The organism is Paraburkholderia susongensis (genome assembly GCF_900177725.1).
GTDB lineage: Bacteria > Pseudomonadota > Gammaproteobacteria > Burkholderiales > Burkholderiaceae > Paraburkholderia > Paraburkholderia susongensis.
The window spans coordinates 399108-514450 of sequence record NZ_FXAT01000001.1; the positions used below are offsets into that span (position 1 = coordinate 399108).

Consider the following 115343-nt stretch of genomic DNA (forward strand, 5'->3'; position numbering starts at 1 on the left):
CGGTGATTCGCTCGGCCGCCTGGGTCACGCCGCTGCTGCAGATTTTCTTCACGATCTCGTACGTGCTGCTCGCGCCGTTCGTCGGCGCGTTCGCCGACTCGATGCAGAAGCGCCACGTGATGTTCGTCTCCAATGCGCTGAAGGCAAGCGGCTGCCTGCTGATGATTGCCGGCGTTCATCCGATGCTTGCCTACGGCGTGGTCGGCTTCGGCGCGGCCGCCTATTCGCCGGCCAAGTACGGCATTCTCACCGAGCTGCTGCCCGCCGAAAAGCTCGTCAAAGCGAACGCGTGGCTCGAATCGGCCACCGTTCTCTCGACGATCGCCGGCACGATGCTCGGCGGCGCGCTGATCAGCGCATTGGCCGCACGCTTCGTCGCGCGCGCGCATCTGCCGCTGATCTCCTCCGCCGCCGATCTCGCCATGTTCGCGGTGATGATCACCTACGCGATCGCCGCCGCGATCAACATCTTCATTCCCGATACGGGCGCGCGCTACCCGAACCAGTTGTCGGAGCCGAGGAAGCTGGTCGGCGACTTCTATCACTGCTTCAACGTGCTGTGGGCCGACAAGCTCGCGCAGATCGCGCTGTGGGTCACAACGCTGATGTGGGGTGCCGCGGTGACGATGCAGTTGCTCGTGCTCAAATGGGCCAACGTGAACCTCGGGCTGTCGTTGCCGAAAGCAGCGGTGATGCAGGGCGTGACCGGTGTCGGCATCGCGCTCGGCGCAGCGGGCGCGGCCGCGCTGATTCCGCTGCGCCGATCGCTGCGAGTGCTGCCGGTCGGCGTGCTGATCGGCGCGGTGGCAATCGCCATGGCGTTCTACAACAAGGATCTGTTCCCGATGGGCGCCGGTCTGCGCGTCGGCTCGCACGTCGCGCCCGCCTACATCCTGTTCGCCTATCCGCTGATGATCGTGCTCGGCTCGCTGTCGGGCTTCTTCATCGTGCCGATGAACGCGATCCTTCAGCATCGCGGCGCGACGCTGCTCTCGGCCGGCCACTCGATCGCCGTGCAGAACTTCAACCAGAACCTCGCCGTGCTGCTGATGCTCGGCATCTACGCGCTGCTGCTCATCGCGAAGATGCCCGCGCAGTGGATCATCGTCGTGTTCGGCAGCTTCATCACGCTGATGATGTGGCTCGCCAAACGGCGCAGCGCGGCGAATGAGCGCATGAGCGACATGCGCGCGATGATCGAGGAATGAATGCATAACGGTCGTCCTGCAATGATCCGGAGCGCTTGTGCGAACGCGCGTGTCACTACGCCACGGCGGCATGACGCATCCATTGCAGCCGGTTCGCCGATGCTGCCGCAGAGATTTCATGCTGCCATACAGGTTCGACGTTGAGGATCGTCCATTCGGCCAGGGTCCGCTCACGGCACGGGCGGGTTAAACTCACGCCCTGAGCATCTACCGCAAGAAGATACCGAGGATGGGCATTCAAACCGCAGCGGCCAGCGACGTCGCACAACACACTCCCATGATGCAGCAATACTTGCGCATCAAATCGGAGCATCCGGGCACGCTGGTGTTCTACCGGATGGGCGACTTCTACGAACTCTTTTTCGACGACGCGGAAAAAGCCGCGCGTCTGCTCGATCTGACACTCACGCAGCGCGGCGCGTCGGCGGGTAATCCGATCAAGATGGCGGGCGTGCCGCATCACGCGGTCGAACAGTATCTCGCCAAGCTCGTGAAGCTCGGCGAATCCGTCGCGATTTGCGAACAGATCGGCGACCCGGCCACCTCCAAGGGTCCGGTCGAGCGCAAGGTCGTACGCGTGGTCACACCGGGCACGCTGACTGACGCCGCGTTGCTGTCCGACAAGAGCGACGTTTACCTGCTCGCGATGTGCGTCGCGCACAATCGCCGCGGCGTCGCGACGAGCGTCGGCCTCGCGTGGCTCAATCTCGCGAGCGGCGCGCTGCGTCTCGCGGAAGTTGCCCCCGACCAGGTGGCCGCCGTGCTCGAGCGCATTCGTCCCGCGGAAATTCTCGTTGCCGACGCCACCGCCGATTCGGCAAGCTGGACGCCGCCCGCCAACGCGGGCGCGCTCACGCGCGTGCCGGCCTGGCATTTCGATATCACGTCGGGCACGAAGCGCCTGTGCGATCAGCTCGAAGTGGCGAGCCTCGACGGCTTCGGCGCGCATTCGCTCGGTTGCGCATGCGGCGCGGCCGGTGCGTTGCTGCTGTACGCGGCGTCCACGCAAGGCCAGCAATTGCGCCATGTGCGCAGCCTGAAGGTCGAATACGAGTCCGAATATATCGGCCTCGACCCCGCCACGCGCCGCAACCTCGAACTCACGGAAACGCTGCGCGGCACTGAATCGCCAACGCTGTGTTCGCTGCTCGACACCTGCTGCACGACGATGGGCAGCCGCCTGCTGCGTCACTGGCTGCATCATCCGCCGCGCGAGTCGGCCGTGGCGCAGGCGCGCCAGCAAGCAATCGGCGCGTTGCTCGACACGCCGCCCGGTGCCGACGTCGACACGCTACGCAGCGCATTGCGCCAGATTTCGGATATCGAACGGATCACCGGACGTCTCGCGCTGCTCTCGGCGCGGCCGCGCGATCTGTCGAGCCTGCGCGATACCTTCATCGCACTGCCGGCATTGCGCGCACAGCTTGCCGCGGTGTCGTCGAACGCGGATTCACTGGCACGCATCGACGCGGCGCTGGAGCCGCCGGCCGAGTGCGTCGATCTGCTCAGGCAAGCGGTTGCGCAGGAGCCGGCCGCGATGGTGCGCGACGGCGGCGTGATCGCGCGCGGCTACGACACGGAGCTCGACGAACTGCGCGATATTTCGGAGAACTGCGGGCAGTTCCTGATCGATCTCGAAACGCGCGAACGCGCGCGCACCGGTATCGGCAACCTGCGCGTCGAATACAACAAGGTGCACGGCTTCTATATCGAAGTCACGCGCGGCCAGACCGACAAGGTGCCCGACGACTATCGCCGCCGTCAGACGCTGAAAAACGCCGAGCGCTACATCACGCCGGAACTGAAGACCTTCGAGGACAAGGCGCTCTCCGCGCAGGAACGCGCGCTCGCCCGCGAGCGCGCGCTGTACGACGCGCTGCTGCAGGCGCTCCTGCCGTTCATTCCGGACTGCCAGCGTGTCGCATCCGCGCTCGCCGAACTCGACCTGCTCGCGGCGTTCGCCGAACGCGCCCGCGCGCTCGACTGGGTCGCGCCGACGTTTTCGCCGGACGTCGGCATCGACATCGAACAGGGCCGTCACCCGGTGGTCGAGGCGCAGGTCGAGCAGTTCATCGCCAACGACTGCACGCTCGCCACCGAGCGCAAACTGCTGCTGATCACCGGCCCGAACATGGGCGGCAAGTCGACCTTCATGCGCCAGACCGCGCTGATCGCGCTGCTCGCGTACGTGGGCAGCTACGTGCCGGCGCGGCGCGCAGCCTTCGGGCCGATCGACCGCATCTTCACGCGCATCGGCGCAGCGGACGACCTCGCCGGCGGCCGCTCCACCTTCATGGTGGAAATGACCGAGGCCGCGGCGATCCTCAACGATGCGACGCCGCAGAGTCTCGTGCTGATGGACGAGATCGGCCGCGGCACCTCGACGTTCGACGGGCTCGCGCTCGCGTGGGCAATCGCGCGCCATCTGCTCGCGCACAACGGTTGCCACACGCTGTTCGCCACGCACTATTTCGAGCTGACGCAACTGCCAGCGGAATTTCCGCATGCGGCCAACGTGCATCTGTCCGCAGTCGAGCATGGGCACGGCATCGTGTTCCTGCACGCGGTCAACGAGGGGCCCGCCAACCAGAGTTACGGTCTGCAGGTCGCGCAGCTTGCCGGTGTGCCGAACGCGGTGATCCGCGCGGCGCGCAAGCATCTCGCGCATCTCGAACAGCAATCGGCCGCGCAGCCCGCACCGCAACTCGATCTGTTTGCCGCGCCGCCGCCGATGCTCGCCGAAGACGCGAACGACGACGAAGCCGCCGCCGATGCGGCCGCGGCCTCGCCTGCGACGCAGGCGCTCGTCGAGCGTTTGCGCGGTATCGATCCGAACGACCTGCGGCCGCGCGAAGCACTCGATCTGCTGTACGAACTGCACGAACTGGCCGCCGCGCCGGATGAGAACCGTTGACACACCCCGGCACCCCAAATCGCCGCGTGGGTTTCGCGCGGCGCTGAGCCGCGCGCTCGCGCTGACGGGCGGCATCGTTTCGCTGTCGGCGCCGTGCGCGTGGAGCACGCCGGCGCATGCCGAAGCCTCGCGCTTCACGTTCGCAGTCATCGCGGACACGATGCGCAGCCCCGCCGACGAAGCTTCCACGCAACGGCTGATCGAAGCGATCAGCCGCGAGCGCAATGTGAGCTTCATCGTCTACGACGGTAATCTGAAGGGCCCGAAGGAGACCTGCCGCGACGCGCTCTACGAGCGCCGTCACGCGTTGCTCGAAAGCTCGCGGGCCGCCCTCTTCTTCATTCCCGGCCAGCACGACTGGGTCGATTGCGGTACAGCGGAAGCCGGCGGCTTCGATCCGGTGGAGCGGCTCGACCTGCTGCGTCAAACGCTGTTCGCCGATCCCATTTCGATGGGCCAGAACCCGATCCCCCTGACGCGCGAAAGCGAAGTTTCGCGCTTTCGCCCGTTTCGCGAAAACGTGCGCTGGATCGCGGGGGATAAAGCCGGCGACATCGTGTTCGTCGGCCTGAACGTGCCGGGTCCGAACAATCACTACCTGACCGCGGGTGGGCGCAACGGCGAGTTCGAGGATCGCGTGATCGCCAATGCATTCTGGCTCGAGCACGCGGGCGAATATGCGAAACGCCGCGATGCGCGCGCGATCGTCGTGTTCATTCAGGGCGATTTCGACCCGGAGCGTTATGAGCGTCCCGAGCGATTCGCGTGGCTGCATTTCGCGCGCAGCACGCGTCGCGACGGTTTTCTCGAATTCAAGCGCAGCCTCGTCAATCTCGCGCGGACTTTTCACGGGCCCGTGGTCGTGATTCATTCCGACGACGAGCGCATAGCCGGCGGCTTCGTGATCGATCAGCCGCTACGCAATGACAAAGGCGCGGTCGTAACGAATCTCACCCGTATCGCATTTGCGCCGCGTGATCGTCTTAACCAGTGGATTCAGATTGAAGCGGATTTCGGCAGGAAGCCGCTGTTCCATGTGAGCGTGCACGACGTGCCGAGGCAGATGCCGTTGCCGACTACGCCGCCCATATCGCCCATATCGCCCATATCGCCCACTTCGCCCATTTCGCCGCGCGAAGATTCCGCCGCGTCGATGCCCAGGACACCGGATATGCCGAATGTGCCGGGGTACGGTCCGGCGTCGGAATTGCCGCCGTTGCTGCAAACGCCAGGAGAGTCGCCGATGGATCAGGAGCCGCGCATACCGTCCGATCAGGGCGGTGGTGGATATGGGCCGGCGATTTCGATGCCGCCCGGGTCGATACTGCCTGCATCGCCTTCCGTGCCGACGACCCCGCCTTCGTCGGCGCCGGCCACGACACCGGGCGCGCCGGGCATTCCCTCAGGCACGCCCGGCTGACCGGCAAGCTCAGTGCAGAGTGGGTTTTGAGTTGTCTTCTTCGTCGTCCTCGTCGTCGAGGACCTCGAGGCCGTCCGCGCCATGCGCGTGCTCGTGTTCGATTTCGTCTTCGGTAGCCGGGCGCACGTCTTTCACGGTCAGCGCGAAACGCAGCGCCATGCCGGCGAGCGGATGATTGCCGTCGAGCACGACCTTGTCTTCCGCGACGTCGGTCACGACGTACACCAGCGAATCGAGTTCCTCGTCGGCATCTTCAGGCGTGCCTTCGAACTGCATGCCGACTTCGAGCGGTTCCGGGAAGCGCTCGCGCGGCTCGATCTTCACAAGGTCGGGATCGTACTCGCCGAACGCATCTTGCGGCTCGAGCTGGATCTGGGTCTCGAAGCCAGCCTCGTGGCCGTCGAGCTCTTCCTCGATCTTGGGGAACGTGCCATCATAGCCGCCGTGCAGATAGACCATCGGCTCGTCGCTTTCCTCAATCAGATTGCCCTGCGCATCCGACAGCTTGTAGGCGACCGACACGACGGTGTTCTTTGCGATTTTCATTCGATTCTCCAGAATACAACTCACATTATACGATGCCCAGGCGGCCCACTCACCCCCTAGCCGAGGCAGTTTCGGCACGCAATTCGCCGTCTGTTTCAAAGCCTGCTTTGAAGCCAGATTCAAAGCCCGCCGCAATGCCAACTCTTCCACCCTCGCCTGACGCGCCAACCGCGTTGCTCGGCAATCTGACGCCGTCGCAATTCATGCACCACTACTGGCAGAAAAAGCCGCTGCTGATCCGCCAGGCCATTCCCGGTGTACAGGCACCGCTCTCGCGCGACGAGCTCTTCGAGCTGGCCGATCAGGACGAAGTCGAGGCGCGCCTGATTACCCACTTCCGCAATAAATGGCAGCTCGAGCACGGCCCGTTCGCGCCCGACGAACTGCCATCGCTCAAGCAACGCGCATGGACACTGCTCGTGCAAGGAGTGGACCTGCACGACGACCGCGCGCGCGCGTTGCTGGACCGCTTCCGCTTCGTGCCGGACGCGCGCCTCGACGATCTGATGATCTCGTATGCGAGCGACCGCGGCGGCGTCGGCCCTCACTTCGACTCTTACGATGTGTTTCTTTTGCAAGTAAAAGGCAAGCGCCGCTGGCGCATCAGCGCGCAGAAAGACCTGACGCTGCAAGCCGGTCTGCCTTTGAAAGTTTTGCAAAACTTCGAACCCGAAGAGGAATGGGTGCTGGAGCCCGGCGACATGCTGTACCTGCCGCCGCACATCGCGCATGACGGTATTGCCGAAGGCGAATGCATGACCTGCTCGATCGGTTTTCGCGCGCCTTCCGCGAGCGAACTGACCGCGCAGTTCCTTTACCATCTGGCCGAGCGTGGCGAGTCCGCGGGCAAAACCAGCGCGCTTTACAGCGATCCGAAGCAGCCCGCCGTCGAGCGTCCGGCCGAGTTGCCGGCGGCGCTTGTCGAGAGGGTTGGCGCGATCCTTGCTCGGATCAGGTGGAATGAGCAGGACATTGCGTCGTTCCTTGGCACGTACCTCAGCGAACCCAAGCCGAGCGTCGTCTTCGATCCGCCGCAACGGCCACTCAACGAGGCCCGTTTTGCCGGCGAAGCATCGAAAACGGGCCTGCGGCTCGACCGCAAGACTAACCTGTTGTACGACCGCCGTTTTTTCTTCGTAAATGGAGAAGAAATAGCATGGAATGGCGCAAGAAAATGGCTGTTTGATTTCGCGAATCAACGCTGCATGAGTGCGAAACGCTTTGTAACACTCTCGCACGATTCATCGGTGACAGCACTGCTACACGAGTGGTATTGTGCGGGCTGGATACAGGTGGGCGAGCTTGCGTAACTCTACCCACGTGCTATACCGCTATACCGTACAGTGAAATTTTGTATGAGAAAGACAACGTATTGACCCCGGATTTATCGACTGTCAGTACGAAAGTGCATATAATTTCCGCCCAAGCCGTAGGGAAGATTCCAGCTCACAGAAAGAGCATCTCCACCAGCGGCCCAGGTCGGTGTTGGAGCACATTACCGGTTTTATTTTGCGCTGTTGCTTACCTTTAAACCATAAAAGGACGTGATCATGAAGAAATCCCTCCTCGTAGCATCCCTGTTGGCAGCTGTCGCACTGGCTGCATGCAACAAGAGCAACGATCAGGCCGCTGCACCGGCTAGCGACGCAGCTGCTGCTTCGGCACCGGCTGCTGCTGCGAGCGACGCTGCTTCGGCACCGGCTGCTGCTGCGAGCGACGCTGCTGCTGCCGCTTCGGACGCTGGCGCTGCTGCTTCGGACGCAGCTGCTGCTCCGGCTTCGGACGCTGCAGCTCCGGCTTCGGGCGCAAGCCAGTAAGCTGTCGCGTAGGGTTCGCCTCTGGGCGAAAACTGCATCGGGAAATCGTCACGGTTTCCCGGGCAGTCAGGCAAAACGCCACGGGTTCATCTCCGTGGCGTTTTGTTTTATGAGCTGCCGTTTGGTCTTGTTTTTCTGGCTTGCCTTTTCCGGCTATGCCATTTTGAAAACATTCGAAAGCATTTGAAAAAAACGCCGCTTTTTAAAGCGGCGTTTTTATGCGGGATGGGCACTGTCGGCTATCGAGCCTGCGCCGCACTCTCTTCAAAGAACTCCCGGACCACGTCGATCTCGCGAGTGCGCTTGAACGGCGGCAGACTTTGCCAGATGCGGCGCCCATACGGTTTGTCGACGAGCCGCGTATCGCAGATCATCAGCACGCCGCGATCGGTCTCCGCGCGAATCAGCCGGCCTGCGCCCTGCTTGAGCGTGATGACGGCCTGCGGTAACTGATGAACCGCGAACGGGCTCAAGCCCTTCTTCGTGAGCGCATCGAGCCGCGCGGACAGCACCGGGTCGTCGGGCGGCGCAAACGGCAGTTTGTCGATCACGACGAGCGACAGCGCATCGCCGCGCACGTCCACGCCCTCCCAGAAACTCTGACTGCCGACCAGAATCGCGTTGCCGTACGCACGGAAGCGATCGAGCAATTCGGTGCGGCTCGCGTCACCCTGCACGAGCAGCGGATAGTCCCAGCCACGCGCCTCGATCGCATCGCGCAACTTCGCGGAGATGCGGTCCACCGCGCGCAGCGTCGTGCACAGCATGAAGACGCCGCCGCCCGATGCTTCGATCGCGGGCAACGCGGCATCGAACACCGCGTCGGTGAACATCGGCGAGGACGGCTGCGGCAGATTGCGCGGCACATACAGCAGCCCTTGCGACGGATAGTCGAACGGGCTCGGCAATGTCATCGAACGTTTCGAGTTCAGGCCCATTTGCGCCGCGTAGTGCGTGAAGTCGCCGCGCACCGACAAGGTAGCCGACGTGAAGATCCACGCGCGCGGCACGCCGGCGCGCTGCTTCGCGAAAATCGGCGCGACCGAGAGTGGCGTTTCGTGCAATTGCACCGTGTGCGAGAACACCTCGATCCAGCGCACCTTTTCGTTCGGATCAGCGCGCTCCGCGTTGGCGTCGCCGGCAGCGCCTTCGCGTGGCGCGGCCGCGTCGCGCTCGGCGCTCGTGGGCGGCCTCGTCCAGCCGCTCAGCACGTCCTGCAACTCGCGCGCCCGGCGCAAGCATGCGCCAAGCGACTCCGCGCGCTCGGCCTGTGCCGCCAGCGCGGCGGCAAGCGCATCGAGCTCGGTTTCGAGCGCCTCGAGCGCCGGAAACAGCGGATGATCGTCGGGCAACTGGCCGATCGACAGACGCACCGAGTCTTCCTTGAACGCGAGCCGCACATCGCGCGCCGCACGCTCGAGCGTGGCGCCGAGCTTGAACCAGTCGAGCGCATCGCGCGCATGGCCGAGACCTTCCGCGACCGAATCGCGCGCGAGTTCGAGAAACTGCGCGGTGGACAACGTCTCGCCGAAAAACAGCGTCGCGGTTTCGGGCAACTGATGCGCTTCGTCGAAGATGACCGTATTGGCGGTTGGCAGCAGCTCGGCCATGCCGGTATCGCGCAACATGATGTCGGCGAAAAAGAGATGGTGGTTGACCACCACGATGTCGGCCTGCTGCGCTTCGCGGCGTGCCTGCATCACGAAGCAGTCCTTGTAATGCGGACACTCCTGGCCGAGACAGTTATCGCGCGTCGACGTGACCATCGACCACACCGCCGCCGTTTCCGGCACGCTCGCGAGTTCGGCTTTGTCGCCGGTACGCGTGATCTTCGCGAAGCGCACGATGTCCTGCAGATACGAGGTTTCCTGGCGCGACGGCAAACGGCCGTTGTCCGCGGTGCGTTGCAGATAGTAGTGGCACAGATAGTTCGCGCGCCCCTTGAGCATCGCGACCGAGACCGGCACCGCGAGCGCGTCGCGCACGGTCGGAATGTCGCGCTGGAAGAGCTGGTCCTGCAGATGCTTCGTGCCGGTGGAGACGATCACCTTGCCGCCCCACAGCATCGCCGGCACGAGGTACGCATAGGTCTTGCCGGTGCCCGTACCCGCTTCGACGATCAGTGTGTTCTCGCCGCTCTCGAGGCCGCCTGCTTCGGCGCTGCCGCTGGCGTCAGGGGCTGCGTCACGGGTTGCATCGGCGCCTGACTGCAGTCGCCGCGCCGGACGCTTGTGCGCCTCGAACATCGCGGGCTCGGGCATCGCACGGCCCGAGGCTTCCATGGCGGTGGCGACGGCACGCGCCATCTCGATCTGCGCCGCGCGCGGCCGGTAGCCGTCGATCTGGCGCGCGAGCAGGCCGTTGTCGGCGAAGATATCGTCGAGTTCCGCGGCACGGCGCTGGCCCAGCGTCACGCCCGGCACGGGCGTGACCGTGCCAGGCGCCGGCGTGCCCGTGGTGGATGCAGCGTCGCCCGGCGCGGTCCGGGATGAAGTTTCATGCGGTGAATTCAAGGCAAGCGTTTCCTGCGAAGTCCGGCTCGCGCGTTGCGCGCCCGGCGCCTGCCAGGCCGCGAACTCAGGCGCGCACGTCCGGTTCGAGCTGCAATTGCAGCAAGATGATGGTGTCCTTGACTTTGAGTTTGCGCTTTTTCAGACGCTGCAACTCAAGGTCGTCGGTGCCGGGCTCATCCGACATCCGGTCGATCAACCGGTTGAGCCCACTGTGTTCCGATTCCAGCTGCAGAATGCGGTCGCGAAGTGTGTTCCCGTCGATGACGTGATGACGATCGCGCATGCTCGCCTCCTCTCGTCCATGGCACGCGCTGCGCCCGCAGCCCGATGCCTGAGATTGCTGTCCGGCTCAAAACGCGTTACGGCGGCTACGGCGGCCCTGACCACAACCGCCGCAAGCTGCCCAGCACACTACTGTTGCTGCTGTTGCTGCTGCTGTTTTTGCTGCTCTTCGAGTTGCTGCTGCTTCAACTGATCCTGACGTTTCTGCTCGGCCTTCTCGGCGGCCTGCTGCTGACGCGCTTCGACGTCGAGCTTGTGCTGTGCCGCGTCGGCCTGCTTTTTCTCGAAATTCTGCTGCTTCTGCTCGCGTTCCTCGGCTTTTTGCGCGCCCTGCTGACGCGCCTCTTCGAGCTTGCGCTGGAAGTCGCTCTGCTTCTGATCGTAAGCCTGCTGGTTGGCCGTCGCTTGCGCCGGCGTGACGCCGCGCTGCGCCTGGTCGAGCGCGTGCTGACGCCGCTTGTCCTCGTAGGCCTGGGCGTTGGCTGCGCGCTGCGGCGCCTCGGCGTTGCGCTGCGCCTGATCGAGCGCATTCTGGCGCTGCTTTTCCTGATACGCCTGCTCGTTGCGCGCGTCTTCGGCGGCGCGCTGCGGCGCTTCCGCCTCGGCGCGCGCGCGCCGCAACGCCGTGCGTTCGTCGCGCTCGCGAGCGCGTTGCGCGCGCTGCTCGGCGTCGAGCGCGAGCTGTTCCTTGCGGATTTGCGCCTGCACCGTACGCATCGAATCGCGCGCCCGGTTCAGGCAGTGATTGACGAAAAACCGGCTGTAGCAATTGTGCTGCGCGACCGCGTATTGGTAGTTGTTGTCGTCGCTGCGCTGGTCGAGCACCTGTTGCCGCTCCTCGAACGATTTGTCGAGCGCGGCCGCGTCGCTCGCGCCCTGCGCGCTATCGGCGTTTGCCGCGTCGGCCGCCTGAGCTGCTGCCGGCGTTGTCGCCGATGGCGCGGCCGCCGAGTTCGAGGCCGCAAGCGGCGCCATATTTTGCCCGCTTCCCGCTGGTTGCGTCACAGTCTGCGCGCTTACTGCCCCGGGTACGGCCAGCGCCGCGGCGATCACACACGAAGCGCCCGCCGCGGCCAACCTGCGCGGCACGGAGAAATCCGACACAAGCCTTGTCCCAAGCCCAAACCTCGCGCCGGACATGGCGCGCGCTACCGGCGCGGGCGAGTTGACCGGCAAACGCGACGAAGAGAGCGGCGGTTGAGATGTACCCGGAGACGAACCCGGCATCGAACCCAGCGACAGAAAAGAGGCCAGGCGGTTGAGGGACAAGGAGATTGGCAACGTCGTAGAGGGTCAACGGAACATGCCCGAAATTCTAACACCGCGCGGTTGAGCCCCTTGGCATTTATGGCAAAATGCCCCGCTCTAGTAACCTGGTCGCGGCGCACGCCCGGCCTGTCCGACCTGCCGCCCGCGCGCGGCCCCTCACTGAGTCCGCAGGAACACCAAGACCTTATGACGGAAACCGTAGCACTCAAGATCGTCCAGCGCATTGCAACCGAACTGTCCGTCCAGCCGCGCCAGGTCGCGGCCGCAGTGGAACTTCTCGACGAAGGCGCGACCGTTCCGTTCATCGCTCGTTACCGCAAGGAAGTGACCGATAATCTCGACGACACGCAATTGCGCAATCTCGAGGAACGCCTGCTGTATCTGCGCGAGCTGGAAGACCGGCGCGCGGCGATCATCGCGAGCATCGACGAACAGGGCAAGCTCACCGACGAGCTGCGCGGCGCGATCGAAGGCGCCGACAGCAAACAGGTGCTCGAAGACCTCTATCTGCCGTACAAGCCGAAGCGCCGCACGCGTGCGCAGATCGCGCGCGAAGCCGGTCTGCAACCGCTCGCCGACGCGCTGCTCGGCAATCCGCTGCTCGATCCGCAGACAGAAGCCGCTGCCTACGTGGACGCGGAGAAAGGCGTCGCCGACGTGAAGGCCGCGCTCGACGGCGCGCGCGACATTCTCTCCGAGCAATTCGGAGAGACGGCCGAGCTGCTCGGCAAGTTGCGCGACTACCTGTACAACCAGGGCGTGGTGTCGTCGAAAGTGGTGGAAGGCAAGGAAACCGCCGAGGAAGAAAAATTCCGCGACTACTACGACTACGCCGAAACGATCCGCACGGTACCGTCGCATCGCGCGCTCGCGCTGTTCCGCGGCCGCAATGCGGGCGTGCTGATGGTCAAGCTGGGCCTGGGCGAAGAACTCGACGCGCAGGTGCCGCATCCGGGCGAAGCGCTGATCGCGCGGCATTTCGGCATCGCGAATCAGAGCCGCCCGGCCGACAAGTGGCTCTCCGACGTGTGCCGCTGGTGCTGGCGCGTGAAAGTGCAGCCGCACCTCGAGAACGAGCTGCTGACCCATTTGCGCGACGAAGCCGAGCACGAAGCCATTCGCGTGTTCGCGCGCAATCTGAAGGACCTGCTGCTCGCGGCGCCCGCCGGCCCGAAGGCCGTGATCGGCCTCGATCCGGGGCTGCGCACGGGCGTCAAGGTGGCGGTGGTCGACCGTACCGGCAAGGTGCTCGCAACCGACACGATCTACCCGCACGAGCCGCGCCGCGACTGGGACGGCTCGCTCGCGAAGCTCGCGCGAATCGCCGGAGAGACGCAGGCCGAACTGATCAGCATCGGCAACGGCACCGCGTCGCGTGAGACGGACAAGCTCGCGAGCGAGCTGATCGCGCGTCATCCGGAGCTGAAGCTGCAGAAGATCGTCGTGTCCGAAGCGGGCGCGTCGGTGTACTCGGCGTCCGAACTCGCGGCCAAGGAATTCCCCGGCATGGACGTGTCGCTGCGCGGCGCGGTGTCGATCGCGCGACGTCTGCAGGATCCGCTTGCGGAGCTCGTGAAGATCGAGCCGAAGGCGATCGGCGTCGGCCAGTATCAGCACGACGTGAATCAGCGCGAACTGGCCCGCTCGCTCGACGCGGTCGTCGAGGATTGCGTGAACGCGGTCGGCGTCGACGCGAACACCGCGTCGGTCGCGCTGCTTGCGCGCGTGTCGGGGCTCAACGCAACGCTCGCGCGCAACATCGTCGACTATCGCGATGCGAACGGTCCGTTCCCGTCGCGCGAGCATCTGCGCAAGGTGCCGCGTCTCGGCGACAAGACGTTCGAGCAGGCGGCCGGCTTCCTGCGCATCAACAACGGCGAAAATCCGCTCGACCGTTCGTCGGTGCACCCGGAAGCGTATCCGGTCGTCGAGCGGATCCTCGCGAAGATCAGCAAGCAGGCCGGTGAAGTGCTTGGCAATCGCGACGCGCTGCGCGGACTGTCGCCCACCGAATTCGTCGACGAACGTTTCGGTCTGCCGACCGTGCGCGACATTCTGCTCGAACTCGAAAAGCCGGGCCGCGATCCGCGCCCCGAGTTCAAGACCGCGACGTTCCGCGAAGGCGTCGAGAAGGTCAGCGACCTGATCCCGGGCATGGTGCTCGAAGGTGTCGTGACGAACGTCGCGGCGTTCGGCGCGTTCATCGACGTCGGTGTGCATCAGGACGGCCTCGTGCATGTATCGGCCATGTCGACGAAATTCGTCAAGGACCCGCACGAAGTCGTGAAGGCGGGTCAGATCGTCAAGGTCAAGGTGCTCGAAGTCGACGTGAAGCGCCAGCGTATTGCGCTGACGATGCGCCTCGACGACGAACCCGGCGCGGCGGCCACGCGCAGCGGTGGTGGCGGTGCGCAGCAGGATCGCGGCGGCTCGGGCGGCAACTTCAACCGTGGCGGTGCGGGACGCGGCGCGCCGCAGCGCTCGCGTGATGCCGAGCCGGCGGGCGCAATGGCGGCGGCTTTTGCGAAACTCAAGCAGAAGTAAGCGCGGAATGAGCGTGACGTAAGCGCATCGGATCGATGCGCTTCTTCATACGCGTGCTGGTCCTCGCATGGCAAGCGTCGAGCAACTCGATGCTCACGCGCAGAAACAGAAAGCCCACGCATTGGCGTGGGCTTTCTGTTTGCGCTCCCGTATGCGACGTGCGGGAGCAGCCAGCGGAACACGGCGATCGTCAGATCTCGATCTTCGTCCCCAACTCCACGACACGGTTGGCCGGAATGCTGAAGAAGTCCGTCGGCTTCGCGGCGTTCTGGTGCATCCATGCGAACACGCGCTCGCGCCACACCGACATGCCCGGCAATTGCGTCGGCACCACCGTTTCGCGCGCGAGGAAGAACGACGTGTCCATCAGCTCGAACGTCATGTCGTGCGTGCGGCCGACGTCGAGCAGCACCGCCTTCACATCAGGCGTTTCGTTGAACCCATAGGCCGCCTTCACGAGCCACAGGCCGCCCTCCATATCCTTGACCGTCACGCGCTCCGCGTCGTTCACGTACGGAATGTCGCGCGTGACGAAGGTCAGGAAGATCGTGCGCTCGTGCAGCACCTTGTTGTGCTTCAGGTTGTGCAGCAGGCTCACCGGCACCAGCGAATCGCTGCCGGTCAGATAGATCGCGGTGCCCGACACGCGATGCGGCGGATGCGCGAGCAGGCCCTGCAGGAACGGCATCAGCGGAATACCGTCGGCGGCCGTGCGCTCCTTGACGAGCATCCTGCCCTTGAACCATGTCATCAGCAGGAAGAACAGCAGCGCGCCGATACCGAGCGGCAGCCAGCCGCCCTCTTCGACCTTCAGCAGGTTTGCGCCGAAGAAACCGAGATCGACCGTCATGAACACCGCGATGATGAGCCCGACGAGCAGCTTGTTCCAGTTCCACACGTTCACCATCACGACGCACGCGAGCACGGTCGTAATCACCATCGTGGCCGTCACGGCGATGCCGTACGCGGCGGCGAGATTGTCCGAGCTCTTGAACGCGATCACGATGCACAGAATGATGAAGAGCAGCATCCAGTTCACCACCGGCACATAGATCTGCCCGATCGCGAGGTCGGACGTATGCAGGATCTTCATGCGCGGCACGTAGCCGAGCTGGATCGCCTGGCTCGTCAGCGAATACGCGCCCGAGATCACCGCTTGCGACGCGATCACCGTCGCCACCGTCGACAGCACGACGAGCGGTAGCAGCGCCCAGTCCGGCGCGAGCAGGAAGAACGGATTTTCGATCGCCTTCGGGTCGTGCATCAGCAGCGCGCCCTGGCCGAAGTAGTTGAGCACGAGCGACGGCATCACGAGCATGTACCAGGCCATGCGGATCGGCTTCGCGCCGAAGTGGCCCATGTCGGCGTAGAGCGCTTCGGCGCCGGTCAGCACGAGCACGACCGAACCGAGCACCACGTAGGCCTGCAGCACGTGCGCGGCCATGAACGTGTACGCGTAATACGGATTCAGCGCACGGATCACGTTCGGCGACTGGAGGATATGCCACAGGCCGAGTGCCGCGATCACGACGAACCACAGCGTCATGATCGGGCCGAACAGACGGCCGACCGTGGCTGTGCCGTGGCGCTGGATCCAGAACAGCGCAATCAGGATCACGATGGTGAGCGGCAGCACGAGATGCGACAGATGCGGCGCGGCGATCTCGAGACCTTCGACCGCCGAGATCACCGAGATAGCGGGCGTAATCACCGCGTCGCCATAAAACATGCAGGCGCCGAAGATGCCGAGCATCATCAGCAGGCCGGCCATTTTCGATTTCTGATCGAGCGAGCGCAGCGCCAGCGCCATCAACGCGAGCACGCCGCCCTCGCCGTTGTTGTCTGCACGCATCACGAACAGCACGTACTTGACGCCGACCACGATCATGATCGCCCAGAACAGCAGCGAGATCACGCCGAGAATCGATTGATCGGTCAACGGAATGCCGTGCGACGGGCTGAAAGCCTCTTTGAGCGAATACAACGGGCTCGTGCCAATGTCGCCGAACACCACTCCGATCGCGGCAATCGCAAGGGAAGGCAGCGGCTGTTTGTGTGCGTGATTGTTATCTGTCATAGACGCGAGAGGATCCGTTCCCGGGCGGAAAACGACCGTTATTCTAAACTGCCCACCCGGCACTGCCCGGCTTGTTGTGGATACGCGACGTGGATGGTCCGCGCAGTTTAGCACCGCGATATGGGCGCGTCTGCTGAGTTCGGTGCCGTATTGCCAGCGCCTCGCGCGTGTGTTGTGTGTGTGTTTTGTGACACATCAATGGGCTCTCGCGCCACGCCGTGCCCATAAAAAAACGGAGCCCGGCTGGGCTCCGTTTTGCGAACACTGCGATGACGACGGCGCGATACGGAAACGTAAAACACATGTAAGGCGCCGGGGGCCGCATCACTCGCCCGAGGATTCCTGGGCTTGCGCAATGCCGCGCTTGATCCACGCGCCGAGGTTATGCGGACGCACCGTGTCCCATTCCTCGAACGGCTGATGAATCCACGGGTTGGTCGGCAGGTATTGCACGTGGTAGTCGGGCTTCACCTTCGAGCAGCCCTTGTACCACAGCACGGCCGAGCGCACCGCGGTGATGGCCGGATAGCGTTCCTTCAGATGCTGCTGCACGCGCGCGAGCGTGACGCCCGAATCGACGAGGTCGTCGACGAGCAGCACGTTGCCATGCAGCTCACCGCGCGTCATCGTGATGTACTGCGCGATGTCGAGTTCGCCCTGCTCCGTGCCGGCCGCCTCGCGATACGAACTCGTGGCGAGAATCGCCAGCGGCAGGTCGTAAATGCGCGAGAGCTGGTCGCCGACGCGCAGCCCGCCGCGCGCGAGACACAGAATCTTGTCGAATTTCCAGCCCGATTCGTGCACGGCCAGCGCGAGCACCTCGATCAGCCGGTGATACTCGTCCCAGCCGACCCACAGGTTCTTCTCGTCATTACGAGGATCTTTCATCGCGATCATCGGTACGCCCTGCATGACTCAGACCTTGAACGGATGACGCAACAGAATCGTTTCGTCGCGATCCGGACCGGTGGACACCATGTCGATCGGAATGCCCGCGACTTCCTGCACGCGCGACAGATACGCTCGCGCGTTGGCGGGAAGCTTGTCCCACTCCTTGATGCCGACCGTGCTTTCCTTCCAGCCCGCGAAGGTTTCGTAGACCGGCACGCAGCACGCGACTTCGGTCGCGCCGCGCGGCAGCAGGTCGACGTTCTGGCCGTTGACCGTGTAGCCGACGCACAGCTTCACTTCATCGAGACCATCGAGCACGTCGAGCTTGGTCATGCACAGACCCGAGACGCCGTTGATCTGGATCGAGCGGCGCAGCGCGGCGACGTCGAGCCAGCCGGTGCGGCGCGGACGGCCGGTGACCGAGCCGAATTCCTTGCCGACGGTGGCGAGTTCGAGGCCGATCGGCTCCTGGCGCGAGGCGTTGTCCGCGTCGTAGAGTTCGCTCGGGAACGGGCCCGAACCGACGCGCGTGCAGTACGCCTTCGTGATGCCGAGAATGTAGTTGAGCTTCTGCGGACCGACGCCCGCGCCGGCCGTCGCGGCGCCCGCGACGCAGTTGCTCGACGTGACGAACGGATAGGTGCCGTGATCGATGTCGAGCAGCGTGCCCTGCGCGCCTTCGAACAGCAGATTGCCACCTGCGGCGTTCACGTCGTACAGACGGCGCGACACGTCGGTGACCATCGGCTTCAGACGCTCGGCGTAGCTCAGCATCGTGTCGAGCGTTTGCTGGAAGTCGACAGCGGCGACGCCCAGGTATTGCGTGAGCACGAAGTTGTGGTAGTCGAGGTTTTCGCGCAGACGCTCGGCGAATGCTTGCGGCTCGAACAGGTCCTGCACGCGCAAACCGCGGCGCGCGACCTTGTCTTCGTAGGCCGGGCCGATGCCGCGGCCGGTCGTGCCGATCTTGCTCGCGCCGCGGCGCGCTTCGCGGCCCTGGTCGATCGCGATGTGGTACGGCAGGATCAGCGTGGTGGCTTCGGAAATGAACAGACGCTTCTGAACGTCGACGCCGGCGGCCTCGAGTTCGCCGATTTCCTTGAACAGCGCTTCCGGCGACAACACGACGCCATTGCCGATGTAGCACGCGACGCCGGGATGCATGATGCCCGACGGAATCAGACGCAAGATGGTTTTCTTGCCGCCGATGATAAGCGTGTGACCGGCATTATGACCGCCCTGGAAGCGAACGACGCCCTGAGCGTGGTCCGTCAGCCAGTCGACGATCTTGCCCTTGCCCTCATCACCCCATTGGGTACCCACGACGACGACGTTGCGCCCGGGATTCACATTCACTGCGCTGGCAGACATGTTGTTTCGTAAGCTGGTTAAAAACGTATTTTACCTATGTTCGCGGAAGCTTCCGAATTTTTCCGTTTCCGCTCAACGGTATGCACGTTATGTTGAGGATAAGCGAAGAGCGCGCGGTTCAAGCGCGCGGTTCGACGATCCATGCGCCGTTGCGCTCCACCAGCACGCGGTCGAACGCGAATTCATCGAGATCGTGCTTGTGGCCGGGCAGCGCCTGAATCACTACTTCGCCCGCGTCGCGCAACGCGGCGACCGCGACGCGCAGCGCTTCGTCGTGCCGCCACGGCGCGAGAATCGCGCTGCTGCGCGCTTCGATCGGCGAGATGCGCGCGACTTCGCGCAGATCGAGCGAGAAGCCGGTTGCCGCACGCGCGCGGCCATAAGCCTGGCCGACGTGGTCGTAACGGCCGCCGCGCGCGACCGCGTTGGGTACGCCGTCCACGTAGGCCGAGAACATCACGCCGCTGTGGTACGCGTAGCCGCGCAGATCGGCGAGATCGATCATCACTTCGGCGCCGTCGACCTGGCTCGCGAGGAACGCGAGGTCGTCGAGCGCGCGGGCGATGGCCGGCGAGTTCGGCAGACGCGCGCGCGCCTCTTCGAGCACCGACGCGTCGCCGTACAGCGTGGGCAGCGAGCGCAGCGCGTCGCGAATCACCGGCGAGAGTTGCGCCGTCATCTCGACGAGACGCGGCACGTCCTTGCCCGCGAGCGCGTCGTAGAGCGCCTGGCCGAGTTGTTCCGCCGCCGGCTCTGCCTCGATCAGCGCGGCGAGCACGCCGGCATGGCACAGGTCGAGACGAACCTTGCCGAGACCAGCGAGACGCAGCGCGTCGAGCATCAGCTGCTGGATTTCGAGGTCCGCTTCGAGGCCCGCGTGACCGTAGATTTCCGCGCCGATCTGGATCTGCTCGCGCGTCGCATGCAGGCCGCGCGGCCGCGTATGCGCAACATTGCCCGCATAGCACAGACGCGTGACGCCCTGGCGGTTCAGCAGATGCGCGTCGATACGCGCGACCTGCGGCGTGATGTCGGCGCGCAGGCCGAGCGTGCGGCCCGACAGTTGATCGACGAGCTTGAAGGTGCGCAGATTCAGATCGTGGCCGCCGCCCGTCAGCAGCGACTCGATGTATTCGAGCAGCGGCGGCATGACCATCTCGTAGCCGTACGAGCGGAAACGGTCCAGCAAATGGCGCCGCAATTCTTCGATCTTGCGGGCCTCCGACGGCAGCACGTCGGCAATATTCTCGGGAAGCAACCAGGTCGACATCGATACAGTCCTACGGCGTTGAACACGGCGTCTTGAAGCGCCGGTGAGTGAGTGTGAATGGCGTGCAGCGGCTTGATTCCGGCGGCTGGAGCAGATGCCCGGACGGCTCTCGCCGGTTTGTTTCACGGGCGGCGGATCAGCCAGCCGCCCGTGAAACAGGCCGGCGCGCGAGGCACACATGCCGCGCACGCTCCATTCACGCCGATCGCGCGGCATTCCTCTGACGGAGAAGCCGCCCCCTTCAGGTCGCGATAAACAGCAGAATCAGTCCGAGCAGCATCACGATGAATCCACCGACGCGAATATGATGCGGCGGCCGCTCCGCTATTTTACGGAACGTGTCGCGCCAGGCGCTCGGAAAAACGAAGGGAAACATCCCCTCGATAATCAGCATCAACGCGATCGCGAGCAGTAACGAGCCGGCTATGTCCATGCGAATGAAAGGGCCGCGATGCGGATGCCGCGGCCTCCGGTAATCAGCGTTTGCGGGGAGGCGCGGAAGCGTCCGGGGCAACGCCGCCGGTCGGGCTACGCATGAAGCGGAAGAACTCGCTGTTCGAGTCGACCACGATCAGATCGCCCGGCTTGAACGTCTTCCGGTACGCCTGCATGCTTTGATAAAACTGGTAGAACTGCGGATCCTTGCCAAACGCCTCGGCGGCGATTTCCGCAGCCTTCGCATCGCCCTCACCGCGAATGCCCTGAGCTTGAGCGAGGCCGTCGGCGAGCACCGCCTGCTGCTTCGCGAGCGCGTCCGCGCGGATCTGGTCGGCTTGCGCCACGCCCTTCGCGCGTTCGTCGGCCGCGATCTGTTCGCGCGCGGCGATCATTCGCTTGAATACCGAATCGGTCATCGCGGCCGGGAAGTCGACGCGCGTCAACTGCACGTCCACCACCGACACGCCGAGCGACGCCGCGCCCTTGTCCATTGCGCCGCGCGCGTCTTCGGCGACGGCCTGCTGTTTGGCGAGCGCATCGGGCAGCGTGAACTTGCCGAACGCGTCGCCGAGCGCGCCGCGCGACAGCAACGCGAGCCTATCCGGCAGGCTCTGCACGTCGCCCTTGGTTTCGGCGAGCAGCTTGAGCGGATCGGTCACGCGGAACTTGATGACTGGGTTGACGAGCAATTCGGTTTTGTCCGCGGTGACGTAATGGTCTTCGTCCGGCGCGTCGAGCGACTGGATGCGATTGTCGACGAGCGTGACCGATTGCAGCGGCGGCGGCAGCTTGACGTGCAGCCCCGGGCCGAGCAGCGTGGGCGCCGCATCACCCCGTGCCGACAGCACGGCCATGTGACGTTGATCGACGACGAACACCATCGACGAGGCCGCAAACACCACGATGACGACAGCGACGACGAGCGCAATGATTCTGTTCATGTGTTGCGCTCCTTATTGAACGTCGTCTTCGCGCATGCGATTGCGGAAGGCTTCACGCGAGCGCAGCGATGGGCCGCTGGGCTGGCTTGCGGGTGTGGCCGCCGCGGCGGGCGCGGAAGCCGCCGGAGCGCTGGTGGCATCGGCCGCGGCGCCGGTTTCGGCAGCCGAAGCCGCCGACGGCGCGGCCGCACTCGCCGCCTGGGGAGCGCTCGCAGCAGCGGCGCCCGAAGCGGCAGCACCGGCCGCCGCGGCCTGCCGCTCGCGGTTCTGTTCGACCAGTCTGTCGAGCGGCAGATACAGCACGTTGTTGCCGTTCTTCGCGTCGACAAACACCTTGGTCGCATTCGAGTAGATCTGCTGCATGGTTTCCATGTACAGGCGGAAGCGCACCAGCTCCGGCGCTTTCGCGTATTGCGCGTAGACCTGCTTGAAGCGCTCGGCCTCTGCCTGCGCCTGCGCCACCGTTTTCTCGCTATAGGTTTTCGCTTCCTCGATCTGACGCGCCACGTCGGCTTGCGCGCGCGGCAGGAGATCGGCCGCATAGGCCTGCGCGTCGCGCTTCGCGCGTTCGTTTTCGTCGTGCACGCTGGCGGCGGCGTCGAATGCGGGCTGCACCTGCTCGGGCACCTGCACGCTCTGGATCGTCACGCCCGTGACGCCAAGGCCGGACTGGTACTGATCGAGCGATTGCTGGATCGCCGCCATCAACTGTTGACGCAATGTTTCGCGATCCTGATCGAGAAGCTCGCTGGTGCTCTGCGCGCCGACGATGCCGCGCACCGCCGCCTGCGCGGCATGCATCACGCTCTGGTCGGGGTCGACGCTGCGAAACAGGAAATCGGTGGGTTTGCGTATCTGATATTGCACCGCGAAGCGCACGTCGACGATATCGCCGTCGTGCGTGAGCATCGACGCGTCCTTCACGTTCGCGAGGCGCACCACGTTGCTGCGGCCGATCTCGACCTGGCGGATCTGGCCGATGTTGACGAACTCGTGCGTTTCGAACGGATAAGGCAGACGCCAGTGCACGCCCTGGTCGGCCGTGTAGCGATACTTGCCGAACTGCATGACGACAGCGGCCTGGCCATCCTGCACGACGAACACGCCGCTGCCGAGATAGATCGCGACCAGCACGCCGATCACGATGCCCACGCCGATGCGCGCACCGCGTCCGTTGTCCGGGCGGCCACCGCCCATGCCGCCGCCCTTGCGGCCGAATATCCGGCTCAGGCGGCGGTTGAAATCGCGCCACATTTCGTCGAGATCGGGCGGACCTTCACCCTCGCCGTCACGCGTCGGACGCTTCGGATCATTCGGGCGCTGCCGGTCGCCATTGCCGTCGCCCCGGCCCCAGCGCGGATCGTTCAGTGAAAGTAAGGCGCGCATGCGCAGCCAGATACTCCGCTCGTTGTAATCGTTCACCTGTGTTCGTTCACTAGAGTAGACAGCGGGTCAGTGCAATTGGAACGGGTCAGTGCCCGAGTTCTGGAACCTTGTGATTGTCGTGCGGTTCCGCCGTACGGCCGTCTTCCAGCAGGTCAGGCGGCGTATCGGCAAGCGGTTCGGCAGTAGCGATCTCAGCGATGGCAGCGCGCAACACATCAAGCCCCTGCCCCGTGCGCGCGCTCAAAAAGACGCGCGAAATATTACCATACTCATCCCGCTCAACCGCCTCGCCACGGGCCGCCAGCTCAGGCACCGCATCGATCTTGTTGATGACGAGCACCTGGCGGATCGTGTCCGCGCCGATCGCATGCAGCACCTCGTTCACCTGGTCGATCTGATCGAGCCGCACCGCGCTCGACGCATCGACCACGTGCAGCAACAGGTCCGCGTGAATCGTTTCCTCGAGCGTCGCGCGAAACGCCGCAACGAGCTGGTGCGGCAATTCGCGGATGAAACCGACCGTGTCGGACACCACTACCTGCCCCGCGTCGTCGCCGAGATAGACGCGCCGCGAGGTCGTGTCCAGTGTCGCGAACAACTGGTCGGCGGCATACGCCTGCGCCTTGGTCAGCGCGTTGAAGAGCGTGGACTTGCCCGCGTTCGTATAGCCGACGAGCGACACCGACATGGTCTGGTTGCGGCTGCGCGCGCGGCGCTGCGTGCCGTGCTGGCGACGCAGTTTGTCGAGCCGCGTCTTGAGCGCCTTGATGCGCTCGCCGATCAGCCGGCGGTCGGTTTCGAGCTGCGTTTCACCTGGGCCGCGCAGGCCGATACCGCCTTTCTGACGTTCGAGGTGGGTCCATGCGCGAATCAGCCGCGTCGACAGATATTGCAACTGCGCGAGCTCCACCTGCAGCTTGCCTTCGTGGCTGCGGGCGCGTTGCGCAAAAATGTCGAGGATGAGGCTCGTGCGATCGACCACGCGCCGGTTAAGCGCCTGCTCCAGATTGCGCTGCTGCGCAGGGGCCAGAGCGTGGTTGAAGATCACGAGTTCGATGTCGTTCGCTTCGCACGCAAGACGCAATTCTTCCGCCTTGCCGCTGCCGACGAACATCTTCGCGTCGGGACTGGAACGGCGCCCGGTGAGGGTGACTACGGGATTCGCGCCCGCGCTTTGCGCGAGCAGGCTGAGTTCTTCGAGACTGGCTTCGAAATCGATCTTGCCGAAGTCGATGCCTACGAGCGCTGCATTGATCAAATTGGAGGGTATCAAAATGACGCGGCCGGGAGTTATCGCCAACGGGCGACGCTGTGCCGGCCGCGGCGAGGGTTAGGACTGTTCGGAATCCGGGTGGAAATTCACCGGGCGGGCGGGCACGACCGTCGAAATGGCGTGCTTGTAGACCATCTGGGTGACCGTATTCCGGAGCAACACGACGTACTGGTCGAACGATTCGATGTTCCCTTGAAGCTTGATGCCGTTGACCAGATAGATCGACACCGGCACATGCTCTTTACGCAGTGCGTTCAAAAACGGGTCTTGTAACAATTGCCCTTTGTTGCTCATAGCAAACTCCGTATTTTTTTGCAGGTTGACTGAATTGGCGGCGAAGAAAAAGAGATCCGCCGCCAACCGCTACACTATAGCCGATTTTCATTTCTGCGCGCGGACCCTGGCCGTTCGGCCAAACCCAGCACGCACGCGGGTTTCAGCCTGGCTTTCGGCCTGGATCGCAGCCCAATTCTCAGCCTTTGTCCGCGTAAGGGTTCGTCGATGATCTGAACTCTATTCGCAATGGAGTGCCCGTCAGCTTGAAAGTTTCCCGGAAGCGGTTTTCGAGGTAGCGCTTATAGGTATCGGTAATGGCGTCGAGCGCATTGCCGTGAATCACGATGATCGGAGGATTCTGGCCGCCCTGGTGCGCGTAGCGCAGTTTCGGGCGCACCGGCCCGCGGCGGCGCGGCTGCTGGAATTCGACCGCCTCGATCAGCGCGCGCGTCAGCTTCGGCGTCGGCAGCTTCGACATCGCGGCCGCGTAGGCGTCGTCGACCGAGCGCATCAGCGGGCCGATTCCGGTTTTTTCCGCGGCGGAAATGAAATGGAATTTGGCGAAGTCGAGAAATTTTAGTTTGCGTTCGAGATCGGCCTTGGTGCGCTCGCGCACATGCGGATCGAGGCCGTCCCATTTGTTCACGCCGACCACGAGCGCGCGGCCCTGCTCCACGACGAAGCCGGCGATATGCGCGTCCTGGTCCGAAATGTCCTGGCGCGCGTCGAGCAGCAGGATCACGACGTTCGCATCCGAGATCGACTGCAGCGTCTTCACCACCGAGAATTTTTCGATCGCCTCGAACACCTTGCCGCGGCGGCGCAAGCCGGCCGTGTCGATCAGCGTATACGGCTTGCCCTGGCGTTCGAAATCGACGTAGATCGAGTCGCGCGTCGTGCCCGGCATGTCGAACGCGATGACGCGCTCTTCGCCGACCAGCGCGTTGATCAGCGTCGACTTGCCGACGTTCGGCCGGCCGACGATCGCGATCTTCACGCCGTGCGCTTCCTTGTCCTCGTCGCTCTCTTCCGGCTGGCCGGCGTATGCGATCTCGAGCGCCTCGTTGATCATGTCGGTCACGCCGTCGCCGTGCGCGGCCGAAATCGCACGCGGGTCGCCGAGGCCGAGCTCATAGAAATCGGCGGCGACGTTGGTGTACTTCATGCCCTCGGCCTTGTTGACGACGAGGAAGATCGGCCGGCCGACCTTGCGCAGATAGTCGGCAATCGACTTGTCCTGCGGCGCGAGACCATTGCGGCCATCGACGATGAACACGACGACGTCCGACTCCTCGACCGCCTGACGGGTTTGCCGCGCCATTTCGTGCAGGATGCCGTCTTTCGCGACAGGCTCGAAGCCGCCGGTATCGACGACCAGATAGGGCCGCTCGCCGGTGCGCCCTTCGCCATAGTGACGATCGCGCGTGAGACCGGGCAGGTCGGCAACCAGCGCGTCACGCGAGCGCGTGAGCCGGTTGAACAGCGTGGATTTCCCCACATTGGGGCGCCCGACGAGGGCAATAACGGGTTTCATCAGATGTTGTTCACGGTGAAACGCGGGATCGGACCGATCGCGCGCCTGGCGACGTCAGGCCGCCACACGGCGGCGTTTTGACGAAATTATCACGAATTCAGCCTGCTCCGGATGTGCATTCAATGCGCACCTGGGCAGACAGCGGTGGGCTGCGGGGCGGCGCCGAGGGGCCGCCAGATTCAGACTTTGCTGTTCGACGGCTCGCACGCCCGTTCGATTGCGCCGCTTCGCGGCGCTGCCGAAGAAACGCGTGGACCGCCTTGCGTGGCGGCCGGGACAGCTTCGAATCCGACTTGCCGGACCAGCCCGTCCGGCGAATTTTTTCTATTGAGCCTGCGCGAGCCGCATGGCAGGCGGACTGACCAATCGGCTCAGGACGCGCCCGGCAGCAGACTCGGGAACCGGTCAAACTTCAACTAAAAAGCGCGCGGCCGGCAAAGCCGGCCTGCGCGCCAGACAACATATCTCGCGATCAGCGCGGGCGGAAACCGAACAGGCCGCCGTCACGCGTCTGCACGACCAGCGTGTCGCCGGCGAGAACCGGCGCCGCGGTAATCGCACTGCCGTCGGTCTTCATACGCGCGACGAACGTGCCGTCCGTGGTGGACAGGAAATGCACGAAACCCTTGTAGTCGCCGAACACGGCGGCGCGGCCCAGCAGCATCGGCACGCTCAGGTCGCGGCTCTTCAGCGACTCGTTCTTCCACAGCACCGTGCCGTTGTTCGCGTCGAATGCGGAGACGACCGACCAGTCGTCCGCCGCCACCACGCTGCGGTCATCCTGCGCGAGACCGCTCGTGCTCGAGAACGGCTTGCCCCACAGCGCGCGGCCCGAGTTCGCGTCGAAGCAGCCAATCTGGCCCTGGAACGTCACCGCGCAGGTTTGCGAGCCGACCAGCGTGGGCGGGCCGGTCACGTCGTTGATACGCTCCACTTCGGTCACGCCCTTCGGATACGACACCGGCGTCTCCCAGTACGTGTCGCCCGTTTGCAGGTTGATCGCGGAGAACGCGCCACCCGGGAAACCGGCCAGCACTGCCGCATCGCCCGCGAACGTCATGCCCGACGACACGCGCAGATTGAGCGGCACCGCGCGGTTGCGGTAGATCCATTTCTGCTCGCCCGTTTGCGCGTTGAACGCGACGATCTGACCGTCGATCGTGCGCACGATCACGAGACCGTTGCCGACGAGCGGCGGCGAAATGATTTCGCCCGGCGCTTTGGCGGTCCACAGTTGCTTGCCGTCCGCGCCGAGCACGTAGACATCGCCCTTCAGGCCGCCAACCGCCGTGAGCGTGCCGTCGCTGCCGACGCCCGCCGACAGGTCGTCGTGCAGCTTGGTGCGCCAGACATCCTTACCGGTTTGCGCGTCGATCTTCGCGACAGTGCCGTTCGCGCCGGCCGCATATACCGTGCTACCGACCGCGACCGGCGAGAACAGGTAGCGGCCCGCCTTGCCCACGCTCGCCGACCAGGACTGCTGCACCTCGAGCACGGGTTTGAACTCGGTGAGCGGCGTCGGCACACGGCGCTCGTCTTTCGTGGATGAGCAAGCCGCCAGGGAGAGAACGGTCATCGCACAGATAACGGGCACGGCGTAACGTTTCAGCAGATTCATCGGTGAACGAAGCATTCAGGAAATTAATTAAAGGAGACCGTCTTCCGGCCCTGGCTCACGGCGCGCCGTGCGGAACGCTCAGCCGCCGAGCGCATCGAGCTTGAACTGGACCAGCTGGCGCGCCGAACTGTCGCTCTTCGACAGCGAATCGAGCGCGATCTTATAGGCCGCGCGCGCATCGTCACGCTTGCCCTGGGCGGCGAGCAGGTCGCCGCGGCGGTCCGCCACGATACCCTTGAAGGCGTCCGATTGCGGCTCGGCCAGCAGCGCGAGACCCTGGTCGTAAGCCTTGTCGTCGAGCAGCAGCGACGCCATGCGCAGCTTCGCGATCTGCTTGAACTCGTCGTCCTTCGCGTGATCGATCGCCCATTGCAGTTGCGCCTTCGCGCCAGCTTCGTCGCCAGCCGCGTAAAGCGCCTTGGCGGCGCCGAGTGCGGTCATCTGCGCATAGGCGGTGCGGCCGAACTTGTCTTCCATGTCGGCGGCGACGCGAGAAACCTTGTCCTTGTCGCCCGATGCCACGGCCAGCTGCACCTGGTCATACAGCACCGCGGCTTCCGCCGCCTGGCGCCGCTGCCAGAAATTCCAGCCGTTCCAGCCCGCTCCCGCCAACAACACTATCAGCACGATCCACGTGGTTGCATTGCCCCACTGCGCCCACCATGCCTTCAGACCTTCAATCGATTCTTGTTCGTCGTGGTAACTCATTGCCCGGCGATTTCCTCTTTCTTGCTACGTGTGCGTGTCGAGCCAGCCGGCCCGACGACATCGGGATCAGTCGTCGCCGTCTTCGGCGGTTGCAACCATCGCATTGATTAGAAATTCGGTCAAGTCTTCGGCGGGCACGTTATGTTGCTCGTTCTTACCGCCGTTGGACGTATCGCGCAGCGGTTTCACACCGACCGTGCCGTTGGCGATCTCGTCCTCGCCGAGCACGACCGCGAACGCCGCGCCGCTCGCATCGGCACGCTTCATCTGCGACTTGAAGCTCGCCGACTGGCCGTCCGCGCTGCAATGCAGGATCACGTCGAGGCCCGTATCGCGCAGGCGCTCGGCGATGATGAACGCCTGCTCGCGCGCCGCGTCGCCCTGATGGACCACGTACACGTCGCAGCCTTCGTCCTCGGGCACGAGGTCTTCTTCCTTCAGTAATTCGAGAATCCGCTCGATGCCCATCGCCCAGCCGCATGCCGCTGTCGGCTTGCCGCCGAGCTGCTCGATCAGCGGATCGTAACGGCCGCCCGCTGCGACCGTGCCTTGTGCGCCGAGCTTGTCGGTGACCCATTCGAACACGGTCAGATTGTAGTAATCGAGACCACGCACGAGACGTGGATTGATCGTGAACGGAATGTTGTTCGCCTTCAGGATGCGCTGCAAACCTTCGAAGTGCGCGCGCGATTCGTCGCCGAGAAAATCGATCAGCTTCGGTGCGCTCTGCGCGACTTCCTGCAGCGCCGGATTCTTCGTATCGAGCACGCGCAGCGGGTTCGTGTAGAGACGGCGTTTCGCCTCTTCGTCGAGCACGTCCATGTGCTTTTCGAGGTGCGCGATCAGTTCGACGCGATGCGCGGCGCGCTCATGAGCGAGGCCGAGCGAATTGATTTCGAGCTTGATGCCGGTCAGGCCGAGGTCGTCCCACAGGCGCTGGCACATCAGGATGATTTCGGCGTCGGCATCCGGGCCGGCAAAGCCGAGCGCTTCCACGCCGACCTGATGGAACTGGCGATAACGGCCGCGCTGCGGACGCTCGTGACGAAACATCGGGCCGATGTACCAGAGGCGCTTCGGGCCGTCGTAGAGCATGTTGTGCTCGATCGACGCGCGCACCACCGCCGCCGTATTTTCGGGGCGCATGGTCAGGTTTTCACCGTTCAGTGCGTCGGTGAAGCTGTACATCTCTTTTTCGACGATGTCGGTCACTTCGCCGATGCCGCGCGTGAATAGCTGCGTATGCTCGACGATCGGCGTGCGGATATTCTGGTATCCGTACGAACGCAGCATCGATTTGACCGTGGTTTCAAAAAATTCCCAGAGCCCGGCTTCCTGCGGAAGGATGTCGTTCATGCCCTTCACGCCGGAGAGCTTCTCGAGCTTTTTCTTCTGTTCAGTCATCTGTATTTCGATAGCCGATGTTTAGTTGAGCGCGTCGGCGCGGCCGTAGCGGCGCTCGACGTAATCGCTCACGATTTGCTGGAATTCCTGCGCGATGTTCTCGCCGCGCAGCGTCTTCACCTTCTCGCCGTCGATGAACACCGGCGCGGCCGGATTCTCGCCCGAGCCCGGCAGGCTGATGCCGATGTTGGCCTGCTTCGATTCGCCCGGACCGTTGACGATGCAGCCCATCACCGCGACGTGCATCTGCTCGACGCCGGGATACTGGTCGCGCCACACCAGCATCTGCTGGCGCAGATAGGTCTGGATCTGCGACGCGAGTTCCTGGAACAGCGTGCTCGTGGTGCGGCCGCAGCCGGGGCATGCGATCACCATCGGCGTGAACGAGCGCAGGCCCATCGTTTGCAGGATTTCCTGGCCGACGATCACTTCGCCGGTGCGCGACGCGCCCGGTTCCGGCGTCAGCGAAATACGGATCGTGTCGCCGATGCCCTGCTGCAGCAGCACCGACAGCGCCGCCGTCGACGCGACGATGCCCTTCGAGCCCATGCCCGCTTCAGTCAGGCCCAGGTGCAGCGCGAAGTCGCAGCGGCGTGCGAGCTCACGGTACACCGCGATCAGGTCCTGCACGCCGCTCACCTTGCACGACAGGATGATCTTGTCGCGCCCGAGGCCGAGTTCGACCGCGCGTTCCGCCGAGCCGATCGCCGACTGGATCAGCGCCTCGTACATCACGCTTTGCGCTTCCCACGGCGTGGCGCGCGAGGCGTTTTCGTCCATCATCTTCGCGAGCAGGTCCTGATCGAGACTGCCCCAGTTGACGCCGATCCGTACCGGCTTGTCGTACTTCACGGCCGCTTCGATCATCTGCGCGAACTGCGTGTCGCGCTTTGCGCCATGGCCGACGTTGCCCGGGTTGATCCGGTACTTGGACAGCGACTCCGCGCAGCCGGGATAGTCACGCAGCAGCAGATGGCCGTTGTAGTGGAAATCGCCCACGAGAGGCACCGACACGCCCATGCGGTCGAGCTGCTCGCGGACCGCAGGCACCGCCGCCGCCGCTTCCGGCGTATTCACGGTAATGCGCACCAGTTCGGAGCCGGCCTGCGCGAGGTCCTTGATCTGGATCGCGGTGCCGATCGCGTCGGCAGTGTCGGTGTTGGTCATCGACTGGATGCGCACCGGCGCATCGCCGCCGATGGTCACGAGCTGGCCGCCCCAACGGACGTTGACCGCATGCGACTTGCGCCGCATCGCGGGACCGCCGAACACCGGCTCGCCTGAAACGATCTTGCTACTGGATTGGGATTGAGCTTCGGATTGCATCGAAAAACCCATTTACGCCGCAAGCGCTACACAAAAACGCAGCGCCTGAATTGAAAAAGCGCCGCGGACCGGTTGGCCGCGGCGCATACCGTATCTGTCACGGCAACGCGAAACGCGCCACGTTGCCTTTGGCTGCTGCATATTTCGCCGGATCGACCGGCTGGCCGTCGAGCGTCAGCGACTCGAGACCGGCCTTGTTGCCAACTGTTACCTTGAACGGCGCAACGCCCGTCACTTCCTTCGTGTCGCCCGCATGCACGAGACCGGAGAACAGTTCCTTGCCGTCCTTGCCGCGCACGCTGAACCAGCTGTCCTGCGTCACGCTCAGCGCGACGCTCGACTCGCCCGGCGCAGGCGTGACTGCCGGCGCCGATGCGCCTGCCACGACCGCCGGAGCGCTCGCGCCTGCGGCCTGAACTTGCGAACCCGCCTTGGGCGCGGCCGCCGTTGCCGTAGTTGTCCCCGGCGCCGGCGCCGTGCCGGTGGCAAGCGGCGCGGGCATCGGCGTGCCCGGTGCGGCATTGTCAGCCGTGGCCGCCGCTTCAGGCGCCGATGCGCCCTCCTGCTCCGGAGCCGCTGCCGGACCTTGCGCCACCGCCTCCGATGCGCCCGTTTCGCTGCTCGTCGGACCGTTCGCGCTCGCCTTCAGACGCGCGAGCCACGCGGACGAATCGCCGCCATTGGTACGCCACATGCCAAGCGCGATGACCGCGACGATGATCGCCGCAATACCCCACAGCCACGAACGGCTCTTGCGCCCACTGTCACCGAGTGTCAGCGAAACCCTGCCGCGCGGCAAATCCTTGCCCGAGGACGCCGGCATCGACAGATCCGGCGCCGGCACGCCCTTCTCGCGGCGCAGCGCCGCCGTAAACGGCGCCGGATCGGCGCCGAGCATCTTCGCGTAGCTGCGCACCACGCCGAGCGCGAAAGTCGTGTCAGGCAGATGGCTGATATCGCCCGCCTCGAGCGCGCCCAGCTTGACGACGGACACCTTCAGACGAGCCGACACGTCCTCGATCGTCCAGCCCTTCGCCTCACGCAATTGGGTCAAGCGCGCGCCCACCGCCGCCAACGAATCGAGGGCCGGCTGCACGACAGGCTGCACCACCGCCCGCGCAACGGGTGCCGGGTGGTCTTCGTTCGTGCCTGTATCGTGCGGCTGCGGGTGCTGCGGCTCACTCATCCCAAATCCTTTCGCGTCGATTCTTTTTCACTTTCGCAATCCGGACGGGCTCGAGCCTCGCCTCCGAATCGCAGACCGTTTATAACAAAATGCGCGGCTCTGTGCGCCGCTTCCGATCGATTCTGCAAACTTTCTTTTCAAACGGCGGCGACATGAGGCATTTTTGCGCGCTCGCGGAATTTTCCGCGCGAGCGCCGACGGCCTCTGCCGCATCGCACGCTTACACGGCACGAACCTCGATCACCTTCGCCGCCTTCCCCGTACGCTCAGCAAGACGTGTACGGTCTTTCACCGCACCGGCCAGCTGACCGCAGGCAGCATCGATATCGTCGCCGCGGGTCTTGCGCACCGTGGTGACGACGCCCGCGTCCATCAGCACTTGCGCAAACCGCCTGATCTGTTCCGGCTTCGAGCGGACGAGGCCCGACTCGGGGAACGGATTAAACGGGATCAGATTGAATTTGCACGGCACATTGCGCGTGACGGCGAGCAATTCGCGTGCATGCGCCTCGCTGTCGTTCACGCCGTCGAGCATGCAATATTCGAACGTGATGAAATCGCGCGGCGCGACTTTCAGATAGCGTTCGCACGCCGCCATCAATTCGCGCAACGGATACTTTTTGTTCAGAGGCACCAGCATGTCGCGCAACGCGTCGTTGGAGGCGTGCAACGACACCGCGAGCGCCACCGGCAGATCCGCGCCGAGCCGGTCCATCATCGGCACGACGCCCGACGTGGACAGCGTCACGCGCCGGCGTGAGAGGCCGTACGCGTTGTCGTCGAGCATCAGGCGCATGGCCGGCACGACCGCGTCGTAATTGAGCAGCGGCTCGCCCATGCCCATCATCACGACGTTCGTGACGACGCGCTCGCCCTTGCCGTCGCCGCCCATTGCGCGACCGGCCGCATCACCGCGCGACGCGCGCAGCGCAAACTCGGCCATGCGCAGCTGGCCGATGATTTCGCCTGTGGTGAGATTGCGGGAGAACCCCTGCTTGCCGGTCGAACAGAACCGGCAGTTGACCGCGCACCCGGCCTGCGACGACACGCACAGCGTGCCGCGCGTTTCTTCGGGGATGTACACGGTTTCGACGGCATTGCCGTTGCCGACGTCGATGAGCCACTTGCGTGTGCCGTCGGCCGAAATATGGTCGCTGGCGATCCCGGGCATCGAGATCGTGGCGCGCCCCTTGAGCTTTTCGCGCAGGGACTTCGCCAGATCGGTCATGCCGTCGAAGTCGGCGGCGTTGTACTGATGAATCCAGCGCTGCAACTGTTTTGCGCGAAACGGCTTCTCGCCCAGGCTGTCGCAGTAGGCGACGAGCCCTTGGGCGTCGAGGTCGAGAAGGTTGACGGTGGAACTGCTCGTCATATCGAATCCTGCCATTTCAGTGCGAGACTACGTTCATGCAACAAGCTGCATGAACGCAATGCCGTTCGCGCCCATTCCTGCTGCTTTTACCTTACTACTTTGCCGGCCCCCGCGTGCGATTCGTGCGATAAATCTGTTCGGTTGCACGGACCGCGCGCCGCGAGAGACGGCTTCACGCGCAGATTCGCGCAACTGCACGCCTCGCGTGAGCGCCCGGCGCTTAACGCGAGTAGACGTTGACTTGCGGGAAGAAGAATGCGATTTCGACCGCTGCCGTTTCTGCCGCGTCCGAACCATGCACCGCGTTGGCGTCGATGCTGTCGGCGAAGTCGGCGCGAATCGTGCCTTTCTCTGCCTTCTTCGGGTCCGTCGCACCCATCAGGTCGCGGTGCTTCAGGATCGCATTTTCGCCTTCCAGCACTTGCACGACGACCGGGCCCGAGATCATGAACTCGACGAGATCCTTGAAGAACGGACGTGCTGCATGCACGGCGTAGAACTTCTCGGCATCAGCACGCGACAGGTGAACCATGCGCGATGCGGCGATCTTCAGACCCGCGTTTTCGAAACGGGTGTAGATCTGGCCGATCACGTTCTTGGCCACTGCGTCCGGCTTGATAATCGACAGAGTGCGTTCGATCGCCATAAAAACTCCAAAAAATTAAGAGGTTACAGATTCAAATGAATCCGCTATTGTAGCATGTTCCCGTGTATGATTGCGATTGGACCCTTACAGCACTGAAAGAATCCAGGCAAGGGATTCAAAATGCTGGTAGCGTAGGCTGCATGGGAGATTTCGAGGGGATTGAAACTCCCTGCCACCGCACTAATCTTAGATATGAACGCTTCGCGCCTCGTGTCTGAAACAACCGCCGGCGCTCCACGAATTACCGCATCACCTTCACGAAACACGCTTCCGAGGTAAGGAGAGACCATGAACGAACATCCGTATATGTTTGGCCGCAACGGTGCGGTTAGCACGGCCGAAACACGCAACCGCGTGCTACGGAACACCTACTGGCTGCTCGCGCTGTCCATGATTCCGACCGTGCTCGGCGCATGGGTCGGTCTCGCCACGGGCTTCTCGCTGTTCGCCGCCACCAGCCCGGCCATGAGCATGCTGGCGTTCTTCGCGATCGCCTTCGGCTTCATGTTCGCGATTCAGCGCACCAAAGACAGCGCCGTCGGCGTCTTCGTGCTGCTCGGCTTTACGTTCTTCATGGGCCTGATGCTGTCGCGCATCCTCGCGTTCGTGCTTGGCTTCTCCAACGGCCCGTCGCTCATCATGCTTGCGTTCGGTGGCACTGGTGTGATCTTCGCGGCCATGGCAACCATCGCCACGGTCAGCAAGCGCGACTTCTCGGGGCTCGGCAAGTGGCTCTTCATGGGCGTGATCGTGATCCTCCTCGCGTCGGTCGCGAACGTGTTCCTGCAACTGCCTGCGCTGATGCTCACGGTCTCGGTCATGGCAATCGTGATCTTCTCCGTCTACATCATGTTCGACGTGCAGCGGGTCGTGAACGGCGGCGAAACGAACTACATTACCGCAACGCTCGCGATCTACCTGGATCTGTACAACGTGTTCGTCAATCTGCTCGCGCTGCTCGGTATTTTCGGCGGCAACCGCAATTAAGTCTGACTAGACACGCGACACGCGGCGCGCTCGAGCGCCGTGCCCAGCAAAAAGCCCATAACGAGCAATCGTTATGGGCTTTTTCGTTACATGGCCTCGCGCCGCAGGAAGCGCTCTGTCAGCACGAGCGTGGCGGCGCTGTCAAACCGTGAGCCACGCGAAGCCTTCGCTCTGTGACGCCACCACCACCTCCGTGGACGCTGCGCCCAGCACGCCAGCCAACGCAGCCTGCGCCAACTCCGGCAGATTATTCTGCTGACTCAGATGCGCGGCAACCAGATGCCGCAGACGAGAACGGTCGAGCGAGGCCAGAATGGCCGCTGCCGCGTCGTTGTTCAGATGCCCATGATCGCCGCCGATGCGCGCCTTCAGCGACGGCGGATAACGGCTGCCCGCTAGCATCTGCACATCGTGATTGCATTCGAGCACAAGCGCATCGCAGCCGCTCAGCACCGCGCTGATATGCGGCGTGGACGTGCCGACGTCGGTCAGCACGCCGAGCCGGCTCGCGCCATTCGAAAACACGTACTGCAGCGGCTCGCGAGCGTCGTGCGGAACGGTGTAAGGGAGGACGCTGAGGTCGCCGATCGCCACCGCCTCGTCGCCCCACAGCACCTGCAGGTCGACATCGGCCTCGTCGGCACCGACCGCGCGCGCGGTCCCCCAGCTCATGTACAACGGAATCGACCACTTGCGGGCCAGCGTCAACGCGCTGCCGATATGGTCGCTATGCTCGTGCGTAATCAGGATCGCGTCGAGGCCTTCGACGCTCGCGCCGAGCCGCGTCAGACGCCGCTCGACTTCCCGCGCGGAAAAACCGCAATCGAGCAGCACACGCGTAGTGGTCGCACCGCTTTGCGCTTCCACCAGCAGCGCGTTGCCTTCACTGCCGCTGCCGAGACTGGCGAAGCGCACGGCCCCGCCTAGTTCAGTTGCGCGTGCAGCAGCGACACGATGCGCTGCGCGTCCGAGGACGTATCGATCTGGCCATTCGCGTCCACCACCGCGACCTGCGTCACGGTGTCACCCTTCGCGCGCACGTTGACGAGGAATTCCTGACCCGGCTTGCGCGACGAATTGCCGCTATAGAACAGCTTGCCGAAGAGTCCCTCTTTCTTCAGCTCCTGCATCGAATCCGCGTAGCGCACGTAGTAGATGCCCTTCTCGCGGTCGCGGTTGTCGACGGTGAAGTTGGTGCGGTCGAGCGCGAGGCCCACACGCAACCATGCACGGTCGAACGACTCCTGCAGGTCGAGCGTCGAAACGCCCGCGTCCTGCTCGATCGTGGCCGGCGCGGTGGCCGGGTGTGCGTCGGTCAGCAGTTGCTTCGACTGCGCGTCGGTCAGGCCGAATTTCTGCATCAGCTTGGCGAGGAACATCGCTTCGAGCGCCGGGTCGCGCGGACGCTCCTCCCAGCGCGACGACGTCTTGTCCTGCCCCGTCAGCACTTCTTCCATCGCGCTATGCGTGATCGAGATGTCGGTCGTGCCAGCCGGCCCGCGCGACACGAGCGTGCGGAAGCTGTCGCGCGTGCCCGACGAATACGCGAAGTCGATGAGCTTGCCCACCGTGCGGCGGAACCAGTCGTCCGGGATGTTCGCGCGGTTTTCAGCCCAGTCGGTCGTCATGATGCCGGTGGCCGGCGCGTCGGTCTTCAGCGCGAAGCCGTTCTCCTGCCAGAACTCCTGCAGTTGCGGCCACAGCTGCTCCGGCGAGCGGCCGTCGACCACCAGCCAGCGGCGATCGCCGTCGCGCTCGATGTGCATGCCGAGCGGATCCTGCGCGTTCGGCTGGCCTTCGGTCGTATTGCCGGCCGCCGTGACCGCGCGCGCTGTCGCGCCGCCGAGCGCCAGATTGGCGGGCGGTGCCACATAGCGCTGATCGGTCGGCGTGGTGCTCAGATCGCTCGGCACGGCAAGCGGCGGCGCGCTCGCCGTCGTCTTGTAGTTGACGCGATCGGAAGCGAACCAGTCGTTCAGCGTGTCACAGCCGGCGAGCGTCGTCAGGGCAAGCGCCAGCGCCGCCATGCGGGTTGCGTGGAGGGAAAGTGCGGAACGTTTCATGAGGTCCTTCGTGATGCTGGAACGCGATGCCTGGTTCAATGTGCCGGGAACGTGGGCTGAAGCGACGTCGATTAAGGAAATGCCGGTGGCGGCCTTGCGTGCGTGCTCGCGAACGCGCGGCCAGCCCTTAGCTGAGCAGGCCCGCTTCGCGCAGCGCGCCGCGCACCACTGCGTGGTATTGCGCGTCGAGCGGCGTAAGCGGCAGGCGGATACCGCCCTGCACACGCCCGAGTTGCTGCAACGCCCACTTCGCCGGAATCGGATTCGATTCGGCGAACAGGTATTTGTGCAGCGACAGGAGTTTCAGATGAATTTCGCGCGCGGTCTTCGCGTCCGCGGCGAGCGCGGCCTTGCACAGCTCGCTCATCGCGCGCGGCGCGACGTTGGCCGTGACCGAGATATTGCCGTGACCGCCGAGCAGCATCAGCGCGATCGCGGTGGGATCGTCGCCGCTATAGATGCCGAAGTGCGACGGCGCCGACTTGATCAGATGCGCGGCGCGGTCGATGTTGCCGGTCGCTTCCTTCACACCGACGATGCCCGGCACCTGGGCGCAGCGCAGGATCGTTTCGTTGCTCATGTCGGCAACGGTGCGGCCCGGCACGTTGTACAGAATCACCGGCAGATCGACGGTTTCGGCGATCTTCGCGAAATGGCGGTAGATGCCTTCCTGGGTCGGTTTGTTGTAGTACGGCACCACCTGCAGCGTCGCGTCCGCGCCGACGTCTTTCGCCTGCTGCGTGAGTTCAATCGCCTCGGAAGTGGAATTGCCGCCCGTGCCCGCGATCACCGGAATGCGGCCCGCCACATGCTCGACCGCGGTCTTGATCATGAGCACGTGCTCTTCGACCGACAGCGTGGCCGACTCACCACTCGTGCCGACCACGACGAGCGCGTCCGTGCCTTCCTCGACGTGCCAGTCGATCAGTTTTCGGAACGCCGGCAGGTCGAGGCTGCCGTCTTCGAGCATCGGAGTAATGATGGCAGGAATGCTGCCGCGAATCTGCACGCCGCCGTTGGCGCCGCTCTGGTTGCCGTTAGCCATGAAAAACCGTGAATTTGATCAGGTAAATCGCGATTGTAGCGGATTAGCCAGCCAACTCGTAACAAGGCAAGGGTGTCGCCCGTGCAGGATCGCCCGAACGCGCTGCCTCCCGAATTGCGCAGATCCGCTGAACGTAGGCCGGACGCGGTTCCGCGAGAAATCCGTCCTGAAACGCGACCACCCGGAGCTGGCCGCGCACCCTCTCGAGAAGCTCGCCCGGGGCGAGCAGAAACGCAGGATTGGACGGCTTGCCGACACTTTCGTTGCCTTGCGCGAAGGTCTCGTAAACCAGCACGCTGCCGGGGGCAAGCGCGCGCAAAAGCTGCGGGAAGAGCGGCCGATGCAGATAGTTCGTCACGACGACCGCGGCGAACGCGGCGGTGTCCGCGAGCGGCCATGCGGCGCCTTCGAGGTCGGCCACGAGCGGCGTGATGAGCGGCTCGCCGCGCAGCGTGTCGAGCGCGGCCGCGTCGCGGTCGAGCGCCGTTACCGGATGCCCGAGCGACGCGAAGAAGCGCGCATGCCGCCCGGCTCCCGAGGCGACGTCGAGCACCGCGCCGCCCGGCGCGACCAGATGCGCCCAGTGGCGCACCCAGCGCGACGGCTCACCGAGGCCGTGCAAGCCAGTGGCAGCGGGTGTGCTCATCGCCCCAGCGCGGCAGCCCGGTCGCGCATCAGTTGTACGACAGGCCCATGGCTTCGCGGACGTCGCGCATCGTTTCCGTCGCGAAGCGGCGCGCCTTGTCGCAGCCATCGGCGACGATCGCGCGCAGGAGCGACGGGTCGTCCATGTACTTCTGCGCGCGCTCGAGCATCGGTTGCTGCTCGCGCAAAATGCCTTCGACCACCGGCTGCTTGCAGTCGAGACAGCCGATGCCCGCCGAGCGGCACCCCTTCTGCACCCACTCGTGCGTCGCCTCGTCGGTGTAGACCTGATGCAGTTGCCAGACCGGACACTTGTCCGGATCGCCCGGATCGGTGCGGCGCACGCGCGCCGGGTCGGTCGGCATCGTGCGGACCTTCTTCGTGATCGTTTCCGCGTCTTCGCGCAGACCGATGGTATTGCCGTACGACTTCGACATCTTCTGGCCGTCGAGGCCCGGCATGCGCGACGCCTCGGTCAGCATCGCCTGCGGTTCGACGAGGATGATCTTGCGCGAGCCTTCGAGGTAGCCGAACAGACGCTCGCGATCGCTCATCGACAGGCTTTGCGACTCCTGCAGCATCGCCCGCGCCTGTTCGAGCGCTTCGTCGTCGCCTTCCTGCTGATACGCGTTGCGCAGCTCGTGATAGAGCTTCGCACGCTTGCCGCCGAGCTTCTTCGCGGCTTCGTTGGCCTTGTCCTCGAAGCCCGGCTCACGGCCGTACAGATAGTTGAAACGGCGCGCGATTTCGCGCGTCATCTCGACGTGCGGCACCTGATCTTCGCCGACCGGCACGAGCGAGCCGCGATACAGCAGGATGTCCGCCGCCATCAGCACGGGGTAGCCGAGGAAGCCGTAGGTGGACAGGTCCTTGTCCTTGAGCTTTTCCATCTGCTCCTTGTAGGTCGGCACGCGTTCGAGCCAGCCGAGCGGCGTGCTCATGCCGAGCAGCAGCGCGAGCTCGGCATGCTCGGGCACCTTGCTCTGGATGAACAGCGTCGCCTGCGCCGGATCGATGCCGGAGGCGAGCCAGTCGATCAGCACGTCCCACACGTTCTTTTCGATCACTTCGGGCGTTTCGTAGTGCGTCGTCAGCGCGTGCCAGTCGACCACGCAGAAGAAGCACGGGTACTCGGACTGCAGCCGCACCCAGTTTTTCAGCACGCCGTGATAGTGGCCGAGGTGCAGAGACCCGGTGGGCCGCATGCCGGAGAAGATACGGTCTGGGAACATGGTTATTTAGAAAAGCGAAACAAGTGGAGTCAGAATTGCGGTAATCGCGCTATAGCCGAGCGTAACGAGCGGCTTCAGCCAGAAACGCGTGAGCGTGCCCGTCATGACGAGCGCCATCACGATGAAAAAGCCGTACGGCTCGAGCCGTGAGAGTGCGATCGATTGCTTCGGCGGCAACAGCGCCATCAGCACGCGGCCACCGTCGAGCGGCGGCAGCGGAAAGAGGTTCAGCACGCCGAGCACGAGATTCACGCCGACGCCCGCTCCCGCCATGCGCGTAAAAAACGGCTCATTGACGTTGAGCACCGCGAGCGCGACGCCGAAGATGCCCCACACCAGCGCCTGGATGAAATTGCAGAGAGGACCGGCCGCCGCAACCCACAGGCTGCCCCAGCGCGGATTGCGCAGATTGCCGAACGCGACCGGCACCGGTTTCGCGTAGCCGAACATGAACGCGCCGCTCGTTGCGAAGTAGAGCAGCAGCGGAATCGCGATCGTGCCGAGCGGGTCGATATGGCGCATCGGGTTCAGCGACACGCGGCCGAGCACGTAAGCGGTGTTGTCGCCGAGCCAGCGCGCGACATAGCCATGCGCCGCTTCGTGCAGCGTGATCGCGAAAATGACCGGTAGCGCGTAGACCGCGATGGTCTGTATCAGGGAAGAATCCATAGCTCCTTATTGTAACAACGCGCTCGCGCGCCTCTGTCGGCTTTCGCTCATGCCGTTTCCTCGAGACCGAACGGCGCGAGCGAACCGCGCCCTGCCCGCACCAGCACGGGATCCGCGCCGGTCAGGTCGATCACGGTGGAGGGCTCGCACACGCAGGGGCCGCCGTCGATCACGAGATCGAGCTGCTTTTCAAGGCGCGCGCGAATTTCCTCGGGGTCGTTCAGCGGCTCGGTTTCGCCGGGCAGGATCAGTGTCGAGCCGAGCAGCGGCTGGCCGAGTTCCTCGAGAATCGCGAGCGTGATCGCGTGATCCGGCACACGCAGGCCGATCGTCTTGCGCGACGGGTGCGACACCCGCCGCGGCACTTCCTTGGTCGCCTGCAGCACGAACACGTACGGGCCCGGGGTCACTGATTTGATCAGCCGGTACTGCCGGTTGTCCACCATCGCGAAATTAGACAGCTCCGACAGATCGCGCACGAGCAGCGACAGCAACTGCTTTTCGTCGAGCCCGCGAATGCGCCGGAGCCGCTCGACCGCGTCCTTGTCGTCGAGATGACAGGCGATCGCATAGGTCGAATCGGTCGGCAACGCGACCACGCCGCCGTCGTTGATGATCTGCACGGCCTGCTTGACGAGGCGCGGCTGCGGATTGTCGGGATGAAGCCGGAAGTATTGGGACATGGTGGTTCACAGTGACGGCGGATGAACGGCGGCGGGCCGGGTGCGGCGAACGGATCGCGCGCGCCCTGCGAATGGATGACGGCCGACCTGCGGGATGAAATGCGCGGAAGCCGCATCCGGCCGGCACTGCACAGGAGAGACGCCGATGCGTACGCGCTTGCCGAATCCGGCCGGCTTGCGCGCGTGACGTGCCGTCGTGGCACGGCGCGCGGTCACAGCCAGCGTTCCCAGACGGGCTTGAGATCGGCGGGCAACGGCGGCAGTGCGCCGAGTTCGATGCGGCCTTCGCCGGGCGCATGGAAGTCGGACCCGCGCGAAGCCTCGAAGCCGAAGCGGCGCGCGACGTCAGCGTATTCGCGGTACTGGTCGGGCGTATGGCTGCCCGTCACGACCTCGATCGCCTTGCCGCCGAGATCGATGAATTCGCCGAAAAGCGCGTCGAATTCGAGCGGCGAATACGCGTAGCGGCCCGGATGCGCGACGATCGCCTCGCCGCCCGCGGCCCGGATCCAGCCGACCGCGTCGGCGAGCTTGGCCCAGCGGTGCGCGATGCAGGCCGGCTTGCCGTCGCCGAGATAGCGGTCGAACACTTCCTGCGTGGAGCCGCAGTGGCCGTGCTCGACCATGAAGCGCGCGAAATGCGTGCGCGACATCATGTCGGGGTTCGACACGTAGTCGAGCGCGCCCTCGTAAGCGCCCGGGATGCCGAGTGCGGCCAGTTGTTCGCCGATCGCTTCGGCACGCGCGGCGCGGCCGTCGCGGGTGCGTGCGAGACCGTCGATCAGGATCTGACTGGTCGGATCGATACCGAGCCCGACGATGTGCACCGTGCGCCCCGCCCAGGTGACCGAAATCTCGACGCCGCTCAGGTAGCGCATGCCGAGCGCCTCGGCGGCGGCGCGCGCCTCGTGCTGGCCGCCCACCTCGTCGTGATCGGTGAGCGCCCACAGCGTCACGCCGTTCGCGTGCGCGCGGCGCGCGACGTCGGCCGGCGCGAACAGGCCGTCGGAAACGGTGGAGTGGCAGTGAAGATCGGCGTTCATCGTGGTCCTGGGGAGGTTCTACGTTCATTTTACTGCAACGCAGTAAGTGCTCGCAGGGCTATCTCGCGATGCCGTTTGCGCGAGCCGGCATCGGGCGGGCTGGGGGCCGCCTCGGACAACCACGCAGGACAACCTCGGGGCCGCGCCATGCCCCTCGAACACCCAGCTGCCCGCTTACGCGCAGAATCCCTCGATCAGCGCGGCGACCTGTTCCGGCTGGTCGTGATGCACCATGTGCCCCGCCTCGTCGATGATCTTCTCGCGCCAGTCCGGGAACGCCTGAAAGCGCGCCTTGAATTCGTCGAGCGGAATCTCGCCGGCGATCTGCGCGAGCGTCGGCGAACCGGCGGCCTCGACGTGCAGGACTTTCGCGCTCACCTTGCGCCACACGGCCATCACTTCGTCGAGGCGATACAGCATCGGACCGCGCACCTTGTGCGCCGGATCGGCGAGCAGCATGAAGCGCCCCTCGCCGTCCGGCTTCGACCAGTGCTGCGCGAGAAACTTCGCGCGCCGCGGATCGAGCCGCGGATTAGTCTTGATAAGACGCGCGGCCACCTCGTCGAGCGACGCGTAGCGTCTCAGTTGCGGCGGATCGCGCAACTCGTCGAGCCAGTTGAGCAAGCGCCTCGGCGCCTGCGCCGGATGCGACGGCGCGAGCCCGAAGCCCTCGAGATCGACCACGCGCCGCACGCGCTGCGGCCGCACGCCCGCGTACAGGCACACGACGTTCGCGCCCATGCTGTGCCCGACCAGATTGACCTCGCCGCCCGGCGCATAGTGGTCGACGAGCGCGTCGAGATCGCCGAGATAGTCCTGCACCCAGTAGCTGCCGCCGCCGCGCTCGGCGACCGGCCAGTCGGACAGACCGAAGCCGCGCATATCCGGTGCGATCACCTGCCAGTCGCCGCCGAGCGCATCGACGACGAACTGGAACGAGGCGCCCACATCCATCCAGCCGTGCAGCATGAACAGTATCGGCGCGTCGGGGTGCCCCCAACGGCGCACATGCAGGCGAACGCCGCGCACGGCGACGAACTCGGACCGGGAAGTATTCATGAACGACGGACCTAAAAAAAGAATGATCGTTCGATTATAGAGACAGCCGGACGATACGGGGAGCCCGATTATCGACCTGGTTATCGACCTGGTTATCGACCTGGCTCCCGCTCGTCCGTGGCGGCCGGTGCTGATTGCTGCTCGTCGAGACTCGCGAGCGCGGCGAGTTCGGCGTCGTCGAAACCGGCATCGCGGCGCGCTTCGAAATTGAACGGACCGCGTAATCTCGGCGCGTGGTACTGCTCGGCGAGACGCAGGTAAGTCTCATGCGGATCGAGACCGCCTGCATCGCAAAGATGACGGAACCAGCGATTGCCGATCAGCACGTGGCCGATTTCATCGCGCAGGATCACGTCGAGAATCGCCGCAGACGCCTGATCGCCCGCCTGTTGCAAACGCGCGCGGATCGGCGGCGACGCGTCGAGGCCGCGCGCTTCGAGCGTGCGCGGCACCAGCGCCATGCGCGCGAGCACGTCGGCGCGGGTGCGTTCGCACATGTCCCACAGTCCGCCATGCGCCGGGAAATCGCCGTATGCGTGGCCGTATTGCGCGAGGCGCGCGGTTAGCAGCGAGTAGTGGTAGGCCTCCTCGGCGGCGACCTTGAGCCAGTCGGTATAGAACGCGGCGGGCATGCCAGCGAAGCGCCAGACGGCGTCGAGCGCGAGGTTGATCGCGTTGAATTCGATGTGCGCGAGCGCATGCAGCAATACCGCGCGGCCCTGCGGCGACTGCATGCTGCGTCGGCCGAGCAGGCGCGGCTCGACCAGTTCGGGGCGCGTGAGGCGACCCGGTAAGTCTGCTGGCTCATCCAGTTCGAGGTCAGCGCGGCAGATGGCGCGGCCGTCGAGTATCTCGGCGTACAGCGCGCGTGCCGCGTCTGCCTTCGCGGCCGGATCGCTTTCGCGCAAGGCGGCGAGCGCGGCGCTACGCGCGCAATACGGCTCTTCTCGCGAATTCCGGGTGTGGGAAGCGGATGAAGCGGACGAAGCGGCAGACGTCATGAGAAACGGATCGGCAACGGAAACAATCGAGGCAATTGAAGCCAAGGGATAAAACAGCGGGGAATACTGTGGTAAATGCGACGGTGGTAAATGGGACCGCAGCAAATACGGCCGGGCAACGCCGCGAACACCGGAGAGCGCCAACAATACGACAACCAGGCCGCCATGACGGCCCAAGGGCACACCGAATGCGGAGTCCCAGCACGACCACATGAAATCGCACGAAAACGCTCAGGAGCGTCCCGCGCCGCGCTGAGCGGCCCAACCATACAAGCGTTTACAATACCCGATTCGACCATCCGGCGCGCCCGCGGGCGCGTCCGTCAGACTAACGAGACGGGGCGCCCGGCCAGATACCACGTGCGGCGGCCGATCAACAGGAGACATTGTGACGATTTACAAGCTGGGCGAAGCCGCCCCGGTCATTCATGAAAGCGTGTTCGTCGCGGATTCGGCGAACATCATCGGCAACGTGACGCTCGAGGAGAACGCGAGCGTGTGGTTCGGCGCCACGCTTCGCGGCGACAACGAGCCGATCACGATCGGCGCCGGTAGCAACGTGCAGGAAAGCGCCGTGCTGCACACCGACCCCGGCTTCCCGCTGACGGTCGAGCCGAACGTGACGGTCGGCCATCAGGCCATGCTGCACGGCTGCACGATCAAGGAAGGTTCATTGATCGGAATTCAGGCCGTGGTCTTGAATGGCGCGGTGATCGGCCGCAACTGTCTGGTCGGAGCCGGCGCCATCGTCACCGAGGGCAAGGTGTTTCCCGACAATACCTTGATTCTCGGCGCACCCGCCAAGGCGGTGCGCGAATTGACGGAAACGGATATCGCCAATATGCAGCGCGGCGCGGCAAGCTATGCCGGGCGCCGCGAGTATTTCAAGGCGCAACTCGTGCGCATCGGCTAGACGGCCGGCGCGCGCGGGGCGCAACGGCGCGGCATTACGCCGCGTCATACACCGAGGAACAGTTGTGAGCGACCAGTTGCAAAAATTCATGTTCAGCGCGGCGCCGGTGCGCGGCGAGATCGTTTCGCTGCGCAATACGTGGCAGGAAGTGCTGACGCGCCGCGATTATCCGGCGCCCGTGCGAACGATTCTGGGCGAAATGATGGCTGCGTGCGCGCTGCTGTCGGCGAATCTCAAGTTCGACGGCACGCTCGTCATGCAGATTTTCGGCGATGGCCCGGTCAAGATGCTGGTGGTCCAGTGCAGCTCGAATCTGACGATGCGCGCCACCGCGAAGCTCTCGGGAGAGAGCGCCCATACGATCGCCGACGCGACCTCACTCATCGATCTCGTGAACGCGAGCGGCCACGGCCGCTGCGTGATTACGCTCGACCCCGCCGACAAGCAGCCCGGCCAGCAGCCGTATCAAAGCATCGTGCCGCTCACGGGCGTCGACGGCCCGCTCAAGTCGATCGCCGAGGTGCTCGAGCACTACATGCATCACTCGGAGCAGCTCGACACGCGCATGTGGCTCGCGGCGAACACCGAGCGCGCGGTCGGCATGCTGTTGCAGAAGCTGCCCGGCGATGGCGGCATCGTCCCGCATCCGGGCGAGCTCGACGCGGATACGTGGGAGCGCGTGTGTACGCTCGGCGGCACGCTGTCCCAGGACGAGCTGCTCAAAGAGGAACCGGAGACGGTTTTCCGCCGGCTCTTCTGGCAGGAAAACGTCCTGCATTTCGAGCCGGTCACGACGCGCTTCGAATGCACGTGCTCGCGCGAAAAGGTCGGCGCCATGCTGAAGATGCTGGGCCGCGACGAAGTGGACGGCGTAATCGAGGAACGCGGCCACGTCGAGATTCACTGCGAATTCTGCAATCAGCGCTACGAGTTCGACCCGGTCGACGTCGCGCAACTTTTCGTTGCAAGCGGACTCTCACAAGGTGTGACGCCGGCGGCCGGCCAGCGGCACTGAAACGGCTCTCGCCAGAGCGGGCTCCATGCCCGCCGCGGCGCGACGCTTCTCATCGCTCTTCATGACGGCCGCCGCCACAGCGCCGCCCGATGCCTTCACGGCTCGGGCGGCGCTGTCTTTACTCGTTCTATTTTTTGCCTGCTATTTTTTGCTCGTTGTCTTTTTGATCGCCGCGTTGAATCATGGGCGATGCACGCGGCACACGTTCGCTCAGCTTGCCAACGCAGCGGACCGATGGAGATTCGACCATGAAGCACCCTGTTTCGTTGAGACGCCATGCGCGTGCGTTGACCGTGTTGGCCGTGATCGCGGGCGGCGCCGCCCTGGCTGGCTGCACGATCGATCCGCCTGGCCCATCGCCGATTCTGAGCCGACTGCCGCCCGATCAGGCGGCTGCCGTCAGCAACACCCAGCCGCTCACGCCCGAGGAACGCGCGCGCTATGACGCGATCGACCGTCAGGTGATGTTCGAGCAGGATCAGTCGATCGCGGCGGAAGCCGCAGCGCAAGCGTGGTCGCGTTACTACTCGCCCTCGCCACCCGTCACCTTTTCAGCAGGCTTTTCCAGGGGTGGCTGGGGACGCGGCTGGGGGACGGGCATGGGTGTCGGCTTTGGACCGTATTGGGGCTGGTAGGGTCGCGTCAAACCTCAATGCGCGGGCATCTTATCCTTCGCGACCGCCGCCTTCCCGCCATGCTTGCGATCCGGCTTCGCACGCGACTCCGGATTCGGCACCACGTGTAGCGGCGCAGCCGACACCTCGCCGCGCGTCGACGAATTCACCGACGGCGTGTTCGGCGTCGGCAACGGCTGGTTCGGCGACACGAACTGCACGAACACTTCGCCGTCCTTGACCATGCCCATTTCGTAGCGCGCCCGCTCTTCGACCGCGGCCGTGCCGTTCTGCAGATCCTGCACTTCGCCTTGAATGCGCTCGTTGCGCAGCTTCGCGTCGGCATTCTTCTGCAACTGTTGCGCGAGCTGCTGTTGCAACTCATGCACGCGCAGCCAGCCGCCGTGCCCCCACCAGAGCGGGTACTGGATCAGCGCCAGCAGAACGATCAGGACAGCAGTGACAAGCCGCATGAAGTAAGCACAATAAATACGCGCCGCCCTGCGCTATACGCAGGGCGGCGAGGTCAATCAGAAACGAAGGATAACCGGCTCATCGATCGGCGTGAACAAACTGGCTGTTTAGCGCAGATTGTAGAACGCCGACTTGCCCGGGTAGCTTGCGATATCGCCGAGGTCTTCTTCGATACGCAGCAGCTGGTTGTACTTCGAGATGCGATCCGAACGCGACAGCGAACCGGTCTTGATCTGGCCGGCGTTCAAGCCAACCGCGATATCGGCGATCGTCGAATCTTCGGTTTCGCCCGAGCGGTGCGAGATCACCGCCGTGTAGCCGGCGCGCTTGGCCATTTCGATCGCTGCGAAGGTTTCCGTCAGCGTGCCGATCTGGTTGATCTTGATGAGGATCGAGTTCGCGATGCCCTTCTCGATGCCTTCCTTGAGGATGCGCGTGTTGGTGACGAACAGGTCGTCGCCGACCAGCTGGACCTTCTTGCCGAGCTTGTCGGTCAGCGTCTTCCAGCCTTCCCAGTCGCCCTCGTGCATGCCGTCTTCGATCGACACGATCGGGAATTTGTCCGCGAGGTTCGCGAGGTAGTCCGCGAATTCCGTGGACGACAGCTGCAGGCCTTCACCCGCCAACTGGTACTTGCCGTCGTGGTAGAACTCGCTTGCCGCGCAGTCGAGCGCGAGCAGCACGTCTTCACCGGCGCGGTAGCCGGCTTTCTCGATGGCTTGCAGGATGGTGGACAGGCATTCCTCGTTGCTGCCGAAGTTCGGCGCGAAGCCGCCTTCGTCACCCACGGCCGTGCTCATGCCGCGATCCGAGAGGATCTTCTTCAGTGCGTGGAACACTTCGGCGCCGCAGCGCAGCGCTTCGCGGAAGGTCGGCTGGCTGACCGGCACGATCATGAATTCCTGGATGTCCAGGCTGTTGTTCGCGTGCGCGCCGCCGTTGACGATGTTCATCATCGGCACCGGCAGTTGCATTGCACCCGAGCCGCCGAAGTAGCGATAGAGCGGCAGGCCCGCTTCTTCAGCGGCGGCTTTCGCGACGGCCATCGACACGGCCAGCATCGCGTTCGCGCCGAGGCGCGACTTGTTGTCGGTGCCGTCGAGCTCGAGCAGGGTCTTGTCGAGGAAAGCCTGCTCGGAAGCGTCGAGGCCCATGATCGCTTCGGAGATTTCAGTGTTGATGTGCTCGACGGCCTTCAGCACGCCCTTGCCGCCGTAGCGGCCAGCTTCGCCGTCGCGCAGTTCGATCGCTTCGCGCGAACCGGTCGATGCGCCCGACGGCACCGCTGCGCGGCCCATCGTGCCCGATTCGAGCAGCACGTCGCATTCGACGGTGGGGTTGCCCCGCGAATCGAGAATCTCTCGGCCGATGATATCTACGATAGCACTCATGGTTTCCTCAGGAAATGACGTTGAATTCTTTACTGTGACACTGTACCGCGCGTGCTGATTATCGAGGTCGATCGTGACACGCTGCGCACGCCTGAATCAGTTGAAATCGCTTTCGAGGAACGGCGCCCGTTTGACCGCCTGATCGAGCGTGACGAGCGTCTCGAGCAGATCGGCCATACGCTTGAGCGGCACCGCGTTCGGACCATCCGATTTGGCCTCTGCCGGATTCGGATGCGTTTCCATGAAGAGGCCCGCAACACCCACCGCGACCGCGGCGCGCGCGAGCACCGGCACGAATTCGCGCTGGCCGCCCGAACTCGTGCCCTGGCCGCCCGGCAACTGCACCGAATGCGTGGCGTCGAACACGATCGGCGCGTTGGTTTCACGCATGATCGCGAGCGAGCGCATGTCCGACACGAGGTTGTTATAGCCAAACGACACGCCGCGCTCGCACGCCATGAAGCGGTCTTCCGAGAGACCCGCTTCACGCGCGGCGTCGCGCGCCTTGTCGATCACGTTCTTCATGTCGTGCGGCGCGAGAAACTGGCCCTTCTTGATGTTGACCGGTTTGCCCGAGCGCGCGCAGGCATGAATGAAATCGGTTTGACGGCACAGGAATGCCGGTGTTTGCAGCACGTCGACAACGGAGGCAACCTGTTCGATTTCGTGCTCGGCGTGTACGTCGGTCAGCACCGGCAGGCCGAGCTGACGCTTCACTTCCGACAGGATACGCAGACCTTCGTCCATGCCCAGACCGCGAAACGACTTGCCGCTGCTGCGGTTGGCCTTGTCGTACGACGATTTGTAGATGAACGGAATGCCCAGCTTCGCGCAGATTTCCTTCAGGCGGCCGGCCGTGTCGATCGTCATCTGCTCGGATTCGACGACACAGGTACCCGCAATCAGGAAAAACGGCTTGTCGAGACCGATTTCGAAATTGCCCAGCTTCATGCTTTCTCCCCAACTTCGTTCGCGGTGCGCGACTGCTGATGCGCGAACGCCGCTTCGACGAACGACTTGAACAGCGGATGGCCGTCACGCGGCGTGGACGTGAATTCCGGGTGGAACTGCACGCCGACGAACCACGGGTGCATGCTGCGCGGCAGCTCCATCATTTCCGGCAGATTCTCGCTCGGCGTACGGGCGCTAATGATGAGGCCACCCGCTTCGAGTTGGGGCACGAAACGGTTATTGACTTCATAACGGTGGCGATGGCGTTCGTTCACGTCCTTGCCGTAGATCTCCTCGGCCATCGTGCCGGGCTTGATCGGGCAGCGCTGCGAGCCGAGGCGCATCGTGCCGCCGAGGTCCGATTCTTCGGTGCGCTTCTCGACGCGGCCTTCGCGGTCGTACCACTCGGTGATGAGCGCGACCACGCGGTTTTTGGTTTCCTGATCGAACTCGGTGCTGTTCGCATCCTTCAGGCCCACGACGTCGCGCGCGAATTCGATCACGGCGAGCTGCATGCCGAGGCAGATGCCGAGATACGGCACCTTCGCTTCGCGCGCATAGCGGATCGCGGCGATCTTGCCTTCGGTGCCGCGACGGCCGAAGCCGCCCGGCACGAGCACCGCGTCGAGATGCTTGAGGCTCTCGACGCCTTGCGTTTCGATCTCTTCGGAGTCGATGTATTCGATGTTCACGCGCGTCGACGTATGCATCGACGCATGACGCAGCGCTTCGATGAGCGACTTGTACGACTCGGTCAGATCGACGTATTTGCCGACCATGCCGATCGTCACTTCATGCTTCGGGTTCTGCAGCTTTTCGACGAGGTCGGACCACAGCGACAGATCGGCAGGCTTCGGCGTGAGCTTGAGCTCTTCGCAGATGATCGCGTCGAGCCCCTGGTCGTGCAGCATCTGCGGAATCTTGTAGATGCTGTCCGCGTCCCACACGGAGATCACGGCGTCTTCGGGCACGTTCGAGAACAGCGAGATCTTCGCGCGCTCGTCGTCCGGAATGCGGCGGTCGGCACGGCACAGCAGCACGTGCGGCAAGATGCCGATTTCGCGCAGCTTCTGCACGCTGTGCTGCGTGGGCTTGGTCTTCAGTTCCCCGGCCGTGGCGACCCAGGGCACGAGCGTGAGGTGCACGAAGCACGCGCTGTTGCGGCCCATGCGCAGGCTCATTTGACGCGCGGCTTCGAGGAACGGCAGCGATTCGATGTCACCTACCGTGCCACCCACTTCGACGATCGCGACATCGGGCTCACCGCACGTCGCGGAAGCCGCGCCGCGCTCGATGAAAGCCTGGATTTCGTTCGTGATGTGCGGAATGACCTGCACCGTCTTGCCGAGATAATCGCCGCGGCGTTCCTTGCGAATCACCGATTCGTAAATCTGGCCCGTGGTGAAGTTGTTGGCCTTGCGCATCTTCGTGCTGATGAAGCGCTCGTAGTGGCCGAGGTCGAGGTCGGTTTCCGCTCCGTCTTCCGTCACGAACACTTCGCCGTGCTGAAACGGGCTCATCGTGCCGGGGTCGACGTTGATGTACGGATCGAGTTTGAGGAGGGTGACTTTGAGGCCGCGCGATTCGAGGATCGCGGCGAGGGAAGCGGCGGCAATACCCTTGCCGAGGGAAGATACTACGCCGCCGGTGACGAAAACATATTTGGTCATCGCTGGATGCTCGCGGGAAAAACGGATTATACCGTAAAGCAGGGGCCCGACCCAGCAAAATCCGCCCGATCCACACGCCGATCCGCGCACCGATCCGCGCACATATGCCGCCCCTCGCGGCACCCCGCGCTGCGCGCCGACGCGCCCGCCATCGTCAGGCGCCCCGCTCCAGTTCGCGCAACATCCGCTGCACCGCGCGCGCGGTTTCGATCGGCCGCTCCATCGGATAAAGATGGCTGCCTTCGATCCACTCGACGTGGCCGCCGGTCGCACGGCGCGTCGCGTCGAGACCAGCCTGGCGGATTTCCTTCGAGCGCGTGCCGGCGATGAAACCGACCGGCACCGGCGCGCCGCGCGCGAGCCGCGCGCCGAGCGTATGCGGCAGCGTCTTGTAGATCTGATATTCGGTGCGCCGGTCGAACGCGAGTGCACGCGCGCCGTCGGGCGCGCACTGCGGAATGCCGAACTCGATGTAATCGGACAGCATGCGCTCGTCCCAGCGCGCGAACGCCGGCTTCGAGTGAAAGTGCCGCCATGCATCGTCGCGGCTCGCCCAATGGGTGCGCCGCGTACGCGTCGCGGCGGCCGGCGAGAGCCGTTCGTCGAGCCCCGTCCATTGCGACACGCGCAGCATGCTGCTGCGCCAGCCTGCGATCACCGGCGAGTCGAGCATCACCACGCCCCTCACCCATTGCGGTTTTTTCAACGCCGCCATCAGCGACAGATAGCCGCCGAGCGAATGTCCGACGAGCCACACCGGCTGCTCGTACGCGCGGCCGATCTGGTCGAGCAGCTGCTCGACCAGATGCGGCCAGTCCTGCGTGACCGGAAAGCGCGTGTCGTGACCGATCCGTTCGATGAAGCGCACGTCGTAGTCGTCGGAGAGTTCGGCGAAGATCGTCCGGTAGGTGGAAGCCGGAAAGCCGTTCGCATGTGAGAAATGAATGATGTTTTTCAACTGCGGCTATCTCCGTTCTGTTTTTTTGCGTGCGCGCTTGCAGGGCGCTTTTGCGCAATCGCGCAATCAGCGATCCATCCAGTAGCGCCGCTGCGTATCGCGATAGCGCTCGAGCGTGAGCGCGGCGCCGTCCGCGCCAGGATCGACGTCCACCCGCACCGCGCCGTCGCGATCGCTACGGCCCAGTTCGATGTGGCGCGCCTGGTAGCGTTCGAATACGCCCGCATTCGGATGATGAAAGCGATTCTCATAGCCTACCTGAAATAACGCGACGGACGGCCCGATTGAGTCGAGGAACGGCTCGGTCGACGACGTCCTGCTGCCATGATGCGGCACCATCAGCACCTGGGCGCGCAGCGCACTGCGATCGCGCGCGAGCAGCACGCGTTCGACCGGCGCCTCGATGTCGGCGGTGAGCAAGGCCGCGAAACGCGGCGCATCCGCGCCGCCGCGCACCGCCGGCTGGCTCACGGCTGCGCTGGCGGCGGCCGGCAAGGTGCCGACCCTGAGCACGCAGCAATGATCGTTCGTCTTGCCGTTCAGCGGCCCAGCGTCAGGCCACAGTACCGTGAACTCGACGCCGTCCCATTGCCAGCGCTGTCCCGCCGCGCACGGCAGCGTCTGCGCGCCGTGCCGCCTTGCGTTCGGCCACAGCGCGTGGCCGGCCTCCAGTCCGGCCACCATCTGACGCACCTCGATCGCATCGAGCACGGCGGGCGCGCCGCCCGCATGATCGGAATCGGCGTGGCTGACGATCAGCGTGTCGAGCGTCGTCACCCCCTGCGCCTGCAAAAACGGCACCACCACGCGCTCCCCCGCGTGCGTCGATTCCGGCCCCGGCCCAGTGTCGAACAGCAACGCATGATGCGCGGTTTGCACGAGCACCGACGAACCCTGCCCGACATCCAGCGCCGTCAGACGGAACGCGCCGTGGGGCAAAGCAGGCGCGCCAGGCGAGCCCGGCATCAGCAGCGGCAGCCACGTCAGCGGCGCGGCCCAGCGCAACGGCCAGCCGCGCGGCGCGAGACACCAGAGCACGCCGAGCGCCGCCGCGGCCAGCGCCCAACCATCCGGCTGCGGCAACCACCAGAGCATCCAGCGCGGCCCCGTCAGCCATTGCAGGCCGGCCGCGAGCAGATCGAGCAGCGCGTGCGCGAAGCGCCACGCGAACGCGTCGAGCGGCGCGGGCAGCGCAACGCCCGCCAACACCGCCGGCGTGACGAGCGCACTCACCCACGGAATCGCAAACGCATTCGCAAGCGGTCCGACGAGCGGAATCTGCGCAAACCAGTAGACGGTGAGCGGCGCGAGCGCGACCGTCACCGCGATCTGCACATGCGCGGCGCCATGCAGGCGCCTCGCCAGCGCGCGAAGACGCCGGATCGAACCGGCGCGCAAAGCCTGCAATCTGGCTCGCGCCTGAGGGGCTTGTTCGTTCTCGCCGCTATCTCCGCTATCTCCGCCGTCTCTGCCGTCTCCGCCGACGTGCTCGCCGCCGGCCTCGTCACCATGCTCATCGGCCCGCCGTCGCACGCGCGGCCGCCCCGAGGTCGCGAACAGAATCGCTCCGACCGCGCAGAACGACAGCCAGAATCCCGCCGACACGACCGCCCACGGATCGATCAGCAGCACGAGCCCGAGCGCCCATGCGAGCACCGTCGAGCGCGCGAGATTGCGCCCGCCGACGAACGCGAGCGCGACCACCGCCGCCATCCAGAGCGCGCGCTGCGCGGGCACGTTGAAGCCCGCGAACGCGGCGTGCAGCGCGGCAAAGAACGCACCGGCCGTCACCCCGACGATCTGCGCGGGCAGCCGCAGCGGCCAGTCGCGGCCGAGCCAGCCCGAGCGCCGCCACACCGCGGCCGCAAGCCAGCCGGCCAGACCCGCGACGAAGCCGATATGCAGGCCCGAAATCGCCACCAGATGACTCGTCCCGGTGCCGCGCATCAGTTGCCAGTCGGCGGCGCTGACTTCGTCCTGCGCGCCAATCGCAAGCGCGACGACGATTCCGCGATGCGGCGCGTCGGCGAGCACCGCGTCGATCCGGGCGCGCAATGCGGCACGCGCGCGGTCGACCAGCACGGCGAGCCCGCGCGCATAGCCCGGCAGACGCACGGCATGATCCGGCGCGCTCACATAGCCGCTCGCCCGTACGTTGCGCGCGAGCAGGTTCGCTTCGGCATCGCGCACGCCGAAGTTCGCATTGCCGTGCGGCCGCTTGAGCCGCACGGGCAGGCGCCAGCGATCGCCGGGTTCGAGCCGCGGCACCGGGGCGCCGCGGGCAATCCACGAGAGCTGAATCACGCGCGGAAACGCCGCGATCCGGGCGTCGTTCGACTCGACCTCGAACAGAAAGCGCGCGCCTTGACCGTCGAACGACGGCAAGCCCTTGATGCTGCCGGCAACCTCGATATCGCGCCCCTCCCACGCGTGCGGCAGACTCACCGCGAGCCGCGCCTGCGCGCGCACGGCGGCGTAGCCGAAGCCCACGCACATCGCCGCGCACCACACGGCGCACCAGCCGGCCACGGTCCGCATGCGTATGCGCATGCGCGCATCGCACCATGCGCGGCGCGCAATCGAACCCGCCACCGCGCACACGGGCACGCGAGCCTCCGCGCGCGCCTCGCAAACCGCCGCATCGCGCCCTCGCAAGCCCCACACCGCCATGCCAGACGCCGCGCACGCGAGCAGCACCAGCCCCCACCAGCCAGCCGCCCGCGGCAACGCCGCCTGCCGCTGCAATCCGATCACACCCAACGCAAAACCGCACCACACTGCCCACATCCGCCCTCCGCGCCGCCGGCGCCAGGCGTCGTCACGCGCCAGGCGAGCAGGCAGCAGCGAGCCCGCCGGGCGTGGGTGCCGCCCGGCGCGAACCCTTTCGACCAACGGAATCGATTATGCAGAGGAAAGCGCGAGACGCGGCAGCGCGGCGAGCGCGTTAGCCGTTGTGCCTAGGGCGGCTGCGTCAGGAGTGACATTGCGCAGTTGCGCGAGGCTCGCGCCGATCGCCGGAATCTGCTCGGGCGAGTTGCGCTGCTTGTACATCCAGGAAGGCGCGATGTCCGGCGCGTCGGTTTCGACGACGAGCGCGTCGAACGGCAACTGTTCGGCGAGACGCCGGATCTGCCGCGCGCGCTCGAACGTCAGATTGCCGCCGAAGCCGAGATGCAGCCCCTGGTCGATATACGCCTGAGCCTGCTGGAAGCTGCCGTTGAACGCGTGCGCGATGCCGCGATGGATCTGATGCCGCCGTAGCCCCTTGATGACCTGATCCTGCGACTTGCGCACGTGGCAGATCACCGGCAGGTCGAATTCGCGCGCGAGTTGCAACTGGCCGTTGTAGAAGAATTGCTGACGCGCGTCGTCGAGACCCGCGACGAAATAGTCGAGCCCGATCTCGCCGATGCCGACGAAGCGCGGATCGCCGAGACTCGCCTCGATCTCCATGCGCAGCAGGTCGAGATCGGCGTCGACGGCGCCCGGTGTGAACAGCGGATGAATGCCGAGCGCATACGCACCGCCTTCGACGCGATGCGCGAGTTCGCGCACCGCCGCGAAGTTCTGCCGCCCGATCGCCGGGATCACGATGCGCGAGACGCCCGCGCCGCGCGCGGCCGCGGCGACCGCGTCGCGGTCGGCGTCGAACTCGGAAGCGTCGAGATGGCAGTGCGTATCGATCCACATGAGCTGTCTCGCAAACGGTGGGGCGGGACCGAAGCCGGCTGTACGGTCCGCGGTGGCCGTCTGTGGTCAGCGGCAACCCGCAACGGCCGCAACACAACCGCCACAGCCACGCCGGCCCGCGCTGGACCCGCCTCAGGGCCGCATTGAACCAGCCATCAAACCGGCACCGGCGGCTCCTCGTGCAGCACGCCGTCGCGCAGCCGCATGATGCGGTCGCAGCGGCCGGCCAGCTCCGGGTCGTGCGTGACGATCACGAAGCTCGTCTCGAGCGTGCGCGACAGTTCGAGCATCAGGTTGAACACGGTGTCGGCGGTGCCGCCGTCGAGGTTGCCAGTCGGCTCGTCGGCGAGCACGCAGGCCGGCTTCGTGACCAGCGCCCGCGCGATCGCGACACGCTGGCGCTCGCCGCCCGACAGCTCGCCCGGCCGATGCTTCGCGCGATGCCCCATGCCGACGCTCTCCAGCACCGCGAGCGCTTCGCGGTGCGCGACCTCGGGCGTCTCGCGGCGAATCCGCAGCGGCATTGCGACGTTGTCGAGCGCGGAAAACTCCGGCAGCAGATGGTGAAACTGATAGACGAAACCGAGCGCGCGGTTGCGCAGGTCATTGCGCTCGCGCTCGGAAAGCTTCGTGAACGGCTTGCCGAGCACGGAGACCTGGCCCGCGCTCGGATCGTCGAGACCGCCGAGCACGTGCAGCAGCGTGCTCTTGCCGGAGCCCGATGCGCCGACGATCGCGAGCTTCTCGCCGCGCCGCACGCTCAGTTGCGCGTCGTTGAGCACCTGCACGTTCAGGCCGCCCTGCACGAACGACTTGGAAATGCCGGTTGCTTCCAGCACGTACGGATACGGCACGGGGTCCTGAGCGCTCATGGATGAATTGGTGGATGGATTGACTGGACTCGCGAGACGGTCATTCATAGCGCAGCGCCTCCGCCGGACGGACCTTGGCGCCGCGCCAGCTCGGGTAAAGCGTCGCGAGCGCCGACAGCACGAACGCGATCGTGCCGATTCTCGCGACGTCGGCCGGAACCAGCTCGGAGGGCAGCTCGCTGATGAAGTACACCGATGGCGGCAGGAACTGCACGCCGAACAGATGCTCGATCATCGGCACGAGCCACGGAATGCTCCACGCGATCAGACAGCCGAGCGCGACGCCGATCGCCGTGCCGATGAAGCCGATCGTCACGCCCTGCACGACGAAGATCTTCATGATCGATCCGGGCTGCGCGCCGAGCGTGCGCAGGATCGCGATGTCGGCCTGCTTGTTGGTCACCGTCATCACGAGCGACGACACGAGATTGAACGCCGCAACCGCGATGATCAGCGTGAGGATGATGAACATCATGCGCTTTTCGATCTGCACGGCCGAGAACCAGGTCTTGTTCTGCTGCGTCCAGTCGCGAATGTAGAGATCGCCCGTCAGGGTGTGCGAGAGTTCGCGGGCAACCTCGGGCGCGCGCTGCATGTCGGACAGCCGCAGCCGCACGCCGGTCGGCGCGGGCAGGCGGAACAGCGCCTGCGCGTCCTTGATGTTGACGAGCGCGAGCGTGCTGTCGTATTCGTAATGCCCAGACTCGAAGATGCCGACCACCGTGAACTGCTTCAGGCGCGGCAGCATGCCGGCCGGCGTGATCGTGCCTTCTGGCGCGACGAGCGTGATCTTGTCGTTCAACTGCACACCGAGGCTCGCCGCGAGGTCAGCGCCGAGCACGATGCCGAAGTCACCCGGCACGAGGTCGGTCAGCTTGCCGCCCTTCATTTCCTTGTCGATGTCGGACACCTGCGGCTCGAGCGTGGGCTCGATGCCGCGCAGCGCGACGCCGCTTACGGCGTCCTGGCGCGTGAGCAGCGCCTGCGCGTCGACGTAGGGCGCCGCGCCGATCACCTGCTTGTTCAGGCGCGCTTCCTTCGCGGTCAGTTGCCAGTCGGGCATCGAACCGGTCGGCGAAAAAATCTCGACGTGCGCGAGCACCGACAACATGCGGTCGCGCACTTCTTTCTGGAAGCCGTTCATCACCGACAACACGACGATCAGCGCCGCGACACCAAGCGCGATGCCCGACATCGACACCAGCGCGATGAAAGAAATAAAGCCGTTACCGGTCGTGCGTTTGCCGGCGCGCGTGTAGCGCCAGCCAATCTGCCATTCGTAGGGAAATTTCAAGCGAATCCTTTTCTGCGTTCTTCGGCTGTGTGCTGGGCAAAGCCAGCGTCGAGCGCCTGCCGTGCGGCCCGGGCGTCGTGATCGTTGGGCTCGCGGCGACGCGGATCGTTCCGCGCGGAATGCGCGGTACCTGCTCCAGCGATCAAGCGCGAAGTTTGCCATACAAATCCGCCCGCTCGCGCAAAGGCCGTGCGGCGCGTGGCGGCGGGCGGAAAACCGGCGGCGGCGCCTGCGCGCCGGACTGCCGCACCCGGGTAAGCCTAGGCGGGCCGACGCCCCGCGCCGCTTGCTCGCCGCTTCCTCGCCGCTTCAGTGCCACTTCAGCGCCACAGCCCGTTGCCGCCGTACGGTGAGCTTCCTGATCGAAATACTCGCACTCTTTGGCCTACAATGCGCAGCATCATGCACGCCGACCACCGCCCTCGCCTCCACCTTCTGCTGCCCTTTGCCCTGCCCGCCGCCGCGGACGCTTCCACCGCCCTTCACGACATCCGCAGTCCAGCGCTCGACCGGCTGGTCGCGCGCGCGACGCTGGTCGAACGCGTGGTCGGCGAGGATTTTCAGCGCACGCTGCCGCACGAGCGCTGGGTCGCCCGGCAATTCGGCGCGCTGCCCGACGGCGCGACGGCCGCCGCCGACGAAGCCCCGCTCGCCCCCTACATGCTGCGCGCCGATGGCGGCGAGCCCGGCAGCGCAACCTGGGCGTGCGTGCAGCCGGTGCATGTACGCATCGCGCACGATCATCTGGTGCTGATCGATCCCGCCTCGCTCGAACTGTCCGATGACGAAGCGAGCGCGCTGCTCGCGCTCGCGCGTCCGCTGATCGAGGAACTCGGCGTGCGCATCGAGGCACCGAAGCCGACGCGCTGGTATCTGTCGAGCGACGATTTCGGCACGCTAGCGGGCGCCTCGCCGCTGCGCGCGAGCGGCCGCAACATCGAAATCTGGCTGCCGCATGAGGCGCATTCCGGCGAGCGCTCTCGCGCGTGGATGAAGCTGCAGAACGAAGTGCAGATGGCCTGGTTCGAGCACCCGGTCAACGAAGCCCGCGAGGCGCGCGGGTTGCCGGCCGTCAATTCGATCTGGTTTCACGGCCAGGGCGCGGCACGGCCGGTGCGCAGTCCGTTCGCGCGCGTGCTGTCCGACGCCGCCGCCACGCGTGGTCTCGCGATGAGCGCGGGCGTCGCGACGGGCGCGCCGCCGGCCTCGTTCGGCGAATTGCCCGCAGCGCTGCGCGGCGCGGAAAGCGGCAACCGCGTGAGCCCGGCGAACAGCGCCGGCACCGCGCCGAACAGCAATATGAGCGGAAACACGAGCGGCGGTGCCAGCGCCAACGTCGGCAGCCGCAGCACAGGCGGCACGCTCGTCGAACTCGACCCGTTCTCCGCGCCCTACGTCGAACAGGACTGGGCACGCTGGAACCACGCGTTCGCCGCGTTGCAAACCGACTGGTTCGAGCCCGCGCTCGCGGCGCTTCAATCCGGCGAGCTTGCCGGACTCGACCTGACGCTGTGCGGCGACACCGGCTCGGTGACGCTCGCGCTCACGCGCGGCGATCTGCGCAAATTCTGGCGGCGGCGCGTGCTGGCCTCGCTCTTCATCGAGTGATCCGGGCATGAGCCACCCCATGAGCCACAGCATGAGCCAACACACGAGCCACCGGACAAGCCCCTGAATGACCCAGCGCACGCCTCGCCGCCTGCCCCATCGAATGACTCACGGCCCTTTCGCATGACCCGAATCGTTACGCGCTCCTGCTCCCCCGTCGACGCCGAAGTCCTCACCCGTCACGGCCTGCATCCGGTGCTCGCGCGCCTCTACGCGTCACGCGGCGTGTGCCTGCCCGAAGACGTCGAAACCGGCCTCGCGCGGCTCGTGCCGCCCGCCGCGCTCAAGGGTTGCGACGACGCCGCCGCGCGGCTCGCCGACGCGATCCAGCAACAGCGGCGCATGCTCGTCGTCGCCGATTACGACTGCGACGGCGCGACCGCCTGCGCGGTCGCGGTGCGCGGGCTGCGCATGTTCGGCGGGCGGATCGACTATCTCGTGCCGAACCGCATGGAACACGGCTACGGGCTCACACCGGAGATCGTCGCGCTTGCGGCAGGCGGCGCAGCGGGCAAACCCGATCTGCTGATCACGGTCGACAACGGCATCGCGAGCGTGGACGGCGTCGCGGCAGCCAATGCGCTCGGCATCGACGTGCTCGTCACCGACCACCACCTGCCCGGCGACGAGTTGCCCGCCGCGCGCGCGATCGTCAATCCGAACCAGCCGGGCTGCACGTTCCCGAGCAAATGCATCGCGGGCGTCGGCGTGATGTTTTACGTGTTGCTCGCGTTGCGCGCGGAACTGCGCCGCCGTGGCGCATTCGGCACTGCGTTGCCCGAACCGCGCCTCGATGGCCTGCTCGATCTCGTCGCGCTCGGCACCGTCGCCGACGTCGTCAAGCTCGACGGCAACAATCGCGTGCTGGTCGCGCAGGGTTTGCAGCGCATCCGCAAAGGCCGCATGCAGCCGGGTATCGCCGCCCTCTTTCGCGCCGCCGCGCGCGACGCGCGCAACGCCTCGGGCTTCGACCTCGGCTTCGCGCTCGGTCCTCGCCTGAACGCGGCGGGACGGCTATCGGACATGTCGCTCGGGATCGAGTGCCTGACCACCGACGACGTCGGCCGCGCATGGGATCTCGCGCAGCAGCTCGACACGATGAACCGCGAGCGCCGCGAAATCGAAGCCGGCATGCAGCAGCAGGCGCTCGACGATCTCTCGGCCGTCGACCCCGACGGCGCGACCACGATCACGCTGTTCAATCCGGGCTGGCATCAGGGCGTGATCGGCATCGTCGCCGGACGGCTCAAGGAGAAATTCCACCGGCCGTCGTTCACGTTCGCGCCCGCCGACGACAGCGGCCTCACCGTCAAGGGCTCGGGCCGCTCGATCGCGGGCTTCCACCTGCGCGACGCGCTCGATCTGATCTCGAAGCGCGAACCGGACCTGATCGTCAAGTTCGGCGGCCACGCCATGGCCGCTGGCCTCACGATCGCCGCCGCCGACGTGCCGCGCTTCACGGCCGCATTCGAGGCGGTCGGGCGCGAATGGCTGTCCGCGGAAGCGCTCTCGCGCACGATCGAGACCGACGGCGAACTCGAAGATGCGTACTTCACGCCGCAATTCGTCGAAATGCTCGATGCGGCGGTGTGGGGCCAGGGCTTTCCGGCGCCGGTGTTTTCGGGTGAATTCGAAGTCGCCTCCCAGGCGCTCGTGAAGGACAAGCACCTGAAGCTGCAACTGCTGCGCGGCCGCCAGCGCTTCAACGCGATCTGGTTCAACCACACCGATACCCTGCCCGCGCGCACGACCATCGCTTACCGGCTCGCGAGCGATACGTGGAACGGTGTGTCGCGAGTTCAGCTGATCGTCGAGCACGCGGCGGGTTGAGCAGGCGGGCCGACGCCGTGGACTGATGCGGCGGACTGATACGGTGGACTGACGCGGTGGACTGCCCCGGCGGCCCCCTCGTGCCGGCCGAAAATCTCCGCAAAATCAATCCCGAACACGCGCCGGACTGCCCCGAAGGCTCCGGCGCGGTGCGCCGATCGGCTATAATTTCTGCTTTTTACGCAGAATAGAAGATCGACATGGAAGCGGAACGTCTCAACGCGATCGAAGCCTCTCTGGCCGACCTGCGCAAGCGCGCGGACGACCTACGGGGGTATCTTTGACTACGACGACAAAGCACTGCGTCTAATCGAAGTCAACCGGGAACTCGAAGACCCGGACGTCTGGAACGACTCGAAGCACGCCCAGGCGCTCGGCAAGGAAAAGAAGCTGCTCGACGACACGGTCGGCAAGCTCACGTCGATCACGAACGACGTGAGCGATGCGCAGGACCTGTTCGAGATGGCCCGTGAAGAAGGCGACGACGACACCCTGCTCGCCTGTGAAGCCGACGCCGGGGCCATCGAAGCGCGCGTCGCCGACATGGAATTCCGCCGGATGTTCGCGAACCCGGCCGACCCCAACAACGCATTTCTCGACATCCAGGCCGGCGCCGGCGGTACCGAGGCGTGCGACTGGGCGTCGATGCTGCTGCGCCAGTATCTGCGCTACTGCGAGCGCAAGGGCTTCAAGACCGAAGTGCTCGAACAGACCGACGGCGACGTGGCGGGCATCAAGAACGCGACGATCAAGATCGAAGGCGAATACGCATACGGCTTTTTGCGCACCGAAACCGGCGTGCACCGGCTCGTGCGCAAGTCGCCGTTCGACTCGTCGGGCGGCCGTCATACGTCGTTCTCGTCGGTGTTCGTGTATCCGGAAATCGACGACTCGATCGAAGTCGAGATCAACCCGGCCGATCTGCGCATCGACACGTACCGCGCATCGGGCGCGGGCGGTCAGCACATCAACAAGACCGACTCGGCGGTGCGGATCACGCACCTGCCGTCGGGCATCGTCGTGCAGTGCCAGAACGACCGCTCGCAGCACCGCAACCGCGCCGAAGCGATGGCCATGCTGAAATCGCGCCTGTACGAAGCGGAAATCCGCAAGCGTCAGGCCGAGCAGGACAAGCTCGAAGCCGGCAAGACCGATGTGGGCTGGGGCCATCAGATCCGCTCGTACGTGCTCGACAACAGCCGCATCAAGGATCTGCGCACCAACGTCGAAATCAGCAACACGAAGAGCGTGCTCGACGGCGACCTCGATCCGTTCATCAGCGCGAGCCTGAAACAGGGCGTTTAAGCGCAAGCGGCGCGGCCGGCATGGCCTGCGCCGCCTGCTCGTCGCTTGTCGCTTGCCGGTTTTGCGTCGCTTCTGCGTCACTTGTTCGCCGCTTATTCGTCGCTTATCCGCCGTACGCTTCTTCGCTGTGTCCCGCGGTTTTTTCGCAGCTTTTTGCGCAGTTTTTGTTTTGTACACCGCCTGAGGTTTTCACACTGACTGGCCTCCCGCGCACGGACCACTCCGCCGCGGGCCACCGAACACCAAATCATCATGACCGAACCGATCCAGCCGAACGTCGCGCCCGAGGTGGACGACAACAAGATCATCGCCGAGCGCCGCGAAAAGCTGCGCGAACTGCGTGAGCAAGGCGTCGCCTATCCGAACGACTTCCGCCCCACGCATCACGCAGAAGACCTGCAGCAACAGTACGAGCACGCGGACAAGGAAGCGCTCGAAGCGAATCCGCTCGAAGTCGCCATCGCCGGGCGCATGATGCTCAAACGCGTGATGGGCAAGGCGAGCTTCGCGACCGTGCGCGACGGCTCGGGTCAGATCCAGTTCTTCATCACGCCCGCCGACATCGGCCAGGAAACCTACGACGCGTTCAAGAAGTGGGACATGGGTGACATCGTCGCCGCGCGCGGCGTGCTGTTTCGCACCAACAAGGGCGAGCTGTCGGTGCGCTGCACCGAGCTGCGTCTGCTGTCGAAGTCGCTGCGCCCGCTGCCCGACAAGTTCCACGGTCTCGCCGACCAGGAAATGAAATACCGCCAGCGCTACGTCGACCTGATCGTCACGCCGGAAACGCGCAAGACCTTCGTCGCGCGGACGAAGGCGATTGCGTCGGTGCGCAACTTCATGGCCAAGGCCGACTTCATGGAAGTCGAAACGCCGATGCTCCACCCGATTCCGGGCGGCGCGGCGGCCAAGCCGTTCACCACGCACCACAACGCGCTCGACATGCAGATGTTCCTGCGCATCGCGCCGGAGCTGTATCTGAAGCGGCTCGTGGTCGGCGGCTTCGAGCGTGTGTTCGAGATCAACCGTAACTTCCGCAACGAGGGCGTGTCCGTGCGCCACAATCCGGAATTCACGATGATCGAGTTCTACGCGGCCTACACCGACTACAAGTGGGTGATGGACTTCACCGAGCAGCTGATCCGCCAGGCCGCGATCGACGCGCTCGGCACGGCCACGTTCACGTATCAAGGCCGCGAGCTCGATCTGTCGAAGCCATTCCATCGGCTCACGATCACCCAGGCGATCCAGAAGTACGCGCCGCAATACACGAACGAGCAACTCGCCGACAGCGCGTTCCTGCGCACCGAGCTGAAGAAGTTCGGCGTCGACGCGTCACAGCCGCAGTTCCTGAATGCGGGCATCGGTTCGCTGCAACTCGCACTCTTCGAAGAGACCGCCGAGTCGCAGTTGTGGGAGCCGACCTACATCGTCGACTATCCGCTCGAGGTGTCGCCGCTCGCGCGCGCATCGGACAAGGTGGAAGGCATCACCGAGCGCTTCGAGCTGTTCATCACCGGCCGCGAGATCGCCAACGGCTTCTCGGAACTCAACGATCCGGAAGACCAGGCTGCCCGCTTCAAAAAGCAGGTCGACCAGAAAGACGCCGGCGACGAAGAAGCGATGTTCTACGACGCGGACTACATCCGCGCGCTCGAATACGGCATGCCGCCCGCGGGCGGCTGCGGTATCGGCATCGACCGCCTCGTGATGATGCTCACCGACAGCCCGAGCATCCGCGACGTGATCCTGTTCCCGCATCTGCGCCGCGAGGACTGATCGCTGCTGTCGGTTGCCGACATTACTGACGTTGCCGATCATTACGTCCGGCCCGCAAGGAAGCTCCTGAAAACGCCCGGCCTCGCCGGGCGTTTTCTATTGAGCGATGCATTCGCGAGTGTCCGGGACCGTTTTCTGCTACCGAATGGTTTGTAACTAGCGGTAAAAGCCGCCCGATAATGCGTGCGCCGTCCCCGATGGCGTGTGGTTCCCAATATTGCGCACACCAAGGCGCGCCATGCCCAGGCTCACGGCATACGCGCAACGCCATCGCCGCACTGGTTACAAATTGAAACACCGCCCCGATCGAATTGCCTGACACTCGATCTGGCAAAGAGCATCAAAGAAAGTCGGCTCTGCCAGAAACGGAGGCCAATATGGACAACCCCACCCAACCCACGCAACAACGTCGTCTTCATCCGCTGATTGCGACCGCCGCCGGCGCGGTGCTTATCGCGAGTCTCGTCGCCACTGCGGCAATTACGGGCGTATTCCCGAAAGCATCGAGCAATAGCGCGCAGAACGATCAGACTCAGGCCGCGCAGGTAGCGGCCCAACAACAGGCTCAACAGCAGGCCCAGGAACCGGCGCAACAGCAGGAGCAACAGCCCGGTGTCGTCGATTCGGCGGCGCCGGTCAATGCGCCAGCGCAACAACAAGCGCCGCAGGCACAAGCAGGGCAGATCCAGCAGGCTGCGCCCTCCGCTCCGACGCAGCAGCCGCAATATGAGCAGCAACAGCAAGCCGCGCCGCAGTACGCGCAACAACCGGCGCCGCAGCCCGCCTATTGCTCGACCTGCGGCACGGTCGTCGCGATTTCGGCGGTTCATCATGAAGGTCATGGCACCGGGATCGGGGCAGTCGGCGGCGCGGTGGCCGGCGGCCTGATCGGCAACCAGTTCGGCGCAGGCGGCGGCCGCGCCGCGATGACGGTGCTCGGCGCGGTCGGCGGCGGCTTCGCGGGCAACTCGGTCGAAAAACATCTGCGCAGCACGAACGCGTATTCGGTGCGCGTGCGAATGGAAAACGGCAAGACGCGCTACTTCACGTATCACGAAGCGCCGCCGTTCCAGCAAGGCCAGCGCGTGCGCGTCGAAAACGGCGGACTGGTGGCCGACTAATGCCGGTACAGGGTTTTTTGCCACAGCAATGAAAAAGGCGATTCCAGTGGAATCGCCTTTTTCAGTCATCGCGCAAGCGCGTGCGGAATCGCGCTCACCAGTGCCCGCTCACAACCCGCATACGGGCTCAATATACGTGCTCAAGACGCGGGCTCAATAATCCGCGTCTTCGATCCACGCCGCCTGAATCGCTTCGAGAATCTTTTCGTTCGAGCGGTTCGGATCGTCGTCGAACCCTTCCAACTCGGTCACCCAGCGATGCAAATCGGTGAAGCGCACCTGCTGCGGATCGACGTCCTGATGCTTGTCAGTCAAGGCCATCGCGATGTCTTGCGTATCGGTCCACTTCATGGCTGCGTCCTCCTGTTAGTGGTTTTCCTTCGCGTGATTGATCGAGTAACGCGGAATTTCGACGACCAGATCCTGTTCGTCCGGCACGATGGCCTGGCACGACAGACGCGAAGCCGGTTCGAGCCCCCACGCCTTGTCCAGCAGATCGTCCTCGTCTTCCTCGGATGGCGTCAAGGCGGCGAAACCCTCACGCACGATCACGTGACAGGTCGTGCACGCGCAGGACTTCTCGCACGCGTGCTCGATTTCGATGCCGTTATCGAGCAGGTTGTCGCAGATGCTCTTGCCGGGAACGGCGTCGATCACCGCGCCTTCCGGGCACAGTTCGACGTGAGGCAGCACAACGATTTGAGGCATACAGTTTCCGTTTGGGTCTGAGGCACGGCGGCCGCCAGCTATGCGGCGTGCAGGCTCCGTACCATTTTACTGGCGCCGCGCGGACTTTTTAAGTCCGTGAGACGCGCTCCGCTTGTTCCAAAGATAGTTCCACGGATCGTTCCGCAAGGGTTCGCAGGCGCGGTACGCAGCGCACGTAACGCACGTGCGCGTACGCACGGCGGGCTTGCCCGCCCGCCTGACGCCGCCGCCCTGCCCCCGCGCTCGCTCAGATCTCGTCGAGCTTGCGGCCCGACAATGCGCGGCGAATGCCCTTGTTCATACGGCGTGCCGCGAATTCGTCGGTGCCTTCGGCAAGCGCCTTCGTTGCCGCTTCGATCGCGCCGGCGTCGTCGCTTTGCGCGATGTTGCGCAGCGCGGCGAGCAGCGTGTCGAGCGCCGCGCGTTCACTGTCGTCGAGCAGTTCGGCGTCGGCGGCAAGTGCCGCGTCGGTTGCCTCGACAAGACGCTGCGCTTCGACCTGCGCCTCGCGCAATGCGCGCGCGCGCATGTCGACTTCAGCGGTCGAGAAGCTCTCTTCGAGCATGCGAGCGATGTCGTCATCGGCGAGACCGTAGGACGGCTTGACCACGACCGACGCTTCCACGCCCGAGCCCTGCTCGCGCGCGAACACGGACAGGAGGCCATCCGCATCGACCTGATAGGTCACGCGGATACGCGCCGCGCCCGCGGCCATCGGCGGAATGCCGCGCAGCTCGAAGCGCGCGAGCGAGCGGCAGTCGCTCACGAGTTCGCGCTCGCCTTGCACGACGTGAATCGCCATCGCCGTCTGGCCGTCCTTGAACGTCGTGAAATCCTGCGCGCGCGCCACCGGAATGGTCGAGTTGCGTGGAATGATCTTTTCGGTAAGGCCGCCCATCGTCTCGACGCCGAGCGACAGGGGAATCACGTCGAGCAGCAGCCAGTCGTCGCCGTCCGCGCCGCGATTGCCCGCGAGCAGATCGGCCTGGATCGCCGCGCCGAGCGCGACGACCTGATCCGGGTCGAGGTTGACGAGCGGCGGCTGGCCGAAGAACGCTTCGACCGCGCGGCGGATCACCGGCATGCGCGTCGCACCGCCGACCAGCACGACGCCCTTGACCTCTTTCGTCGTGACCTTCGCGTCGCGCAGCGCCTTTTTCGTCGGACCGAACGTGCGCTGAACCAGCTCCTGCGTGATGGTCTCGAACGTCGCTTCGTCGATCGTCAGAGCGAGCGCCGTGCCGTTCGAGAGCGTCGCCTCGAGTGTGGCTTGCGGCGCGCCCGAGAGCGCCTCCTTGGCGTCGCGCACGCTGTCGAGCAGCAGACGCACGTCTTGCGGCGCGAGCGTTTGCGGCGCGATACCCGCCTGCGCGAGCACATGGCGATAGAGTGCGTGATCGAAATCGTCGCCGCCGAGCGCGGAATCGCCGCCTGCCGCCAGCACTTCGAACACGCCTTTCGTGAGCTTGAGGATCGACAGGTCGAACGTGCCGCCGCCGAGGTCATATACGGCGTAGAGGCCTTCTGAACCATTGTCGAGACCGTAGGCGATCGCGGCCGCCGTCGGTTCGTTCAACAGACGCAGCACGTTCAGACCGGCGAGATGCGCGGCGTCTTTCGTGGCCTGGCGCTGCGCTTCGTCGAAATACGCGGGCACCGTGATGACCGCGCCGACCAGTTCGTCGCCGAGCGTATCTTCGGCGCGCTGGCGCAGCGTCGCGAGAATTTCAGCCGATACCTCGACCGGGCTTTTCACGCCGTCGACGGTGCGGATCTGCACCATGCCGGGCGCGTCGATGAAGTCGTACGGCGCGTTTTCGGCGCCTTCCACTTCCGCCTTGCCGCGGCCCATGAAGCGCTTGACCGAGACGATCGTGTTGCGCGGATCGCTCGCCGCCTCGGACTTCGCCGTGCGGCCAATGCGGCGGCCACCCTTTTCGAGGTAGCGCACCACCGAGGGCAACAGCGCGTGTCCGTCTTCGTCAGGCAGCACGTCGGGCACGCCGCTGCGCACGGCGGCAACGAGGGAGTTGGTGGTGCCGAGATCGATACCGACCGCGAGACGCCGCTGATGGGGCGCCGGCGCCATGCCGGGTTCGGAGATTTGCAGTAGGGCCATCTGGATCTTCACGGGGACGCTGTGCCCCGTCCTGAATTTTCGCGTTGCTGGGGTGTGATGCCGCGGCTCGCGGCCGCTCTGGTTTTTTGCTGCTTACCGTTGCTGCTTGCCTTTGCTGCTTACTGTTGCTGCCCGCCGTTGCCACTTGGTGTCGTTGCTTGCTGGCGCCGCGCTCCTGCCTGTGCCGCGCTCTTGCGCGATCCCGCAGCGCGCGTCGCGCAAAAGCCGCGCTACCCTTCGAGCCGCTCGATCTGCGCACCGATTTCCGACGCGACGCGCTCGATGAACATCAACTGCCGCACCGCTTCGCCCGCCGCCTGATTCGCGCCGCTGTCGAGCGATGCGCCGAGCTTGTCGAAGCGCCGGCGCTCTTCGTCACGCAGTTCGGCGAGCAGCGCTTCGAGCGCGTCGACGTTCTTCGCCGCGGCTGCATCTTCGATACTCTCGCGCCACTCCATCTGCTGCATCAGGAACGCGGGCTCCATCGCGGTGTTGTTCTCCGCGCCAACGTCGATGCCGCGCAGCGACAGCAGATAGGTCGCGCGCCTGAGCGGATCGCGCAGCGTCTGATACGCCTCGTTCGCGCGCGTCGCCCATTGCATCGCGATGCGCTTTTGCGCGTCACCGGCCGCCGCAAAGCGGTCCGGATGCACCTGCGCCTGCACGGTGCGATACGCGTGATCGAGCACGCTCGCGTCGAGCGCGAATTGCGCGGGCAGGTCGAAGAGATCGAAGTGGCTGTCGTTGAGCGAGGCCATCGGATTAAAAGTCAGTTGATGAAAACGCACCGAAGTGCAGTCTCGAAGTGCGGTCTAAAAACGCGGTCTGGAAGTGCCGGACGGTTTGCATTGCCCGCGGATCAAACTAAAAAGGCGGCCCGCGCCGCCTTTGATCCGCTGCACGCGGAAACCATCGAATCTACACGCGGAACGACTCGCCGCAACCGCATTCGTCCTTCACGTTCGGGTTGTTGAACTTGAATCCTTCGTTCAGCCCTTCGCGTGCGAAGTCGAGTTCGGTGCCGTCGATGTAGGCGAGGCTCTTCGGGTCCACGACGACCTTCACGCCGCTCGTCTCGAACACCTGATCTTCGGGCGCGACTTCGTCCACGTACTCGAGCTTGTAGGCGAGGCCCGAGCAACCGGTGGTGCGCACGCCGACGCGCAGCCCGATGCCTTTACCGCGACGGGTCAGATACTTCTGGACGTGCTGTGCTGCCTTTTCGGTCAACGTAATTGCCATAGTGTTTCTCAATTGCGCAGTGCGTGCGCGGCGCGCGCGATCGTGCCGCACTGATCGCGTGCTTGCCGCGCGCTTACCGGTTACTCAATGAGTCGGTGACTCACCAATCAGTGAGTAACCGAATCAAGCGCGACTCAAGCGGCCTTGTCGTCTTCGACAACCGCTTCGCCGTGGCGCTGCTTGTAGTCGGCGACCGCGGCCTTGATCGCGTCTTCCGCGAGGATCGAGCAGTGGATCTTCACCGGCGGCAGCGCCAGTTCTTCGGCGATCTGCGTGTTCTTGATCGACATCGCCTGATCGAGCGTCTTGCCCTTCACCCATTCGGTGACGAGCGAGCTCGACGCGATCGCCGAACCGCAGCCATACGTCTTGAACTTCGCGTCTTCGATGATGCCGTCCGCGCCGACGCGGATCTGCAGCTTCATCACGTCGCCGCAGGCCGGCGCGCCGACCATGCCGGTACCAACCGTGTCGTCGTCCTTCGCAAAGGAACCGACGTTGCGCGGGTTTTCGTAGTGGTCGAGGACCTTGTCGCTATAAGCCATGATTACACTCCTTGATTCGTTTCAACCTGCAATCCGATGAACCGGGTATCCGTATCGTCCAGATGGCGCGTTAGTGCGCGGCCCACTGGATCGTCGAAATATCGATCCCGTCCTTGTGCATTTCCCATAGCGGCGACAGATCGCGCAGCTTGGAAATCTTGGTCTTCAGCAGGTTGATCACGTAGTCGACATCCTGCTCGGTCGTAAAGCGACCCACCGTGAAGCGGATCGAGCTGTGCGCGAGTTCGTCGTTGCGTCCGAGCGCACGCAGCACGTACGACGGCTCCAGCGAAGCCGACGTGCACGCCGAGCCCGACGACACCGCCACATCCTTCACCGCCATGATCAGCGATTCGCCTTCGACAAAATTGAAGCTGATGTTCAGGTTGTGCGGCACACGCTTTTCCATGTCGCCGTTCACATACACTTCTTCGATTTCCGACAAGCCGTTGAGCAACCGGTCGCGCAGCATGCGGATGCGCTCATTTTCGGTCGCCATCTCTTCACGCGCGATACGGAACGCTTCGCCCATGCCGACGATCTGGTGCGTGGCGAGCGTGCCCGAACGCATGCCGCGCTCGTGGCCGCCGCCGTGCATCTGCGCTTCGATGCGCACGCGCGGCTTGCGGCGCACGTAGAGCGCGCCGATGCCCTTCGGGCCGTACGTCTTGTGCGCGGAGAACGACATCAGATCGACCTTGAGCTTCTGCAGATCGATCACGACCTTGCCGGTGGCCTGCGCCGCGTCGACGTGGAAAATGATGCCCTTCTCACGCGTGATTTCGCCGATCGCCTCGATGTCCTGAATCACGCCGATCTCGTTGTTCACCGACATCACCGACACCAGAATCGTGTCCGGGCGCAGCGCGGCCTTGAATGCGTCGAGGTCGATCAGGCCGTCGTCCTTCACGTCCAGATACGTGACTTCGAAGCCTTCGCGCTCGAGTTCGCGGCAGGTGTCGAGCACGGCCTTGTGCTCGGTCTTGACCGTGATGATGTGCTTGCCCTTGCTTTTGTAGAAGTGCGCGGCACCCTTCAACGCCAGGTTGTCCGACTCCGTCGCGCCCGAGGTCCAGATGATTTCGCGGGGATCGGCGTTCACGAGCGCGGCGACCTGCTCGCGCGCTTCCTCGACCGCACGCTCCGCGTCCCAGCCATACGAGTGGCTGCGCGATGCGGGGTTGCCGAACTGCTCGCGCAGGTACGGAATCATCTTGTCCACGACGCGCGGATCGATCGGCGTCGTGGCGCTGTAGTCCATGTAAATGGGCAGATGGAGAGAGTCGTTATTCATCAATTGCTCCGGGGACGTCATGTGCTCTGGCTTCTGGGTTCTCTATGGGGCTGCGGCGGGTGTTGTCTATTTGATGCCGCGCCTTCAGGAACCAGCCATGTTGAAAACGGAATTGGGGCCCTTCGGCGCCACGCGCACGGGTTCGACCGCTGGCGCGTCGCCGCGCCTGTCGCGCAGCACCGTCGGCACGCCTTCGCGCGAGCGCTGCTGGTCGACCAGATCTTTCAGCGAAACCGAATCGAGGTATTCGACCATTTTCTGGTTCAGCGTCGACCACAGCTCATGCGTCATGCAGTGGCCATCGTGCTGCTTGGTGCCTTCGCACGTGCCCTTGCCGCCGCACTGGGTGGCGTCGAGCGGTTCGTCGACCGCGATGATGATGTCGGCTACCGTCACGTCTTCGGCACGGCGCGCCAGATTGTAGCCACCGCCCGGCCCGCGCACGGACTCGACGATTTCGTGACGGCGCAGCTTGCCAAACAGCTGCTCGAGATAAGACAGGGAGATATGTTGGCGCTGGCTGATACCCGCAAGCGTCACCGGGCCCTGCTCCTGGCGCAGTGCCAGGTCGATCATCGCCGTGACGGCGAAACGGCCTTTCGTGGTGAGTCTCATATGATGTGGGAACCACAATTCTCGACAAGTTTGGTCAAGTATAAATACATGAGCGATTTAGTCAAGTATGACCGGTGGAATTTGTGCCATTTGCTTAATTGAGCGCCCGCGCCTGGGTGGTCTTATCGCTTTTTGCGCCGAAGTTCGCGGCGCGTGCCGACCCCATCTACCCGGGCAGTTGCGCACGCAACACGTCGATCAGGCCCCGGCACGCCGCCTCGCACTGATCGAGCACCTGCTCGAAGCCTTCGGCACCGCCAAAATACGGATCGGCAACTTCCCGTGTCCCGTCCCAGCGGCGGTCGATCTCCGGCACGAATTCCATCAGCAGCCGGATCCTGTCGCGTTGCGCGGGCGGGCAAAGCCGGCGCAGCTCGGCGACGTTGCGCTCGTCCATTGCAATCAGCAGATCGAAACGCTCGAAGTCCGCCACCGTGATCTGGCGGCCGCGCAACGCGGCCAGCTCATAGCCACGCTGCCGTGCCGCAAGCTGCGCGCGTTCGTCGGGCGGCGCACCGATGTGCCAGTCACCGGTGCCGGCGGAATCGATCAGGATGCGATCCGCGAGTTTCGCCTCGTCGACGAGGTGACGCATCACGCCCTCCGCCGTCGGCGAACGGCAGATATTCCCCAGACACACGAAACACACGGACACAGTTTTCATCAGGAGCTTTCCAGGCGCCGCAGCGCCGCGCGTGGAATCGGCAGCGGTTGGCGAACCGCGCCGCGATTATACAAATCTCGACGGAATCGCGCCGGACGTGATACAGCCGCGCAAGCGCGCTCGCCTACCCCTGCAGACTCGCGGCGCCTCACCGGATCGGCTTACGACGCCTCGGGCAGCGGCATTGCCGAGGCAGCCCGCATGGGCTTGGCCGGTAATGCCGATGCGTCGTCGATCATTCCGTACGAAACCGCACGCGCGAGTTCGGCGGTCAGGTGATTGGCGTCGAGCGGAGACTGCGAGGCGCGCGAAACGGCACTGCTGCCAATATGCAAACAGGCGGCCGCTGCGAGCATCACAACGATGGCGAGGGGCCAGTACACCGATATTGTCTTTTTCATGATGTCGTTTTCCGATTGAGAGGCACACGAGCTTGTGACCTACTATGCCCAGTCCAAATGTTATAGAAATTCTCAATCGGGAAAAACCGGGCGGAACGAGATAGATCGTTGCTCGAAATAGAACAGTGAACTGGCCGCTCTTTCCCAGCACAACCACAGGCGCTGGCACGAAAAAGAAATCCTTACAAACGCATACAAAGCTTGTGGGACGGACGGCGATAATAGTGGTCTCATTCTTACATCAGCATTTCTTTGCACTTGCATCCGACTAAACCAATGAAACGTCTCGCACCTCTCGCTGGCCTCGTGGCCGGCGCCCTGCTCGGCGGCTGCGCGGTCTATCCCGACGGCACGCCGATGTACAGCAACGGCTATGGCGGCTATGAAAGCTATGACGGCTATGCGCCGGGCGTGGCGGTCGTCCCGCAAACGAACGTCTACATGGGATACAGCAATGACCCCGGCCCGGGGTACTACAACGGACCGGGACGCTATTACGGTCCGGGGCCCGGCTATCGTGGCTATCCGGATCGCGACCGGCCGAACGACAACGGCGGGAACCACGGCGATCATGGCAACCGCGGCGGCAACGGTGGCGGCCCCGGACCGCACGGCGGGCCTCCGCCCCAAGGCGCGGTGGCTGGACCGCACGGGCCGGGGGGATCGAGTGGCCCGCGCCCGGGCGCGGGCGGTCCACCGCCCGCGCAACAAGCCGGCAACGGCGGCGGACGCGGCAACACGTGGGGGAGAACCGCTCCCGCCCGCCAGCCGGGACAGATGACCGAACACTGAGAACCGGGCGGCGGCGCGCGTTCACGTGCGCCGCCTGCCTCGACGGTTGCGCAACTACGCAACCGTCAAACAGACCTCTACGCTTCCAACACCGTCCGCCCGGCGCGATATCGTGCTGGTGGATCGAGCGCATGAAATCCGGCCATAAAAAGCGGATCGCGTCTGCTACGCCCACCATTTTCCGGCGGCCGCAGCCTTGCCCTTTCACCCTCTCCCCCTCGCACGGCCACGCTTCAACTATGAGCGCTCCGCCATTGGCGATACCGGGCGGCCAGCTTTCGTGTGCGCATCTGATCGACGACAAGGCTGTACACGGGCGAATAGCAACGCCTAGGGCGGCGTCCGGCGGCGATGGCGCGTAGCCGGCGCTTGACGAGCGCCATCGTCGCGAGCCCCGCCGCGGCCTTGTCCCGCCATCCGACGGCGACGATAGGCGCGTCGATCGATTGGCCGTCAAGCCAGCGTCGCGGCAGATCGGGCACCGACGCGAGCGCGGTGGCCATGCCAACGACCGCTACCCCTTCGCGAACCACGGATTCCGCGACTGCCTGCCGGCGAATGCCGCCCGTCGTCATGACGGGCATGCGCGCGAGCGCGGCAATCTCGCGTGCGAACGTCAGGAAATAGGCTTCGCGGGCGAGTGTGCGACCGTCCGCGGTGCGCCCCTGCATGGCCGGGCTTTCGTAGCTTCCGCCCGACAGCTCGACCAGGTCGATGGCCTCTTCATTGAGCCACAGCACGATCTGCTTTGCGTCGTCCTCGGAAAAGCCGCCACGCTGAAAGTCGGCGGAGTTGATCTTGACCGCGACACCGAATGCCGCACCGACGCGCTCGCGCACCGCGCGTACGACCGACAGGAGCAGCCTTGCACGGTTTTCGAGCGAACCGCCCCATTCGTCATCGCGCCGGTTGGTCAACGGCGACAGAAACTGCGATATCAGATAGCCGTGCGCGGCGTGGATCTCGACGCCGTCGAACCCAGCCGCCTGGGCCGCCGCGGCCGTCTCGGCGAAGCGTTCGATGACCTCGCGGATCTCATCGACCGTCATCGCGCGCGGCTGCGCGAACAGCTTGCTGTGCCGGCCGAGATCGAGCGGAACCGCGGACGGCGCCCACGCATCGCGCCCCAGCGCCGCAATGACCTGCCGGCCGGGATGGTTGATCTGCATCCACGCCTGGGCGCCATGTCGCCGTGCTTCCTGCGCCCACCACCGGAAGGGTTCGAGGAGTGTGTCGCGCTCCAGCACGACACCGCCCGGGCCGGTCAAGGCGCGCCGGTCGATCATCACGTTTCCCGTAATCAGCAAGCCCGCGCCGCCGGCTCCCCACGCCGCGTAGAGACGCCAGAGCGCTGGCCCCGGCAACTGGCCGGCATCGGCGAGGTTCTCTTCCATTGCAGCTTTGGCGATGCGGTTCGGCAGGACGCTGCCGTTGGGCAGGGTCAGCGGAGCAAATAGCGGCGTTGCCATCGGACAACCTTTGGGTCTCGGGAAATGTGCCTATACTAAGTTTCAAGTTCACTTGAAGGTCAAGCAAAATGAAGATCGGGGAACTGGCTGCGCGCCTGGGCATGGCTGCTTCGGCGATTCGCTTCTATGAGCAGAGCGGCTTGCTGCCGGCGGCTACGCGCGGCGCGAACGGCTACCGGGTCTACGACGCAACGGCCGAAGAACGGCTGAGGCAGATCCAGCTGGCGCAGCGGCTCGGTTTCACGCTGGACGAAATACGCACGGCGATCAAGGAAATGGGCGATTTTTCGAAGGATGGGCTGCTCGGCCGGATCGATCAGAGACTGCACGAAATCGATACGCTTCGCGCGCGACTCGACGAGCAACGCGCGGCGCTGCTCGGGGTGCGTGACGCGCTTCAGGCGGAATGGGCAGCCGGGCGTTGCTTCAAGGTGGATCAGTTCGAGGTGCGGCAGTGCGTTGCCCGGGAAGAGGATGCGCACACGGGTGAGGCACCGGGGCGCAAACAGCCACCGGTCCGCACACGGGCGTGAACGCCGCCTGCAAGGCTTGCGCGGTCAGCCAATATGACTGCGCTGCGCCGCATACAACTCCCTGAACGTACGCCCCGCCGGTGCCGGCATATCGCGCGTGTCGGTCCAGCCCGCGCCGCCGAGCGGCAGTTTGGCGATCGAACGCTTGCGTCCACCCATGCGCTCGAGCACGCGCACAGCCAGTTTGGTGACGAGCGCATAAACATCGGGATGCAGCGCCAGCCAGCCCCAGAGAGCCAACCCCGTGCGCTCCTTCCACGGCCGAAGATGCCGCTCCACCTGTTTCTCGCGCAATTTGCGCAACAGGTCGGAGAGCGGAATGCCGACCGGACACACGCTATTGCATTCGCCGCACAGCGTCGCGGCTTGCGGCAAATCGAGCGCCTTGTCGAGGCCGACGTAGCTCGGTGTCAATACCGAGCCCATCGGTCCCGGATAAACCCATCCATACGCGTGGCCCCCAACCTTCTGATAAACCGGGCAATGGTTCATGCACGCACCGCAGCGGATGCAGCGAAGCATCTCCTGGAAGTCGCCGCCGATGAGCCCCGTGCGTCCGCCGTCGACGAGCACCACGTACATATGCTCCGGCCCGTCCTGGTCGCCTTCGCCGCGCGGCCCGGTCAGCATCGAAAAATAGTTCGACGTGGCCTGTCCAGTCGCCGAGCGCGGCAGCAAACGCATCGCCGTCGCGAGGTCTTCCAGCGTCGGCAGCACCTTTTCGATACCGGTGACGGCCACGTGCACGCGCGGCATCACCGTGCACATACCCTCGTTGCCCTCGTTCGTGACCACGACGACGGAGCCCGTTTCCGCGACGATGAAGTTGCCGCCCGTCACGCCCATGTCCGCGCTCATGAAATGCGGACGCAGCATCTCGCGCGCCTCGCGCGTCATCTCGGGAATTTCGGTCAAACGCGGCCGGCCGTGAGTCTTCGCGAACAGATCGGCGATCTCGTCCTTATCCTTATGGACGACCGGCGCGATGATGTGGCTCGGCGGCTCGTTGTCGTTGATCTGCAGGATGTATTCGCCGAGATCGGTTTCGATCGACTGCACGCCCATCTGCCCGAGTACTTCGTTCAGGCGCATTTCCTCGGTGACCATCGACTTGGTCTTGATCACTTTCTTCACGTCGTGCTTGCGCGCGATATCGCCGACGAGCCGCGCGGCCTCCTGCGTCGTCTCGGCGAACAGCACCGTCACGCCGCGCCGGGCGGCCTCGCGCTCGAAAGTTTCCAGCCACACGTCGAGATTCTCGAGCGCGCGATTGCGGCGCTCCTTGAGCGCGGCGCGCGTGGCGGGAAAGTCGATTGCGGTCATCGCACTGGCGCGCGCCGACACGAACTTGGTGGACAGCTTGGTCAGGTTCTGCTGCAAGCGCTGGTCGGCGAGTTTCTGACCAGCGCGAGCCTTGAACTGCATCGATTGAACTTGCATGGCAGCCTTGGACGGAATCGGAGCAAAGCGCACGCCTCAAACAGGCGCGAGAAAAAGATGAACGAAGAATGAACGGGAAACGGGCGAGCGACAAAAGGCTGATAGCGGGCCGATAGCGGAAAGCGGCGCATCGCAAGCGGCGGACCGGCTCCTCACACACGCGACGAGCCGCTACCGGCGTGTCATCGCACGTCGCCGGCCAGCACCTGTGCGATGTGCAGCACGCGCGTAGCCGAGTCGCCACTGCGCCGTAGCCTGCCTTCGATATTGAGCATGCAGCCGAGGTCGCCGAGCACCACCGTGCCCGCGCCGCTCGCGGCGATATTCGCGCATTTTTCGTCGACGATCGCGGTCGAGATATCGCCGTACTTGACCGCGAAGGTGCCGCCAAAGCCACAGCAATGCTCGCAATCTTTCATCTCGGTCACCGCGACGCCCACCTGGGCGAGCAATTCGCGCGGCTGCGTCTTGACGCCGAGTTCGCGCAAGCCGGAACAGGAATCGTGATAGGTCACCTGCCCCGCGAATTCGCCCGGCTGCAATTGCACCTTGGCCACGTTGACGAGGAAATCGGTCAGCTCGAACACCTTGGCCCGCAGCCGGCCGAAACGGTTCATCAGTTCGGGATCGTCGGCGAACAGGTCGCCGTAGTGCGCGCGAATCATGCCGCCGCACGAGCCCGACGGCACCACCACGTAGTCGAACTGTTCGAATTCGCGCAGGGTTTTCTCGGCCAGATCGCGCGCGAGGCGGCGCTCGCCCGAGTTATACGCGGGCTGGCCGCAGCAGGTTTGCGCGGGGGGCACCACCACCTCGAAACCGGCTCCTTCGATCAGCTTGATGACCGAAAAACCGATTTCGGGGCGCATCAGGTCGATCAGGCAGGTGACGAACAATCCGACTCGCATGAGCCCTCCTTTGGGGAAACGTCCCTGATTATCCGCTGTTTGCCGCGCAATACCAACGGCCGGAAGGCATAGGACGCTGCTCGCGCTGGATTGGAAGAGCCCTTCGAAGCGCGTTCGCTTTTTTCACAATACGAGATACAATCAGTTTTCGCTGTTTGACGCATCCACCGATTCTCATATGAGCGATACGAACCCGGATCCCAAAACGTCGATCCAGGTGATCGAACGCATGATGCGCCTGCTCGATGCACTGGCGGCACATAGCGACCCGGTCAGCCTGAAAGAACTCGCCATCCGTACGGAGCTGCATCCGTCCACCGCGCACCGCATCCTGAACGACATGGTGATGTGCCGCCTCGTCGACCGTTCGGATCCCGGCACCTACCGTCTCGGCATGCGCCTGCTCGAACTGGGCAATCTGGTGAAGGCGCGCCTGTCGGTGCGCGACGCGGCGCTCACGCCGATGCGCGAACTGCACCGCCAGACCGGGCAAACCGTCAACCTGTCGGTGCGTCAGGGCGACGAGATCGTCTATATCGAACGTGCGTATTCGGAACGCTCCGGCATGCAGGTGGTGCGAGCGATCGGCGGACGCGCGCCGCTACACCTAACCTCGGTCGGCAAGCTGTTCCTCGCCGCCGACGAGGCGACCCGCGTGCGCGCCTACGCCACGCGCACTGGCCTCTCTGGCCACACGCAGAACAGCATCACCGATCTGGCGAAACTCGAGCGCGAGTTGTCGCATGTACGCCAGCAGGCCTGCGCCCGCGACAACGAGGAACTGGAGCTCGGCGTGCGCTGTATCGCAGCTGGCATCTACGACGATACGGGCAAGCTCGTCGCCGGCCTGTCGCTGTCGGCGCCGGCGGATCGTCTGCAGGACTCGTGGCTCGGGCAATTGAGCCAGACTGCGCTGATGATTTCGGAATCACTCGGCTATCGGCCGCAAGTGCAGCAGAATCATTCACACTCGCACGGCCAGCATACGTAACGACGTAGCCGCGCTGCCCGTCGCGCAGCTCCCGGCGCTACGAAAAAAGCCTCGCATTCGCGAGGCTTTTTCTTTGCGGCTTGCTTCGAACGGCGGCCGCAGCCGGTCCGAAAACCGGCTACAGCGACCGGTCAGGCTCAGGTGCCCGAGCCACCCGCGTCGGCGCTGGTGATACGCTGCTGGTCGCCGCCGTTATCGAGCCACGTGCGCAGGCGCGTCGCGTCCGCGAAACGCGAGTACTTGCCCGACGAATCGAGCAGCACCATCACCATCGGGCGGCCATGAATGGTCGCCTGCATCACCAGACACTCACCCGCTTCGTTGATGAAACCGGTCTTCTGCAGACCGATGTCCCACGTCGGGTTGCGCACCAGCGCGTTGGTGCTGTTGTACGCGAGCGTGCGCTTGCCGGTGTACACCTCATAGCTGTGATCGGTCGAGAACCTGCGGATCAGCGGATACTGATACGCCGCGTTGACCATCTTCACGAGATCGCGCGCGCTCGACACGTTCATGCTCGTCAGGCCCGTCGGGTTTTCGAAGTGCGTGTCGGTCATGCCGAGCTGCTTCGCCTTCGCGTTCATCGCCGCGAGGAACGCCGGACGCCCACCCGGGTAGTAGCGCGACAGCGCCGCCGCCGCGCGGTTTTCCGACGCCATCAGCGCGATGTGCAGCATGTCTTCACGCGAGAGCACCGAGCCCACCGACAGACGCGAGCCGGTGTTCTTTTCGTAATCGCGGTCTTCGTCGGTGACTTCGATCTGCTCGGTCATCGGCGCCTTCGAATCGAGCACGACCATCGCCGTCATCAGCTTGGTGATCGACGCGATCGGCACCACGGCGCGCGAGTTCTTGTCGAACAGCGGCTCGCCGCTATTCTGATCGATCACGTACGCGACGCTCGAGCGCAGCATCAGCGCGTCCGGCGTCTCGTGCAGACCGAAAGCCTGGCCGACCGTAGGCGGACGCGGCTCGTACGCGATGCGGCGCACGGCCGAATGGTGACGGCCCTTCGCCGTGAACGTCACGCGCTTGCGCGTGACGCCGGCGCGCGGCGCTTCGTCCTCGGCGGCGGCCTTCACGGCCGCACCCTTGCCAGCCTTGACTGAACGGCTCGACACCTTCGCCGCGGCGGCCGGGGCCGGTTTTTTGGCAGCTTTGGAAGTCTTGGCGTGTTTGGAAGTTTTTGCGGGTGCAGCAGGCGTAGCTGCAAAAGTGCTGACAGGCGTAGCAAGCGCCGCTGCGACGGCCAGGGAGACGGCCACCGACAGAGCGGTGCTGCGTGCCGCGCCGTGGATCACTTTTAGCGACGAAAACATGTCGGTTTTCATGGGTGTTCGATAGGGAGCGGCGAGAGGTTTCCGCAAGTGTAGTAAAGCAACGAAAAATTAGCAATTTGAAGCACTTATAAGCGCTCCTTAAACCGGCTTGTAAGCTCCGATCGCGAAAACGCAAATAAGTGCCGTACGCCGATCGAAAAAAACGATCGTCATCAGCTACGGCCTCGCCATTGCCGCTGTTCGCAGGAATCGAGAAGATTCTTGCAGCATAACGGCAATTTCGAGACAACCTTGATCCGGGGAAATACGGTCAGAGCATCGGCAAGTACTGCGGCGCCGTGCCATGAAGGCGTTGCGAGCTGGAGACAGATAGGTGTTAAGCATCCGCCGAAGCCGCCAACGCGCGTTTGACTGCCATGGGCGGTTAACGTTCCGAAACAGTTTGCGGTTTACATCGGATTCAATTTTGCCGGTTTTCAGGGGGCGACCGACCGCTATCCTGCCCGCATAGACGCATCCAGTGGGGAAAAATAATTCTCCGAACTGGGGACACATAGGGTTTTATGTTGCACCAACGCGGTGCAACAATCAAATCGCCCTGCGTCATCTGTATGACATGCCTACTGCATAACATATTGTTTTATTGGTATTTTCCCGACATTGTGCGACGCACAAAAAAACCCTTGACATTTTTTGTAGCAATCTTAAAATTGGAACCATTGCTGCGATGCACAATACATTGCAGTCCAGGCAGACGATTACCTGCGTCTCGCCACTAACCCAATGCGGTCCGCACAGACAGACCGCGATCCAGGAGCGTAAATCATGACTCTGCTGACCCCTGAGCAATTCGCCGCAGCCCAGAAAGCCAACTTCGAAACCCTGTTCGGCCTGACGACCAAAGCATTTGAAGGCGTCGAGAAGCTAGTTGAACTGAACCTGCAAGTCGTGAAGTCGACGCTCGCGGAAAGCCAGGAAAACACCCAGCGCGCGCTGTCGGTGAAGGACGCGCAAGAACTGCTGGCACTGCAAGCGAGCCTCGCGCAGCCGGTGGCTGAAAAGGCGCTGTCGTACGGCCGCCACGTGTACGAAATCGTTTCGGCAACGCAAGGTGAATTCACACGCGTCGCGGAAGCGCAATTCGAAGAGCAGAACCGCAAGGTCCAGGCGCTCGTCGAAAACGTCGCGAAGAACGCGCCGGCTGGTTCGGAAACCGCTGTCGCCGTGATGAAGTCGGCTATCACCGCCGCTAACACGACGTACGAAACGGTCCACAAGGCAACCCGCCAGGCTGTCGAAATCGCCGAAAGCAACTTCAATGCAGCTGCAACGGCCGCTTCGAAGGCTGCTTCGCAAGCCGCAGCGCAAGCATCGCGCGCAGCCAAGAAGACGGTCTAAGCTTCACGTCCGTCCACGCCCCGCATCGCCGGGGCGTTGCCTTCACGCCGGCCCAGCGCTCCCGCTGCGCCGGCGTTATTGCAAGCAACAGCGTCGTGCCGTTGCCGCTTACACGGTTTGATTGGCCGAACGCTCCGATACGTTGAATAGCGTATCGTTTGCCCGGCAACTCGCCGGGATTTTTTTACCTGCTGCCGCGGAATGTCGCGAGTGAGGTGGGCACGTACAGTCGAGCGTGCAATGTGGCGCATGCGCCCTGCTCCGCCGCGTTATTCCGCCACGAAAAAAAACGGCGCGCTCCGCAAAGAGCGCGCCGTTTTTCTTTTCTGCTTCGATTTCCTGCTTCGATTTCCTGCTTCGATTTCCTGCTTCGATTTCCCGCTTCGGCCCGGCTCGCCTGATTGCAGCGAAGCGGGCCGAACCGTCTTACTTCTTCTTCACGGGCGGCAGATCGGTACAGACGCCTTCGTACAACTCGGCAGCCATGCCGATCGATTCGCCGAGCGTCGGATGCGGATGGATCGTCTTGCCGATATCCGTTGCATCCGCACCCATCTCGATCGCGAGACAGACTTCGCTGATCAGATCGCCCGCATTCAGACCGACGATCCCGCCGCCGATCACGCGATGCGTTTCTTCATCGAACAGCAGCTTCGTGAAGCCTTCGTCGCGGCCGTTGGCGATCGCCCGGCCCGACGCGGCCCACGGGAACACCGCCTTGCCGAACTTGACGCCTTCGGTCTTCAGCTGGTCTTCCGTCTTGCCGGCCCATGCCACTTCCGGATCGGTGTAAGCCACCGACGGAATCTGCATCGCGTCGAAGTACGCCTTCTCGCCATGCGCGACTTCGGCGGCCACGTGAGCTTCGTGCACCGCCTTGTGCGCGAGCATCGGCTGACCGACGATATCGCCGATCGCGAAGATGTGCGGCACGTTGGTGCGCTGCTGCTTGTCGACTTCGATGAAGCCGCGATCCGTCACCGCGACGCCGGCCTTGTCCGCGCCGATGCGCTTGCCGTTCGGCGTACGGCCGACGGCCACCAGCACGAGGTCGTAGCGCTGCGGCTCGGCCGGCGCCTTCTCGCCTTCGAACGACACGTAGATGCCGTCGTCCTTCGCTTCGGCCGCGGTGGTCTTGGTCTTCAGCATCACGTTGGCGAAACGCTTGCTGTTGTACTTCTCCCAGACCTTGACGAGATCGCGGTCCGCGCCGGCCATCAGGCCGTCGAGCATTTCGACCACGTCGATCTGCGCGCCGAGCGTCGAGTACACGGTCGCCATTTCCAGACCGATGATGCCGCCGCCGATCACGAGCATGCGCTGCGGAATCTGGCGCAACTCGAGCGCGCCGGTCGAATCGACCACACGCGGGTCTTCCGGAATGAACGGCAGCTTCACCGCTTCCGAGCCCGCGGCGATGATCGCCTGCTTGAACTTGACGACCTTCTTGCCGCCTTCGGTCTGCACTTCCATGTGATACGGATCGACGAACGAGCCGGTGCCCGTCACGACTTCGACCTTGCGCATCTTCGCCATGCCGGCGAGACCGCCGGTCAGCTTCTTGACGACGCCAGACTTGAAGTCGCGCAGCTTGTCGAGATCGATCTGCGGCTTGCCGAACGTGATGCCGTGCGAGCCGAGCGCCTCGGCTTCGTCGATGACGAGCGCGGTATGCAAAAGCGCCTTCGACGGAATGCAGCCGACGTTCAGGCACACGCCGCCGAGCGTCGAATAACGCTCGACCAGCACGGTCTTCATGCCGAGGTCGGCGGAGCGGAACGCGGCCGAATAACCGCCCGGGCCCGAACCGAGCACGAGCATGTCGCACTCGATATCGGCGCTGCCGGAATAACTGCCGGCCTGCGGAGCCGGGGCGGCAGCCTTCGGCGCGGCAGCCTTCGGCGCGGCAGCGGTCGGCGCCGGGGCGGGAGCGGCCTTCTCGGGCTCGCTGGCCGCTGGCTTCGCAGCAGCAGCCGATGCCTCGACGAGCGCGATGACCGTGCCCTGCGAAACCTTGTCGCCCGGTTTGATGCGCACTTCCTTGACGGTGCCGGCGGTATCGCTCGGCACTTCCATCGAGGCCTTGTCGGACTCGAGCGTCAACAGCGACTGTTCCTGTTCGATGACGTCGCCCGGTTTGATATTGACTTCAATGACATCGACGTCCTTGAAGTCACCGATGTCCGGCACTTTTACTTCGACGAGACTCATGGTGTCCCCTTCTCCTGTTGATCGTGATGAGCGAAGAACCAGCAACATTCGGCCAGGCAGGCGCCGGGGGCACGGACAGAATCATCCTTTGCTGTCCGCCCACAGGGACGCGCCTTTCTATTGCCTGCTTTTCTCTGGAAGACGCCCCGAAGGAAATGTCCTTGGGGTGCAAAGAAAAGTAGCTGCCGCCCCGCACAGGGGCAGCGCCAATAGACCGCCATGAAAGCAAGCTCAACGAGAAACGCGGATCACAGACAAAAACCCGTGCCCCGCGCAACCCTCACCACATCAAAGAATCACACGCCGGAAATCGGCAAGAATCGAACCCAGGTAAGCGTTGAAGCGCGCGGCCTCCGCACCGTCGATGACGCGATGGTCATACGACAGCGACAGCGGCAGCGTGAGACGCGGCACGAACTGCTTGCCATCCCACACCGGCTTCATCGCGCTACGCGACAGGCCGAGAATCGCGACTTCAGGCGCATTGATGATCGGCGTGAAATGCGTGCCGCCAATGCCGCCGAGCGACGAAATCGAGAAGCAGCCGCCTTGCATCTGGTCCGGCTTCAGCTTGCCGTCGCGCGCGGCCTTCGACAGTTCGGTCATTTCCTTCGCGATGTCGACGAGGCCCTTCTTGTCCGCGTCGCGAATCACCGGAACGACGAGGCCGTTCGGGGTGTCGGCGGCAAAGCCCACGTGGTAGTACTGCTTGAACACGAGGTTGTCGCCGTCGAGGCTCGCGTTGAACGTCGGGAATTTCTTCAGGGCCGCGACCACGGCCTTGATGACGAATGCCAGCATCGTGAACTTCACGCCGGCCTTTTCGTTTTCCTTGTTCAACTGCACGCGCAGCGCTTCGAGCTCGGTGATGTCCGCTTCGTCGTTGTTCGTGACGTGCGGGATCATGACCCAGTTGCGATGCAGGTTCGCGCCCGAGATCTTCTTGATGCGCGAGAGCGGCTTCGGATCGATCGGGCCGAACTTCGTGAAGTCGATCTTCGGCCACGGCAGCAGGTTCAGCTCGCCGCCGCCAGCCGGTGCCGCTGCGCCTGCCGGCGCGGCACGCTGGCCGGTCATCACGCCCTTCACGAACGCGGTCACGTCGGCCTGGGTGATGCGGCCCTTCGGACCCGTGCCGCGCACCTGCGCGACGTCGACGCCGAGTTCGCGTGCGAACTTGCGCACCGACGGCGACGCATGGCTCGGATGGCGCGAGCCGCCCTCGCCAGCCGGGATCAGCGGAGCCTGCGCGAGCGCGGACGGCGCAGCCGGTGCCGGCGTCGGCGCGGCCGGCGCGTCGGACGGCTTCTCCGCCGGAGCCTTCGCCGCCGGTGCGGGCGCGGCGGCAGCGCCGCCGTCCGCTTCGATCACGACGATGACCGAGCCTTCCGACACCGTATCGCCGACCTTGACCTTCACTTCCTTGACGACACCGGCCGCCGAACTCGGCACGTCCATCGTCGCCTTGTCGGACTCCAGCGTGACGAGCGATTGCTCCTTCTCGACGCGGTCGCCGACCTTCACCGCGATTTCGATCACGGGAACGTCTTTGTAGTCGCCGATATCCGGCACCTTGATTTCCTGCACGCCGCCGCCTGCCGCAGGCGCGGCAGCGGGAGCCGCAGCAGCCGGAGCCGCTGCGGGCGCGGGCGCGGCGGCAGGCGCCGCAGCCGCGCCTTCGGCGCTTTCCAGCACGATGATCAGCGTGCCTTCCGACACCGCATCGCCGACCTTGACCTTCACTTCCTTGACGACGCCGTTCGCCGAACTCGGCACGTCCATCGTCGCCTTGTCGGATTCCAGCGTGACGAGCGACTGCTCTTTCTCGACGGTATCGCCCGCCTTCACCAGCACCTCGATTACAGGGACGTCCTTGTAATCGCCGATGTCCGGCACCTTGACTTCGATCGCTTGACTCATTGTTAGTGTCTCCTGGGCCGCGCACGCAGCCCGTCCCTCAGACTGGAACGGGCGCGCGCGCCGTGGCACACGGGGAATGATGCCTTAGACGGTCATCGGGTTGGGTTTGGCGGGATCAAGGTTGTATTTCTTGAGCGCCTCGGCGACCACCTTGCGTTCGATCGTGCCTTCCTCGGCCAGCGCATGGAGCGCGGCGACCGTGACCCAGTAGCGGTCGACTTCGAAGAAGTGGCGCAGCTTCTCGCGCGTGTCCGAACGGCCGTAGCCGTCGGTGCCCAGCACGACGAAGCGTTGCGGCACGAACGCGCGGATCTGCTCGGTCAGCGCGCGCACGTAGTCGGTCGATGCGATGACCGGGCCCGGCGCGCCCTTGAGCAGCTTCTCGACGTGCGAGAGCTTCTTCTCTTCGGTCGGATGCAGCAGGTTCCAGCGCTGCACTTCGTGGCCTTCGCGCGCGAGTTCGGTGAAGCTCGGCACGCTCCACAGGTCGGCGTTGACGCCCCAGTCGTTCTTCAGCAGGTCGGCCGCGGCGATCACTTCGTTGAAGATCGTGCCCGCGCCCATCAGCTGGACGTGCGGCGTCTTCTTGTCGGCCGCGGTCTTGCTGAACGAGTACATGCCCTTGATGATGTCCGCCGCCACGCTCTCGCCCTGCGGGATCGCCGGGTGCTCGTAGTTCTCGTTCATCACCGTGATGTAGTAGTACACGTCCTCCTGGTCGGCGACCATGCGGCGCAGACCGTCCTGCATGATGACCGCGAGTTCGTAGCCGAAGGTCGGGTCATAGCTGATGCAGTTCGGCACCGACGCGGCCCACAGCAGCGAGTGGCCGTCTTCGTGTTGCAAACCTTCGCCGTTCAGCGTCGTGCGGCCCGCGGTGCCGCCCAGCAGGAAGCCGCGCGAGCGCATGTCGCCCGCGGCCCATGCGAGGTCGCCGATGCGCTGGAAGCCGAACATCGAGTAGAAGATGTAGAACGGGATCATGATCTCGCCGTGCGTCGAGTACGACGTCGCGGCCGCGATCCAGTCCGACATGCCGCCGGCTTCGTTGATGCCTTCCTGCAGGATCTGCCCGGTCTCCGACTCGCGGTAGAACATGAGCTGGTCGGAATCTTCCGGCACGTACTTCTGGCCGTCCTGATTCCAGATGCCGATCTGACGGAACAGGCCCTCCATGCCGAAGGTACGCGACTCGTCCGGCACGATCGGCACGACGCGCTTGCCGAGCGCCTTGTCCTTCAGCAGGATGTTCAGGATCCGCACGAACGCCATCGTCGTGGAGATCTCGCGGCCTTCGCCCGTGCCCTTGAGCAGCGGCTCGAACGCCGACAGCTCCGGCACCGGCAGCGACTCGGCCTTCTGGCGGCGCGCCGGCAGATAGCCGCCGAGGTCCTGACGGCGAGCGCGCATGTACTCGAGTTCCTTCGAACCTTCTTCGAACTTGAGGTACGGCACGCTGGCGAGGTCTTCGTCGGCGATCGGCAGACGGAACTGGTCGCGGAATTTCTTCAGTTGCTCCACCTGCATCTTCTTCTGCTGGTGGGTGATGTTCATCGCCTGGCCGGCTTCGCCCATGCCGTAGCCCTTGATCGTCTTCGCGAGGATGACGGTCGGCTGGCCCTTGGCCTGGGTCGCTTCGGTGAACGCCGCGTAGATCTTGTGCGGATCGTGGCCGCCGCGATTCAGGTTCCACACGTCTTCATCGGACCAGTCGGCGACGAGCGCCTTCAGCTCCGGCGTGTTGAAGAAGTGCTCGCGCACGAATGCGCCCGACTCCGACTTGTACGTCTGATACTCGCCGTCGACGACTTCCATCATGCGGCGCATCAGCGCGCCCGACCTGTCGCGCTGGAACAGCGCGTCCCAGCGGCTGCCCCACACGACCTTGATGACGTTCCAGCCCGCGCCGCGGAATTCGCTCTCGAGTTCCTGGATGATCTTGCCGTTGCCGCGCACCGGACCGTCCAGACGCTGCAGGTTGCAGTTGATCACGAACACGAGGTTGTCGAGCCGTTCGCGGCCGGCCATGCCGATCGCGCCGAGCGATTCCGGCTCATCGGTCTCGCCGTCGCCGAGGAAGGCCCAGACCTTGCGGCCTTCGGTCTTCGCGATGCCGCGCGCCTGCAGGTACTTCATGAAGCGCGCCTGGTAGATCGCCATGATCGGGCCGAGACCCATCGAGACGGTCGGGAATTGCCAGAAGTCCGGCATCAGCCACGGGTGCGGATACGACGAGATGCCCTCGCCGCCCACTTCCTGGCGGAAGTTGTCGAGCTGCTGCTCGGAGAGGCGGCCGAGCAGGAACGCGCGCGAATACACGCCCGGCGACGAGTGGCCCTGGACGAACACGAGGTCGCCGCCATGCTCGGGCGACGGTGCATGCCAGAAGTGGTTGAAGCCAACGTCGTAGAGCGTGGCCGCCGAAGCGAACGAAGCGATGTGGCCGCCGACGTTGGTTTCCTTGCCCGCGCGCAGCACCATCGCGATGGCGTTCCAGCGCGTGTACGAGCGGATGCGGTGTTCGATGTCCTGGTCGCCGGGGATCTTCGCCTGGCGCGCAACCGGAATCGTGTTGATGTACGGGGTGTTGGCCGAGAACGGCAGATGTTCGCCGTGCACGCGCGCGAATTCGATCTGCTTCTCGATCAGGTAGTGGGCACGGTCAGGGCCTACAGCAGAAATCACGCCATCCAGTGCTTCCAGCCATTCGCCGGTTTCCTGGGGGTCGTCATCTTTTTCGGCGGCGACATATTTCATGACTTCGTCGGGTACAGCGGACATGCTCGTCTCCTGAGTATGGGGAACGCTCTCTGAACGGACCGCGCGGACTCAACACGGCCGCGGCAGGTTCCGGCCGATTGTAATAAGGGTCCCGACGTCCGCGCAACCAAATTTTCAAATTACGAGATCAATTCTCATAATACGGAAAATTGCTGCAGCGCAACCTGGTTTGACTGCCAATCCACGGATACGCCGGCTAGTTTGCGCCGATTAACGATGCCTTCCGCGCTTTTTTGCGCCATTTGTCGGGGACGCGCTGCGCTACAATGCCACGCATGTTGACCGAACGGCTTTTCGCTCGCTCGGCGCGCACCGCCGGTTCGCCAGCGGATTCGTCGCCGTCTCCCCGCTGGCACCATGGGCCATGGTGGTCCAATTCCTATTTGCTGACGCCGCTCCTGTCGATCCTGGTTTTCCTCGTCGTCATGAGCCTGATTCTGTGGAGTCTGAACCGGCGCGAGCAGCAACAGCAGGAAGACACGCTGTACCGCAACGTCGCGTGGGCGCAGCAGCAGATCCGCCTGTCGATGACAGGCGCGCAGGAACAGATCCAGGCGCTCGCGCGCGATCTCGCCGCCGGCCACGCCGACCCGCATTCGTTCCAGGTGTCTACCACGGACATCATGCAGGGGCATCCCGAAATCCTCTACATGAACTGGTACACGAGCCAGCAGCAGCCGCGCTGGCCCGATGCCGCGCCGCCCGTGCTCGGCCAGCGCCTCGCCCGCCCCAACGACGCGCAGATGGACGAAGCGGTCAAGGCCGGCTTCGCCGAGGCGCGCAACACGCGCCGCCAGGTGTACTCGCCACTCATCTACGACGACCTCGGCAACGGCTTCATCACGCTGCAAACGCCGATCTTCCGCGACCGCGATTTTCTCGGCACGATCGCCGCGGTGTTCTCGGTGGAAGGGATTCTCAAGCGCGACATCCCGCCCGAGCTGTCGGCCAAGTACAAGATCTCGATCATCGACGCGAACAACCGCGAGTTGACCACCACGTCGACCCGCCCGCGCCTGCCGCGCGACATGTTCTACGACCTGCCGCTCGACCCGCCGGGCCAGGGCATTTCGGTGCGCGTCTATGCGTTCCCGCAGATCACCAACTTCACGAACAACACGCTCGTGTGGCTCGTGGCCGGCCTTTCGTGCTTCGTGCTGTGGAGTCTATGGAGCCTGTGGAAGCACACGCGCCAGCGCTTCGAGGCGCAGCAGGCGCTCTACGCGGAAGCATTCTTCCGCCGCGCGATGGAAAACTCGGTGCTGATCGGCATGCGCGTGCTCGACATGCACGGCCGCATCACGCACGTGAACCCGGCGTTCTGCCGCATGACCGGCTGGGACGAAAGCGATCTCGTCGGCAAGAGCGCGCCGTTCGCGTACTGGCCGCGCGACGCGTACCCTGAGATGCAGCGCCAGCTCGACATGACGCTGCGCGGCAAGGCACCCTCTTCCGGCTTCGAGCTGCGCGTGCGCAGAAAGGACAGCTCGACGTTCCACGCGCGGCTTTACGTGTCGCCGCTCATCGACAGCTCGGGCCGCCAGACCGGCTGGATGTCGTCGATGACCGACATCACCGAGCCGAAGCGCGCGCGCGAGGAACTCGCCGCCGCCCACGAACGCTTCACGACCGTGCTCGAAAGCCTCGACGCCGCGGTCTCCGTGCTCGCCGCCGACGAAGCCGAGCTGCTGTTTGCGAACCGCTATTACCGGCATCTGTTCGGCATCCGCCCGGACGGCCATCTCGAACTCGCGGGCGGCGGCTTCGACAGCTCGCAGGCGTCGTCCGATTCGATCGACATGGTGGACACTTACGCCGGCCTGCCCGCCGCCGCGCTGACCGAAAGCACCGCCGACGCGCAGGAAATCTACGTGCAAAGCATCCAGAAGTGGTTCGAGGTGCGCCGCCAGTACATTCAGTGGGTCGACGGCCACCTCGCGCAGATGCAGATCGCCACCGACATCACGACCCGCAAGCAGGCGCAGGAACTGTCGCGCCAGCAGGACGAAAAACTGCAGTTCACGAGCCGCCTCATGACGATGGGCGAAATGGCCTCGTCGCTCGCGCACGAACTCAACCAGCCGCTCGCCGCGATCAATAACTATTGCTCCGGAACCGTCGCACTGGTTAAATCCGGTCGGACGACGCCCGACAATCTGCTGCCCGTGCTCGAAAAGACCGCGCAACAGGCGGTGCGCGCCGGCATGATCATCAAGCGCATCCGTGAGTTCGTGAAGCGCAGCGAGCCGAAGCGGCAAGCCACGCGCGTCGCGGACATCGTCGCGGACGCGGTGGGCCTCGCCGAGATCGAAGTGCGTAAGCGGCGTATTCGCATCGTCACCGATCTGCGCTCGCGTCTGCCGGTGATCTACGTCGACCCGGTGCTGATCGAGCAGGTGCTCGTGAACCTGCTCAAGAACGGCGCCGAAGCGATGGCCGACGCGCGCCCGAACGCGGTGGATCCGGTGATCCGCGTGGTCGTGCGGCTCGAAAGCGGCTTTGTCTGCATCAGCGTCGTCGACCAGGGACCGGGTGTCGACGAAGCGACTGCCGAGCGTCTGTTCGAACCGTTTTACAGCACCAAGTCCGATGGCATGGGCATGGGGCTGAACATTTGCCGTTCGATTATCGAATCGCACCGTGGCCGTTTGTGGGTGGTCAACAACGTCGAGTCCGACGGCCACATCACGGGCGCTACGTTCCATTGCAGTCTGCCTATTGGAGAGCCTGACGGCCCGAGCAACGGCGGGTCCGAGGCACCGACACCACAAACCGTTACGGGAGAGCTATGAACAGCCCAGTCACCACACAGGAAACTGTCTTTGTCGTCGACGACGACGAGGCCGTGCGAGATTCGCTGCGCTGGCTGCTGGAGGCGAACGGCTACCGCGTGCAATGCTTCTCGAGCGCCGAGCAGTTCATCGACGCATGGCAGCCGCATCAGCATCCGGGCCAGATTGCCTGCCTGATCCTCGACGTGCGGATGTCCGGCATGAGCGGGCTCGAATTGCAGGAGCGCCTGATCGCCGACAACGCCTCGCTGCCGATCATCTTCGTGACGGGCCACGGCGACGTGCCGATGGCGGTATCGACGATGAAAAAAGGCGCGATGGACTTCATCGAAAAGCCGTTCGACGAAGCCGAACTGCGCAAGCTCGTCGAGCGCATGCTCGACAAGGCGCGCAGCGAAAGCAGCAGCGTGCAGCAGCAGCGCGCCGCGGCCGAGCGTCTCGGCAAGCTGACCGCGCGCGAGCATCAGGTGCTCGAGCGCATCATCGCGGGCCGCCTGAACAAGCAGATCGCCGACGACCTCGGCATCAGCATCAAGACGGTCGAAGCGCACCGCGCGAACATCATGGAAAAGCTGAACGTCAACACGGTCGCCGATCTGCTGCGACTCGCACTGTCGAACAAGCCACAAACCGCGCAGTAACAGCGGCGCGGTCGAAGCCACGCCGCAAAGGCGGTGCATGCGGCCCTTCGCGTGAAGGGCCGCTAGATTGCCGGTCCGCCATGGCCGGGTTGTCGAAGAGTCCAGCCTGCTTTTCTGTCGGACATCTTCGGGCTGCCGCGCTGTTGCACGGCGGCCTTGTCTGCTCTCTCTTGTCCCTTACCTTCTCCCAGCTACCTCTTCTGCTGTCCCTTCGTCGTTCCCGTTCAACGCTAGTCGTGCATCGCGCGTGGCCTTCGCATTTGCGCAGCAAAAATTGACAAGCGCTGCCGCGCCTCCTAACTTATGTAAGGTTCCTAGAAGGAAATCGGCGATGCAAGATCGATACGGGCATGACGTACGGTGCAATTCGCGCAGGACTTCGCCTCGCGACGCCGGCGGACGTCATCGTCCGAACACCGCGTACCCCAGTGTGGATCTTCGCATCGCGCCAGTTCGCTCACCCTCTGCCTATCGCCTTTTCGCCGGACTGCAAACCGTATCTCTGTCTGTTTCACCGCTTGTGCTTTCCCTGATTCCCGCGTGACGCGTCGACGCGGCGCATGCCGCGCATCGGTGCCTCGCGTGTCACCCCGCGTGTCGCCCAAACGGGAGGAGGTCATCGTGAAACGATCCGGAGTGCATCACTCGCGAGTATTGCTGGTTTGCGCCGCGCTGACGGGAACACCCCTCGTTGCCGGTCTCGCAACCCTCGGCGCGCTCGGCACACCGAGCGCCGCGCATGCGCAAACCCCGGCGAAAGTCTCGAACCAGCAGCTCGATTCGCTGACGGCGCCGATCGCGCTCTATCCCGATGCGCTGCTCGCACAGGTGCTGATGGCCGCCACGTTCCCGCAGCAGGTGCAGGACGCGGCCGCGTGGTCGAAAGCGAATCCGAAGCTGCAGGGCGACGACGCCGTCAAGGCGGTCGCCACGCAGCCTTGGGACCCGAGCGTGCAATCGCTCGTCGCGTTCCCGCAGGTGCTCGCGACGATGTCCGCGAAACCCGACTGGGTCTCGCAACTCGGCAACGCGTTTCTCGCCCAGCCCAACGACGTGATGGACTCGGTGCAGCGTCTGCGCAAACAGGCGCAGTCGGCCGGCAATCTGAAGACGACCTCGCAGCAGAAGGTCGTCGTCGAGCAGAGCACGATCCAGATCGTGCCGGCCAATCCGCAGGTCGTGTACGTGCCGGCCTACAACCCGACGGTCGTCTACGGCACGTGGCCGTATCCCGCCTATCCGCCGGTCTACGTGCCGCCGCCCCCGGGCTACGCGGTCGCGAGCGGTCTCGCCGCGGGGCTTGCGTTCGGCGCCGGCGTCGCGGTCGCGGATTCGCTGTGGGGCGGCTTCAACTGGAATACGCACGACGTCAACATCAACGTCAACCGTTACAACAACATCAATACGAACCATCGGCTTGACGTGAACAGCAACACGACGAGCTGGAACCGCAACGCGAACGTCAACAATGCGAATCTCAACCGCAACGTGAACAACGCCAACCTCGGCGCGCAGCGCGATGCGTATCGCGGCCGCGACGACGCGCGCGCCCAGGCGCAGCAGACGCTGCAGAATCGCACCGGCCAGAAACTCGGCGGCAGCGCGAGCGAGCGGGTGCAAGGGATTCACCAGGGTGGCGTCGCGAATCCGAATCTGCAGAATCGCGCACAGAACCTCAATCGCGACAACGCGCTGCGCGGTGCCGGAGACGGCAACGCCGCGCGTCAGGACATCCAGCGCGGCGAAACGAGCCGCGCGTCGCTCGCGGGCGGCCAGCATGCGGGCGGCGGGCTCGGTGCGAATGGCGGCGGCATCCAGCGTGGTGGCGGGTTAGGCGAAGGCGGCGGCATGGGCGGCGGCAGACTCGGCGGCGGCGGTGGCGGCGAGCGCCATCTCGGCGGCCGTCGCCGTTGATCGCATCGAACGTTCAGAAGGAGTCTCTGATGATGCGCTTACTCTCACAGGGCAAATCGCGCGGCTGCGCTCACGCGGTAGCCGTCACGCGTCGCTCCGCCGATCTCGCCGCTGGTGTTGGTCTTAGTAGCCTTAGTGGCCGCAGCGCCCTGCGCGCGCTGCTTGTCGTGCCGCTGCTGCTCGTTGCCGCCACAGCGGCTCACGCGCAAGCCGTCTATCCGAGCGCGGACGCCGCCGCCAACGCGTTCGTCGACGCCCTCGCCAGCAACGACGAACCCGCGCTCCGGCATGTGCTCGGCAACGACTTTCATCGCTTCATTCCCACGAAGGACGTCGGCGAGGACGACATCTACCAGTTCCTCGGCGCGTGGTCGAAGGGTCATCAGATCGTCGAGGATCAGGCCACCGGCAGCGGGCGCACCACCGCGCATCTCGCGGTCGGGGACAGCGGCTGGACGCTGCCGATCCCGCTCGTGCGGGTCGCGCAGGGCTGGCGCTTCGATCCGCCGGCGGCGCAGGGCGAAATGCTGACGCGGCGCATCGGCCGCAATGAACGCGCGGCGATCCTGACCTCGCTCGCCTACGTCGATGCGCAGAACGACTACCACAACCTGACCCAGCACTACGCGCAGCGCTTCATCAGCACGCCGGGCACGCACGATGGGCTGTACTGGCCGACCGCGCCCGGCGAAGCGGAAAGCCCGCTCGGGCCGCTCGCCGCGACGATGCCCGCACACACGCGGCCGCAGGAGGCCTATCACGGCTACCACTACCGGATCCTGACCGCGCAGGGGCCGCATGCGCGCGGCGGTGCGCAGAACTACGTCGAGAACGGCGTGATGAGCCGCGGTTTCGCGCTGGTCGCCTCGCCAGCCGACTATGGCAAGACCGGCGTGATGAGCTTCATCGTCAATCAGGACGGACAGGTGTACGAGAAGAATCTCGGGCCGCAGAGCGCGCGCGCGGCCGCCGCGCTCAGATCGTTCGATCCGGACGATAGCTGGAAGGCGACGCAGCCGTAGCGGGGTCGTTGGGGTGAGGGAATCCACTGCCGGGGCATGCCCCCGCGCCGGTATAATGTTGGACTTCGCAGCAGCGCCTCGCCCGCAGTGGCCGCGTGCTTTTCAGGACCCAGCAGGTTCCCGCCGAAAAGCGCCATCGCGTGTCACGTGCCCGCGCACCCGCTTCGCCCCGCTTGCGAAGCCGGCTGTCTCGACGCCATTCCCGACTCAACTCTCGACCGACCATGACTGCCAAACTGATCGACGGCCTCGCCCTCTCCAAGACCCTGCGCGCCGACGTCGCCGCGCGCGCCGCCGCCCTCACCGCCCGCGGCCATCAGCCGGGACTCGCCGTGATTCTGGTCGGCGACAATCCGGCAAGCGAGGTCTACGTGCGCAACAAGATCAAGGCGTGCCACGATAACGGCCTCGGTTCGTCGTTCGACCGCTATCCGGCCGACCTGCCCGAAGCCGACCTGCTCGCGCGCATCGACGAGCTGAACCGCGATCCGCATATCCACGGCATTCTGGTGCAACTGCCGCTGCCGAAGCACATCGACAGCCACAAGGTGATCGAGGCGATCGCGCCGGAGAAAGACGTCGACGGCTTTCACGTCGCCAATGCTGGCGCGCTGATGACCGGCCAGCCGCTGTTCCGTCCGTGCACGCCGTATGGCGTGATGAAAATGTTCGAGGCTTATGGCATCGATCTGAAGGGCGCGAATGCGGTGGTGATCGGCCGCTCGAACATCGTCGGCAAGCCGATGGCGCTGCTGCTGCTCGAAGCGGGCGCCACCGTCACGATCTGCCACAGCAAGACGCGCGATCTCGCCGCGCACACGCGCAACGCCGACGTCGTGGTCGCCGCAACCGGCCTGCGCAACATCCTGACCGCCGACATGGTAAAGCCGGGCGCCACCGTGATCGACGTCGGCATGAATCGCGACGATGCCGGCAAGCTCTGCGGCGACGTCGACTTCGCGGGTGTCAAGGAAGTGGCCGGCTATATCACGCCGGTGCCGGGCGGCGTCGGTCCGATGACGATCACGATGCTGCTCGTCAACACGATCGAAGCGGCCGAACGCGAGGCGAACGCAAAGGCGTAATGGCGGTGAAGTCACAATGGCGGGGTGAAGTCGCAGCGCAGTAAGCTGCAAGCGGCGGGGTCTGGGCGCGAAGCTGGGGCCTCGCGCTCGTACCCGTACCCGCACCCGCCGCTCATCACGCGCTTATAGCCTTCCCGTCACCCTCTTCGGCTCGATCACCGCGCCGCCTGATCCCCTGCCGCCATCCCCGTCGCGAGCGCTGCGCGTTGCGGCGCGAGGCGCGTGCGGCACCACCTCAGCACCGGCCGCTCCACGTAGTGCCACGACAGCGCCGCGCACACGAGAATCAGCGGCCCGCCCACCACGAGCGACATCACGTGGCTCAACTGCGGTGCAATGCTCGCGATGCATTGCTGCACCATGAAGCCATACAGATAGATGCCGTACGAATAGTCGTGACGCGGCACGAAACGCCGCAGCAGCGGCGTCGTCCCCATCCACAGCACGCCGTACACGAACGCCAGATAAAACAGCCACTGCGCGCCGGCCGTATCGCGAAACACGAGAAACACCATCGCGAGCGCAAGCGCAATCAGCCCGTTGATATCGATCCGTTCGCGCCAGCCGTACAGCGCCATCCCGAGCATGAAAAACGGCTCAGGGAAGAACGAATAGCCGCCGGGCGTATCGGCGAAATGGCGCACGCCGATCTGCAAATGCGGGAAATGCACGCGCAGCGCGAACGCGAGAAAGCCGAGCGCCGCCGCGACGAGCGCGCCGCGCGGGCTCGACAGCAGCCCGAGCATGCCGGTCACGACGACGATCAGATAGCAGCGCACCTCGAGCGGCAGTGTCCAGAGCGGCGCGCAGACATCGACGGGAAAACGGTTGTGTTCGAACACGCCGGGCAGCGCCCAGCCCGACTTGAGCACGATGGTCGAGAAGTTGTCGAGATTGGCCCACGTCATGCCCGCGGTGAAATACTCGCGCAGCGGCAGCGTCGTGAAGAGCGGCCCGATGATGAACACCGTCACCACCGAACCGATCGCCACCGCCGGCCACAGCCGCGCAATGCGCAACGCGACGAAACGCGGCACCGAGCGTTGCCGGTCATAGCTCGCGGTCACGAGAATGCCGCTCAGCAGGAAAAACGCGTAGACGCCGAGTGCGCCGAAACCGTCGAAGCCGAGCGTGTTCTGGACCCAGTCCGTGGTGCCGTCCGGCGCCTGCAGCAGATACGAGTGACCATAGACGACGGCAACGGCGGCCAGCAGTCGCACGAGGTCGAAGTTGTTGCCGTTGCGCGATAGGGCATGCGAAAGCGGATTCATCGGGGCCTCTTACGGAAAACGCCACCGGCCGGCAGCCGTGAGACGGCAAGCAGGCGACGAGTGTCAGATTGCGGCATGGCAGCAATCCGTACCGTTCGCTGTCGCACAGAAGCGCCGTCGTCATGCCCCACCCGCTCCGCGCCGCGCAGGAAGCCCCGACATCTGATAATTTGTCTGCCGATGGATTGGAATCGGCGCGCCGCGCCCCAATAATGTCCTTATCCGGTGCCGCCCAAGCCGTGCGCCGCGCGTTCCACGCAACACCGCCACACGAACGCGCGCGCCGCCGCACCGCCCCGTTCACCCGCGTCAGACAGGAAGCCCTATGTCCATTACCGCCACGCCCCAAGACAATCCGCTTCTCGATTTTTCCGATCTGCCGCGCTTTGGCGAAATCCGCCCCGAACACGTGACGCCCGCGCTCGACGTGCTGCTCGCCAACGCAGCCGCCGCTGTCGAGCGCGCTGCGCTGCCCATCACGCCTGCTTCGTGGGCCGACGTGGTCGAACCGGTCGAGCGCGCGACCGAACCGCTGTCGCGCGCGTGGAGCGTGATCGGCCATCTGAACGCCGTCGCCGACACGCCGGAATTGCGCGCCGTCTATGGCGAAAACCTGCCGCGCGTGACCGAGTTCTGGTCGAGCGTCGGCCAGAATCTCGCGCTCTACGAGAAATACAAGGCGCTCAACGCAAGCGACGAATTCTCGGGCCTGACCGGCGAGCGCAAGAAGATCCTCAGCAACGCGCTGCGCGACTTCCGTCTGTCGGGTGCGGAATTGCCCGAAGACCAGAAGCCGCGTTTCGCCGAATTGCAGGAACGGCAGGCAGCGCTCTCGAAAGCGTTCTCGGACCACGTGCTCGACGCGACCAATGCGTACGCGTACTTCGTCGACGCGGGCAACGAGGCGCAGCTGGCCGGCCTGCCCGAGGACGTGATCGAAGCCGCGAAGGAAGCCGCCGAACGCGACGGCAAGAGCGGCTACAAATTCACGCTGCACTTCCCGTCGTATTTTCCGGTGATGCAATATGCGGAAAACCGTCCGATGCGCGAAGCGATGTATCGCGCGTACGTGACGCGTGCTTCCGAACTCGGTGCGCAGTACGGCAACGGCAAGCCCGAGTGGGACAACACCGCGGTGCTCGCCGATGAACTGAAGCTGCGCGCCGAAGAAGCCGGCATGCTCGGCTACGGCAATTTCGCCGAAGTGTCGCTCGCGCCGAAGATGGCCGAGTCGCCGGCGCAAGTCATGGCCTTCCTCGAAGACCTCGCGACGCGCGCGCGTCCGCATGCCGAGCAGGACTGGAAAGAGCTGCGCGAATTCGCCGCGAGCGAACTCGGCATGAGCGATCTGCAGCCGTGGGACATGACGTTCGCGGCCGAGCGTCTGCGCCAGAAGCGCTATTCGTTCTCGGAAAACGAAGTGAAGCAATACTTCCCCGAAGACGCGGTGTTCAAGGGTTTGTTCAAAGTCACCGAGACGCTGTTCGGCGTGCGCATCCGCCGCGACGAAGCGGCCGTGTGGCATCCGGACGTGCGCTTCTTCCGCGTCGAGAATCAGGACGGCGGCCTCGTCGCGCAGTTCTACCTCGACCTCTATGCGCGCGAAGGCAAACGCGGCGGCGCCTGGATGGACGACGCGCGCGGCCGTCACAAGCTCGCGCACGGCGCCGTGCAAACGCCGGTCGCGTATCTCACCTGCAACTTCTCGGCGCCGGTCGGCGGTAAGCCCGCGTGCTTCACGCATGACGAAGTGATTACGCTGTTCCACGAGTTCGGCCACGGTCTGCATCACATGCTCACGCGTGTCGATGAGCTCGGCGTGTCGGGCATCAACGGCGTCGAATGGGATGCGGTCGAACTGCCCTCGCAGTTCATGGAGAACTTCTGCTGGGAATGGGACGTGCTCTCCGACATGACCTCGCACGTCGATACGGCGAAGCCCTTGCCGCGCGAACTGTTCGACAAGATGCTCGCCGCGAAGAACTTCCAGAGCGGTCTCGGCACGCTGCGGCAGATCGTGTTCTCGATGTTCGACATGCAACTGCATACGGGCTTCGACGCGAACGGCACGAAGAGCGCCACCGAACTCGCGCGCGAGATCAATGAGCGCTTTCACGTCGTGCCGCAAGCACCGTTCTCGCGCTGGCCGAACACGTTCAGCCATATTTTCGCGGGCGGCTACGCGGCGGGCTACTACAGCTACAAGTGGGCCGAAGTGCTGTCGGCCGACGCATATGCGGCCTTCGAGGAAGCGGGGCAAGCCGCGGGCAGCGTGCTCGATCAGACGACCGGCATGCGTTATCGCCGCGAGATCCTCGAAGTGGGCGGCAGCCGTCCGGCGATGGAATCGTTCAAGGCATTCCGCGGACGCGAGCCGAATATCGACGCGCTGCTGCGGCATAACGGCATGGCGCCTGGCGCGACGCATTGAGCGACTGCCGCATCATCGTTCGGCGTGGCGCGTGCGTGATCGCGCCGCGCTGAACGAAGCCGGGCTGCGCTCCCCGGTAGTCCTCGATAAGCCCAATCAACCGGCGACCTGTATGAGCGGGCGCCGGTTTTTTCATGGCCGTTCGAAATGCACCGCTACGCGCGATGCAGCTTGAAATCCACCTGCGCCGGCCGCCCTTCGAGCGATAGCGAAGCCCGCGCCGCCGGCGCGCGGCTCACCACCTTACCGCGACTCACCACCGCGAGCCGCGCGGCGCGCAGACGGATCGCCTCGACCGCATCGCGCGCGTCGAGCACGACGAGATTGGCCGCGCATCCCGGCGCGATGCCGTAGCCTTCCAGACCGAGAATGCGCGCGGCGTTCACCGTGACCGCGTCGAAGCACGCATGCATCGCGTCGACGCCCGTCATCTGCGCAACGTGCAAACCCATATGCGCGACCTCCAGCATGTCGCCCGAACCGAGGCTGTACCAGGGGTCCATGACGCAGTCGTGGCCGAACGCGACCTCGATGCCGGCCGCCATCATCTCGGGCACCCGGGTCATGCCGCGCCGTTTCGGATACGTGTCGCTGCGGCCTTGCAGCGTAATGTTGATGAGCGGATTCGCGATCGCGGCGACACCCGAGTCGCGCATCAGCGGCAACAGCTTGCTCACGTAGTAGTTGTCCATCGAATGCATCGAGGTCAGATGCGACCCCGCGACGCGCCCGTGCAGACCGAGCCGGTGCGTTTCGGCCGCGAGCGTTTCGATGTGGCGCGAGAGCGGATCGTCCGATTCGTCGCAATGCATGTCGACCCGCAAGCCCTGTTCGGCCGCGTACTCGCAGAGCATGCGCACGGACTGCGCGCCGTCGGCCATGGTGCGCTCGAAATGCGGAATGCCGCCGACCACGTCGACCCCCATGCCGATCGCGCGCTTGAGGTTGTCGAACGCGCCGGCGCTGCGCAAAACGCCGTCCTGCGGAAAGGCCACCAGTTGCAGATCGAGATACGGCGCGACACGGCGCTTCACTTCGAGCAACGCCTCGACCGCCAGCAGACGCGGATCGCACACGTCGACGTGGCTGCGAATCGCGAGCAGGCCACGCGCGACGGCCCAGTCGCAATACTGCATCGCTCGTTCGATCAGCGCTTCCTGCGTGAGCTGCGGTTTCAACTCACCCCACAGCGCGATGCCTTCGAGCAGCGTGCCCGACGCGTTCACGCGCGGCAAGCCGTACGACAACGTCGCGTCCATATGGAAATGCGGATCGACGAACGGCGGCGTGACGAGCGAACCCGCGGCGTCGATTTCCTCGCGCGCGCTCGCGGCCAGATCAGGCTCGAGCGCGACGATGCGGCCCGCGTCGATGCCGATGTCGAGCGGCTGCTGGTGCTGCTGCTGGTGCTGCTGGAAGGCACTGCGCGGCAGCATCGCGCGGCGGATGATCAGATCCATGTATCGCTCCCGTTGATCGCGTTCGGACTCGCTACGATTCTATCGGCACCAGAAAAACGCGGGCGCATGACTTCTCGCGAATAAGGCCGCGAATGCGTACCGGCGCGCACGGCACGATCCGTACCGTCTGGATGCGGCGCGACGCGCCTATACTCGCCGTTTCGGACATGCATTCACGGAGCGTACAGATGAAAACGATCGGCGTGATCGGCGGGATGAGCTGGGAGTCGTCCACCGAATACTACCGGCTGCTGAACCGCCACGCGAAGGCGCGCCTCGGCGGCCACCACAACGCGCGCAGCCTGATGCTGACTGTCGATTTCGCGTCGATCGAGGCCAACCAGCGCGCCGGCGACTGGCACGCGCTCGGCGAGCAGATGGCCGATGCCGCGCGCCGCCTCGAACGTGGCGGCGCCGATCTCGTGATACTCGCGACAAACACGATGCATCGCGTGTGCGAATCGATCGAACAGGCAATCACAGTGCCGTTCCTGCACATTGCCGATCCGACCGGCGCGGCGCTGCGCGCGGCGGGCGTCGAGCGCGTCGGCCTGCTCGGCACGCGCTACACGATGGAGCAGACGTTCTACACGGGCCGCCTGCGCGAGCGCTACGGCCTCGAGACGCTGATTCCCGATGAAGCCGAACGCGCGGACGTGCATCGCATCATCTACGACGAGCTGTGTCACGGCAACGTGGACGGCGCTTCGCGCAAGGTCTATCAACGCGTGATCGAAAATCTGGCCGCGCGCGGCGCGCAGGCGGTGATACTCGGCTGCACGGAAATCACGCTGTTGATCAAGCCGGAAGATTCGGCGCTGCCGGTGTTCGATACGACGGCGTTACATGCGCAGGCGGCGGTGGAGTGGGCGATTGGGGAGGCGTGAGCGCGTGAGTGGGTACGTGAGAACTTTCGTGTCGATAGCAGTACGAATGTTTTGAGTCGCGCTGGTCGCCCGCTGCACCTTCGCCAACGGTTCGCCACATCGACACGAATCCAGCGCCTCGCAGGCGTCGTGACGGTCGCCAGTGTTTAGCGGGAAGAGTTTGGCCCGCGAGGCCGTCAGAAGGCCGGGAAATAAAAAAACCCGGCACAAGACCGGGTTCATTCATACTGCGCGCGTAACCGGGCGATAAGCCCGCTTAGCACTCGCCTTTCTTGGCGTGTCCGGGCGGGCAGTGCCGTCCCCGATCGTGGTGGTGGTGCCTTTCCCAATCGTCACGTTCCCAGTAGCGGTGGCCGTCCCAATAGCGGTCGCCATGCCAACCCGGCGTAACGACGACGACGGGCGGCGGTGGAGCGACCACGACAGGGCCACCCACGTTGATGCCGACATTGACGTCAGCCGCGTGCGCGGCGCTGGTCAGGCTGATTGCTACGGCGGCGAGCGCCAGGTGTGCGAGTGCGTGTTTCTTCATGGAAAAGCCCCCAAAAATATAAACGCCTGCCCAGGTTGGATTTCACCGGGCAACAAAAAGCCCGCTAGTGCGGGCTTTTGTCTGTGACGGTTTCCTGCCGGATTCTCGCGGGCTTTGCCCACCTATTGCCCAAAATCGCAAAAAGACGGACTTGCCAAAAACGTTCGAATCGCACAAAGCCCGTAAGGCTTTGGTTGCGGGGGTAGGATTTGAACCTACGACCTTCGGGTTATGAGCCCGACGAGCTGCCAGACTGCTCCACCCCGCGTCAGAGAAAAAAGATTATATCGGTCCGGTCACAAAACGTCAAATGCTTGGCGCCAATCATTTCCTAATGGCGCACGAATGACGCACGTCATCCCGCAAGCCCGACTGCCCGCACGCGACGAAGCACATCGCGAAACACATCACGAAGCACATCGGCGGCGATCTCCACACTCCCCCGCTCGCGCACGATAAGATGCGGAACTATCGGAAACGGGAATCGCCTGCGGCCATAAATGCACGATGAAGCGCACGATGCCGCACACCGTCGCTCGCATGAATTCGAGTGGTCTCGAACGCCATGTGTCGAGCCCGTGCGAACACCGCCGCAATCGGACAGAACAACGGCCCCAGGTCCCGCCCCAACCTTGCCCGGCAAGAATGTGAGAACGTCATGAAAATCGCAACGTGGAACGTCAATTCCCTCAAAGTCCGTCAGCAGCACGTCATCGACTGGCTCGCGAGCAGCGGCACCGACGTGCTGTGTCTGCAGGAACTGAAACTCACCGACGAAAAATTCCCGCGCGCCGAACTCGCCGAGGCCGGCTATCAAAGCTGGTATGCCGGCCAGAAAACCTATAACGGTGTCGGCATTCTGGTGCGCGACGGCTTGCACGTCGACGAAAGCAGCGTCGTGCGCAACATTCCGGGTTTCGAAGATCCGCAACAGCGCGTGATCGCGGCGACCGTCGAAGGCGTGCGCATCATCTCCGCGTATTTCCCGAATGGCCAGGCGCCGGGTAGCGAGAAGTTCGCGTACAAACTGCGCTGGCTCGACGCACTGCACGACTGGCTCGCGACCGAGATAGCCGCGCATCCGAAACTCGCTTTGCTCGGCGACTACAACATCGCACCCGAGGACCGTGACGTGCACGATCCGAAAGCATGGGAAGGCCAGAACCTCGTGTCGCCCGAAGAACGCGCGGCGTTCGTGCGGCTGATCGGACTCGGCCTGTTCGATGCGTTCCGTCAATTCGAGCAGCCGGAGAAAATCTACTCGTGGTGGGACTACCGGATGATGGCGTTCCGCCGCAACGCGGGGCTGCGCATCGATCACATCCTGCTGTCGAAGGCGCTTGCCGATATCTGCACGTCCTGCGACGTCGACAAGGTGCCGCGCAAATGGGATCAGCCTTCGGATCACGCACCGGTGTTCGCACAGCTTGGTTGAATCAGGGGACGACGCGCTCCGGCACACAGCATCCTGAGCCGCCGCAAGTCCCCCAACCCGCAAAGGCCCTCAGCCCTCGCCGCCCAGCACCTTCCACAAGAACCCGAACACCATCGCATCATGCTCGGCCTGCTCCAGTTCATCGGAGCCGCCGTGCCCGCCTTCCGTATTCTCGCGATACCACACGTTGTCCACGCCGAGCGCCTGCATGCGCGCGGCCATCTTGCGCGCGTGGCCGGGATGCACGCGATCGTCGGCGCTCGACGTGGTGAATAGCACCGGCGGATACGCGACGCTTGCCGCGACGTTGTGATACGGCGAATACGCGGCCAGCACGCGCGCTTCATCGGGCTCGTCCGGGTCGCCGTATTCGTCGATCCACGACGCGCCCGCATGCAGCAGGTGATAGCGGCTCATATCGAGCAACGGCACCTCGCACACGACGGCGCCGAACAGCTCCGGCCGCTGCACCATGCACGCGGCCACGAGCAGGCCGCCGTTGCTGCCGCCCTGAATGCCGAGCTGCGCGGCGCTCGTCACGCCGGTGTCGATCAGCGCGTCAGCGACCGCGATGAAATCGTCGAAAGCACGCTGCCGATGCTCGCCCTGCGCCGCCGTATGCCAGCGCGTGCCGAACTCGCCGCCGCCGCGAATATGCGCGACCACATACACGCCGCCGCGTTCGAGCCAGCCGATGCCTTGCCCGGTCAGATAGCCCGGCAGCAGCGGAATCGCGAAGCCGCCATAACCGCTCAGCAGGCAGGGCCGCGAGGCCGATCGTGGATCATCTTCATCGACAGAGGATGCCGCGTGCTTCGGCCCAATCACCGTGTAAGGCACGCGCGTGCCATCGACCGACACCGCGTGCCCGCGCGTCACCGTGAGGCGCGTGGCGTCGAACTGCGTCGGCCAGCGATCGAGCAATTCCCATTCGCCGGGTTCGTCGCGCGCGAGGTCGGTGAGCCAGTAGGCCGGCGGTTGCAGATAGTCGTCGGTGTCGACGAACACTTCGTCGTTGAGCGTCGATTCGACAGGCGAGACATCGACCTGCGCGTCACCGTGCGTCGCAAATACGCGCCGGTGCCACTGCCACGTCCGATCGTCGCGTTGATTCGGCGTCCAGATCAATGTCTTGCTGCGCACATCATCGAGATACGACACGATCAGATGATGGCGTGTATGCGACCAGTCGCAGGCCGAGGTCAGCGGCGTCGGCATGAAGAGCGGCACCACGTCGCGCTCGCCGCGCAGGAACGCGTCCTCGCGAATCGCGAGCAACGCACCGCCCGGATAGCGCTCGCTATTGCCGTCCCAGTCGCATTGCCAGTCGAGCCGTGGCTCGAGCAGCAGCCAGCCCTGCCACGCGCCTACCGCGACGTGCGTGGGCACGTCGTAGCGATGCCAGGCATCGGTGGCATCGTCGAGGTAGTACGTGTGCGAATCGAAAAAATCGACGCTGCTCGTGACCGTATGCCGCCGCTCTAGCGGATCGTAATGCGCTTCCACGCCGATATCGCCGAACTCGCCGCGAAACACCACCGGGGCATCGGCGAGCGCGGCGCCGCGCGTCCAGCGCCGCACGTCGCGCGGATAGCCCGAGCGCGTGAGGGTCTTGCGGCCGTTGTCCCAGCCGACGTAGAGCGTATCGCGATCGATCCACGACGCCGTGTGCTTGCCTGCCTTCGCGATCGCGAAGCCATCGTCGACGAAGCGTTGCGCGTCGATATCGAACTCGCGCACGACGAGCGCATCCGAGCCGCCCGGCGACATCGTGATCAGCGCGCGATCGCCGTCCGGATAAAGAATGTCGAGTTCGACGCAGACCCACGGCGTCTTTTCGGCCGCGCCGAGCGCGTCGAAGTCGAGCAGGTTCTGCCACACCGGCGCGCCGCTGCGCCATGCCGACCACGCAGTGCGCCGCCAGATGCCGCGCGGATTGCGCTCGTCCTGCCACAGGTCGTAGGCCCACTCCTTCCAGCGATCCGGAATCACGGGACGCTCACGCGGCAGATATGCGTCGGCAAGCCGCCGCCGCAGCGTGTCGAACGACGCGCCGCTGCACCACGCGGCGCGCGTGCGCGCATTCTGCGCTTCGACCCACGCGAGCGCGTCAGGATCGTCGAGCGCTTCGAGCGACAGGAAAGGATCGGGGGAAAGCGGCCACTGGAAGGGAACGGAAGGAGCAGGCATCGTCGGCTGTGGAATGAAAACAGCGTCGATTATGCCTTGTGAGAGAACGTGGCCAGCCATCACCCGCGATCAAGGCTCGAGATTCAACTCCTGAATCTTGCGCGTAATCGTATTGCGCCCGATACCGAGACGCTCCGCCGCCTCGACCTTGCGGCCGCGCGTGAAGTCGAGCGCCTCGCGAATGACCGCTGCTTCGAAGCGGCGCGCGAGTTCGTCCATCACGTCCGCCGTGTTTTCGCGCAGCATCCGCGCGACTTCGGTGCGCAAGCCGCCCTCCCACGCGCTCAGTGCAGCCGCGACCGAGACACCTGCCGCGCCGAGCGGATGCACCGCGGCGCCGGCGCTCACGCCCCCCAACGGTGCGCTGCCCGTAAGTCCAGCAGCAGCCCCGTCCGCCAAAGCGCCCGCGGCCGCACCGACGCCGGGCTCGTCCGCGGCGATCTGCGCGGGACCGAGATCGGGCGGCAGATCCTTGATCTCGATCGTCTGCGCGGGCGCCATCACCGTGAGCCAGTTGGCGAGATTCTCGAGTTGCCGCACGTTGCCCGGAAACGGCAACGACGCGAGATACGCAAGCGCTTCATCGGAAACGCGCTTCGGTTCAACACCGAGATCACGCGCGCTCTTTTGCAGAAAGTGACGCGTGAGCAGTGGAATGTCCTCACTGCGCTCGCGCAACGCCGGCAAGCGCAGACGGATCACATTGAGACGGTGATACAGGTCTTCGCGAAACAGGCCCTGACGTACGCGCGATTCGAGATTCTGATGCGTCGCCGCGATTACGCGCACATTCGAGCGCAACGGATTGTGGCCGCCGACGCGATAGAACTGCCCGTCCGAGAGCACACGCAACAGGCGCGTCTGCAGATCGAACGGCATGTCGCCGATTTCGTCGAGAAAGAGCGTGCCGTTCTCAGCCTGCTCGAAGCGCCCCTGGCGCATCGCCTGCGCGCCGGTGAACGCGCCGCGCTCGTGGCCAAACAGTTCGGACTCCAGCAGATCCTTTGGAATCGCCGCCGTGTTCAGCGCGATGAAGGGACCGTTCGCGCGTGGGCTATGCCGGTGCAACGCACGCGCGACCAGTTCCTTCCCGGTGCCTGATTCGCCGGTAATGAGCACGGTCGCCGCCGAATGCGACAGGCGGCCGATCGCGCGAAACATGTCCTGCATCGCCGGAGCCTGGCCGAGCATCTCGGGCGCTTCGGCGACGCGCTCGTCCCACGTCTGCTCGCCGCGCATGCTTTCGTCGACCGCGCGGCGGATCAGCTCGACCGCCTTGTCGACGTCGAACGGCTTGGCGAGATACTCGAACGCGCCGCCCTGGAATGCGGCGACCGCGCTATCGAGATCCGAGAACGCGGTCATGATGATGACCGGCAAGCCCGGCACCTTGTCGCGCACGGTTTGCAGCAGTTCGAGCCCGGAGCCGCCCGGCATGCGGATGTCGGAGACCAGCACCTGCGGGCTGTCGTGATCGAGCGCGGCCGACGCCTCGCGCACGTTCGCGAAGCTGCGTGTCGCGAAGTTCTCGCGGGCGAGTGCTTTTTCGAGCACCCAGCGAATCGATTGATCGTCGTCTACTATCCAGATCGGCTTCATATAGGTCGGTCAGAAGTCTTGAGATGCTTGTGGTATCAGCAGTCGAGCGGCAGCAGAATCTGAAACTCGGTATGGCCCGGCCGGCTGTCCACTTCGATCAGGCCATCGTGCTGTTGCACGAAGGTCTGCGCGAGCGTGAGACCGAGACCGCTGCCGTCGTCGCGCCCCGACACGAGCGGATAGAAAATGCGGTCGCGAATCTCTTCGGGAATGCCTGGGCCGTTGTCGACGATATGCAAGTCCAGTGCCAGCTTGCACAGGCGTTTTGAAATCGTGACCTTGCGCGCGATCCGCGTGCGCAGATCGATGCGCGCATCGCCCTGCGAAATGCGCTCGCGCAATGCCTCGGCCGCATTGCGCACGATGTTCAGGAGTGCCTGGATCAGCTGCTCCTTGTCGCCGCGCAGATCCGGCACGCTCACGTCGTAATCGCGCTCGATCGTGAGGCCGCGCGGAAACTCCGCGAGAATCACCTGGCGCACCCGCTCGCACACCTCGTGAATGTTCACGTCGCCGACGATATGCGGATGGCGGTGCGGTTCGAGCAAGCGGTCGACCAACGTCTGCAGCCGGTCCGACTCCTTGATGATGACCTGGGTGTACTCGCGCAATTCGTCGCGCTGGCGCTCGCCGAGTTCGAACTCGAGCAGTTGCGCGGCGCCGCGAATGCCGCCGAGCGGATTCTTGATCTCGTGCGCGAGATTGCGGATCAGTTGCTTGTTGACCGCCGTGAGATCGTTGATGCGTTCCTCGCGGTCGGTGCGCAGATGCCGCTCGTTCTCGAACAGTTCGAGCAGCACATAGTCCTGCGCGCTTTCCAGAAAGCCGACGATCGCATGGACGTGCAGGGGCTCGTGGCCGGGCCGCTCGAGCACGGCATCGAGATGCGTCGCCTGAAAACGGTGCGCGGCGATCGCGGTGATCGTTGCGACCAGTTCGTCGGCGTTCGAGAAAATGTCGGGCCACGCCATCTGCGCGAGCTGCCGGCGCGACATTTCGAGCATCGACTCCGCCGACGGATTCGCAAAGGCGACGCGCAGCGTCCGCTTCTCGAGCACCAGCACCACGGTCGGCAGCGCCTCGAAGCCCGGCAGCAAACCTGAGCTCACGAGCTGCGGATCGTCCGACAGCGTCTGTTCGTGTCCTTTCCTTGCCTTGATCAGATTCTTGAGAACCATCTTGCAGTCTGGCCGGTAGGAGGTCGTGATAAGTCGTGGTGTTGCTTTGGATTGCCCGCGACATGGTTCGCGGCCTAACGAAAAAGGGACGGCGCCGCCGTCCCTTCGTGACCGATCGCGAGCGTCGGGCAAAGCGCTTCGCCGGGTGAGGGGCGAAGCGCCATGACCGCTTACAGCGAGTAGTACATTTCGAATTCGATCGGGTGCACCGACTGACGATAGCGTTGCAGCTCGCCCGTCTTCAGTTCGATGTACGCGTCGAGCATCGCATCCGTGAACACGCCGCCGCGCGTCAGGAACTCGCGGTCCGCGTCGAGCGAGTCGAGAGCCTGGTCGAGGCCCGCGCACACGGTCGGGATCTTGGCATCCTCTTCCGGCGGCAGATCGTACAGGTTCTTGTCGGCGGCTTCGCCCGGGTGAATCTTGTTCTGCACACCGTCCAGACCCGCCATCATCAGCGCGGAGAAGCACAGGTACGGGTTCGCCAGCGGATCCGGGAAGCGCGTTTCGATGCGGCGGCCCTTCGGGTTCGACACGTGCGGAATACGGATCGATGCCGAACGGTTACGAGCCGAGTAAGCGAGCTTGACCGGCGCTTCGAAGTGCGGCACGAGACGCTTGTACGAGTTCGTACCCGGGTTCGTGATCGCGTTCAACGCGCGAGCGTGCTTGATGATGCCGCCGATGTAGAACAGCGCGAATTCCGACAGGCCTGCGTAGCCGTTGCCCGCGAACAGGTTCTGGCCGTCCTTCCAGATCGACTGGTGAACGTGCATGCCCGAACCGTTGTCGCCGACGACCGGCTTCGGCATGAACGTCGCCGTCTTGCCGTACGTGTGCGCGACGTTGTGGATGATGTACTTCATCTGCTGCAGCCAGTCAGCGCGCTGCACGAGCGTCGAGAACTTGGTGCCGATTTCGTTCTGGCCTTGACCAGCGACTTCGTGGTGATGCACTTCGACCGGAATGCCGATCTGCTCGAGCAGCAGACACATTTCCGAGCGGATGTCCTGGAACGTATCGACCGGCGCGACCGGGAAGTAGCCGCCCTTCGTGCCCGGACGGTGGCCGGTGTTGCCGCCTTCGAATTCCTTCGCCGACGACCACGGTGCTTCTTCCGAGCCGATCTTGATGAAGCAGCCCGACTGGTCCGTGCTCCACTGGACCGAGTCGAAAATGAAGAATTCCGGTTCCGGACCGAAGAAGGCCGTGTCGCCGAGGCCCGAGCTCTTCAGGTACGCTTCGGCGCGCTTCGCGAGCGAGCGCGGATCGCGCTCGTAGCCCTTGCCGTCAGCCGGTTCGACGACGTCGCAGGTCAGCACGAGGGTCGACTCTTCGTAGAACGGGTCGATGAAGGCCGTGTTCGCGTCCGGGACCAGCAGCATGTCCGATGCTTCGATGCCCTTCCAGCCGGCAATCGACGAACCGTCAAACGCATGGCCGCTCTCGAACTTGTCTTCGTCGAATGCCGACACCGGCACCGAAACGTGTTGTTCCTTGCCGCGCGTGTCGGTGAAACGGAAGTCGACAAACTTGACGTCTTCGTCCTTGACGAGTTGCATGACGTCGGCCACGGATTTACTCATAACCTATCTCCTGATTAACGAATTCGGCGGATTCAGCCGCCGCACAATCTAGCTGACCCGTCCCGGAACGTCCACCCAAAACGGCATGGCAAGGTGGGAAATCCAGCCGGGACCAATCGATCGGCACCAATAAAGCAGGTTCTGTGCCAATACTGCGCCCGACATGAGCCGATGGGGGCGCGGCGCTGCGGCGCGTCCGTTTGCGGGCAACACGCACGGCGCACGCGAGGCCATCGGGAAATCCGCGTGAGCCTCGTTGCACCATATTCGTGCATTCACCGGTTTGGGAGCGGTCTTCATGTTCATTTTGGTGCATTTGCGGAAAATTGCACCAACTTTGCGCGTCGGCGTTTGAGCACCGGGTTGCACGACTCATGTCGCGACTCATGCGCGGCGCCGGGCCCGCCGGCGCATGCGCGGCGCACGCCGCGCGCTAGAATGGTCATTTGGTCCGAAGGAGATTGACGCTCATGAGCACGCTCGAACAGCTGTACGCACAGGCGGAGGCCCGCCGCACCGAAAACCAACTGCCCTATGCGGGCGCGGTATCGCCCGCCGAGGCGTTCGAACTGCTGCAACTCGATCCGCGCACGCGGCTCATCGACGTGCGCACCCGCGCCGAGCTCGACTGGGTCGGCCGGCCGGTGATCGGCGATGGGCAGTACGCGCACGTCGAATGGACGCGCTATCCGGGCGCGGTGCCGAATCAGGAGTTCATGCAGCAGCTCGCGCAGGTCGCGTCGCCCGAGACGCCCGTGCTGTTTCTGTGCCGCAGCGCCGCGCGCTCCAAGCTCGCCGCGATCGCCGCGACCCAAGCGGGCTTCACCAAGGCATACGACCTGCTGGAAGGCTTCGAAGGCGACAAGGACGGCCAGGGGCATCGGAAGACGGTGTCGGGATGGTGTTTTCGCGGGTTGCCGTGGATCGGCGCCTAAATCAACCTGAGTCGACCTGAGTCAACCTGAGCCAACCCGGGAGCGCTGACGGGGAAAGTCGCCGAGGCACGCTGCCGCCGCACGCAGACGCCCGTGGCGCGCGGCTGAAGCAGGCTTCCTGAAACGGAAAGCGCCGACGACACATTGACTGCATCGTCGGCGCGGGGTGTGACACTGCGATGTCGTTCGCGACCCTCGCCAGGCCAGACCGGCGAGCGGGGATCGCTTACTTCGATCGCTTACGTCATTGGACGCCACCTCGGCAGCGCCCAATCCGTTCAGGGCACGGTTCAGGGCGCGGCGGAAATCCCGAACACGTGCAACTTGCCGGCGCTGACCTGTCTCGGCAGGGTAACGCTCGCCACTGTCTTGCCCGGCGTCAGCGGCACCGTCTGCGCGAACAGATAGGTCTTGACGGCGTCGTTGCTGCCGTTGCCGGCATTGCGGTACGTCGTTGTCAACGCGACGGGGGCCACCGGCGCGGCGCTGCCGCCATTGAGGGTCCAGTCGTCGAACGCGAGCGTGAACGGCGTGGTCGTGCCATCGGAATAAGTCACGAGCGCGGCGCCCGAGCTTGGGCCGTTGTTGGCTGAACCCAGCAGAACCAGCGAGTGGCCTGTCGTGCCGGGCGGCATCGCGATGGTCTGCCCCACTGCCACGGCGTTATCGAGCGGGCCGCCGGACAGCACGAAGCTCGCGCCGCCGAAGGTGAACGGTTTGCCCGGCGCCGCGCCAGCCGCCGTCAATGCCTGCGACGAGTAGCTGTAAAGCGAGCCGTCGAAGTCCGCACCCAGACCGTCGGTATTGCTGCTGCCGTCGGCGCTCACGCCATGGTTGTTGAATGCGTCAACCACGTTGCGAGCGAGCGGCACGCCATACGAGGGAGGCACGTCGGCAGGGTTCGTTCCCCACTGCGAAGGCGACGAGCCCATGGCGAAGTTCAGCGTCGCGCCGTGAGCCAGCGCATCGGCATCGAGCCACGAACTGGTGTGGGCGGTGCCGTTCACGGCCAGGCTTTGCACATAATTCGCGCTCGGCGCGCCGGGCGCATTGATACGCAGCGTCTTGCCGTTCCCCAGCCGAACGGTGATCGACGAAAATTGCGGGCTGCCGATCGCAAAGCCGCCGACACCCGGAATCTCCGGATAAAGACCCAATGCGCCCCACACGTACCAGCCCGACACCGCGCCCAGGTCGTCATTGCCGGGCAACCCGTTCGGCCCGGTGCCGAAGGCGCTCGCCATGATCTGCTGGACCACCTTCTGCGTGCCCGACGGCGAGCCCGCCCAGTTATACAGCCAGGGCACCTCGAAGGTCGGTTCGTTGCCCATATAGAAATTGGGCAGGGTCATCCCCGCGTTCAACACCGTGAAGAACGTATTGAGCCGCGACACCACCGCCGTATTGCCGCCCAGTTGCGCAAACAGCCCGACCGGGTTGAACGGCACCATCCAGGTGTACTGCTCGGCGTTGCCCTCCACGTAGTTGTCGGTGCTGCTCTGCGTCTCCGGAATCCAGCTTCCGTCCGTGTTGCGGCCGGCATTCAGAGGCGGCGTGAGCGAAGTGTTGAGCAGGTTCTGCCAATAGGCCGAGCGGCTCAGCAGCATTTTCTGGATGGCCGGATTGCCCAGTTGGCCCGCGAACTGCGAAATGGCGAAATCGCTGCTCGCGTATTCGAGCGTCGACGATGCCTGCCCCCATTCACCGCTCGTGATATAGCCGTACTGCAGATAACTGGCGCGGCCGCCGTTCGTCGTGACACCGTTACACGCGGTGCCGGGAATGTTGGCCATCTTGATCATGTGCTTCAACGCGCCCGAGGTATCGAACGAGCGCGCGCCGAATGCATACGCGCCCGAGACGATCAGCGAGCCGGCATCACCCGGCATCACGCCGTCTTCGACGTTGTCGTTGACCCAATGCGGAATCGCGCCGCATTGATCCGCGTCGTTGACGAGCGACTGCGCCATGTCGCTGGTTTCCTGCGGAAACAGCGTGGCCTTGAGCGGAATCAGCGAACGATAGATGTCCCAGCCCGAGAAGCTGGTGTACTGCGCCGCATGGCCTGCGCTGACCGTGTGGACCTGCTGGTCGAAGCCGATATATTGGCCATTGGTATCGCTGAATACGCTCGGTGCCCATAACGCATGGTAGAACGCCGTATAAAACTTCGTCAGCGCAGTGCTATCCTGGCTGCTCACCTGAATGGTATTAAGGCGCTGATTCCATGTCGCATCAGCCAAGGCCTTTACGCCGTTGAAATCCCAGGACGGATTTTCCTTCTCGAGATTACCCTTGGCATTGGCGACGCTCACATATGAAATGCCGATTTTCATCAGAACGCTATTGGCCTTACCGAAATTCATGACGGCACGGCCTTGGGTAAAGGAAGACGTCTTTGCAAATGGCTGACTGAATTGCGCATAAAAATACACCGGCACATTCGTCGAGTTGCCGCAGAAATGTCCGCCGGTCGTACTGCCTGAAATAGTCCTCGCGTCCACCTGCGTGACCGAGCCGGCCACGCCCGTTTGCGTATTCGTATAGGTCGTATCGAGCACGAGCGTCGACGACTGCTGATCCGGATACGTGAAGCGGCCAAAGCCGGTGCGCGGGGTCGCGGTCAACTCGACTTTGATCTGGTTGTCGAGCAACACGGAATAGGCGCCCGCCACCGCCTTCTCGTTCGCATGGCTAAACGTTTGCGCGAGCGGCTTGGTGGCGTCCAGCGTCGGCATGACAGGGAATTCGCCGTCATTGCCGGAACAACCCGCGCCGCTCATATGCGTGAGGCTGAAGCTCTGGATCGAGCCGATGTCGTAGTAGTAGCCGGCCGGAGAACCAGGCTCCGCGCTGTTCGCCGGAGCCGAGGTGGTATTCGTATCGGGCGCCCATTGCACCATGCCGTTCGGCAGGCCCGCCGCGGGCACCA

General features: G+C 64.6%; 93 protein-coding genes and 1 tRNA gene (2 of these 94 cut by a window edge). 28 read left to right on the top strand and 66 right to left on the bottom strand.

Annotation, left to right across the window (positions count from 1 at the left end):
* From lplT to B9Z01_RS01875, 3 genes are all read left to right on the top strand, one after another.
* Positions 1 to 1208, top strand: the 3' portion of a protein-coding gene (gene lplT / locus B9Z01_RS01865; protein ID WP_085480560.1) for a lysophospholipid transporter LplT. It extends 91 nt beyond the left edge of the window; the window shows 1208 of its 1299 coding nt (coding positions 92-1299); the start codon falls outside the window, past its left edge; it ends in the stop codon at positions 1206 to 1208.
* Between the two features lie 229 nt (positions 1209 to 1437).
* Positions 1438 to 4122 carry a DNA mismatch repair protein MutS gene (gene mutS, locus B9Z01_RS01870; RefSeq protein WP_085480561.1) on the top strand — a complete coding sequence of 895 codons (2685 nt, stop codon included), beginning with the start codon at positions 1438 to 1440 and terminating at the stop codon, positions 4120 to 4122.
* The gene (locus B9Z01_RS01875; RefSeq protein WP_085480562.1) at positions 4109 to 5542 is read left to right on the top strand and encodes a hypothetical protein; all 1434 of its coding nucleotides are present in this window, start codon (positions 4109 to 4111) and stop codon (positions 5540 to 5542) included. The genes mutS and B9Z01_RS01875 overlap by 14 nt, the downstream gene beginning before the upstream one ends.
* A 9-nt stretch (positions 5543 to 5551) precedes the next feature.
* Here B9Z01_RS01875 and B9Z01_RS01880 read toward each other — a convergent pair whose 3' ends face one another.
* Entirely contained in the window at positions 5552 to 6088 is a 537-nt protein-coding gene (locus B9Z01_RS01880; protein WP_085480563.1) for an FKBP-type peptidyl-prolyl cis-trans isomerase, read from the bottom strand.
* Positions 6089 to 6120: 32 nt separating this feature from the next.
* On the opposite strand from B9Z01_RS01880, the gene B9Z01_RS01885 reads away from it, so the two are divergent.
* Positions 6121 to 7398, top strand: coding sequence for a cupin domain-containing protein (locus B9Z01_RS01885; RefSeq protein ID WP_085480564.1), 1278 nt, complete (start codon positions 6121 to 6123; stop codon positions 7396 to 7398).
* 240 nt (positions 7399 to 7638) lie between these two features.
* A complete protein-coding gene (locus tag B9Z01_RS36020) occupies positions 7639 to 7905 on the top strand; it encodes a hypothetical protein (protein ID WP_085480565.1) in 267 nt (88 codons plus the stop codon).
* A gap of 239 nt (positions 7906 to 8144) precedes the next feature.
* Here the strand turns inward: B9Z01_RS36020 and B9Z01_RS01900 are convergent, their stop codons facing one another.
* From B9Z01_RS01900 to B9Z01_RS01910, 3 genes are all read right to left on the bottom strand, one after another.
* The gene (locus B9Z01_RS01900) at positions 8145 to 10418 is read right to left on the bottom strand and encodes a DNA repair helicase YoaA (RefSeq protein ID WP_085480566.1); all 2274 of its coding nucleotides are present in this window, start codon (positions 10416 to 10418) and stop codon (positions 8145 to 8147) included.
* Positions 10419 to 10482: 64 nt separating this feature from the next.
* Positions 10483 to 10701, bottom strand: coding sequence for a DUF465 domain-containing protein (locus B9Z01_RS01905; RefSeq protein ID WP_085480567.1), 219 nt, complete (start codon positions 10699 to 10701; stop codon positions 10483 to 10485).
* Positions 10702 to 10829: 128 nt separating this feature from the next.
* Positions 10830 to 11675: a hypothetical protein gene (locus B9Z01_RS01910; RefSeq protein WP_244195902.1), complete on the bottom strand. Its 846-nt coding sequence runs from the start codon at positions 11673 to 11675 to the stop codon at positions 10830 to 10832.
* A 480-nt stretch (positions 11676 to 12155) separates the two neighbouring features.
* Between B9Z01_RS01910 and B9Z01_RS01915 the strand changes: the two genes are divergently transcribed.
* Positions 12156 to 14513 (top strand): Tex family protein, encoded by a 2358-nt coding sequence (locus tag B9Z01_RS01915; protein ID WP_085480568.1) that lies wholly within the window; start codon positions 12156 to 12158, stop codon positions 14511 to 14513.
* Between the two features lie 190 nt (positions 14514 to 14703).
* Here B9Z01_RS01915 and B9Z01_RS01920 read toward each other — a convergent pair whose 3' ends face one another.
* The 17 genes from B9Z01_RS01920 to ndk form a co-directional block, all read right to left on the bottom strand.
* Positions 14704 to 16590, bottom strand: coding sequence for a potassium transporter Kup (locus tag B9Z01_RS01920; protein ID WP_085480569.1), 1887 nt, complete (start codon positions 16588 to 16590; stop codon positions 14704 to 14706).
* Between the two features lie 324 nt (positions 16591 to 16914).
* Entirely contained in the window at positions 16915 to 17487 is a 573-nt protein-coding gene (locus B9Z01_RS01925; RefSeq protein WP_085481146.1) for a phosphoribosyltransferase, read from the bottom strand.
* Positions 17488 to 17505: 18 nt separating this feature from the next.
* Positions 17506 to 18852, bottom strand: coding sequence for an adenylosuccinate synthase (locus tag B9Z01_RS01930; protein WP_085480570.1), 1347 nt, complete (start codon positions 18850 to 18852; stop codon positions 17506 to 17508).
* 118 nt (positions 18853 to 18970) lie between these two features.
* Positions 18971 to 20122 carry an ATP phosphoribosyltransferase regulatory subunit gene (locus tag B9Z01_RS01935; RefSeq protein ID WP_085480571.1) on the bottom strand — a complete coding sequence of 384 codons (1152 nt, stop codon included), beginning with the start codon at positions 20120 to 20122 and terminating at the stop codon, positions 18971 to 18973.
* 241 nt (positions 20123 to 20363) lie between these two features.
* Positions 20364 to 20555: a DUF2065 domain-containing protein gene (locus B9Z01_RS01940; RefSeq protein ID WP_085480572.1), complete on the bottom strand. Its 192-nt coding sequence runs from the start codon at positions 20553 to 20555 to the stop codon at positions 20364 to 20366.
* Positions 20556 to 20598: 43 nt separating this feature from the next.
* The gene (gene hflC, locus B9Z01_RS01945; protein ID WP_085480573.1) at positions 20599 to 21501 is read right to left on the bottom strand and encodes a protease modulator HflC; all 903 of its coding nucleotides are present in this window, start codon (positions 21499 to 21501) and stop codon (positions 20599 to 20601) included.
* Between the two features lie 12 nt (positions 21502 to 21513).
* On the bottom strand, positions 21514 to 22923 hold the full coding sequence (gene hflK / locus B9Z01_RS01950) for an FtsH protease activity modulator HflK (RefSeq protein WP_085480574.1): 1410 nt from the start codon (positions 22921 to 22923) through the stop codon (positions 21514 to 21516).
* Between the two features lie 49 nt (positions 22924 to 22972).
* On the bottom strand, positions 22973 to 24160 hold the full coding sequence (gene hflX, locus B9Z01_RS01955; protein ID WP_085480575.1) for a GTPase HflX: 1188 nt from the start codon (positions 24158 to 24160) through the stop codon (positions 22973 to 22975).
* A 57-nt stretch (positions 24161 to 24217) separates the two neighbouring features.
* Positions 24218 to 24454: an RNA chaperone Hfq gene (gene hfq / locus B9Z01_RS01960; protein ID WP_006051315.1), complete on the bottom strand. Its 237-nt coding sequence runs from the start codon at positions 24452 to 24454 to the stop codon at positions 24218 to 24220.
* A gap of 178 nt (positions 24455 to 24632) precedes the next feature.
* A complete protein-coding gene (gene der, locus B9Z01_RS01965; RefSeq protein WP_085480576.1) occupies positions 24633 to 25970 on the bottom strand; it encodes a ribosome biogenesis GTPase Der in 1338 nt (445 codons plus the stop codon).
* 472 nt (positions 25971 to 26442) lie between these two features.
* Positions 26443 to 27588, bottom strand: coding sequence for an outer membrane protein assembly factor BamB (gene bamB, locus B9Z01_RS01970; RefSeq protein ID WP_085481147.1), 1146 nt, complete (start codon positions 27586 to 27588; stop codon positions 26443 to 26445).
* A 78-nt stretch (positions 27589 to 27666) separates the two neighbouring features.
* Positions 27667 to 28296 (bottom strand): YfgM family protein, encoded by a 630-nt coding sequence (locus B9Z01_RS01975; protein ID WP_085480577.1) that lies wholly within the window; start codon positions 28294 to 28296, stop codon positions 27667 to 27669.
* A 66-nt stretch (positions 28297 to 28362) separates the two neighbouring features.
* A complete protein-coding gene (hisS, locus tag B9Z01_RS01980; protein WP_085480578.1) occupies positions 28363 to 29700 on the bottom strand; it encodes a histidine--tRNA ligase in 1338 nt (445 codons plus the stop codon).
* A 21-nt stretch (positions 29701 to 29721) separates the two neighbouring features.
* On the bottom strand, positions 29722 to 31038 hold the full coding sequence (ispG, locus tag B9Z01_RS01985; RefSeq protein ID WP_085480579.1) for a flavodoxin-dependent (E)-4-hydroxy-3-methylbut-2-enyl-diphosphate synthase: 1317 nt from the start codon (positions 31036 to 31038) through the stop codon (positions 29722 to 29724).
* An 85-nt stretch (positions 31039 to 31123) separates the two neighbouring features.
* Positions 31124 to 32212 carry a helix-turn-helix domain-containing protein gene (locus tag B9Z01_RS01990; RefSeq protein ID WP_085480580.1) on the bottom strand — a complete coding sequence of 363 codons (1089 nt, stop codon included), beginning with the start codon at positions 32210 to 32212 and terminating at the stop codon, positions 31124 to 31126.
* Positions 32213 to 32432: 220 nt separating this feature from the next.
* Entirely contained in the window at positions 32433 to 33584 is a 1152-nt protein-coding gene (gene rlmN, locus B9Z01_RS01995) for a dual-specificity RNA methyltransferase RlmN (protein WP_085480581.1), read from the bottom strand.
* A 220-nt stretch (positions 33585 to 33804) separates the two neighbouring features.
* Positions 33805 to 34230 (bottom strand): nucleoside-diphosphate kinase, encoded by a 426-nt coding sequence (ndk, locus tag B9Z01_RS02000; RefSeq protein WP_085480582.1) that lies wholly within the window; start codon positions 34228 to 34230, stop codon positions 33805 to 33807.
* A 288-nt stretch (positions 34231 to 34518) separates the two neighbouring features.
* Between ndk and B9Z01_RS02005 the strand changes: the two genes are divergently transcribed.
* A complete protein-coding gene (locus B9Z01_RS02005; RefSeq protein ID WP_085480583.1) occupies positions 34519 to 35217 on the top strand; it encodes a Bax inhibitor-1/YccA family protein in 699 nt (232 codons plus the stop codon).
* A 141-nt stretch (positions 35218 to 35358) separates the two neighbouring features.
* Here B9Z01_RS02005 and B9Z01_RS02010 read toward each other — a convergent pair whose 3' ends face one another.
* From B9Z01_RS02010 to B9Z01_RS02055, 10 genes are all read right to left on the bottom strand, one after another.
* The gene (locus B9Z01_RS02010; protein ID WP_085480584.1) at positions 35359 to 36132 is read right to left on the bottom strand and encodes an MBL fold metallo-hydrolase; all 774 of its coding nucleotides are present in this window, start codon (positions 36130 to 36132) and stop codon (positions 35359 to 35361) included.
* An 8-nt stretch (positions 36133 to 36140) separates the two neighbouring features.
* A complete protein-coding gene (gene bamC, locus B9Z01_RS02015; RefSeq protein ID WP_085480585.1) occupies positions 36141 to 37280 on the bottom strand; it encodes an outer membrane protein assembly factor BamC in 1140 nt (379 codons plus the stop codon).
* 127 nt (positions 37281 to 37407) lie between these two features.
* Positions 37408 to 38325 carry a 4-hydroxy-tetrahydrodipicolinate synthase gene (dapA, locus tag B9Z01_RS02020; RefSeq protein ID WP_085480586.1) on the bottom strand — a complete coding sequence of 306 codons (918 nt, stop codon included), beginning with the start codon at positions 38323 to 38325 and terminating at the stop codon, positions 37408 to 37410.
* Positions 38326 to 38368: 43 nt separating this feature from the next.
* Complete coding sequence (locus B9Z01_RS02025; RefSeq protein WP_085480587.1) at positions 38369 to 38971, bottom strand: class I SAM-dependent methyltransferase; 603 nt, start codon at positions 38969 to 38971, stop codon at positions 38369 to 38371.
* Between the two features lie 28 nt (positions 38972 to 38999).
* The gene (locus tag B9Z01_RS02030) at positions 39000 to 40202 is read right to left on the bottom strand and encodes a tryptophan--tRNA ligase (protein ID WP_085480588.1); all 1203 of its coding nucleotides are present in this window, start codon (positions 40200 to 40202) and stop codon (positions 39000 to 39002) included.
* Positions 40203 to 40208: 6 nt separating this feature from the next.
* Entirely contained in the window at positions 40209 to 40871 is a 663-nt protein-coding gene (locus B9Z01_RS02035; RefSeq protein WP_085480589.1) for a site-2 protease family protein, read from the bottom strand.
* Between the two features lie 47 nt (positions 40872 to 40918).
* Complete coding sequence (locus B9Z01_RS02040) at positions 40919 to 41554, bottom strand: L-threonylcarbamoyladenylate synthase (protein WP_085480590.1); 636 nt, start codon at positions 41552 to 41554, stop codon at positions 40919 to 40921.
* A 212-nt stretch (positions 41555 to 41766) separates the two neighbouring features.
* On the bottom strand, positions 41767 to 42597 hold the full coding sequence (locus B9Z01_RS02045; RefSeq protein WP_085480591.1) for a 3',5'-nucleoside bisphosphate phosphatase: 831 nt from the start codon (positions 42595 to 42597) through the stop codon (positions 41767 to 41769).
* Between the two features lie 174 nt (positions 42598 to 42771).
* Positions 42772 to 43656 carry an alpha/beta fold hydrolase gene (locus B9Z01_RS02050; protein WP_085480592.1) on the bottom strand — a complete coding sequence of 295 codons (885 nt, stop codon included), beginning with the start codon at positions 43654 to 43656 and terminating at the stop codon, positions 42772 to 42774.
* A 92-nt stretch (positions 43657 to 43748) separates the two neighbouring features.
* Positions 43749 to 44657, bottom strand: a complete 909-nt coding sequence (locus B9Z01_RS02055; RefSeq protein ID WP_085480593.1) for a ferritin-like domain-containing protein — start codon at positions 44655 to 44657, stop codon at positions 43749 to 43751.
* Positions 44658 to 45045: 388 nt separating this feature from the next.
* Between B9Z01_RS02055 and B9Z01_RS02060 the strand changes: the two genes are divergently transcribed.
* The 3 genes from B9Z01_RS02060 (at position 45046) to B9Z01_RS02070 (ending at position 47220) form a co-directional block, all read left to right on the top strand.
* Positions 45046 to 45570 carry a gamma carbonic anhydrase family protein gene (locus B9Z01_RS02060; protein ID WP_085480594.1) on the top strand — a complete coding sequence of 175 codons (525 nt, stop codon included), beginning with the start codon at positions 45046 to 45048 and terminating at the stop codon, positions 45568 to 45570.
* 64 nt (positions 45571 to 45634) lie between these two features.
* A complete protein-coding gene (gene hslO / locus B9Z01_RS02065; protein ID WP_085480595.1) occupies positions 45635 to 46585 on the top strand; it encodes an Hsp33 family molecular chaperone HslO in 951 nt (316 codons plus the stop codon).
* Between the two features lie 248 nt (positions 46586 to 46833).
* Positions 46834 to 47220, top strand: a complete 387-nt coding sequence (locus B9Z01_RS02070) for a hypothetical protein (RefSeq protein WP_085480596.1) — start codon at positions 46834 to 46836, stop codon at positions 47218 to 47220.
* A gap of 14 nt (positions 47221 to 47234) precedes the next feature.
* Here B9Z01_RS02070 and ftsB read toward each other — a convergent pair whose 3' ends face one another.
* From ftsB to B9Z01_RS02115, 9 genes are all read right to left on the bottom strand, one after another.
* On the bottom strand, positions 47235 to 47672 hold the full coding sequence (ftsB, locus tag B9Z01_RS02075; protein ID WP_085480597.1) for a cell division protein FtsB: 438 nt from the start codon (positions 47670 to 47672) through the stop codon (positions 47235 to 47237).
* Positions 47673 to 47780: 108 nt separating this feature from the next.
* Positions 47781 to 49064 carry a phosphopyruvate hydratase gene (eno, locus tag B9Z01_RS02080; protein WP_085480598.1) on the bottom strand — a complete coding sequence of 428 codons (1284 nt, stop codon included), beginning with the start codon at positions 49062 to 49064 and terminating at the stop codon, positions 47781 to 47783.
* A gap of 96 nt (positions 49065 to 49160) precedes the next feature.
* Entirely contained in the window at positions 49161 to 50015 is an 855-nt protein-coding gene (kdsA, locus tag B9Z01_RS02085; protein ID WP_085480599.1) for a 3-deoxy-8-phosphooctulonate synthase, read from the bottom strand.
* Positions 50012 to 51685 (bottom strand): CTP synthase, encoded by a 1674-nt coding sequence (locus B9Z01_RS02090; RefSeq protein ID WP_085480600.1) that lies wholly within the window; start codon positions 51683 to 51685, stop codon positions 50012 to 50014. Before B9Z01_RS02090 ends, kdsA begins: the two co-directional genes overlap by 4 nt.
* 154 nt (positions 51686 to 51839) lie before the next feature.
* Positions 51840 to 52643, bottom strand: coding sequence for an alpha/beta fold hydrolase (locus B9Z01_RS02095; RefSeq protein ID WP_085480601.1), 804 nt, complete (start codon positions 52641 to 52643; stop codon positions 51840 to 51842).
* 66 nt (positions 52644 to 52709) lie between these two features.
* Positions 52710 to 55430 (bottom strand): DNA internalization-related competence protein ComEC/Rec2, encoded by a 2721-nt coding sequence (locus tag B9Z01_RS02100; RefSeq protein WP_085480602.1) that lies wholly within the window; start codon positions 55428 to 55430, stop codon positions 52710 to 52712.
* A 114-nt stretch (positions 55431 to 55544) separates the two neighbouring features.
* Positions 55545 to 56333 carry a TatD family hydrolase gene (locus tag B9Z01_RS02105; RefSeq protein ID WP_085480603.1) on the bottom strand — a complete coding sequence of 263 codons (789 nt, stop codon included), beginning with the start codon at positions 56331 to 56333 and terminating at the stop codon, positions 55545 to 55547.
* A gap of 155 nt (positions 56334 to 56488) precedes the next feature.
* Complete coding sequence (lolD, locus tag B9Z01_RS02110) at positions 56489 to 57253, bottom strand: lipoprotein-releasing ABC transporter ATP-binding protein LolD (RefSeq protein ID WP_085480604.1); 765 nt, start codon at positions 57251 to 57253, stop codon at positions 56489 to 56491.
* Positions 57246 to 58499, bottom strand: coding sequence for a lipoprotein-releasing ABC transporter permease subunit (locus B9Z01_RS02115; protein WP_085480605.1), 1254 nt, complete (start codon positions 58497 to 58499; stop codon positions 57246 to 57248). Before B9Z01_RS02115 ends, lolD begins: the two co-directional genes overlap by 8 nt.
* A gap of 390 nt (positions 58500 to 58889) precedes the next feature.
* Between B9Z01_RS02115 and B9Z01_RS02120 the strand changes: the two genes are divergently transcribed.
* From B9Z01_RS02120 to B9Z01_RS02140, 5 genes are all read left to right on the top strand, one after another.
* Positions 58890 to 60107, top strand: coding sequence for a regulator (locus tag B9Z01_RS02120; RefSeq protein WP_085480606.1), 1218 nt, complete (start codon positions 58890 to 58892; stop codon positions 60105 to 60107).
* Positions 60108 to 60230: 123 nt separating this feature from the next.
* A complete protein-coding gene (gene recJ, locus B9Z01_RS02125; protein ID WP_085480607.1) occupies positions 60231 to 61937 on the top strand; it encodes a single-stranded-DNA-specific exonuclease RecJ in 1707 nt (568 codons plus the stop codon).
* Between the two features lie 200 nt (positions 61938 to 62137).
* Positions 62138 to 63242, top strand: a protein-coding gene (gene prfB, locus B9Z01_RS02130; protein WP_143808782.1) for a peptide chain release factor 2 whose coding sequence is annotated in 2 segments (ribosomal slippage) — positions 62138 to 62218 and positions 62220 to 63242 — 1104 coding nt in all. Because the reading frame shifts where the segments join, the coding sequence is not laid out codon by codon here.
* Positions 63243 to 63494: 252 nt separating this feature from the next.
* Positions 63495 to 65021, top strand: coding sequence for a lysine--tRNA ligase (gene lysS / locus B9Z01_RS02135; RefSeq protein WP_085480608.1), 1527 nt, complete (start codon positions 63495 to 63497; stop codon positions 65019 to 65021).
* Between the two features lie 377 nt (positions 65022 to 65398).
* Positions 65399 to 66142 carry an outer membrane lipoprotein gene (locus B9Z01_RS02140; protein ID WP_085480609.1) on the top strand — a complete coding sequence of 248 codons (744 nt, stop codon included), beginning with the start codon at positions 65399 to 65401 and terminating at the stop codon, positions 66140 to 66142.
* Positions 66143 to 66295: 153 nt separating this feature from the next.
* Here the strand turns inward: B9Z01_RS02140 and iscX are convergent, their stop codons facing one another.
* The 10 genes from iscX to B9Z01_RS02190 all read right to left on the bottom strand — a co-directional run bounded on the left by iscX (position 66296) and on the right by B9Z01_RS02190 (position 73730).
* Positions 66296 to 66493, bottom strand: a complete 198-nt coding sequence (iscX, locus tag B9Z01_RS02145) for a Fe-S cluster assembly protein IscX (RefSeq protein WP_013588918.1) — start codon at positions 66491 to 66493, stop codon at positions 66296 to 66298.
* A gap of 15 nt (positions 66494 to 66508) precedes the next feature.
* On the bottom strand, positions 66509 to 66850 hold the full coding sequence (gene fdx, locus B9Z01_RS02150) for an ISC system 2Fe-2S type ferredoxin (protein WP_062129615.1): 342 nt from the start codon (positions 66848 to 66850) through the stop codon (positions 66509 to 66511).
* Between the two features lie 247 nt (positions 66851 to 67097).
* The gene (gene hscA, locus B9Z01_RS02155) at positions 67098 to 68969 is read right to left on the bottom strand and encodes a Fe-S protein assembly chaperone HscA (RefSeq protein WP_085481148.1); all 1872 of its coding nucleotides are present in this window, start codon (positions 68967 to 68969) and stop codon (positions 67098 to 67100) included.
* A gap of 230 nt (positions 68970 to 69199) precedes the next feature.
* A complete protein-coding gene (gene hscB / locus B9Z01_RS02160) occupies positions 69200 to 69727 on the bottom strand; it encodes a Fe-S protein assembly co-chaperone HscB (RefSeq protein WP_085480610.1) in 528 nt (175 codons plus the stop codon).
* Between the two features lie 160 nt (positions 69728 to 69887).
* The gene (gene iscA, locus B9Z01_RS02165) at positions 69888 to 70211 is read right to left on the bottom strand and encodes an iron-sulfur cluster assembly protein IscA (protein WP_085480611.1); all 324 of its coding nucleotides are present in this window, start codon (positions 70209 to 70211) and stop codon (positions 69888 to 69890) included.
* 134 nt (positions 70212 to 70345) lie between these two features.
* Positions 70346 to 70756, bottom strand: a complete 411-nt coding sequence (iscU, locus tag B9Z01_RS02170) for a Fe-S cluster assembly scaffold IscU (RefSeq protein ID WP_085480612.1) — start codon at positions 70754 to 70756, stop codon at positions 70346 to 70348.
* Positions 70757 to 70826: 70 nt separating this feature from the next.
* A complete protein-coding gene (locus B9Z01_RS02175; protein ID WP_085480613.1) occupies positions 70827 to 72050 on the bottom strand; it encodes an IscS subfamily cysteine desulfurase in 1224 nt (407 codons plus the stop codon).
* 84 nt (positions 72051 to 72134) lie between these two features.
* Positions 72135 to 72665 (bottom strand): Fe-S cluster assembly transcriptional regulator IscR, encoded by a 531-nt coding sequence (gene iscR, locus B9Z01_RS02180; RefSeq protein ID WP_085480614.1) that lies wholly within the window; start codon positions 72663 to 72665, stop codon positions 72135 to 72137.
* A 166-nt stretch (positions 72666 to 72831) separates the two neighbouring features.
* Positions 72832 to 73329 (bottom strand): low molecular weight protein-tyrosine-phosphatase, encoded by a 498-nt coding sequence (locus tag B9Z01_RS02185; protein ID WP_085480615.1) that lies wholly within the window; start codon positions 73327 to 73329, stop codon positions 72832 to 72834.
* Between the two features lie 161 nt (positions 73330 to 73490).
* Positions 73491 to 73730 carry a hypothetical protein gene (locus B9Z01_RS02190; protein ID WP_085480616.1) on the bottom strand — a complete coding sequence of 80 codons (240 nt, stop codon included), beginning with the start codon at positions 73728 to 73730 and terminating at the stop codon, positions 73491 to 73493.
* A 276-nt stretch (positions 73731 to 74006) separates the two neighbouring features.
* Between B9Z01_RS02190 and B9Z01_RS02195 the strand changes: the two genes are divergently transcribed.
* Positions 74007 to 74522 (top strand): hypothetical protein, encoded by a 516-nt coding sequence (locus tag B9Z01_RS02195; RefSeq protein WP_085480617.1) that lies wholly within the window; start codon positions 74007 to 74009, stop codon positions 74520 to 74522.
* A gap of 233 nt (positions 74523 to 74755) precedes the next feature.
* Here the strand turns inward: B9Z01_RS02195 and B9Z01_RS02200 are convergent, their stop codons facing one another.
* Positions 74756 to 75991: an NADH:flavin oxidoreductase/NADH oxidase family protein gene (locus B9Z01_RS02200; protein WP_085480618.1), complete on the bottom strand. Its 1236-nt coding sequence runs from the start codon at positions 75989 to 75991 to the stop codon at positions 74756 to 74758.
* A gap of 68 nt (positions 75992 to 76059) precedes the next feature.
* Here B9Z01_RS02200 and B9Z01_RS02205 point away from each other — a divergent pair, with 68 nt between their 5' ends.
* The gene (locus B9Z01_RS02205) at positions 76060 to 76524 is read left to right on the top strand and encodes a MerR family transcriptional regulator (RefSeq protein WP_085480619.1); all 465 of its coding nucleotides are present in this window, start codon (positions 76060 to 76062) and stop codon (positions 76522 to 76524) included.
* A gap of 24 nt (positions 76525 to 76548) precedes the next feature.
* On the opposite strand, the gene B9Z01_RS02210 is transcribed toward B9Z01_RS02205, so the two are convergent.
* Both B9Z01_RS02210 and B9Z01_RS02215 read right to left on the bottom strand, forming a co-directional pair.
* Complete coding sequence (locus B9Z01_RS02210; RefSeq protein ID WP_085480620.1) at positions 76549 to 77964, bottom strand: lactate utilization protein B; 1416 nt, start codon at positions 77962 to 77964, stop codon at positions 76549 to 76551.
* A gap of 182 nt (positions 77965 to 78146) precedes the next feature.
* Positions 78147 to 78872 (bottom strand): (Fe-S)-binding protein, encoded by a 726-nt coding sequence (locus B9Z01_RS02215; protein WP_085480621.1) that lies wholly within the window; start codon positions 78870 to 78872, stop codon positions 78147 to 78149.
* 178 nt (positions 78873 to 79050) lie between these two features.
* Here B9Z01_RS02215 and B9Z01_RS02220 point away from each other — a divergent pair, with 178 nt between their 5' ends.
* The gene (locus B9Z01_RS02220) at positions 79051 to 79863 is read left to right on the top strand and encodes an IclR family transcriptional regulator (RefSeq protein ID WP_085480622.1); all 813 of its coding nucleotides are present in this window, start codon (positions 79051 to 79053) and stop codon (positions 79861 to 79863) included.
* Positions 79864 to 80000: 137 nt separating this feature from the next.
* On the opposite strand, the gene pbpG is transcribed toward B9Z01_RS02220, so the two are convergent.
* Positions 80001 to 81194, bottom strand: a complete 1194-nt coding sequence (pbpG, locus tag B9Z01_RS02225) for a D-alanyl-D-alanine endopeptidase (RefSeq protein WP_085480623.1) — start codon at positions 81192 to 81194, stop codon at positions 80001 to 80003.
* A gap of 774 nt (positions 81195 to 81968) precedes the next feature.
* On the opposite strand from pbpG, the gene B9Z01_RS02230 reads away from it, so the two are divergent.
* A complete protein-coding gene (locus tag B9Z01_RS02230; protein WP_085480624.1) occupies positions 81969 to 82541 on the top strand; it encodes a phasin family protein in 573 nt (190 codons plus the stop codon).
* A gap of 426 nt (positions 82542 to 82967) precedes the next feature.
* Here B9Z01_RS02230 and lpdA read toward each other — a convergent pair whose 3' ends face one another.
* The 3 genes from lpdA to aceE all read right to left on the bottom strand — a co-directional run bounded on the left by lpdA (position 82968) and on the right by aceE (position 89453).
* A complete protein-coding gene (gene lpdA, locus B9Z01_RS02235) occupies positions 82968 to 84752 on the bottom strand; it encodes a dihydrolipoyl dehydrogenase (RefSeq protein ID WP_085480625.1) in 1785 nt (594 codons plus the stop codon).
* Positions 84753 to 85040: 288 nt separating this feature from the next.
* Positions 85041 to 86672, bottom strand: a complete 1632-nt coding sequence (gene aceF, locus B9Z01_RS02240; protein WP_085480626.1) for a dihydrolipoyllysine-residue acetyltransferase — start codon at positions 86670 to 86672, stop codon at positions 85041 to 85043.
* A gap of 84 nt (positions 86673 to 86756) precedes the next feature.
* On the bottom strand, positions 86757 to 89453 hold the full coding sequence (gene aceE, locus B9Z01_RS02245) for a pyruvate dehydrogenase (acetyl-transferring), homodimeric type (protein WP_085480627.1): 2697 nt from the start codon (positions 89451 to 89453) through the stop codon (positions 86757 to 86759).
* Positions 89454 to 89728: 275 nt separating this feature from the next.
* Between aceE and fixL the strand changes: the two genes are divergently transcribed.
* The 5 genes from fixL (at position 89729) to folD (ending at position 96907) form a co-directional block, all read left to right on the top strand.
* A complete protein-coding gene (gene fixL, locus B9Z01_RS02250; RefSeq protein ID WP_085480628.1) occupies positions 89729 to 92245 on the top strand; it encodes an oxygen sensor histidine kinase FixL in 2517 nt (838 codons plus the stop codon).
* Positions 92242 to 92886: an oxygen response regulator transcription factor FixJ gene (fixJ, locus tag B9Z01_RS02255; RefSeq protein ID WP_085480629.1), complete on the top strand. Its 645-nt coding sequence runs from the start codon at positions 92242 to 92244 to the stop codon at positions 92884 to 92886. The genes fixL and fixJ overlap by 4 nt, the downstream gene beginning before the upstream one ends.
* A 621-nt stretch (positions 92887 to 93507) precedes the next feature.
* A complete protein-coding gene (locus tag B9Z01_RS02260) occupies positions 93508 to 94800 on the top strand; it encodes a DUF3300 domain-containing protein (RefSeq protein ID WP_085480630.1) in 1293 nt (430 codons plus the stop codon).
* 29 nt (positions 94801 to 94829) lie between these two features.
* A complete protein-coding gene (locus B9Z01_RS02265; RefSeq protein WP_244195905.1) occupies positions 94830 to 95822 on the top strand; it encodes a DUF2950 domain-containing protein in 993 nt (330 codons plus the stop codon).
* A 224-nt stretch (positions 95823 to 96046) separates the two neighbouring features.
* Positions 96047 to 96907, top strand: a complete 861-nt coding sequence (gene folD, locus B9Z01_RS02270) for a bifunctional methylenetetrahydrofolate dehydrogenase/methenyltetrahydrofolate cyclohydrolase FolD (protein WP_085480631.1) — start codon at positions 96047 to 96049, stop codon at positions 96905 to 96907.
* 155 nt (positions 96908 to 97062) lie between these two features.
* Here folD and B9Z01_RS02275 read toward each other — a convergent pair whose 3' ends face one another.
* The gene (locus B9Z01_RS02275; protein WP_085480632.1) at positions 97063 to 98178 is read right to left on the bottom strand and encodes an acyltransferase family protein; all 1116 of its coding nucleotides are present in this window, start codon (positions 98176 to 98178) and stop codon (positions 97063 to 97065) included.
* A gap of 325 nt (positions 98179 to 98503) precedes the next feature.
* On the opposite strand from B9Z01_RS02275, the gene B9Z01_RS02280 reads away from it, so the two are divergent.
* The gene (locus B9Z01_RS02280; RefSeq protein WP_085480633.1) at positions 98504 to 100609 is read left to right on the top strand and encodes a M3 family metallopeptidase; all 2106 of its coding nucleotides are present in this window, start codon (positions 98504 to 98506) and stop codon (positions 100607 to 100609) included.
* 155 nt (positions 100610 to 100764) lie between these two features.
* On the opposite strand, the gene B9Z01_RS02285 is transcribed toward B9Z01_RS02280, so the two are convergent.
* The gene (locus B9Z01_RS02285) at positions 100765 to 102069 is read right to left on the bottom strand and encodes an amidohydrolase family protein (protein ID WP_085480634.1); all 1305 of its coding nucleotides are present in this window, start codon (positions 102067 to 102069) and stop codon (positions 100765 to 100767) included.
* A gap of 188 nt (positions 102070 to 102257) precedes the next feature.
* Here B9Z01_RS02285 and B9Z01_RS02290 point away from each other — a divergent pair, with 188 nt between their 5' ends.
* Positions 102258 to 102956: an aspartate/glutamate racemase family protein gene (locus tag B9Z01_RS02290; RefSeq protein WP_085481150.1), complete on the top strand. Its 699-nt coding sequence runs from the start codon at positions 102258 to 102260 to the stop codon at positions 102954 to 102956.
* Between the two features lie 256 nt (positions 102957 to 103212).
* Here B9Z01_RS02290 and B9Z01_RS02295 read toward each other — a convergent pair whose 3' ends face one another.
* Positions 103213 to 103488, bottom strand: a complete 276-nt coding sequence (locus tag B9Z01_RS02295) for a hypothetical protein (protein WP_085480635.1) — start codon at positions 103486 to 103488, stop codon at positions 103213 to 103215.
* 191 nt (positions 103489 to 103679) lie between these two features.
* Positions 103680 to 103756, bottom strand: a tRNA-Met gene (locus tag B9Z01_RS02300).
* Between the two features lie 390 nt (positions 103757 to 104146).
* On the opposite strand from B9Z01_RS02300, the gene xth reads away from it, so the two are divergent.
* Complete coding sequence (gene xth / locus B9Z01_RS02305) at positions 104147 to 104923, top strand: exodeoxyribonuclease III (protein ID WP_085480636.1); 777 nt, start codon at positions 104147 to 104149, stop codon at positions 104921 to 104923.
* Positions 104924 to 104992: 69 nt separating this feature from the next.
* On the opposite strand, the gene B9Z01_RS02310 is transcribed toward xth, so the two are convergent.
* The 4 genes from B9Z01_RS02310 to glnA form a co-directional block, all read right to left on the bottom strand.
* The gene (locus B9Z01_RS02310; protein ID WP_085480637.1) at positions 104993 to 107113 is read right to left on the bottom strand and encodes a prolyl oligopeptidase family serine peptidase; all 2121 of its coding nucleotides are present in this window, start codon (positions 107111 to 107113) and stop codon (positions 104993 to 104995) included.
* Between the two features lie 69 nt (positions 107114 to 107182).
* On the bottom strand, positions 107183 to 108712 hold the full coding sequence (gene ntrC, locus B9Z01_RS02315) for a nitrogen regulation protein NR(I) (RefSeq protein ID WP_085480638.1): 1530 nt from the start codon (positions 108710 to 108712) through the stop codon (positions 107183 to 107185).
* 35 nt (positions 108713 to 108747) lie between these two features.
* On the bottom strand, positions 108748 to 109890 hold the full coding sequence (gene glnL / locus B9Z01_RS02320; RefSeq protein WP_085480639.1) for a nitrogen regulation protein NR(II): 1143 nt from the start codon (positions 109888 to 109890) through the stop codon (positions 108748 to 108750).
* Positions 109891 to 110060: 170 nt separating this feature from the next.
* Positions 110061 to 111476, bottom strand: coding sequence for a type I glutamate--ammonia ligase (glnA, locus tag B9Z01_RS02325; RefSeq protein WP_085480640.1), 1416 nt, complete (start codon positions 111474 to 111476; stop codon positions 110061 to 110063).
* Between the two features lie 470 nt (positions 111477 to 111946).
* Between glnA and B9Z01_RS02330 the strand changes: the two genes are divergently transcribed.
* Positions 111947 to 112411 carry a rhodanese-like domain-containing protein gene (locus B9Z01_RS02330; protein ID WP_085480641.1) on the top strand — a complete coding sequence of 155 codons (465 nt, stop codon included), beginning with the start codon at positions 111947 to 111949 and terminating at the stop codon, positions 112409 to 112411.
* Between the two features lie 290 nt (positions 112412 to 112701).
* Here B9Z01_RS02330 and B9Z01_RS02335 read toward each other — a convergent pair whose 3' ends face one another.
* Positions 112702 to 115343: the 3' portion of a GH92 family glycosyl hydrolase gene (locus tag B9Z01_RS02335; RefSeq protein WP_143808784.1), read on the bottom strand. 277 nt of this gene lie beyond the right edge of the window; 2642 of the gene's 2919 nt are visible here — the last part of the coding sequence; the start codon falls outside the window, past its right edge; its stop codon occupies positions 112702 to 112704.

Bases quoted from the DNA above. Each gene is read 5' to 3' on its own strand.
- mutS (WP_085480561.1), top strand. From the start codon at position 1,438: ATGGGCATTCAAACCGCAGCGGCCAGCGACGTCGCACAACACACTCCC.
- B9Z01_RS01875 (WP_085480562.1), top strand. From the start codon at position 4,109: ATGAGAACCGTTGACACACCCCGGCACCCCAAATCGCCGCGTGGGTTT.
- B9Z01_RS01880 (WP_085480563.1), bottom strand. From the start codon at position 6,088: ATGAAAATCGCAAAGAACACCGTCGTGTCGGTCGCCTACAAGCTGTCG.
- B9Z01_RS01885 (WP_085480564.1), top strand. From the start codon at position 6,121: ATGCCCAGGCGGCCCACTCACCCCCTAGCCGAGGCAGTTTCGGCACGC.
- B9Z01_RS36020 (WP_085480565.1), top strand. From the start codon at position 7,639: ATGAAGAAATCCCTCCTCGTAGCATCCCTGTTGGCAGCTGTCGCACTG.
- B9Z01_RS01905 (WP_085480567.1), bottom strand. From the start codon at position 10,701: ATGCGCGATCGTCATCACGTCATCGACGGGAACACACTTCGCGACCGC.
- B9Z01_RS01910 (WP_244195902.1), bottom strand. From the start codon at position 11,675: ATGGCGCCGCTTGCGGCCTCGAACTCGGCGGCCGCGCCATCGGCGACA.
- B9Z01_RS01915 (WP_085480568.1), top strand. From the start codon at position 12,156: ATGACGGAAACCGTAGCACTCAAGATCGTCCAGCGCATTGCAACCGAA.
- B9Z01_RS01920 (WP_085480569.1), bottom strand. From the start codon at position 16,590: ATGACAGATAACAATCACGCACACAAACAGCCGCTGCCTTCCCTTGCG.
- B9Z01_RS01925 (WP_085481146.1), bottom strand. From the start codon at position 17,487: ATGATCGCGATGAAAGATCCTCGTAATGACGAGAAGAACCTGTGGGTC.
- B9Z01_RS01930 (WP_085480570.1), bottom strand. From the start codon at position 18,852: ATGTCTGCCAGCGCAGTGAATGTGAATCCCGGGCGCAACGTCGTCGTC.
- B9Z01_RS01935 (WP_085480571.1), bottom strand. From the start codon at position 20,122: ATGTCGACCTGGTTGCTTCCCGAGAATATTGCCGACGTGCTGCCGTCG.
- B9Z01_RS01940 (WP_085480572.1), bottom strand. From the start codon at position 20,555: ATGGACATAGCCGGCTCGTTACTGCTCGCGATCGCGTTGATGCTGATT.
- hflC (WP_085480573.1), bottom strand. From the start codon at position 21,501: ATGAACAGAATCATTGCGCTCGTCGTCGCTGTCGTCATCGTGGTGTTT.
- hfq (WP_006051315.1), bottom strand. From the start codon at position 24,454: ATGAGCAACAAAGGGCAATTGTTACAAGACCCGTTTTTGAACGCACTG.
- der (WP_085480576.1), bottom strand. From the start codon at position 25,970: ATGAAACCCGTTATTGCCCTCGTCGGGCGCCCCAATGTGGGGAAATCC.
- bamB (WP_085481147.1), bottom strand. From the start codon at position 27,588: ATGAATCTGCTGAAACGTTACGCCGTGCCCGTTATCTGTGCGATGACC.
- B9Z01_RS01975 (WP_085480577.1), bottom strand. From the start codon at position 28,296: ATGAGTTACCACGACGAACAAGAATCGATTGAAGGTCTGAAGGCATGG.
- hisS (WP_085480578.1), bottom strand. From the start codon at position 29,700: ATGACTGAACAGAAGAAAAAGCTCGAGAAGCTCTCCGGCGTGAAGGGC.
- ispG (WP_085480579.1), bottom strand. From the start codon at position 31,038: ATGGGTTTTTCGATGCAATCCGAAGCTCAATCCCAATCCAGTAGCAAG.
- B9Z01_RS01990 (WP_085480580.1), bottom strand. From the start codon at position 32,212: ATGAGTGAGCCGCAGCACCCGCAGCCGCACGATACAGGCACGAACGAA.
- rlmN (WP_085480581.1), bottom strand. From the start codon at position 33,584: ATGACGAGCAGTTCCACCGTCAACCTTCTCGACCTCGACGCCCAAGGG.
- ndk (WP_085480582.1), bottom strand. From the start codon at position 34,230: ATGGCGATCGAACGCACTCTGTCGATTATCAAGCCGGACGCAGTGGCC.
- B9Z01_RS02005 (WP_085480583.1), top strand. From the start codon at position 34,519: ATGAACGAACATCCGTATATGTTTGGCCGCAACGGTGCGGTTAGCACG.
- bamC (WP_085480585.1), bottom strand. From the start codon at position 37,280: ATGAAACGTTCCGCACTTTCCCTCCACGCAACCCGCATGGCGGCGCTG.
- dapA (WP_085480586.1), bottom strand. From the start codon at position 38,325: ATGGCTAACGGCAACCAGAGCGGCGCCAACGGCGGCGTGCAGATTCGC.
- B9Z01_RS02025 (WP_085480587.1), bottom strand. From the start codon at position 38,971: ATGAGCACACCCGCTGCCACTGGCTTGCACGGCCTCGGTGAGCCGTCG.
- B9Z01_RS02030 (WP_085480588.1), bottom strand. From the start codon at position 40,202: ATGTTCCCAGACCGTATCTTCTCCGGCATGCGGCCCACCGGGTCTCTG.
- B9Z01_RS02035 (WP_085480589.1), bottom strand. From the start codon at position 40,871: ATGGATTCTTCCCTGATACAGACCATCGCGGTCTACGCGCTACCGGTC.
- B9Z01_RS02040 (WP_085480590.1), bottom strand. From the start codon at position 41,554: ATGTCCCAATACTTCCGGCTTCATCCCGACAATCCGCAGCCGCGCCTC.
- B9Z01_RS02045 (WP_085480591.1), bottom strand. From the start codon at position 42,597: ATGAACGCCGATCTTCACTGCCACTCCACCGTTTCCGACGGCCTGTTC.
- B9Z01_RS02050 (WP_085480592.1), bottom strand. From the start codon at position 43,656: ATGAATACTTCCCGGTCCGAGTTCGTCGCCGTGCGCGGCGTTCGCCTG.
- B9Z01_RS02055 (WP_085480593.1), bottom strand. From the start codon at position 44,657: ATGACGTCTGCCGCTTCGTCCGCTTCATCCGCTTCCCACACCCGGAAT.
- B9Z01_RS02070 (WP_085480596.1), top strand. From the start codon at position 46,834: ATGAAGCACCCTGTTTCGTTGAGACGCCATGCGCGTGCGTTGACCGTG.
- ftsB (WP_085480597.1), bottom strand. From the start codon at position 47,672: ATGCGGCTTGTCACTGCTGTCCTGATCGTTCTGCTGGCGCTGATCCAG.
- eno (WP_085480598.1), bottom strand. From the start codon at position 49,064: ATGAGTGCTATCGTAGATATCATCGGCCGAGAGATTCTCGATTCGCGG.
- kdsA (WP_085480599.1), bottom strand. From the start codon at position 50,015: ATGAAGCTGGGCAATTTCGAAATCGGTCTCGACAAGCCGTTTTTCCTG.
- B9Z01_RS02090 (WP_085480600.1), bottom strand. From the start codon at position 51,685: ATGACCAAATATGTTTTCGTCACCGGCGGCGTAGTATCTTCCCTCGGC.
- B9Z01_RS02100 (WP_085480602.1), bottom strand. From the start codon at position 55,430: ATGTGGGCAGTGTGGTGCGGTTTTGCGTTGGGTGTGATCGGATTGCAG.
- B9Z01_RS02105 (WP_085480603.1), bottom strand. From the start codon at position 56,333: ATGTGGATCGATACGCACTGCCATCTCGACGCTTCCGAGTTCGACGCC.
- lolD (WP_085480604.1), bottom strand. From the start codon at position 57,253: ATGAATGACCGTCTCGCGAGTCCAGTCAATCCATCCACCAATTCATCC.
- B9Z01_RS02120 (WP_085480606.1), top strand. From the start codon at position 58,890: ATGCGCAGCATCATGCACGCCGACCACCGCCCTCGCCTCCACCTTCTG.
- recJ (WP_085480607.1), top strand. From the start codon at position 60,231: ATGACCCGAATCGTTACGCGCTCCTGCTCCCCCGTCGACGCCGAAGTC.
- lysS (WP_085480608.1), top strand. From the start codon at position 63,495: ATGACCGAACCGATCCAGCCGAACGTCGCGCCCGAGGTGGACGACAAC.
- B9Z01_RS02140 (WP_085480609.1), top strand. From the start codon at position 65,399: ATGGACAACCCCACCCAACCCACGCAACAACGTCGTCTTCATCCGCTG.
- iscX (WP_013588918.1), bottom strand. From the start codon at position 66,493: ATGAAGTGGACCGATACGCAAGACATCGCGATGGCCTTGACTGACAAG.
- fdx (WP_062129615.1), bottom strand. From the start codon at position 66,850: ATGCCTCAAATCGTTGTGCTGCCTCACGTCGAACTGTGCCCGGAAGGC.
- hscA (WP_085481148.1), bottom strand. From the start codon at position 68,969: ATGGCCCTACTGCAAATCTCCGAACCCGGCATGGCGCCGGCGCCCCAT.
- hscB (WP_085480610.1), bottom strand. From the start codon at position 69,727: ATGGCCTCGCTCAACGACAGCCACTTCGATCTCTTCGACCTGCCCGCG.
- iscA (WP_085480611.1), bottom strand. From the start codon at position 70,211: ATGGCAATTACGTTGACCGAAAAGGCAGCACAGCACGTCCAGAAGTAT.
- iscU (WP_085480612.1), bottom strand. From the start codon at position 70,756: ATGGCTTATAGCGACAAGGTCCTCGACCACTACGAAAACCCGCGCAAC.
- B9Z01_RS02175 (WP_085480613.1), bottom strand. From the start codon at position 72,050: ATGAATAACGACTCTCTCCATCTGCCCATTTACATGGACTACAGCGCC.
- iscR (WP_085480614.1), bottom strand. From the start codon at position 72,665: ATGAGACTCACCACGAAAGGCCGTTTCGCCGTCACGGCGATGATCGAC.
- B9Z01_RS02185 (WP_085480615.1), bottom strand. From the start codon at position 73,329: ATGAAAACTGTGTCCGTGTGTTTCGTGTGTCTGGGGAATATCTGCCGT.
- B9Z01_RS02190 (WP_085480616.1), bottom strand. From the start codon at position 73,730: ATGAAAAAGACAATATCGGTGTACTGGCCCCTCGCCATCGTTGTGATG.
- B9Z01_RS02195 (WP_085480617.1), top strand. From the start codon at position 74,007: ATGAAACGTCTCGCACCTCTCGCTGGCCTCGTGGCCGGCGCCCTGCTC.
- B9Z01_RS02200 (WP_085480618.1), bottom strand. From the start codon at position 75,991: ATGGCAACGCCGCTATTTGCTCCGCTGACCCTGCCCAACGGCAGCGTC.
- B9Z01_RS02205 (WP_085480619.1), top strand. From the start codon at position 76,060: ATGAAGATCGGGGAACTGGCTGCGCGCCTGGGCATGGCTGCTTCGGCG.
- B9Z01_RS02210 (WP_085480620.1), bottom strand. From the start codon at position 77,964: ATGCAAGTTCAATCGATGCAGTTCAAGGCTCGCGCTGGTCAGAAACTC.
- B9Z01_RS02215 (WP_085480621.1), bottom strand. From the start codon at position 78,872: ATGCGAGTCGGATTGTTCGTCACCTGCCTGATCGACCTGATGCGCCCC.
- B9Z01_RS02220 (WP_085480622.1), top strand. From the start codon at position 79,051: ATGAGCGATACGAACCCGGATCCCAAAACGTCGATCCAGGTGATCGAA.
- pbpG (WP_085480623.1), bottom strand. From the start codon at position 81,194: ATGAAAACCGACATGTTTTCGTCGCTAAAAGTGATCCACGGCGCGGCA.
- B9Z01_RS02230 (WP_085480624.1), top strand. From the start codon at position 81,969: ATGACTCTGCTGACCCCTGAGCAATTCGCCGCAGCCCAGAAAGCCAAC.
- lpdA (WP_085480625.1), bottom strand. From the start codon at position 84,752: ATGAGTCTCGTCGAAGTAAAAGTGCCGGACATCGGTGACTTCAAGGAC.
- aceF (WP_085480626.1), bottom strand. From the start codon at position 86,672: ATGAGTCAAGCGATCGAAGTCAAGGTGCCGGACATCGGCGATTACAAG.
- aceE (WP_085480627.1), bottom strand. From the start codon at position 89,453: ATGTCCGCTGTACCCGACGAAGTCATGAAATATGTCGCCGCCGAAAAA.
- fixL (WP_085480628.1), top strand. From the start codon at position 89,729: ATGTTGACCGAACGGCTTTTCGCTCGCTCGGCGCGCACCGCCGGTTCG.
- fixJ (WP_085480629.1), top strand. From the start codon at position 92,242: ATGAACAGCCCAGTCACCACACAGGAAACTGTCTTTGTCGTCGACGAC.
- B9Z01_RS02265 (WP_244195905.1), top strand. From the start codon at position 94,830: ATGATGCGCTTACTCTCACAGGGCAAATCGCGCGGCTGCGCTCACGCG.
- folD (WP_085480631.1), top strand. From the start codon at position 96,047: ATGACTGCCAAACTGATCGACGGCCTCGCCCTCTCCAAGACCCTGCGC.
- B9Z01_RS02275 (WP_085480632.1), bottom strand. From the start codon at position 98,178: ATGAATCCGCTTTCGCATGCCCTATCGCGCAACGGCAACAACTTCGAC.
- B9Z01_RS02280 (WP_085480633.1), top strand. From the start codon at position 98,504: ATGTCCATTACCGCCACGCCCCAAGACAATCCGCTTCTCGATTTTTCC.
- B9Z01_RS02285 (WP_085480634.1), bottom strand. From the start codon at position 102,069: ATGGATCTGATCATCCGCCGCGCGATGCTGCCGCGCAGTGCCTTCCAG.
- B9Z01_RS02290 (WP_085481150.1), top strand. From the start codon at position 102,258: ATGAAAACGATCGGCGTGATCGGCGGGATGAGCTGGGAGTCGTCCACC.
- B9Z01_RS02295 (WP_085480635.1), bottom strand. From the start codon at position 103,488: ATGAAGAAACACGCACTCGCACACCTGGCGCTCGCCGCCGTAGCAATC.
- xth (WP_085480636.1), top strand. From the start codon at position 104,147: ATGAAAATCGCAACGTGGAACGTCAATTCCCTCAAAGTCCGTCAGCAG.
- B9Z01_RS02310 (WP_085480637.1), bottom strand. From the start codon at position 107,113: ATGCCTGCTCCTTCCGTTCCCTTCCAGTGGCCGCTTTCCCCCGATCCT.
- ntrC (WP_085480638.1), bottom strand. From the start codon at position 108,712: ATGAAGCCGATCTGGATAGTAGACGACGATCAATCGATTCGCTGGGTG.
- glnL (WP_085480639.1), bottom strand. From the start codon at position 109,890: ATGGTTCTCAAGAATCTGATCAAGGCAAGGAAAGGACACGAACAGACG.
- glnA (WP_085480640.1), bottom strand. From the start codon at position 111,476: ATGAGTAAATCCGTGGCCGACGTCATGCAACTCGTCAAGGACGAAGAC.
- B9Z01_RS02330 (WP_085480641.1), top strand. From the start codon at position 111,947: ATGAGCACGCTCGAACAGCTGTACGCACAGGCGGAGGCCCGCCGCACC.